98 protein-coding genes, 3 rRNA genes, 1 pseudogene and 1 riboswitch (1 of these 103 only partly in view) are annotated in these 112,113 nt (G+C 72.8%); of the genes and pseudogenes, 54 read left to right on the top strand and 48 right to left on the bottom strand.

What is annotated here, in order from left to right; translation table 11 throughout:
• The 4 genes in view from ABEB06_RS08905 to ABEB06_RS08890 are tightly spaced (at most 30 nt apart) and all read left to right on the top strand, a layout consistent with a single transcriptional unit that may run on beyond the window.
• Nucleotides 1–36 carry the end of a phosphorylase family protein gene (locus tag ABEB06_RS08905; protein ID WP_345696269.1) on the top strand. The gene continues 636 nt to the left of window position 1, outside the view, so 36 of the gene's 672 nt are visible here — the last part of the coding sequence; the start codon falls outside the window, past its left edge; its stop codon occupies nucleotides 34–36.
• Between the two features lie 2 nt (nucleotides 37–38).
• The gene (gene hpnH, locus ABEB06_RS08900) at nucleotides 39–1,064 is read left to right on the top strand and encodes an adenosyl-hopene transferase HpnH (protein ID WP_345696268.1); all 1,026 of its coding nucleotides are present in this window, start codon (nucleotides 39–41) and stop codon (nucleotides 1,062–1,064) included.
• Between the two features lie 30 nt (nucleotides 1,065–1,094).
• Nucleotides 1,095–3,032: a 1-deoxy-D-xylulose-5-phosphate synthase gene (gene dxs, locus ABEB06_RS08895; protein ID WP_345696267.1), complete on the top strand. Its 1,938-nt coding sequence runs from the start codon at nucleotides 1,095–1,097 to the stop codon at nucleotides 3,030–3,032.
• Between the two features lie 21 nt (nucleotides 3,033–3,053).
• Nucleotides 3,054–4,433 (top strand): aspartate aminotransferase family protein, encoded by a 1,380-nt coding sequence (locus tag ABEB06_RS08890; protein WP_345696266.1) that lies wholly within the window; start codon nucleotides 3,054–3,056, stop codon nucleotides 4,431–4,433.
• Nucleotides 4,434–4,456: 23 nt separating this feature from the next.
• Here the strand turns inward: ABEB06_RS08890 and ABEB06_RS08885 are convergent, their stop codons facing one another.
• The 5 genes from ABEB06_RS08885 to ABEB06_RS08865 are packed head-to-tail and all read right to left on the bottom strand — an operon-like array spanning nucleotide 4,457 to nucleotide 9,531.
• The gene (locus tag ABEB06_RS08885) at nucleotides 4,457–5,239 is read right to left on the bottom strand and encodes an NAD-dependent epimerase/dehydratase family protein (protein ID WP_345696265.1); all 783 of its coding nucleotides are present in this window, start codon (nucleotides 5,237–5,239) and stop codon (nucleotides 4,457–4,459) included.
• Complete coding sequence (locus ABEB06_RS08880; protein ID WP_345696264.1) at nucleotides 5,236–6,393, bottom strand: enolase C-terminal domain-like protein; 1,158 nt, start codon at nucleotides 6,391–6,393, stop codon at nucleotides 5,236–5,238. The genes ABEB06_RS08885 and ABEB06_RS08880 overlap by 4 nt, the downstream gene beginning before the upstream one ends.
• A gap of 7 nt (nucleotides 6,394–6,400) precedes the next feature.
• Entirely contained in the window at nucleotides 6,401–7,705 is a 1,305-nt protein-coding gene (locus ABEB06_RS08875) for an ABC transporter substrate-binding protein (RefSeq protein WP_345696263.1), read from the bottom strand.
• Nucleotides 7,706–7,745: 40 nt separating this feature from the next.
• Entirely contained in the window at nucleotides 7,746–8,615 is an 870-nt protein-coding gene (locus ABEB06_RS08870) for a carbohydrate ABC transporter permease (protein ID WP_425559591.1), read from the bottom strand.
• A gap of 40 nt (nucleotides 8,616–8,655) precedes the next feature.
• Nucleotides 8,656–9,531 carry a carbohydrate ABC transporter permease gene (locus ABEB06_RS08865; RefSeq protein ID WP_345696262.1) on the bottom strand — a complete coding sequence of 292 codons (876 nt, stop codon included), beginning with the start codon at nucleotides 9,529–9,531 and terminating at the stop codon, nucleotides 8,656–8,658.
• Nucleotides 9,532–9,717: 186 nt separating this feature from the next.
• On the opposite strand from ABEB06_RS08865, the gene ABEB06_RS08860 reads away from it, so the two are divergent.
• The 3 genes from ABEB06_RS08860 (at nucleotide 9,718) to cpt (ending at nucleotide 12,403) form a co-directional block, all read left to right on the top strand.
• Nucleotides 9,718–10,647, top strand: coding sequence for a 5-dehydro-4-deoxyglucarate dehydratase (locus tag ABEB06_RS08860; RefSeq protein WP_345696261.1), 930 nt, complete (start codon nucleotides 9,718–9,720; stop codon nucleotides 10,645–10,647).
• Between the two features lie 85 nt (nucleotides 10,648–10,732).
• Entirely contained in the window at nucleotides 10,733–11,863 is a 1,131-nt protein-coding gene (locus tag ABEB06_RS08855; protein ID WP_345696260.1) for a hypothetical protein, read from the top strand.
• A 9-nt stretch (nucleotides 11,864–11,872) separates the two neighbouring features.
• Entirely contained in the window at nucleotides 11,873–12,403 is a 531-nt protein-coding gene (gene cpt, locus ABEB06_RS08850) for a chloramphenicol phosphotransferase CPT (RefSeq protein WP_345696259.1), read from the top strand.
• A gap of 18 nt (nucleotides 12,404–12,421) precedes the next feature.
• On the opposite strand, the gene ABEB06_RS08845 is transcribed toward cpt, so the two are convergent.
• Entirely contained in the window at nucleotides 12,422–12,889 is a 468-nt protein-coding gene (locus ABEB06_RS08845; RefSeq protein WP_345696258.1) for a hypothetical protein, read from the bottom strand.
• A 145-nt stretch (nucleotides 12,890–13,034) separates the two neighbouring features.
• Here ABEB06_RS08845 and nadE point away from each other — a divergent pair, with 145 nt between their 5' ends.
• A complete protein-coding gene (gene nadE / locus ABEB06_RS08840) occupies nucleotides 13,035–13,892 on the top strand; it encodes an ammonia-dependent NAD(+) synthetase (RefSeq protein ID WP_425559590.1) in 858 nt (285 codons plus the stop codon).
• Between the two features lie 4 nt (nucleotides 13,893–13,896).
• Here nadE and ABEB06_RS08835 read toward each other — a convergent pair whose 3' ends face one another.
• A complete protein-coding gene (locus ABEB06_RS08835; protein ID WP_345696256.1) occupies nucleotides 13,897–14,394 on the bottom strand; it encodes a hypothetical protein in 498 nt (165 codons plus the stop codon).
• 171 nt (nucleotides 14,395–14,565) lie between these two features.
• Between ABEB06_RS08835 and ABEB06_RS08830 the strand changes: the two genes are divergently transcribed.
• The gene (locus ABEB06_RS08830) at nucleotides 14,566–15,291 is read left to right on the top strand and encodes an SDR family NAD(P)-dependent oxidoreductase (protein WP_345696255.1); all 726 of its coding nucleotides are present in this window, start codon (nucleotides 14,566–14,568) and stop codon (nucleotides 15,289–15,291) included.
• A 66-nt stretch (nucleotides 15,292–15,357) separates the two neighbouring features.
• Here the strand turns inward: ABEB06_RS08830 and ABEB06_RS08825 are convergent, their stop codons facing one another.
• The 4 genes from ABEB06_RS08825 to ABEB06_RS08810 form a co-directional block, all read right to left on the bottom strand.
• On the bottom strand, nucleotides 15,358–16,164 hold the full coding sequence (locus tag ABEB06_RS08825) for a rhamnogalacturonan acetylesterase (protein ID WP_345696254.1): 807 nt from the start codon (nucleotides 16,162–16,164) through the stop codon (nucleotides 15,358–15,360).
• 10 nt (nucleotides 16,165–16,174) lie between these two features.
• Nucleotides 16,175–17,299, bottom strand: coding sequence for a pectinesterase family protein (locus ABEB06_RS08820; RefSeq protein WP_345696253.1), 1,125 nt, complete (start codon nucleotides 17,297–17,299; stop codon nucleotides 16,175–16,177).
• A 102-nt stretch (nucleotides 17,300–17,401) separates the two neighbouring features.
• On the bottom strand, nucleotides 17,402–18,706 hold the full coding sequence (locus ABEB06_RS08815; protein WP_345696252.1) for a pectate lyase family protein: 1,305 nt from the start codon (nucleotides 18,704–18,706) through the stop codon (nucleotides 17,402–17,404).
• Between the two features lie 217 nt (nucleotides 18,707–18,923).
• Entirely contained in the window at nucleotides 18,924–19,709 is a 786-nt protein-coding gene (locus ABEB06_RS08810; RefSeq protein WP_345696251.1) for an IclR family transcriptional regulator, read from the bottom strand.
• A 173-nt stretch (nucleotides 19,710–19,882) separates the two neighbouring features.
• On the opposite strand from ABEB06_RS08810, the gene ABEB06_RS08805 reads away from it, so the two are divergent.
• A complete protein-coding gene (locus ABEB06_RS08805; protein ID WP_345696250.1) occupies nucleotides 19,883–21,394 on the top strand; it encodes an aldehyde dehydrogenase (NADP(+)) in 1,512 nt (503 codons plus the stop codon).
• Nucleotides 21,395–21,479: 85 nt separating this feature from the next.
• The gene (locus ABEB06_RS08800; protein WP_345696249.1) at nucleotides 21,480–22,433 is read left to right on the top strand and encodes a MerR family transcriptional regulator; all 954 of its coding nucleotides are present in this window, start codon (nucleotides 21,480–21,482) and stop codon (nucleotides 22,431–22,433) included.
• Between the two features lie 29 nt (nucleotides 22,434–22,462).
• Here ABEB06_RS08800 and ABEB06_RS08795 read toward each other — a convergent pair whose 3' ends face one another.
• Entirely contained in the window at nucleotides 22,463–23,740 is a 1,278-nt protein-coding gene (locus ABEB06_RS08795) for an MFS transporter (RefSeq protein WP_345696248.1), read from the bottom strand.
• Between the two features lie 230 nt (nucleotides 23,741–23,970).
• On the opposite strand from ABEB06_RS08795, the gene ABEB06_RS08790 reads away from it, so the two are divergent.
• The 3 genes from ABEB06_RS08790 to ABEB06_RS08780 all read left to right on the top strand — a co-directional run bounded on the left by ABEB06_RS08790 (nucleotide 23,971) and on the right by ABEB06_RS08780 (nucleotide 27,464).
• Nucleotides 23,971–25,911, top strand: a complete 1,941-nt coding sequence (locus tag ABEB06_RS08790) for a prolyl oligopeptidase family serine peptidase (protein ID WP_345696247.1) — start codon at nucleotides 23,971–23,973, stop codon at nucleotides 25,909–25,911.
• The gene (locus ABEB06_RS08785; protein ID WP_345696246.1) at nucleotides 25,908–26,072 is read left to right on the top strand and encodes a hypothetical protein; all 165 of its coding nucleotides are present in this window, start codon (nucleotides 25,908–25,910) and stop codon (nucleotides 26,070–26,072) included. The genes ABEB06_RS08790 and ABEB06_RS08785 overlap by 4 nt, the downstream gene beginning before the upstream one ends.
• Nucleotides 26,073–26,168: 96 nt before the next feature.
• On the top strand, nucleotides 26,169–27,464 hold the full coding sequence (locus tag ABEB06_RS08780) for a cytochrome P450 family protein (RefSeq protein ID WP_345696245.1): 1,296 nt from the start codon (nucleotides 26,169–26,171) through the stop codon (nucleotides 27,462–27,464).
• A 132-nt stretch (nucleotides 27,465–27,596) separates the two neighbouring features.
• On the opposite strand, the pseudogene ABEB06_RS39315 reads toward ABEB06_RS08780, so the two are convergent.
• From ABEB06_RS39315 to fabG, 5 genes and pseudogenes are all read right to left on the bottom strand, one after another.
• Nucleotides 27,597–28,181 (bottom strand): annotated as a pseudogene (locus ABEB06_RS39315) (alpha/beta fold hydrolase); the annotation flags it as partial.
• A 1-nt stretch (nucleotide 28,182) separates the two neighbouring features.
• On the bottom strand, nucleotides 28,183–28,458 hold the full coding sequence (locus ABEB06_RS08775; RefSeq protein WP_345696244.1) for a DUF6343 family protein: 276 nt from the start codon (nucleotides 28,456–28,458) through the stop codon (nucleotides 28,183–28,185).
• Between the two features lie 35 nt (nucleotides 28,459–28,493).
• A complete protein-coding gene (locus ABEB06_RS08770) occupies nucleotides 28,494–29,489 on the bottom strand; it encodes a phosphatase PAP2 family protein (protein ID WP_345696243.1) in 996 nt (331 codons plus the stop codon).
• A gap of 431 nt (nucleotides 29,490–29,920) precedes the next feature.
• Nucleotides 29,921–30,112: a hypothetical protein gene (locus ABEB06_RS08765; RefSeq protein WP_345696242.1), complete on the bottom strand. Its 192-nt coding sequence runs from the start codon at nucleotides 30,110–30,112 to the stop codon at nucleotides 29,921–29,923.
• A gap of 172 nt (nucleotides 30,113–30,284) precedes the next feature.
• A complete protein-coding gene (gene fabG / locus ABEB06_RS08760) occupies nucleotides 30,285–31,052 on the bottom strand; it encodes a 3-oxoacyl-ACP reductase FabG (protein WP_345696241.1) in 768 nt (255 codons plus the stop codon).
• 481 nt (nucleotides 31,053–31,533) lie between these two features.
• Between fabG and ABEB06_RS08755 the strand changes: the two genes are divergently transcribed.
• On the top strand, nucleotides 31,534–32,358 hold the full coding sequence (locus tag ABEB06_RS08755) for a MarR family winged helix-turn-helix transcriptional regulator (protein WP_345696240.1): 825 nt from the start codon (nucleotides 31,534–31,536) through the stop codon (nucleotides 32,356–32,358).
• Between the two features lie 93 nt (nucleotides 32,359–32,451).
• Here ABEB06_RS08755 and ABEB06_RS08750 read toward each other — a convergent pair whose 3' ends face one another.
• Nucleotides 32,452–33,306 carry an aldo/keto reductase gene (locus tag ABEB06_RS08750; protein WP_345696239.1) on the bottom strand — a complete coding sequence of 285 codons (855 nt, stop codon included), beginning with the start codon at nucleotides 33,304–33,306 and terminating at the stop codon, nucleotides 32,452–32,454.
• Nucleotides 33,307–33,494: 188 nt separating this feature from the next.
• Between ABEB06_RS08750 and ABEB06_RS08745 the strand changes: the two genes are divergently transcribed.
• From ABEB06_RS08745 to ABEB06_RS08730, 4 genes are all read left to right on the top strand, one after another.
• Nucleotides 33,495–35,261 carry an ABC transporter transmembrane domain-containing protein gene (locus ABEB06_RS08745; RefSeq protein ID WP_345696238.1) on the top strand — a complete coding sequence of 589 codons (1,767 nt, stop codon included), beginning with the start codon at nucleotides 33,495–33,497 and terminating at the stop codon, nucleotides 35,259–35,261.
• Nucleotides 35,258–37,030, top strand: a complete 1,773-nt coding sequence (locus ABEB06_RS08740; protein WP_345696237.1) for an ABC transporter ATP-binding protein — start codon at nucleotides 35,258–35,260, stop codon at nucleotides 37,028–37,030. The genes ABEB06_RS08745 and ABEB06_RS08740 overlap by 4 nt, the downstream gene beginning before the upstream one ends.
• Before the next feature lie 105 nt (nucleotides 37,031–37,135).
• Nucleotides 37,136–37,384 carry a LapA family protein gene (locus ABEB06_RS08735; RefSeq protein ID WP_345696236.1) on the top strand — a complete coding sequence of 83 codons (249 nt, stop codon included), beginning with the start codon at nucleotides 37,136–37,138 and terminating at the stop codon, nucleotides 37,382–37,384.
• Nucleotides 37,385–37,453: 69 nt separating this feature from the next.
• Nucleotides 37,454–38,140, top strand: coding sequence for a spermidine synthase family protein (locus ABEB06_RS08730; RefSeq protein ID WP_345696235.1), 687 nt, complete (start codon nucleotides 37,454–37,456; stop codon nucleotides 38,138–38,140).
• A gap of 9 nt (nucleotides 38,141–38,149) precedes the next feature.
• Here ABEB06_RS08730 and ABEB06_RS08725 read toward each other — a convergent pair whose 3' ends face one another.
• From ABEB06_RS08725 to ABEB06_RS08715, 3 genes are all read right to left on the bottom strand, one after another.
• The gene (locus ABEB06_RS08725) at nucleotides 38,150–40,402 is read right to left on the bottom strand and encodes a glycosyl hydrolase family 18 protein (protein WP_345696234.1); all 2,253 of its coding nucleotides are present in this window, start codon (nucleotides 40,400–40,402) and stop codon (nucleotides 38,150–38,152) included.
• 316 nt (nucleotides 40,403–40,718) lie between these two features.
• Nucleotides 40,719–43,022, bottom strand: a complete 2,304-nt coding sequence (locus tag ABEB06_RS08720; protein WP_345696233.1) for a hypothetical protein — start codon at nucleotides 43,020–43,022, stop codon at nucleotides 40,719–40,721.
• Between the two features lie 107 nt (nucleotides 43,023–43,129).
• Nucleotides 43,130–43,915, bottom strand: a complete 786-nt coding sequence (locus tag ABEB06_RS08715) for a TetR/AcrR family transcriptional regulator (RefSeq protein ID WP_345696232.1) — start codon at nucleotides 43,913–43,915, stop codon at nucleotides 43,130–43,132.
• Between the two features lie 164 nt (nucleotides 43,916–44,079).
• On the opposite strand from ABEB06_RS08715, the gene ABEB06_RS08710 reads away from it, so the two are divergent.
• Both ABEB06_RS08710 and ABEB06_RS08705 read left to right on the top strand, forming a co-directional pair.
• Entirely contained in the window at nucleotides 44,080–44,733 is a 654-nt protein-coding gene (locus tag ABEB06_RS08710) for a molybdopterin-dependent oxidoreductase (protein WP_345701778.1), read from the top strand.
• On the top strand, nucleotides 44,675–45,349 hold the full coding sequence (locus ABEB06_RS08705; protein WP_345696231.1) for a cytochrome b/b6 domain-containing protein: 675 nt from the start codon (nucleotides 44,675–44,677) through the stop codon (nucleotides 45,347–45,349). Before ABEB06_RS08710 ends, ABEB06_RS08705 begins: the two co-directional genes overlap by 59 nt.
• On the opposite strand, the gene ABEB06_RS08700 is transcribed toward ABEB06_RS08705, so the two are convergent.
• Nucleotides 45,325–45,837 (bottom strand): NUDIX hydrolase, encoded by a 513-nt coding sequence (locus ABEB06_RS08700; RefSeq protein ID WP_345696230.1) that lies wholly within the window; start codon nucleotides 45,835–45,837, stop codon nucleotides 45,325–45,327. The two genes, ABEB06_RS08705 and ABEB06_RS08700, sit on opposite strands and share 25 nt — an antisense overlap.
• Nucleotides 45,838–45,921: 84 nt before the next feature.
• Between ABEB06_RS08700 and ABEB06_RS08695 the strand changes: the two genes are divergently transcribed.
• Nucleotides 45,922–47,145 carry a serine hydrolase domain-containing protein gene (locus ABEB06_RS08695; protein ID WP_345696229.1) on the top strand — a complete coding sequence of 408 codons (1,224 nt, stop codon included), beginning with the start codon at nucleotides 45,922–45,924 and terminating at the stop codon, nucleotides 47,143–47,145.
• A gap of 143 nt (nucleotides 47,146–47,288) precedes the next feature.
• Here the strand turns inward: ABEB06_RS08695 and ABEB06_RS08690 are convergent, their stop codons facing one another.
• From ABEB06_RS08690 to ABEB06_RS08675, 4 genes are all read right to left on the bottom strand, one after another.
• Nucleotides 47,289–47,552, bottom strand: coding sequence for a DNA-binding response regulator (locus ABEB06_RS08690; protein WP_345696228.1), 264 nt, complete (start codon nucleotides 47,550–47,552; stop codon nucleotides 47,289–47,291).
• Between the two features lie 35 nt (nucleotides 47,553–47,587).
• Nucleotides 47,588–49,618, bottom strand: coding sequence for a glycoside hydrolase family 31 protein (locus tag ABEB06_RS08685; RefSeq protein WP_425559589.1), 2,031 nt, complete (start codon nucleotides 49,616–49,618; stop codon nucleotides 47,588–47,590).
• 135 nt (nucleotides 49,619–49,753) lie between these two features.
• Entirely contained in the window at nucleotides 49,754–50,770 is a 1,017-nt protein-coding gene (locus tag ABEB06_RS08680; RefSeq protein WP_345701776.1) for a LacI family DNA-binding transcriptional regulator, read from the bottom strand.
• A gap of 179 nt (nucleotides 50,771–50,949) precedes the next feature.
• Entirely contained in the window at nucleotides 50,950–51,276 is a 327-nt protein-coding gene (locus tag ABEB06_RS08675) for a nuclear transport factor 2 family protein (protein ID WP_345696227.1), read from the bottom strand.
• Between the two features lie 220 nt (nucleotides 51,277–51,496).
• Between ABEB06_RS08675 and ABEB06_RS08670 the strand changes: the two genes are divergently transcribed.
• Together ABEB06_RS08670 and ABEB06_RS08665 are read left to right on the top strand one after the other, a co-directional pair.
• Nucleotides 51,497–51,925 carry a DUF6325 family protein gene (locus ABEB06_RS08670; protein ID WP_345696226.1) on the top strand — a complete coding sequence of 143 codons (429 nt, stop codon included), beginning with the start codon at nucleotides 51,497–51,499 and terminating at the stop codon, nucleotides 51,923–51,925.
• A 70-nt stretch (nucleotides 51,926–51,995) separates the two neighbouring features.
• Nucleotides 51,996–52,151: an SHOCT domain-containing protein gene (locus tag ABEB06_RS08665; RefSeq protein WP_345696225.1), complete on the top strand. Its 156-nt coding sequence runs from the start codon at nucleotides 51,996–51,998 to the stop codon at nucleotides 52,149–52,151.
• A 104-nt stretch (nucleotides 52,152–52,255) separates the two neighbouring features.
• On the opposite strand, the gene exaC is transcribed toward ABEB06_RS08665, so the two are convergent.
• Both exaC and ABEB06_RS08655 read right to left on the bottom strand, forming a co-directional pair.
• Entirely contained in the window at nucleotides 52,256–53,779 is a 1,524-nt protein-coding gene (gene exaC / locus ABEB06_RS08660; protein WP_345696224.1) for an acetaldehyde dehydrogenase ExaC, read from the bottom strand.
• 103 nt (nucleotides 53,780–53,882) lie between these two features.
• Complete coding sequence (locus tag ABEB06_RS08655; RefSeq protein ID WP_345696223.1) at nucleotides 53,883–54,857, bottom strand: terpene synthase family protein; 975 nt, start codon at nucleotides 54,855–54,857, stop codon at nucleotides 53,883–53,885.
• A 254-nt stretch (nucleotides 54,858–55,111) separates the two neighbouring features.
• On the opposite strand from ABEB06_RS08655, the gene ABEB06_RS08650 reads away from it, so the two are divergent.
• From ABEB06_RS08650 to ABEB06_RS08620, 7 genes are all read left to right on the top strand, one after another.
• Nucleotides 55,112–58,063 (top strand): ATP-binding protein, encoded by a 2,952-nt coding sequence (locus tag ABEB06_RS08650; RefSeq protein WP_345696222.1) that lies wholly within the window; start codon nucleotides 55,112–55,114, stop codon nucleotides 58,061–58,063.
• A 178-nt stretch (nucleotides 58,064–58,241) separates the two neighbouring features.
• The gene (locus tag ABEB06_RS08645) at nucleotides 58,242–59,309 is read left to right on the top strand and encodes an aldose epimerase family protein (RefSeq protein WP_345696221.1); all 1,068 of its coding nucleotides are present in this window, start codon (nucleotides 58,242–58,244) and stop codon (nucleotides 59,307–59,309) included.
• 258 nt (nucleotides 59,310–59,567) lie between these two features.
• Complete coding sequence (locus ABEB06_RS08640) at nucleotides 59,568–60,866, top strand: extracellular solute-binding protein (RefSeq protein WP_345696220.1); 1,299 nt, start codon at nucleotides 59,568–59,570, stop codon at nucleotides 60,864–60,866.
• Nucleotides 60,867–60,880: 14 nt separating this feature from the next.
• A complete protein-coding gene (locus tag ABEB06_RS08635; protein WP_345696219.1) occupies nucleotides 60,881–61,903 on the top strand; it encodes a carbohydrate ABC transporter permease in 1,023 nt (340 codons plus the stop codon).
• Between the two features lie 76 nt (nucleotides 61,904–61,979).
• Entirely contained in the window at nucleotides 61,980–62,810 is an 831-nt protein-coding gene (locus ABEB06_RS08630) for a sugar ABC transporter permease (RefSeq protein ID WP_345696218.1), read from the top strand.
• A gap of 77 nt (nucleotides 62,811–62,887) precedes the next feature.
• Entirely contained in the window at nucleotides 62,888–64,618 is a 1,731-nt protein-coding gene (locus ABEB06_RS08625) for a glycoside hydrolase family 13 protein (RefSeq protein ID WP_345696217.1), read from the top strand.
• Between the two features lies 1 nt (nucleotide 64,619).
• The gene (locus ABEB06_RS08620) at nucleotides 64,620–65,663 is read left to right on the top strand and encodes a LacI family DNA-binding transcriptional regulator (protein WP_345696216.1); all 1,044 of its coding nucleotides are present in this window, start codon (nucleotides 64,620–64,622) and stop codon (nucleotides 65,661–65,663) included.
• A gap of 66 nt (nucleotides 65,664–65,729) precedes the next feature.
• On the opposite strand, the gene ABEB06_RS08615 is transcribed toward ABEB06_RS08620, so the two are convergent.
• Together ABEB06_RS08615 and ABEB06_RS08610 are read right to left on the bottom strand one after the other, a co-directional pair.
• The gene (locus ABEB06_RS08615) at nucleotides 65,730–65,930 is read right to left on the bottom strand and encodes a hypothetical protein (protein WP_345696215.1); all 201 of its coding nucleotides are present in this window, start codon (nucleotides 65,928–65,930) and stop codon (nucleotides 65,730–65,732) included.
• Nucleotides 65,931–66,049: 119 nt separating this feature from the next.
• Entirely contained in the window at nucleotides 66,050–67,273 is a 1,224-nt protein-coding gene (locus ABEB06_RS08610) for a transglycosylase family protein (protein WP_345696214.1), read from the bottom strand.
• A 7-nt stretch (nucleotides 67,274–67,280) separates the two neighbouring features.
• Nucleotides 67,281–67,443: riboswitch (cyclic di-AMP (ydaO/yuaA leader) on the bottom strand.
• Between the two features lie 238 nt (nucleotides 67,444–67,681).
• Between ABEB06_RS08610 and ABEB06_RS08605 the strand changes: the two genes are divergently transcribed.
• Nucleotides 67,682–69,814 carry a hypothetical protein gene (locus ABEB06_RS08605; protein WP_345696213.1) on the top strand — a complete coding sequence of 711 codons (2,133 nt, stop codon included), beginning with the start codon at nucleotides 67,682–67,684 and terminating at the stop codon, nucleotides 69,812–69,814.
• A gap of 76 nt (nucleotides 69,815–69,890) precedes the next feature.
• Here ABEB06_RS08605 and ABEB06_RS08600 read toward each other — a convergent pair whose 3' ends face one another.
• Nucleotides 69,891–70,781, bottom strand: a complete 891-nt coding sequence (locus ABEB06_RS08600) for a sirohydrochlorin chelatase (protein ID WP_345696212.1) — start codon at nucleotides 70,779–70,781, stop codon at nucleotides 69,891–69,893.
• Nucleotides 70,782–71,132: 351 nt separating this feature from the next.
• Here ABEB06_RS08600 and ABEB06_RS08595 point away from each other — a divergent pair, with 351 nt between their 5' ends.
• Nucleotides 71,133–71,378, top strand: coding sequence for a DUF397 domain-containing protein (locus tag ABEB06_RS08595; RefSeq protein WP_345696211.1), 246 nt, complete (start codon nucleotides 71,133–71,135; stop codon nucleotides 71,376–71,378).
• A gap of 98 nt (nucleotides 71,379–71,476) precedes the next feature.
• On the opposite strand, the gene ABEB06_RS08590 is transcribed toward ABEB06_RS08595, so the two are convergent.
• Nucleotides 71,477–71,989, bottom strand: a complete 513-nt coding sequence (locus ABEB06_RS08590; RefSeq protein WP_345696210.1) for an ATP-binding protein — start codon at nucleotides 71,987–71,989, stop codon at nucleotides 71,477–71,479.
• Between the two features lie 416 nt (nucleotides 71,990–72,405).
• Between ABEB06_RS08590 and ABEB06_RS08585 the strand changes: the two genes are divergently transcribed.
• Nucleotides 72,406–73,272 carry a helix-turn-helix domain-containing protein gene (locus tag ABEB06_RS08585; protein ID WP_345696209.1) on the top strand — a complete coding sequence of 289 codons (867 nt, stop codon included), beginning with the start codon at nucleotides 72,406–72,408 and terminating at the stop codon, nucleotides 73,270–73,272.
• Nucleotides 73,273–73,293: 21 nt separating this feature from the next.
• Here ABEB06_RS08585 and ABEB06_RS08580 read toward each other — a convergent pair whose 3' ends face one another.
• Nucleotides 73,294–73,923: a TetR/AcrR family transcriptional regulator gene (locus tag ABEB06_RS08580; RefSeq protein WP_345696208.1), complete on the bottom strand. Its 630-nt coding sequence runs from the start codon at nucleotides 73,921–73,923 to the stop codon at nucleotides 73,294–73,296.
• A gap of 144 nt (nucleotides 73,924–74,067) precedes the next feature.
• Nucleotides 74,068–75,582: an MFS transporter gene (locus tag ABEB06_RS08575; RefSeq protein ID WP_345696207.1), complete on the bottom strand. Its 1,515-nt coding sequence runs from the start codon at nucleotides 75,580–75,582 to the stop codon at nucleotides 74,068–74,070.
• An 88-nt stretch (nucleotides 75,583–75,670) separates the two neighbouring features.
• Between ABEB06_RS08575 and ABEB06_RS08570 the strand changes: the two genes are divergently transcribed.
• The gene (locus ABEB06_RS08570) at nucleotides 75,671–76,105 is read left to right on the top strand and encodes a MarR family winged helix-turn-helix transcriptional regulator (protein ID WP_345696206.1); all 435 of its coding nucleotides are present in this window, start codon (nucleotides 75,671–75,673) and stop codon (nucleotides 76,103–76,105) included.
• Nucleotides 76,106–76,461: 356 nt separating this feature from the next.
• On the opposite strand, the gene ABEB06_RS08565 is transcribed toward ABEB06_RS08570, so the two are convergent.
• Together ABEB06_RS08565 and ABEB06_RS08560 are read right to left on the bottom strand one after the other, a co-directional pair.
• The gene (locus ABEB06_RS08565; protein WP_345696205.1) at nucleotides 76,462–77,406 is read right to left on the bottom strand and encodes a M56 family metallopeptidase; all 945 of its coding nucleotides are present in this window, start codon (nucleotides 77,404–77,406) and stop codon (nucleotides 76,462–76,464) included.
• Nucleotides 77,407–77,550: 144 nt separating this feature from the next.
• Entirely contained in the window at nucleotides 77,551–78,078 is a 528-nt protein-coding gene (locus ABEB06_RS08560; RefSeq protein ID WP_345696204.1) for a DUF5134 domain-containing protein, read from the bottom strand.
• A gap of 329 nt (nucleotides 78,079–78,407) precedes the next feature.
• Between ABEB06_RS08560 and ABEB06_RS08555 the strand changes: the two genes are divergently transcribed.
• From ABEB06_RS08555 to ABEB06_RS08545, 3 genes are read left to right on the top strand one after another with little or no spacing between them, the layout of a single operon-like run.
• Nucleotides 78,408–79,808: a DUF6421 family protein gene (locus ABEB06_RS08555; protein ID WP_345696203.1), complete on the top strand. Its 1,401-nt coding sequence runs from the start codon at nucleotides 78,408–78,410 to the stop codon at nucleotides 79,806–79,808.
• Complete coding sequence (locus ABEB06_RS08550) at nucleotides 79,805–80,551, top strand: SDR family NAD(P)-dependent oxidoreductase (protein ID WP_345696202.1); 747 nt, start codon at nucleotides 79,805–79,807, stop codon at nucleotides 80,549–80,551. Before ABEB06_RS08555 ends, ABEB06_RS08550 begins: the two co-directional genes overlap by 4 nt.
• On the top strand, nucleotides 80,548–81,615 hold the full coding sequence (locus tag ABEB06_RS08545) for a threonine aldolase family protein (protein ID WP_345701775.1): 1,068 nt from the start codon (nucleotides 80,548–80,550) through the stop codon (nucleotides 81,613–81,615). The genes ABEB06_RS08550 and ABEB06_RS08545 overlap by 4 nt, the downstream gene beginning before the upstream one ends.
• 82 nt (nucleotides 81,616–81,697) lie before the next feature.
• Here the strand turns inward: ABEB06_RS08545 and ABEB06_RS08540 are convergent, their stop codons facing one another.
• The 3 genes from ABEB06_RS08540 to ABEB06_RS08530 all read right to left on the bottom strand — a co-directional run bounded on the left by ABEB06_RS08540 (nucleotide 81,698) and on the right by ABEB06_RS08530 (nucleotide 83,960).
• Nucleotides 81,698–82,471: a peptidoglycan-binding protein gene (locus tag ABEB06_RS08540; protein ID WP_345696201.1), complete on the bottom strand. Its 774-nt coding sequence runs from the start codon at nucleotides 82,469–82,471 to the stop codon at nucleotides 81,698–81,700.
• A 181-nt stretch (nucleotides 82,472–82,652) separates the two neighbouring features.
• Nucleotides 82,653–83,402, bottom strand: a complete 750-nt coding sequence (locus tag ABEB06_RS08535) for a hypothetical protein (RefSeq protein WP_345696200.1) — start codon at nucleotides 83,400–83,402, stop codon at nucleotides 82,653–82,655.
• A 72-nt stretch (nucleotides 83,403–83,474) separates the two neighbouring features.
• Nucleotides 83,475–83,960 carry a hypothetical protein gene (locus ABEB06_RS08530; protein WP_345696199.1) on the bottom strand — a complete coding sequence of 162 codons (486 nt, stop codon included), beginning with the start codon at nucleotides 83,958–83,960 and terminating at the stop codon, nucleotides 83,475–83,477.
• A 593-nt stretch (nucleotides 83,961–84,553) separates the two neighbouring features.
• Between ABEB06_RS08530 and ABEB06_RS08525 the strand changes: the two genes are divergently transcribed.
• The 4 genes from ABEB06_RS08525 (at nucleotide 84,554) to ABEB06_RS08510 (ending at nucleotide 90,103) form a co-directional block, all read left to right on the top strand.
• Nucleotides 84,554–86,075: ribosomal RNA gene (locus ABEB06_RS08525) — 16S ribosomal RNA — on the top strand.
• Nucleotides 86,076–86,330: 255 nt separating this feature from the next.
• A 23S ribosomal RNA gene (locus tag ABEB06_RS08520) occupies nucleotides 86,331–89,435 on the top strand.
• A 74-nt stretch (nucleotides 89,436–89,509) separates the two neighbouring features.
• Nucleotides 89,510–89,626: ribosomal RNA gene (gene rrf, locus ABEB06_RS08515) — 5S ribosomal RNA — on the top strand.
• The 16S, 23S and 5S rRNA genes sit together here, the layout of an rRNA operon.
• 93 nt (nucleotides 89,627–89,719) lie before the next feature.
• The gene (locus tag ABEB06_RS08510) at nucleotides 89,720–90,103 is read left to right on the top strand and encodes a hypothetical protein (protein WP_345696198.1); all 384 of its coding nucleotides are present in this window, start codon (nucleotides 89,720–89,722) and stop codon (nucleotides 90,101–90,103) included.
• 61 nt (nucleotides 90,104–90,164) lie between these two features.
• On the opposite strand, the gene ABEB06_RS08505 is transcribed toward ABEB06_RS08510, so the two are convergent.
• On the bottom strand, nucleotides 90,165–90,656 hold the full coding sequence (locus ABEB06_RS08505; RefSeq protein ID WP_345701774.1) for a carboxymuconolactone decarboxylase family protein: 492 nt from the start codon (nucleotides 90,654–90,656) through the stop codon (nucleotides 90,165–90,167).
• Nucleotides 90,657–90,793: 137 nt separating this feature from the next.
• On the opposite strand from ABEB06_RS08505, the gene ABEB06_RS08500 reads away from it, so the two are divergent.
• Nucleotides 90,794–91,291, top strand: coding sequence for a MarR family winged helix-turn-helix transcriptional regulator (locus tag ABEB06_RS08500; RefSeq protein ID WP_345696197.1), 498 nt, complete (start codon nucleotides 90,794–90,796; stop codon nucleotides 91,289–91,291).
• A gap of 291 nt (nucleotides 91,292–91,582) precedes the next feature.
• Here ABEB06_RS08500 and ABEB06_RS08495 read toward each other — a convergent pair whose 3' ends face one another.
• Nucleotides 91,583–92,545 (bottom strand): alpha/beta fold hydrolase, encoded by a 963-nt coding sequence (locus ABEB06_RS08495; RefSeq protein ID WP_345696196.1) that lies wholly within the window; start codon nucleotides 92,543–92,545, stop codon nucleotides 91,583–91,585.
• 243 nt (nucleotides 92,546–92,788) lie between these two features.
• A complete protein-coding gene (locus ABEB06_RS08490) occupies nucleotides 92,789–93,556 on the bottom strand; it encodes a lysophospholipid acyltransferase family protein (RefSeq protein WP_345696195.1) in 768 nt (255 codons plus the stop codon).
• A 263-nt stretch (nucleotides 93,557–93,819) separates the two neighbouring features.
• On the opposite strand from ABEB06_RS08490, the gene ABEB06_RS08485 reads away from it, so the two are divergent.
• From ABEB06_RS08485 to ABEB06_RS08465, 5 genes are all read left to right on the top strand, one after another.
• Entirely contained in the window at nucleotides 93,820–94,131 is a 312-nt protein-coding gene (locus tag ABEB06_RS08485; RefSeq protein WP_345696194.1) for a TlpA family protein disulfide reductase, read from the top strand.
• A gap of 298 nt (nucleotides 94,132–94,429) precedes the next feature.
• Complete coding sequence (locus ABEB06_RS08480; RefSeq protein ID WP_345696193.1) at nucleotides 94,430–95,215, top strand: electron transfer flavoprotein subunit beta/FixA family protein; 786 nt, start codon at nucleotides 94,430–94,432, stop codon at nucleotides 95,213–95,215.
• A gap of 27 nt (nucleotides 95,216–95,242) precedes the next feature.
• A complete protein-coding gene (locus ABEB06_RS08475) occupies nucleotides 95,243–96,205 on the top strand; it encodes an electron transfer flavoprotein subunit alpha/FixB family protein (RefSeq protein WP_345696192.1) in 963 nt (320 codons plus the stop codon).
• A gap of 111 nt (nucleotides 96,206–96,316) precedes the next feature.
• Entirely contained in the window at nucleotides 96,317–97,720 is a 1,404-nt protein-coding gene (locus ABEB06_RS08470; RefSeq protein ID WP_345696191.1) for an acyl-CoA synthetase, read from the top strand.
• A 192-nt stretch (nucleotides 97,721–97,912) separates the two neighbouring features.
• Nucleotides 97,913–98,896 carry an NUDIX hydrolase gene (locus ABEB06_RS08465; RefSeq protein WP_345696190.1) on the top strand — a complete coding sequence of 328 codons (984 nt, stop codon included), beginning with the start codon at nucleotides 97,913–97,915 and terminating at the stop codon, nucleotides 98,894–98,896.
• 40 nt (nucleotides 98,897–98,936) lie between these two features.
• Here the strand turns inward: ABEB06_RS08465 and ABEB06_RS08460 are convergent, their stop codons facing one another.
• Complete coding sequence (locus ABEB06_RS08460) at nucleotides 98,937–100,298, bottom strand: dipeptidase (RefSeq protein WP_345696189.1); 1,362 nt, start codon at nucleotides 100,296–100,298, stop codon at nucleotides 98,937–98,939.
• Between the two features lie 144 nt (nucleotides 100,299–100,442).
• Here ABEB06_RS08460 and ABEB06_RS08455 point away from each other — a divergent pair, with 144 nt between their 5' ends.
• Nucleotides 100,443–101,684, top strand: a complete 1,242-nt coding sequence (locus ABEB06_RS08455) for a geranylgeranyl reductase family protein (protein ID WP_425559588.1) — start codon at nucleotides 100,443–100,445, stop codon at nucleotides 101,682–101,684.
• A gap of 13 nt (nucleotides 101,685–101,697) precedes the next feature.
• Here ABEB06_RS08455 and ABEB06_RS08450 read toward each other — a convergent pair whose 3' ends face one another.
• Nucleotides 101,698–103,983 (bottom strand): glycosyl hydrolase family 18 protein, encoded by a 2,286-nt coding sequence (locus tag ABEB06_RS08450; protein WP_345696188.1) that lies wholly within the window; start codon nucleotides 103,981–103,983, stop codon nucleotides 101,698–101,700.
• Nucleotides 103,984–104,107: 124 nt separating this feature from the next.
• On the bottom strand, nucleotides 104,108–105,088 hold the full coding sequence (locus ABEB06_RS08445) for an ArsR/SmtB family transcription factor (RefSeq protein ID WP_345696187.1): 981 nt from the start codon (nucleotides 105,086–105,088) through the stop codon (nucleotides 104,108–104,110).
• Between the two features lie 71 nt (nucleotides 105,089–105,159).
• Between ABEB06_RS08445 and ABEB06_RS08440 the strand changes: the two genes are divergently transcribed.
• On the top strand, nucleotides 105,160–106,428 hold the full coding sequence (locus tag ABEB06_RS08440; RefSeq protein ID WP_345696186.1) for an MFS transporter: 1,269 nt from the start codon (nucleotides 105,160–105,162) through the stop codon (nucleotides 106,426–106,428).
• A 222-nt stretch (nucleotides 106,429–106,650) separates the two neighbouring features.
• Complete coding sequence (locus tag ABEB06_RS08435) at nucleotides 106,651–107,415, top strand: enoyl-CoA hydratase family protein (RefSeq protein WP_345696185.1); 765 nt, start codon at nucleotides 106,651–106,653, stop codon at nucleotides 107,413–107,415.
• 27 nt (nucleotides 107,416–107,442) lie between these two features.
• Here the strand turns inward: ABEB06_RS08435 and ABEB06_RS08430 are convergent, their stop codons facing one another.
• Nucleotides 107,443–108,207: a maleylpyruvate isomerase family mycothiol-dependent enzyme gene (locus ABEB06_RS08430; RefSeq protein WP_345696184.1), complete on the bottom strand. Its 765-nt coding sequence runs from the start codon at nucleotides 108,205–108,207 to the stop codon at nucleotides 107,443–107,445.
• An 89-nt stretch (nucleotides 108,208–108,296) separates the two neighbouring features.
• Here ABEB06_RS08430 and ABEB06_RS08425 point away from each other — a divergent pair, with 89 nt between their 5' ends.
• Both ABEB06_RS08425 and ABEB06_RS08420 read left to right on the top strand, forming a co-directional pair.
• Nucleotides 108,297–109,073 (top strand): acyltransferase, encoded by a 777-nt coding sequence (locus tag ABEB06_RS08425; protein WP_345696183.1) that lies wholly within the window; start codon nucleotides 108,297–108,299, stop codon nucleotides 109,071–109,073.
• Between the two features lie 8 nt (nucleotides 109,074–109,081).
• Nucleotides 109,082–109,723, top strand: coding sequence for a maleylpyruvate isomerase family mycothiol-dependent enzyme (locus ABEB06_RS08420; RefSeq protein WP_345696182.1), 642 nt, complete (start codon nucleotides 109,082–109,084; stop codon nucleotides 109,721–109,723).
• On the opposite strand, the gene ABEB06_RS08415 is transcribed toward ABEB06_RS08420, so the two are convergent.
• Nucleotides 109,724–110,641 carry an NAD-dependent epimerase/dehydratase family protein gene (locus ABEB06_RS08415; RefSeq protein ID WP_345696181.1) on the bottom strand — a complete coding sequence of 306 codons (918 nt, stop codon included), beginning with the start codon at nucleotides 110,639–110,641 and terminating at the stop codon, nucleotides 109,724–109,726.
• Between the two features lie 258 nt (nucleotides 110,642–110,899).
• Between ABEB06_RS08415 and ABEB06_RS08410 the strand changes: the two genes are divergently transcribed.
• Nucleotides 110,900–111,550, top strand: a complete 651-nt coding sequence (locus ABEB06_RS08410; protein WP_345696180.1) for a hypothetical protein — start codon at nucleotides 110,900–110,902, stop codon at nucleotides 111,548–111,550.
• A 2-nt stretch (nucleotides 111,551–111,552) separates the two neighbouring features.
• Here the strand turns inward: ABEB06_RS08410 and ABEB06_RS08405 are convergent, their stop codons facing one another.
• Nucleotides 111,553–112,107, bottom strand: coding sequence for a HutD/Ves family protein (locus tag ABEB06_RS08405; protein ID WP_345696179.1), 555 nt, complete (start codon nucleotides 112,105–112,107; stop codon nucleotides 111,553–111,555).
• Nucleotides 112,108–112,113: the final 6 nt, after the last annotated feature.

Raw genomic sequence — 112,113 nt, 5'->3', positions numbered from 1 at the left:
CCACAGCCCTCGACGCTCCCCCAGGAGGCGAGCTAGCCATGGCCATGCCGCTGCGCCAGACCATCCGCGTCAGCACCTACCTCATGCAGCAGAAGCTCAAGCGCAAGGAGAAGTTCCCGCTCATCGTCGAGCTGGAACCGCTCTACGCGTGCAACCTGGCCTGCGAGGGCTGCGGCAAGATCCAGCACCCGGCGGGCGTGCTCAAGCAGCGCATGCCGGTCGCCCAGGCGGTCGGCGCAGTGCTGGAGTGCGGTGCCCCGATGGTCTCCATCGCGGGCGGCGAGCCGCTGATGCACCCGCAGATCGACGAGATCGTCCGCCAGCTGGTGGAGCGGAGGAAGTACGTCTTCCTGTGCACCAACGCCCTGCTGCTGCGCAAAAAGCTGGACAAGTTCACTCCCTCGCCGTACTTCACCTTCGCGGTGCACATCGACGGCCTGCGCGAGCGGCACGACGCCTCGGTGGCCAAGGAGGGCACCTTCGACGAGGCGGTGGCCGCGATCAAGGAGGCCAAGCGGCGCGGCTTCCGGGTCACCACCAACTCGACCTTCTTCAACACCGACACCGCGCAGACCGTGGTCGAGGTGCTGGACTACCTCAACGACGAGCTCAAGGTCGACGAGATGATGATCTCCCCGGCCTACGCCTACGAGAAGGCCCCCGACCAGGACCACTTCCTCGGCGTCGAGCAGACCCGGGAGCTGTTCCGCAAGGCCTTCGCCGGCGGCAACCGCCGGCGCTGGCGGCTCAACCACAGCCCGCTCTTCCTCGACTTCCTGGAGGGGAAGGTCGACTTCGAGTGCACCGCCTGGGGCATCCCCAACTACTCGCTGTTCGGCTGGCAGCGCCCCTGCTACCTGATGGCCGACGGCTACGTGCCGACCTACCGCGAACTCATCGAGAAGACCGACTGGTCGAAGTACGGGCGCGGCCGCGACCCGCGCTGCGACAACTGCATGGCGCACTGCGGATACGAGCCCACGGCGGTGCTCGCCACCATGGGCTCGCTCAAGGAGTCGCTGCGCGCCGCCCGGGAGACCGTTGCCTCCGGGAAGATCAACTAGTACCTGAACCAAGATCGGCGAGGTGAAGTGATGTCACTGCTGACCGAGATCCAGGGGCCCGCGGACCTGCGACGCCTGCCCGCCGAGCAACTCCCGGTGCTCGCCGACGAGATCCGGGACTTCCTGATCGACGCGGTCACCCGCACCGGCGGCCACCTCGGCCCCAACCTCGGCATCGTCGAACTCACCATCGCCCTGCACCGGGTGTTCGACTCCCCGCACGACCGCATCCTGTGGGACACCGGCCACCAGGCCTACGTCCACAAGCTCCTCACCGGTCGGCAGGACTTCTCCCGGCTGCGCAGCAAGGACGGCCTCTCCGGCTACCCCTCGCGCGCCGAGTCCGGGCACGACCTGATCGAGAACTCGCACGCCTCCACCGCCCTCGGCTACGCCGACGGCATCGCCAAGGCCAACCAGATCCTCGGCACCGACCGGCACACCGTCGCCGTGATCGGCGACGGCGCACTGACCGGCGGCATGGCCTGGGAGGCGCTCAACAACATCGCCGAGGCCCAGGACCGCCCGCTGGTCATCGTCGTCAACGACAACGAGCGCTCGTACGCCCGGACCGTCGGCGGTCTGGCCCACCACCTGTCCACCCTGCGCACCACCCGCGGCTACGAGCGCTTCCTCTCCTGGGGCAAGGAGGCGCTGCAGCGCACCCCCGTGGTCGGCAAACCGGTGTTCGACGCGCTGCACGGCGCCAAGAAGGGCTTCAAGGACGCCTTCGCCCCGCAGGGCATGTTCGAGGACCTGGGGCTGAAGTACCTCGGCCCGATCGACGGCCACGACATCGGCGCGGTCGAGCAGGCGCTGCGCCAGGCCCGGCACTTCGGCGGGCCGGTCATCGTCCACTGCCTCACCGTCAAGGGCCGCGGCTACCGGCCCGCCGAACAGGACGAGGCCGACCGCTTCCACGCGGTCAACCCGATCGACCCGTACACCTGCCTGCCCATCTCGCCCTCCACCGGGGCCTCCTGGACCTCGGTGTTCGGCAGCGAGATGGTGGCGATCGGCACCGACCGGCCGGACGTGGTGGCGATCACCGCCGCCATGCTGCAGCCGGTGGGCCTGGCCAAGTTCGCCGCCGCCCACCCCGACCGGATCTACGACGTGGGCATCGCCGAGCAGCACGCGGTGGCCAGCGCCGCCGGGCTCGCCACCGGTGGGCTGCACCCGGTGGTGGCGGTGTACGCCACCTTCCTGAACCGGGCCTTCGACCAGGTCCTGATGGACGTCGCGCTGCACCGGCTGGGCGTCACCTTCGTCCTGGACCGGGCCGGCGTCACCGGCAACGACGGCGCCTCGCACAACGGCATGTGGGACATGTCCGTGCTGCAGGTCGTCCCCGGGCTGCGGCTGGCCGCGCCGCGCGACGGCGACCAGCTGCGCGAGCAGCTGCGGGAGGCCGTGGCGGTCGGCGACGCACCGACCGTGGTGCGCTTCCCGAAGGGCGAACTCGGCCCCGAGGTCCCCGCACTGGAACGGATCGGCGGCGTCGACGTGCTCGCCAGGACCGGACCCTCGCCGGAGATCCTGCTGGTCGCGGTCGGCGCGATGGCCCCCGCCTGCCTGGACGCGGCGGCCCTGCTGGTCGCCGAGGGGTACAGCGCGACCGTGGTCGACCCGCGGTGGGTCAAGCCGGTCGACCCCGCCCTGGTCGCGCTGGCCGCCGAGCACCGGATGGTGGTCACCGTCGAGGACAACGGCCGCACCGGCGGGGTCGGCGCCGCGGTCGCCCAGGCGATGCGGGACGGCGGCGTCGACGTACCGCTGCGCGACCTGGGCATCCCGCAGGAGTTCCTGACGCACGCCTCACGCGGGGAGATCCTGGAGGAGGTCGGCCTCACCGGCACCGGCGTGGCCGCCCAGACCGCCGCCTTCGCCAAGGTGCTGCTGCCCGGCGGGCAGGGCCCCTCCGGCAGCAGCGCCCAGCAGTACCGGCCCCGCGTGCCCCGCAAGTGACCTGAGGAGCGAAGCAGCACCATGGCCGAATCCTTCGATCTCGCCGCCCTGCTCACCGAACGCGGCCCGGAACGCTACGAGTTGCACGCCAAGTACCTCAACCCGCAGCTGCCCCGGATGCTGCACACCATCGGCTTCGACAAGTACTACGAGCGCGCCGCCGGCCCGTACTTCTACGACGCCGAGGGCAACGAGTACCTGGACATGCTGGCCGGGTTCGGCATCTTCGCGCTCGGCCGGCACCACCCGGTGGTCCGGGCCGCCGTCCAGCAGGTGATGGACCTCGACCTGCCCGACCTCACCCGCTTCGAATGCCCCACGCTGCCGGGCCTGCTGGCGGAGAAGCTGCTGTCGTACACCCCCGGCCTGGAGCGGGTGTTCTTCGGCAACAGCGGGACGGAGGCGGTGGAGACCGCGCTGAAGTTCGCCCGCTACGCCACCGGGAAGAAGCGGGTGCTCTACTGCGACCACGCCTTCCACGGCCTCACCACCGGCTCGCTGTCGGTCAACGGCGAGAGCGGCTTCCGCAAGGGCTTCGACCCGCTGCTGCCGGACACCGCGATCCCGCTCGGCGACCTCGGCGCGCTGCGGAAGGAGCTGAAGCGCGGCGACGTGGCGGCACTGATCGTCGAGCCGATCCAGGGCAAGGGCGTCACCGTCGCCCCGACCGGCTGGCTGAGCGCCGCCCAGGCGCTGCTGCACGAGCACAAGGCGCTGCTGATCTGCGACGAGGTGCAGACCGGCATCGGCCGCACCGGCGACTTCTTCGCCTACCAGCACGAGGAGGGCCTGGTCCCCGACCTGGTGTGCGCGGCGAAGGCGCTCTCGGGCGGGTACGTGCCGATCGGCGCGACGCTCGGCAAGTCGTGGATCTTCGACAAGGTGTACTCCTCGATGGACCGGGTGCTGGTGCACTCCGCGTCCTTCGGCTCCAACGCGCAGGCGATGGCCGCCGGCCTCGCCACCCTGCACGTGATGGAGCAGGAGAAGGTGGTCGAGAACGCCCGGGCGGTGGGCGACCTGTTCCGCGAGCGGCTGGCGGCGCTGGTGGACGAGTACGAGCTGCTCGCGGACGTGCGGGGGCGCGGGCTGATGATCGGGATCGAGTTCGGCCGGCCGAAGTCGCTGAAGCTGCGGACCAGCTGGACGGCCGTGCAGGCCGCCCGGAAGGGGCTGTTCGCGCAGATGGTGGTGGTGCCGCTGCTGCAGAGGTACCGGATCCTGACCCAGGTGTCCGGGGACCACCTGGAGGTGATCAAGCTGATCCCGCCGCTGGTCGTCACCGAGCGGGACGTGGACACCTTCGTCCGTGCGTTCACCGAGATCATGGACGAGGCGCACCACGGCAGCGGCCTGATGTGGGACTTCGGCAAGACGCTGGTCAAGGGCGCGGTGCGGTAGCGGCACCGCGCCCCAGGGGGGAGCTAACCGGTCTGCGTGAAGAAGCCGCCGAGCAGCCGGGCGTCGACGTGGTCGGCCGGGAGGTCGCCGTACTGGGCGGTGATCTCCTCGGCGTACGCCTCGGCGTCGTCCTGCGGGTCGTAGCCGAGCGCGCGGGCGGAGGTGAGGTCCCACCAGGCGCGGGTGTTGGCGCTGATGCCGTTGACCACGGTGTGCCCGACGTCCGGTGCGGTCAGCGCGGCGTGCACCAGCCGGGCGCAGTCGGCCGGGCTGAGCCAGGTGGAGAGCATCCGCGGCGAGCGGGGCCGGGGGAAGCAGGAGCCGATCCGCAGCGACACCGTCTGTACGCCGTACTTGTCGGCGTACAGGGACGCCAGGCCCTCGCCGAACACCTTGGACAGGCCGTAGTAGGTGTCCGGCCGGGGCGGGATGTCGCTGCCGATCAGGCCGTCCCCGCCGAGCGGGGTGAAGCCGACGGCGTGGTTGGAGCTGGCGAACACCACCCGTCGCACGCCCTCCAGGCGGCAGGCCTCGTACAGGTGGTACGTCCCCTCGATGTTGCTGCCGAGGATGTTGGCGAAGGTGTCCTCCAGCGAGATGCCGCCGAGGTGGACGACGGCGTCCACGCCGCGGACGGCGTCGCGCACCGCGTCGGCGTCGCGCAGGTCGAAGGCGAGCGAGTCGCCCGCGCCGTCGATCGGCTCCAGGTCGGCGAGGCGCAGCCGGTAGCCGTACGGCGGCAGCAGCTCGCGCAGCAGGGTGCCGACGCCGCCGGCGGCGCCGGTGAGCAGGATGGTGGTGGTCATGACGCGTCCAGGGTGTGCGAGGCGATCCAGTCGAGGTCGAAGTCGTCGCCGAGGCCGGGGCGTTCGGGGAAGCGGACGACGCCGTGCTTGTCGATCGGGTCGACGGCGGAGCGCAGGTGCGGCGGCACCTCGTCGAAGTCGACGTGCGGGTGGAGCAGGCCGCGCTCGTACCAGCGGCCGTTGGTGGTGGCGCCGAGCAGGGCGAGGTTGCCGGAGCCGTTGCCGTGCACCTCGCAGTCGAGGTTGAACGCCTCGGCGAGGTGCAGGGTGCGCACAGCCGGGGTGATGCCGCCGACGTCGGTGGTGCCGGTGCGCAGGATGTCGCAGGCGCCCGAGGTGACCCACTCGGCCCGGGTGAAGTTCTTGCCCCAGGAGGTCTCGGGGCCGATCACCGGGATGTCGAGCTGGTCCGCGAGCCAGCGGTAGGAGGAGATCGAAGCCTCCTCCATGGGCTCCTCGAACCAGTAGTAGTCCAGCTCCTGGAGGGCGCGCCCGAGCTTGAGCGCCTCGGTGCGCGAGTACCAGTGGTTGGCGTCCAGCATCAGCTCGACGTCCGGGCCGACCGCCGCGCGGACGGCGGTGCAGGCGGCGATGTCGAGGGCGACCGAGGGGGCGCCGGCCACCGGGGGCATCCAGGTGTGCAGCTTGATGGCGCGGTAGCCCTGCTCGACCAGCTGGACGGCGAAGGCCGCGAAGTCGGCCGGGGTCGCCAGGCCGCCCGGGGTCTCGTCGCCGCACATGGTGGAGGCGTACGCGGGTACCTCGCTGCGGGCGCCGCCGAGCAGTTTCCAGACCGGCAGGCCGAGGCGGTGGCCGGCCAGGTCCCACAGCGCGAGGTCGACGAAGCCGAGGGCGCGGTCGGTGAGGCCGCCGTGGGCGCCGCGCTGCTTGCGGGCGAGCGAGGTCCACAGCCGCTCGCGGTCCAGCGGGTCCTGGCCGAGCAGCGCGGGGCGCAGGTACTTGTCGAGGACGTGCGGGCGCAGGTGGTCCGGCTGGACCAGGACCCGGCCCGCCACCCCGTCGCTGTCGGTGACGGTGAGCAGTGCCTCGCGGACCTCGTGCGGGGCGGCCGGGTGGCGGTGGCCGTGGGAGTCGACGGCCGTCCTGGCGACGGTGGTGAAGACCGTCACCGCGAGGGATTCGATGGTGGCCATGGCGGGATCAGCCGTTCTTCGCCCTGTAGTCGGACTGGGCCTTGGTGAAGGCGTCCGCGACGGCCTTGGCGAACTCGGCGGGCGACATCTTGCCGAGCAGCACCTTCTGGAAGTTGGGCTCCGCGTCGGTCTTGGTGATCTTCGAGTACTGGGGGAGGTGGACGGGTGGCTGGACCAGCTTGACGGCGGGGGAGTTGAGGGCGTCGCCGGCCTGCTTGGTGATCCCCGACCTGGCGTACCAGTCGTCGGCGTAGGCCTCGGTGTTGGCGGGGATCTGGCCGACGTTCTCGTTCCAGTAGCTGTTGGAGGCGTGCGAGTCGAGGAACTCGAGGAACTTCCAGGCGGCGTCCTGGTGCTTGGAGTTCTTGAACAGGCCGAAGCCGTCGACCGGGTTGGCGAGGATCGAGGAGCCGCTCGGGCCGGAGGGCAGCAGCATGCCGGCGACCTTGTCGCCGAGCGCGGTCCTCACGTCCTTGGTGGAGCCCAGGTTGTGGTGGACCATCATCACCTGGTTGGCCTGGAACTGGGCCAGCATCTGCGGGTAGGCGTTGGAGACGTCCGCCTCGGGGGTGGTGTTCTTGAACTGGGCGGCGATCTTGGCGATCAGCTCGACGTTCCGCGGGTCGTCCACCGTGGACTTCCCGGCCGCGTCGAACATCGAGGCCAGCCCGGAGTAGGCGTACGCCTCGGACAGCACCTGGAAGCCGGAGCCGGAGCCGCCGCGGATGGTGAAGCCGTACTGGTTCTTGGACTTGTCGGTGAGCCGGGCGGCGGCCGCGAAGAGCTCGTCCCAGGTCTTCGGGACCTCGATGCCGGCCTCCTTGAACTTGTCGGCGCGGTACCAGATCACGTCCTGGTTGCCGGAGGACGGCAGCTGGTAGAGGCCCTTGCCGCCGGACGCCGCCTTCGAGGTCTCCAGCATGTTGGCGGAGAGCTTGCCGTTCAGGGCGCTCTTGGCGAGCAGCTCGTCGAGCGGGACGAGCGCCTTCTGCGCGGTCAGCGAGGCGAGCAGGGCGGTGGTGACGCCGCCGACGTCCGGGGTGGAGCCGGAGGCGATCGCGGTGTTGTACTTCTCCGCCACCTCGGAGCTGGTCACGCCCACGTACTTGACGGTGATGGTCGGGTTGGCCTTCTCGAACTCGTCGATCAGGTGCTGGAAGAGCGGCGTTCTGGCCGGGCCGGCGTTGTTGTCCCAGAAGGTGACGGTGACCTTGCCGCCGTCGGCGGAGGAGCCGGAGCCGGAGGAGCCGCAGGCGGTCAGCAGGCCGAGGGCGGCGAGGGCGGCGGCAGCGGTGCGCAGGGAGCGGGACATGGCTGTGTCCTGTTCTGTGTCGGGTGGTGGGTGGGGGAGGTCAGCCCTTGACGGCGCCGGCGCTCATGCCCTGGACGAGGTACTTCTGGACGAAGGCGAAGACCAGCACCACGGGCACCGCGGCGACCACGCCGCCGGCGGCCAGCGCGCCGAAGTCGACGGTGTTCTCGCCGATGGTGGTCTGCAGGCCGACCGGGACGGTCTGCAGCTCCGGGTCGTTGAGGAACATCAGCGCGAAGAGGAAGTTGTTCCAGCTGCCGATGAAGGCGAAGGAGCCGACCGCGACGATGCCGGGCCGCAGCAGCGGCAGCACCACGGCGAGGAAGGCGCGGATCCGGCCGCAGCCGTCCACCATCGCGGACTCCTCCAGCTCCACCGGGACGTTCTTCACGAACCCGCTCATCAGGATCATGGCGAGCGGGAGTTGGAAGGTGGTCTCGGCGATGATCAGGCTCCAGCGGGAGTTGATCAGGTCGAAGGCCTGGAAGATGTTGAACAGCGGGATCAGCATCATCGCGCCGGGCACGAACTGGGTGCACAGCAGCGCCAGCAGGAAGAGCTTCTGGCCGCGGAACCTGAACCGGGCCAGCGCGTAGCCGCCCATCAGCGCGAAGAAGGTGACGAAGAGCAGGGTGAGCAGGGCGATCCAGACGCTGTTCTGGAAGTAGACCCGGAAGCCCATCCCGTTCCAGACGGTGTCGAAGTGCTCGAACGTCAGCGGCCAGGGCAGCAGCGAGGTGGAGCCGGCCGGGCGGAGCGCGAAGAGCAGCATCCAGTAGAACGGCACCACGGTGAAGACCAGGTACAGCGCCAGCGGAAGGAACAGCCGGCCGATCCGGCCGAGATCGGGGCGCCCGCCGGCGGCGGACCGGGTGGACTTCGCGGACAGCGGGACGGCGGCGGTGGTCACGGCGGAGTTCTCCAGGGGGTGGACGGGGTCTGCTTCTCTGCTACTTCTCGGTACCGAACTTGCTGAGCCGCAGGTAGAGCACCGAGCAGAACAGCAGGATCACGAAGGCCGCCGTGGTGAGCGCCGAGCCGTAGCCGAAGTCGTACGACTTGCGGGCGAGTTGGGCCACGTACAGCGGGAGGCTGGTGGTCGCGCCGGCCGGGCCGCCGTTGGTGAGGGTGTAGAGCAGGTCGACGTTGTTGAACTCCCAGACCGAGCGCAGCAGGGTGGCCAGCACGATCGCGTCCCGCAGGTGGGGGAGGGTGACGTGGCGGAAGCTGCGCAGCCGGCCGGCGCCGTCCATCGAGGCCGCCTCGTACAGCTCCTTCGGGACGGATTGCAGATCGGCCAGGATGAGGATGGCGAAGAACGGTACGCCGCGCCAGAGTTCGGCGACCACGGCGGCGGAGAACACGGTGTCCGGATCGCCCAGCACGGAGGTCGCGGCGTCGCCGACGCCCAGCTGGGCCAGGTAGTGGAAGACGCCGGTCGCCGGGTTGTAGAGCAGCATCCAGATGCTGGTGGTCAGCACGCCGGAGACCGCCCACGGCGAGAAGACCATCGCCCGGGCCATCGCCCGGCCGAGGAAGGTCTCGTTGACGATCAGCGCGAGCACCAGGCCCAGCAGGAGCTGCAGGGCGACCTCGGCGCACACCCACTTCGCGGAGAACGCCAGGCTGTGCCAGAACTGCTCGTCGCCGAGCATCCGGCGGAAGTTGTCGAGCCCGACGAAGGCGTCGTCGTACGGCTCGTTCACCACGTGGTGCTGGAGCGCGTAGTAGACGACGCTGCCCACCGGGAAGACCAGGAAGCAGGCCAGCAGCAGGACGGTCGGGGTGATCAGCGCGTACGGGGTGAGCGCTCGCCGCACAGCCACGTCGGAGCTCCATTCCTCTACGTTCATGGACGTCGTTCACATGCGTGGACAATCTAGGGAGGCTGTGCGGGTGCGTCAACCCGTCTGTAGGAGGTGAGTTTCAAAATGTCGTTCACAGATGTGGACTCGGGTCAGAATGCTGTATAACCCTGGTGTCATACCGTCCCTCCACCGGAGAGCACACCCATGACCGACGCACCCGCTCCCCTCATCGACCGCCTCGACGGCCTGCTGTTCTTCCCCGTCACCGCCTTCACCGCCGACGGCGCCCTCGACCCGGCCGCCTTCCGCACCCACGTCCGCGCCCGCCTCGACGACGGCGCCGCCGCCGTCTTCGCCGCCTGCGGAACCGGCGAGTACCACGCCCTCGACCTGGACGAATACGAATCTGTCATCGCCGCGGCGGTCGAGGAAACGGCCGGGGCCGTACCGGTCGTGGCCGGAGTCGGCCACGGCACGGCCCTTGCGCTCGAGTTCCTGCGGCGCGCCGAGCGGGCCGGCGCCGACGGCGTCCTCGCGCTGCCCCCGTACCTCGTCAAGCCCTCGCAGGAGGGCCTGCTGCGCCACTACCGCGCCCTGGCCGAGGCCACCGCGCTCGACGTCATCGTGTACGCGCGGGACAACGCGGTGCTGGAACCCGAGACCGTCGTCGCCCTCGCCGCCGTGCCCAATGTGGTCGGACTCAAGGACGGCATCGGCGACCTCGACCTGATGCAGCGCATCGTCAGCGCCGTCCGCACCTCGCACCCCGGCCTGGACTTCCGGTACTTCAACGGCCTGCCGACCGCCGAGCTCACCGGCCTCGCCTACCGGGGAATCGGCGTCACCCTGTACTCCTCCGCCGTCTTCTGCTTCGCGCCGGACCTCGCGCTCGCCTTCCACCGGGCCCTCGGCAACGGCGACGACGACACCGTCAACCGGCTGCTCGACGGCTTCTTCCGGCCACTCGTCGAACTGCGCAACCAGGGCCGCGGGTACGCGGTCTCGCTGGTCAAGGCCGGCGTCCGGCTGGACGGGCTCGACGTCGGCCCGGTCCGGGCGCCGCTCACCGAAGCGGCCGACGAGCACGTCGAGCGGCTGGCGGCGCTGGTCAAGCAGGGGCGCGCGCTGCTCTGACCGCCCGCCCGCCCGCGAGCCCGGCGCGCTGTGCGGTGCGCCGGGCCGGTCCACCGACCCCCAACCCCCAGAACGGGAGCCAGCCGTGCGCGCCTCCGCCTTCCTCTACCCCTGGGACGTCGTCGGCGACCCGGCCGCCCCGGCGACCGTCGCCGGACTCGGCGTCCAGCAGGTCACCCTGGCCTCCGCCTACCACTCCACCCGCGCCCTCACCCCGCGCCACCCCACCGGCCGGATCGTCACCGCCCCGCACTCCGCCGTCTACTACCCCCCCTCCGGCGAGCGCTGGCGCGGCCGGGCCCTGCGGCCGCACGGCCAGAGCTGGATCCCCGCCGTCGACCCCTTCGGCGACGCCGCGGACGCCCTGACCGCCGCCGGGCTGGAGGTCCACGCCTGGGTCGTCCTCGCGCACAACTCCCTGCTCGGGCGGGCCGTACCGCGCTGCACCGTGGAGAACGCCTACGGGGAGCGCTACCCCTGGGCGCTGTGCGTCGCCCAGGCCGAGGTCGTCGAGTACTGCGTCTCGCTCGCCGTCGAAGCCTCCGTCCGCCCCGGCGCGCGCGGCGTCGAACTGGAGAGCTGCGGCTGGTACGGCCTCGCCCACCTGCACGCCCACGACAAGATCGGCGGGGTCGGGCTGGGGCCCGTCGGACAGTTGCTGATGTCGCTGTGCTTCTGCCCTGCCTGCGAACGCGGGTACGGACTCAGGGAGAAGGCGCGCGCGGCCGTGCGGGAGGCGCTCGAACCGCTGTGGCGGGGAGCGCCGGAGCCTGCCACCGGCTGCGAGGCGGACGGGCTGGCGGCACTGCTCGGCCCCGGCCCGGCCTCGGCCGTGCTCGCCCATCGGCTGCGTGCCGCCAGGGAGTTGCAGCACACGGTGATCGGTGCGGTCCGGGCCGCTGCCGGACCGGACTTCCGGATCCTGCTGCACGCCGACCCGGACCCGTGGCGGTACGGCGCCAACGTCGGCGTCGACGTGGGGTGGGTGCTCGACCACGCGGACGGGCTGGTCGTCCCCGCCGCGCTCGCGGCCCGGGCCTCGGCCGTCCCGAGGCGGCCCGGGACGGTGATCGCCGCCAACTCCACCGTCGTTGCCGGGATGGGCGGGGGTGCGCCGGTGCCCGACGTCCCCGGCGCCGACGAACTCCGCCTCTACCACGTCGGACTGGCCTCCGACGCCGACCTCGCCACGCTGCGGGCGGTGCTCCGGCCGTAGGCTGCTCCCGTGCGTACCCAGGTGATCGTCCTCAACGGAGGCTCCAGCTCCGGCAAGACCAGCCTCGCGCGGAGCCTCCAGGACCTGCTGCCCGACCCCTGGCTCGCCTTCAGCGTCGACACCCTCGTCGACGCCCTGCCCGCGCGCCTGCGCGAAGGCGGCGAGGGCATCGCCGCCGACACCGACACCGTCGCCGTCGGCGACGCCTTCCGCCGGCTCGACACCGCCTGGGCCCACGGGATCGCGGCGATGGCCCGGGCCGGCGCCCGCGTCCTCGTCGACGACGTCTTCCTCGGCGGCCCCGCCTCCCAGGCCCGCTGGCGCGGGGCCCTCACCGGGCTCGGCGTCCTGTGGGTCGGCGTCCACTGCGACCCGGCGGTCGCCGCCGCCCGCGAAGCCGCCCGCGGCGACCGCGCGACTGGCATGGCCGCAGCCCAGGCGACGGCCGTCCACCGGGGGGTCCACTACGACGTCGAGGTCGACACCGGCACGGACCCCCTGGACCGGTGCGCGGCCCGGGTGGCGACCCGGCTGGTGTGACCGCCGGGGCCCCGAGCCTCAGCCTCCGGTGCCGGGCAGGCCGAGGGCGGCGGCGAAGGCGGTGAAGGTGGGGGCGGCGGTGCGCCAGGCGCAGAGGCGGGGGTCGGTCCAGAAGTCGCTGCCGACGACGCGGGGGTCGGTGGGGCTGGTCCGGTAGTCGAGGGCGAGGGCCACGTCGGCGCCCGGGACGCGGCAGACGGCGATCAGGACGGCCCGTTCGACGTCGAGCCAGGGGAGCTCGACCGGCGCGTGGGCCGTGCTGCCGCGGGTCTCGCGGAAGAAGGCCAGGGAGGGGTCGTCGGCGAAGGCGTCCAGCGAGCGCGACTCCCGCTCCATGCTCTCGGCGCTGCCGAGGAAGTCGACCGGCTCCTCGAACCAGGGGACGGCCCGGCGCAGCTCGTCGTCGCCGGGATGGTGCCAGTGCCCGTCCTCGATGAGGTGCACGAGCAGCGGCGGCAGCTCCAGTCCGCGTGTCGACCAGGTCATGGCGCCGAGCCTCTCATGTCGGCGGGTGTGTGGGAAAGATGGAGGCAGGAGGGGGGTCGGGTGAAGGACGGGGCGGGTGCGGGCGGCGGGACGCCGCGGGGCTCCGGCGGGCGGGGCTCCTCTAGAGTTGGGGGCCGGTCCGGCGATGGGGGCCGGTGGGTCTAGTGAGGAGCAGGTCGTGGGCGACGTGGCGGCTGTGCAGCAGGAGATCGCGCGGGAACTCCAGGTGGGCTCGGAGTTCGACGCGCAGGCGGAGATCGAGCGTCGGGTGGCGTTCCTGGCGGAGCGGCTGACCTCGACCGGGCTGCGGTCGCTGGTGCTGGGGATCAGCGGCGGCGTGGACTCGACGACCGCGGGCCGGCTGTGCCAGCTGGCGGTGGAGCGGGCCCGGGCCGAGGGCCACGAGGCGACGTTCTACGCGATGCGCCTGCCGTACGGCACGCAGGCCGACGAGGCTGACGCGCAGCTCGCGCTGGGCTTCATCCGCGCCGACCGGGTGCTGACGGTGGACGTGAAGGCGGCGAGCGACGCGGCGATGGACGCGGTGGTGGCCGGCGGGACGGAGTTCCGCGACGCGCACCACCGGGACTTCGTGCACGGCAACATCAAGGCCCGGCAGCGGATGGTCGCGCAGTACGCGGTGGCCGGCGCCCACGACGGCCTGGTGGTGGGCACCGACCACGCCGCCGAGGCGGTCTCCGGGTTCTTCACGAAGTTCGGCGACGGCGCGGCCGACGTGGTGCCGCTGACCGGCCTGACCAAGCGCCGGGTGCGCGCGGTGTCGGAGGCGCTGGGCGCGCCGGCCGCGCTGATCTGGAAGACGCCGACCGCCGACCTGGAGACGCTCAAGCCGGGCCTGCCGGACGAGGACGCGCTCGGTGTCACCTACGACGACATCGACGACTTCCTGGAGGGCAAGCCGGTGGCGGAGGAGGCGTTCGCCGCGATCGTCCGCCGGTACCGGCTCACCGAGCACAAGCGGCAGCTGCCGATCGCGCCCTGACGGTTCAGCGGGCCGGGCAGAGGGTGGCCTGGAGGGCGGCGAGGATCTTCTCGGCGGTCTCCGGGCCGAACCCGTCGGGGTGGGCGGCGCTGGTGAAGCGCTGGTTGGTGAGGTCGACCAGCTTGGCGCGGTCCTTGGGGAAGTTGTAGACCGCCTGGCACTGGTTGCGGGCGTTGTCGATCGCCTTGTCGGGCTTGCCGCCGACGATGTCCTTGTCGATCGCGTCGAGGGCGGCGATCAGCCTGGCGGTCCCGGCGGCGTCCGGCTTGGCGGGCAGGCCGGCGTCGGCGGGCGGCGCGGCCTTGCTGGCGGGCGCGGACGGGGCGATCGGGTCGGCGGAGGCGCTGCCGGTGGCGGCCCCGGCGTCGGAGGACGCGGCGGGGGCCGCGGCGGCGGAGGAGCCGGACGTGCCGGGGGTGCCGGAGGTGCCGCTGGAGCAGGCGCTCAGGGTGAGGAGCGCGAGCAGCGGGGCGGCGGCGAGGGTGAGGGTACGCGGTCGCATGGCCGACACGATGTCATGTCCCCGCCCCGGTGGTCGAGGGTGAGCGCGATGTCCGATTGCCGCCAGCTTTGTTGAGCGTAGAACAACAGGATGGACGTCATGCGAAGCATCCCCGAGGGAGAGGGAACGGACATGGCGGTCGAGGTTCAGGGCCGGGCTCAGGTGCGGACGATGGCTGGGGAGGTCGCGCTCGTCACCGGCGGCAGCCGGGGCATCGGCGCCGCGATCGCGCTCCGGCTGGCGGAGGAGGGGGCGGACGTCGCGTTCACCTACCGCGACAGCGCGGAGCGCGCGCAGGCGGTGGTCAAGGAGATCGAGGCGCTCGGACGCCGGGCGGTCGCCCTGCGGGCCGACAGCGCGAGGCCGGCCGAGGTGCGGGCGGCGGTCGGAGCGGTGGCCGAGCGGTTCGGGCGGCTGGACGTGCTGGTGAACTGTGCCGGCGTGGGCGCGGTCGGTCCGTTCGCGGAGGTGACCGACGAGCTGACGGACCAGGTGCTGGACGTCAACGTCCGCGGCGTCCTGACGGCCTGCCGGGAGGCCCTCGCGCACCTGGCGGACGGCGGACGGATCGTCACCATCGGCAGCTGCATGAACGAGCGGGTGCCCTTCGCCGGCGCCGTGCTGTACGCGACCAGCAAGAGCGCGCTGACCGGGCTGACCAAGGCACTGGCCCGCGAGGTCGGCGACCGGGGGATCACCGTCAACCTGGTCAACCCGGGGCCGACCGACACCGAGATGAACCCGGCGGACGGTGACGGGGCGGACTTCCAGCGCTCGCTCACCGCGCTCGGCCGCTACGCCGCCCCGGCGGAGATCGCGGCGGTGGTCGCCCACCTGGTCGGCCCCGGCGCACGGTACGTCACCGGGGCGACCGTGGCCGTGGACGGCGGCTTCTAGGCCGTTCCCGGCCACCCGTCCGGGGCGCGGGACCGTACCGGCGGGGCCCCGCGCCCCGCGGGGGCGTCACGGGAGCCAGGTGATCGCGCCGTCCGGGACGGGGTCGTCGAGGCGGCGCAGGCACGAGGGCCGCAGCAGGCACTGGCGGAGCAGCTCCCGGGCCACCGTGCGGGCGAGCTCGACGGCGCCGTGCGCCTGGAAGTGGGTGTTGTCGGCGACTCCCGCGGGGTAGTTGCCGCCGGCGGCGAGCCACAGGAAGTGCGCCTTGGTGCCCTCGGGCCCGAGCCGCTCCCAGGCGGCGAGGCTGAGCGCCTGGAGGTCGATCAGCGGCACCTGCTCCGCCGCCGCGAGGTCGCGCATCGCCTGCGGGTACAGGCCGTGCGAGGCGTGGGCGTGCCCGGCGGCGTCGAACCGGCGGCGCTCGACGGAGGTGACCAGCACCGGCAGCGCACCGCGCTCCCGCGCGCCGTCCAGGTAGCGCCGCAGGTAGGCCTGGTACGTCGTGTACGGGTCGGTGCCGCGGGCGGGGTCGGAGGTCTTCTCGTCGTTGTGGCCGAAGGAGACCAGCAGCAGGTCGCCGGCCCGGATGTCGGCCAGGATGCCGTCCAGCAGCCCGAGGTCGGCGAAGCTCTTGGAGCTGGCGCCGGACAGCGCCCGGTCGGCGACGGCCAGGTGGACGGTGGCGAAGGCGGGCAGCGCCTGGCCCCAGCCGGCCCGCGGTGCCTCGGCGGCGGTGTACGCCGAGGCGGTGGAGTCGCCCGCGACGTACAGCGTGGTGCGGCGCGGGCCGGCGGCGGCGGGGCCGGCGCCGAGGGCGAGCAGCGGCAGGGCGGCCGCGCCGGCCAGGGCGGTGCGGCGGGGGAGCGGGGTCATCGGATCCTCCTCAGAGCCAGGGCTGCCAGTCGTCGCCGCCCAGCAGGTAGGCCTCCCGGGTGTGCGCGGCGGCCTGCTCCTCGGTCAGCTGCGGCCGGTTCGCGGGGACGGTCACCACCGCGCCGGGCCCGGTGTTGGCGTACTCGGCGAAGCGCTGGCTCTGCCACGGGTGGCTCGCGGACATGTCGGTGTACGGGGCGACCGCGTCGATGCCGGCGCCGATCACCGACTGGCGGGTCGTCAGCATCGGCCAGGCGGTGGGGTCGCTGCCCGGCACCCACGGCCGGGCGAGGCAGTAGGCGCCGGCCGGTGCGGTGCTGGTGAAGGTGCACTGCCGGGCGAGGAAGCCGCGCGGGTTCGCGCGGGCGGTGCTGGGCGCGAAGACGAAGCCCTGCGGGGTGGAGGAGAGGTCGGTGCGGGCGAGGGTGCGCAGTTCGCAGCGGTCGAAGACGGCGGTGGCGCGCCCGAAGACGAAGTCGACGTCGCCCTCGACGTAGCACTTGCCGTAGTACTGGCGGGCGAAGACGGCGAGCGAGGGGGAGTCGGCGTACAGGGTGTCCTGGTGGCCGAGGAAGCGGCAGCGCAGGAAGGCGCTCCGGTCGCCCGTCGCCTTGACGGCGACCGCCTGGGTGCCGGTCCAGCCGGGGTGGTCGGCCCGCAGCCAGTCGTTGGCGAAGGTCAGGTCGCGGGCGGTGAAGCCGGCCCCGGCGAGGGTGGCGGTGGCGCTGCCGGTGGTGCCGAGGACGGTGCCGTCCGGCCGCGGGGTGCCGGCCGCGTTGCCGTACACGATCACCACGTCCCGGGCGTTTCCGGTGGCGCCGACCACGGTGAGGTACGGGCGGGAGGCCGGCACGGTGACGGTCTCGCGGTAGGTGCCGGCCGCGAGGACGAGGGTCCAGCCGGTGGCGGCGCTGGCGCCGGTCGGGGTGGCGGAGACGGCGGCCTGGACGGTGGTGTGGTCGCCGCGGCCCGCGGCGTCGACGTACAGCGTGCGGGGGGTGAGGCGGGCGGCGGGCGTGCCGTACGGGCCGAACGGGGCACGGGCGGCGTGCGCGCTGCCGGGGACGGCGGCGCCGAGCAGCGCACCGGCCGAGGCGAGCAGGACGGCGCGGCGGGAGGGGATCGCAGGGGGCATGGCGGCTCTCCTGGCAGGGGCGGGCAGGGGTGGGCCGGGCAGGGGTGGGCCGGGCCCCGGCGCGGCGGGTCGCGTCGGGGCCCGTGCGGGTGGGCGGGCGGCCTACAGGTGGCCGGCGCCGGCCGAGGCGGTGACCTTGGCGGGGACGGCGGAGGCCGCGTCGACGGCGGTGCGCAGGGTGGGGGTCCAGCCGGCCGAGGTGCCGAGCTTCTTGCTGGAGTTGGCGGCGTTCCAGGCGGCGATCAGGTCGGTGGTGGTGCCGTTGACCGCGTTGCCGCTCGCGGTGAGCGCGGTGCCGCCCCAGTTGTAGAGCACCTTGCCCGCGGTGACGCCGGAGGGCAGGGCGAAGTAGTTGTTCTGCGCGACGATCTGCGAGGACTTGCCGACGCCGATGCTGTACTCGTAGTTCCCGGCGGTCGGGACGAAGTAGTTGTTGTAGACGTCGACCTGGCCGAAGCGCACCCGCGGCGCGCGCTCGACGGTGTTCTGCCACAGGTTGTGGTGGAAGGTCACCTTGAGGTGGCCGGAGTCCACCGTGGAGCTGTCGCTGTTGCCGATCAGGTCCGTCTTGTCGTGGTCCTTGAAGACGTTCCACGAGGCGGTGACCCAGTCCGCGCCCTTGACCACGTCGAGCAGGCCGTCGTGGACCTGGTAGAGCCGCCCGAAGTAGCTGGGCAGCGAGGAGTCCGGGACGGCGCCGTCGGAGAAGGTGTTGTGGTCCACCCAGACGTGGGTGGCGTTGTAGACGGTCATCGCGTCGTACATGGAGTTCCAGTTGCCGCTGGAACCGTCGGTCGGGTCCCACTGCGGGAAGCAGTCGGCGGCGTTCTCGAAGGCGATGTTGCGGACGATCACGTTGTCCACGTTCTTGACCACCAGCCCGCCGCCGCGCAGCTTGGCGTTGTTGACGCCGACGATGGTGGTGTTGGCGCCGACGTTGATCTGCACCTTGTCGGCCTGCAGCTTCTGCGAGGCGGCCCGGGCGCTCTCCTGGGTGCCGGAGGGCACCTTGGAGGTGCCCCACACCTTCGGGTCGTACGCGGCGAGGTAGGCGGAGAGGCTGTAGCCGCCGGTGGTGTAGGCGGAGCAGGCGAGGTGGTTGCCGGCGTCGTCGGTGTTGAGGTCGATCGTGCCGGACAGGTAGACGATCTTCGGGGTGGCGTTGGAGCCGTTGCTCGAGTTCTTGCCGCCGAGGGCGGCGACCAGCTGTGCCCGGGTGGAGACGGTGACGGTGTGGGCGGCGTCGGCCTTGGACCCGCCGGTGGTGCCGGTGGTGGCGGCGGCCCAGCCGTCGCCCGCGGCCAGGGTGGTGTGGCCGAGGTCGGCGGCCTGCGCGCCGGTGGGGGCGGCGAGCAGGGTGGTGCAGAGGGCGGCGGCGGTGCACAGGGCTGCGCGGGGCAGGCGCATGGCGGGAGCTCCTCGTCGAGCGCGGGGGTGGGGTGGGTGCGCGGGGGCGATACGCTCTTCCGATCGGGTTCAGGAATATGAACCTCGGTCGCATCCGTGTCCGGACCCTAGGGAGCGTCGGGCGCACATGTCAAGACGCCCGGCGCGGCCGCGCGCGGCGGCACCAGAAACCCCGACGCCTCGTCAGAGCGGCGCCGGGGCAGCGGTGGTGGAGTCCTCAGAAGTGACGGGTCGCCAGGGTGAGGCGGTCGCGGGCGTCGAACAGGGCGTGCCGGATGGTCTCCTCGCGCCCCGGCGAGAGCCGGGCCACCGGGACGGAGACCGACACCGCGTCGCGGGCCGGCGAGCGGTACGGGATCGCGACGCCGAAGCAGCGCACGCCGAGCGTGTTCTCCTCGCGGTCCACCGCGTAGCCGCGGGCGCGGACCTCCGCCAGCTCCTCGATCAGCTCCTCCCGGTCGGTGTGGGTGTGCTCGGTCAGCGGCTCCAGCTGCTCCGGGAGCAGCCGGCGGATCTGCTCGTCGGTGTGGGTGGCGAGCAGTGCCTTGCCGTGCGAGGTGGCGTACGCGGGCAGCCGGCGGCCGATCCGGGTGAACGGGCGCAGGCTGTGCTGGGACTGCCGGGTGGCGAGGTAGACCACGTTGGCGCCGTCCAGCCGGGCCAGGTGGATGGTCTCGCCGGTGTCCTCGGAGAGCAGGTCGAGGGTCGGGCGGGCGGCGGCCACCACGGCGTCGCCGTCGATGTACGAGCTGCCGACCAGCAGGGCTCGCACGCCGATGCCGTACCGGGTGCCGGTGGCGTCGGTCTCCACCCAGCCGAGCTCGGTCAGGGTGCGCAGCAGCATGTACAGGCTGGACTTGGGGTAGCCGGTCTGCTCCTGCACCTCGGCGAGGCTGTGCATGCCGGTGTTGCCGGCGAAGTACTCCAGCAGCTCGATGGTCCGCACCGCGGACTTCACCTGGGCACCGCCGCCGAGGGCGGCGTTGGTCGTCGGCGAGGACATGCCCTTGACCCCTTCCTGTCGCGCGGCGTATCGTCCCGCGAGTTCAACGAGATGTATGCCGTTCAGCATACTGAACAGATGGGTGGTTGTGGGGCGGTGCCCCCCGGTGGGCCGGAACCGGTCCCCGCTGCGGACGCTACCGGACCCGCGACCCCGCTGAGGAGGTCCGCGCAGTGAGCACCGACGCAGTCCCGAGCACCGCCGTGGTCAGCCACGACCCGCGCACCGGCGAGCCCCGCGCCGAGATCGCCGTCGAAGCCGGACCGGCCGAGGTTGACCGCGCCGTCCGCGCCGCGGCCGCCACCCTCGACGCGCTCGCCGACCGCACCCGGCGTGCGGCCCTGCTCCGGGCGGCCGCCGACCGCCTGGAAGCGGCGGCCGAGGAGGTCGTGGCGACGGCGGACGCCGAGACGGCGCTCGGACCGGTCCGACTGCGCGGGGAGCTCGCCCGGACCACCTACCAGCTGCGGGAGTTCGCCGCGGTGGTCGAGCACGGCGCCTTCCTCGACCTCGCGCTCGACCGGGCCGACCCCGCGCTCGGCCGGCCGGACCTGCGGCGGATGAAGCTGCCGCTGGGCGTGGTCGCCGTCTTCTCCGCCAGCAACTTCCCGCTCGCCTTCAGCGTCCCCGGCGGCGACACCGCGAGCGCGCTGGCGGCCGGCTGCCCGGTGGTGGTGAAGGGCCACCCGGACCACCCCGCGACCGGCGAACTCTGCGCGCGCCTGCTCCGCGAGGCGGCCGAACGGGTCGGACTGCCCGCCGACGTGGTCGCCCTGGTGCACGGACTGGACGCCGGCGTGGAACTGGTGCGCCACCCGCTGACCGCGGCGGTCGGCTTCACCGGATCGGTGCGCGGCGGCCGGGCGCTCGCCGACGTCGCCGCCGCACGGCCCAGGCCCGTCCCGTTCCACGGCGAGCTCGGCAGCCTCAACCCGGTGGTGGTGACCGAGCGGGCCGCCGCCACCCGCGCGGAGGAGATCGGCGCCGGACTCGCCGGCTCCTTCACCCTCGGGACGGGCCAGTTCTGCGTCAAGCCCGGCCTGGTGCTGGTGCCCGCCGCCGACAGCGGCCCGGTGGAGAAGGCCGTCGTCGCGGCAGCCGCCCAGGCGGCCCCCGGACCGCTGCTCGACCCGCGGATGCGCCGCGCCTTCCTGGACGGCGTACGGCAGCGGGCGGACCTGCCCGGCGTCGAGGAACTGCTCGCCGCGGACGCCGAACCGGTCGACGGCGCGCCGCTCGCCGTCCGCGCCGGCGTGCTCGCGGTCGGCGCGGCGCAGCTCGCGGAGGAGCTGCTGGAGGAGTGCTTCGGGCCGGTGACCGTCCTGGTCCGCTACCGCACGGCGGAGGAACTGGAGACCGTCCTCGGCCGGCTCACCGGCAACCTCACCGCCACCGTCCAGCTCGCCGCCGACGAGGACGGCCCCGAGGCCGCCGCCCTGCTCCGCCGCCTCGAACCACTCGCCGGCCGCCTGGTCGTCAATGCCTGGCCGACCGGCGTCGCCGTCGCCCCCGCCATGCACCACGGCGGCCCGTACCCGGCCACCACCTCCACCTCCACCTCGGTCGGCGCCACCGCGATCGAACGCTGGCTGCGGCCGATCACCTACCAGAACGCACCGCAGGCGCTGCTCCCCGAGGAGCTCCGCGACGGCAACCCGCTCGGCCTCCCGCGCCGGGAGAACTGAGGGGTCCGTTCCGGAAGTCCTTCGGGGCCGCCTCACTGGACCTTGCCCCTGGGGGCAAGGTCTAGGGTGCCTCGCAGGTGATGACATGAAGATCAGTGAAGTCGCGCGACGCGCGGGTGTGACGACGAAGACGGTTCGCTACTACGAGGCCGTGGGGCTGATCGCCCCTGCCCGGCTCGCCAACGGTTACCGGGACTACTCCCCGCACGACGCCCGGATGGTGCGCGAAGCCCGCGCGCTGAACCAACTGGGGATCCCGGTCGAGCGGACCCGCCCGTTCCTCGAATGCCTCTCCGAAGGTCGGGGCCACGTGGACGACTGCCCCTCTTCGCTGGCCGGGTACCGGGCCGCCATCGACGACCTGACAGAACGGATCGACGCCTTGACCGCCCGGCGGGCGGTGCTGGTCGAGCACCTGCGGGATGCCGCCCACCGCAACAGCAGCACCCGCCCCCGTGGGGAAGAGAGCACCGTGAGCGACCTGAGCCGGCTTCCGTCGAACCTGCCCGTCCCCGAGGACGACGGCGCGGCCGACCACCTCCCGGGCCGGACGATGCCGAACATCGATCTCGCCAGTACCGCAGGAAGCACCGTCCCCCTGCACGCGCTGGGCGAAGGCCGTTCCGTCCTCTACTGCTACCCGCTCACGGGCCGGCCCGACACGGACGTACCGGACGGCTGGGAGGCCATCCCCGGCGCGCGCGGGTGCACCGCGGAAGCGTGCGACTTCCGCGACCACCACGAGGAGCTGGCCGCTCTCGGCGCGGCCCGCGTCTTCGGCCTGTCCAGCCAGGACACCGGATACCAGCAGGAGGTCGTCGACCGTCTGCGGCTTCCCTTCGCGATGCTCTCGGACACCACGCTGCGCCTGGCCGCGCTGCTCGGTCTGCCGACCTTCGAGTTCGGCGGAACGACGCTCTACAAGCGCATCACGCTGATCATCCGTGGCGGCGCGGTCGAGCACGTCTTCTATCCGATCTTCCCGCCGAACGAGCACGCCCGTCAGGTACTGGACTGGTTGAAGGACAACCCCGTCTGACCCTGCTCCGGTGTGACGAGCGCGGACTCTCAGTCCGGGTCCTCGGTGGCCCGGAGGCGGCGCAGGGCCAGGATCAGGTTGCCGCTGCCGAACGTCGCGAGCGCGGCTACGCCCCACAGGGTCGCCGCGACACCGGCCCGGTCCAGCACGGCGCCCGCGGCCAGGAAGCCCAGCGGCCCGGTCAGGGTGCTGATCGTGACCACGGCCTGCAACACCTTGGGCCCGAAGCCGTCCGGCAGCCGGGCGGAGAGCAGGCCCATCAGCGGCGCGTTCGCCAGGGGCGCGGCGGCCGACGACAGGCCGACGGCGACGACGAGCACGCCGGCCGGCACGGGCACCAGGAGCGTCCACAGGGGCAGGGCGACGCAGACCAGGGCCGTACAGGCGAGTCGTACGGGGGCGACCCGTGTCGCCAGCACGTAGGCGGCCACCGAGCCCACCAGGCCGCCGGCGCCATCGGTGGCGATCAGCAGGCCGCCGATCCTGGCGTCCCCCTCGAACCGGGTGAACGCCAGCACCGGCAGGGTGATCATCAGGGTTCGCAGCATCAGCCCGAACACCACGGTGGACAGCATCGCCCGGCTCAGGAACCAGTCGCCGTACAGATGCCGCACCCCCGCCCACAGGCCGCGGGGCCCGGCCGCGGACCCTCCGGCCCCGCCACGCCCTGCCGGGACGCGGCGAAGCAGCAGCAAGCCGGAGAAGGCGAACGAGGCCGCGTCCAGCCACACCACGGATGTGGTTCCCACCAGGGGGATCAGCGCGCCCGCGAGCGCCGGTCCGACGAACGCCGAGCCGTTCGTCACACCCGCCAGCGCGCTGTTGGCGCGGGCCAGGGAGCGGGCGTGCGGGCTCAGCAGTTCCATCGCCAGCACCCGCTGTGCCGCGTGGTACGGAACGGCCAGCGCCCCGAGCGCCACGACGATCGCCACGAGGACGGCCAGATCGAGTGCGCCCAGGATCTGCAGCAGCGGGATCAGCGCCACCACCGGAGCGCGGACGAGATCGGAGACGACCATGGTCCGGCGGGCGCCCAGGCGCTGGATGACCTCTCCGCCCGCGAAGCCGAGCAGCGCCATGGGCAGCGCCTGGGCCGCGAAGACCAGGCCCGCCCGGGTGGCCGAGCCGGTGGTCTCCAGCACCAGCCAGGGCAGCGCGAGCAGGGTCATCTGGGTGCCCAACGCCGTCACCGCGCCGGCGACGTAGACCGCCGTCAGTTCACGGCTCGGCCTGCCACCCGCTGTGCCGTCAGGCGCTCCGCCGGGTGGGACGGGGACTGCGCTGGGCCGGGTCGCCGCGATGGTCATCGGGTCGCCCCTTTCTCCTCGGTGGGTCCGGGCCGTGTGGTCGCCCCCGCACCCTGTCGCCCGCCCACCGTCCGGTGCCAGGGAAGGGCCGGTAGCCGCTCGATGCCGGTGCCGCTGCGCTTTCTTCTCTGCCCCGCAGCCCGCCCGTCCGGCAGTGTGATGGTCGTCGGAGCCCACCACAGCCAGGGCCACCGGCGGCGGAAGCGGACACCGACGAAGGGAGGACGGCGATGAGCGGCGGTATCGGAACGGCGGTGCACGTCCCGTCCTTCGCGGCCCGCGACGGACGGCGAGCGGTCGAGACCCGGTATGTGGACGGTCTCCCGCAGATCGTGGCCTGGGACCTGACGACGGGTCAGCGCCGCCGGGTGACCACCGCACCGCTGGGTGTGGAGACCGCCGCCATCGAGCCGGACGGCCACGGCCTGTGGTGGTTCGACGCTGCTCCCGGCGGTCAGGGCCGCTGGCTGCGCGGGCCGTTCGAGGGCGGCCACCCGCGCCCGGCGCTCGACGGCGTGCCCGCCGGGCGGATGCACGGCCTGGCCTTCGACCCCCGCAGCGGCCTCGCCGCCGTCGGCGTCGGGGTCGCGGACCGCTCGCGGTACTACGTCGGCCGACCGGGCGAGCGCGCCCGCCTGGTGGCCGAGGAGCCCGGCTATGCGGCAGTGGTGGGCCTGGCCCCGGGCGGCCGACTGCTGGCCACCACGGGGTGCCCGGCCGGACCGGCCGCGGTCCGGCTGTGGTCACCGGCCTCCGGCGTCCTCGTGGACACCATCCCCGGCGCAGCGGGGGACGGCGGCGGCGGCGCGGTGTGGGCGCTGGGCTTCCGCCCGGACCTCACCACCGCACCGCCGGAACTGCTGCTCGTCCTCGAACGCGCGGGCCGCTACACGCCGGCGTTCTGGCGGCAGGGCGAGGGGATCCGCACGCACGGCCCCGGCTCCGCCCTCGACTTCGACACGGAGATCACCGCCTGCTGGTACGGGCCCGGCCGCACGGCGCTGGTCCAGCAGGACCGGGCCGGACGCAGCCGACTGCTGCGCGCAGACCTCGACCGCGGTACGACGACGGTGCTCCCCACGCCCGAGGGCACGATCATCGACTTCTCCTGCGCACCCGACCGCGCGGTCCACTGCCTGTGGAGCCGCGACGGCGAACTGCCCCGGCCGCTGATCTGCCACCCGGAGAGCCCGGAAGGCTCGGGAGGTGCGGAACACCCGGAACCCCCGGCACGTCCCGACCGCTCGGGCCACTCGGGCCGCGCCACGACGGCGTCACGCGGCACGGTGCCCGGCGGAACGACCGGATCCGGGCGCCGCGAGCTGTGGACACGCCGGCCGTACGGGCAGATCCACAGCTTCGTGGCCACCCCGCCCGGCCGCAGGGCGGGCCACCGCCCCTGGCCGACGGTCTTCCTCGTCCACGGCGGGCCCCACACCCACGACCAGGACGCCTATGACACCCGGACCGAGGCCCTGGTCCAAGCCGGATTCGCCGTGGTGCGCACCAACTACCGCGGCTCGACGGGCTACGGCCCCCGCTGGCGGGACGACTTCGGCCACCGGGTCGGCCTCGCCCAGCTCGAAGACCTCGCCGCGGTGCGCGGCCACCTCATCGACACGGGAGTCTCGGAGCCCGGCCGTACCGGCCTGTGCGGCTACTCCTGGGGCGGCTACCTGACGCTGCTGGCGATGGGCGTCCAGCCCCGGCTGTGGGACGTGGGGCTGGCCGTCGTCCCGGTGGCCGACTACACGGCGGCGTACCGGGCGACGACCCCGGCACTGCGGGAAGTCGACGACCGCCTCTTCGGCGGCACCCCCGAGCAGGTGCCGCACCGCTACCGCGCGGCCAGCCCGATGACCTACGTGGGCCGCGTACGCGGCCCGCTCTTCCTCGCCGCCTCGGCGGACGACGAGAAGTGCCCTCCGGAACAGATCGAGCGCTATCTCGCCGCGCTGCGGCGCCGCGACGTCCCGCACCGCGTCCGGTGGCTCGACGGCGGACACGACGTGGGCCGTGACCCGGCCGGACACGCCGCCGCCTGGGCCGCCATGGTGCGCTACGCCGATGACGCGCTGCGCGCCTCCCCCAGAACCGCCGACCGCCGCAACAGCGGACGGACCGGCTCGCACCACCCCGTTCACCACACCGAAGGAAGGTCAACCCCATGAAGCGTCACGGACTGCGCCTCGACCCCATCAGCGCCACCGAGCGGGAGCGCGGACTCATCATTCCGCCGGCCGGGTCCTCCCTGAACAAGGCGGTCCCGGTCCGGCCGAACGGCCCGGCCCGGAAGTGCACCGCCCGCACGGAGGAGAACACGGAGAAGTAGTCGCCTCCGCAGTGAGCCCAATCAGCGCCGTAGCGGGGTGCCACGCCCGGCACCCCGCCGCGGCGCCGGCCGCGCCGGTGAGGACAGGAGAGCATCATGACCACAGCTACGGCAGCACCCCGCACGAGCAGTCCCCGGCCCAAGGAGCACCGGCCGGACAAGCCCGAGACGGCGGAACCGCGCCAGGACCCGCCGACGTTCCTCAGCGACCCGTACCCGACCCTGGCCAGGATGCGGGAATCGGCCCCGGTCTCCGTGCTGGAGAGCGACGGCGGCCTGCGGCTGTGGATCGTCCCGCGCTACGCCGATGTCCGGGCCGCGCTCTCCGACCCCCGCTTCGCGCAGGATGCGCGGCGCGCCCAGGCCCTGGCCGACAGCCGGGTCCAGGGCGTCAACCTGGGCACCGAGATCACCCACATGCTCAGCAGCGATCCGCCCGACCACACCCGCCTGCGCCGCGTGGTCCAGGCGGCGTTCAGCCGCAAGCGGGTCGAGGCGATGCGGCCGATGGTCGAGCGCATCACCCACGAACTCCTCGACGGGCTGGACGCGGCAGCCGCGAGCCACCCGACCCGCACCACCGCCACGGTGAACCTGGTCCGTGACTTCGCCTTCCCGCTGCCGATCCTCATCGTCTGCGAACTGCTCGGCTTCCCGCCCGAGGACCGCGACCTCTACCGGACGTGGTCGACCACCCTCGTCACCCACGAGGGCGACCACGCGACGTTCCGGCGAGCCGTCCAGGAGATGGGCTCGTACGTCCTGGCCATCGCCGACCGGCGCATCCGCCGCAATGACCGTCCCGCCGATCTGCTCACCGAGCTGCTGGAGGCCCGCGAGCGCGGGGAGCTGACGGACGACGAGATCGTGGGCATGGTCGCCCTGCTGCTGATCGGCGGGCACGAGACCACCGTGAACCTACTGGGCACCTCCTGCCTCGCGCTGCTGCGCGATCCCGGCCAGGCCGCCTGGCTGCGCGCCGATCCCACCCGGATGCCCGGGGCCGTCGAGGAGTTCCTGCGCTACGACTCCCCCATCTGCATGGCCACCACCCGCTTCACCACCGAACCGGTGGACGTCGGCGGGGTGGTGATCCCGCAGGACGAGTTCGTGCTGCTGTCCCTCGGCGCGGCCAACCGCGACCCGGCGCGCTTCCAGGACCCCGACCGCCTCGTCCTCGACCGCCAGGACGCCGGCCATCTCGCCTTCGGCGGCGGCATCCACCGCTGCCTCGGGGCCCTGCTCGGCAAGCTGGAGACCGAGATCGCGCTCACCGCGCTCCTCGCCCGCTTCCCCGGAACGACCCTGGCCTGCCAGGAGCGCGAATTGCGCTGGCGCAACTCGATGATGCTGCGCGGCTTGGAGGCGCTGCCCGTCACCCTGGGCCGCTGACCCCCGTCCCGACCTTGCCGCCCGCCCCGCCTCCCGCACCATCGCGGCCCGGCCCGTCGCGGCCCGGCCCGGCCCGTCGCGGCCCGGCCCGGCCCGGGCCGACCCGGCCCGGGTCGGGTCGGGTCGGGCGAGGAGAACGGGACACGGGGCCCCGGCCCGCCGCCCCCGGGCCGGCGCCCGCAGGCCCTCCGCCACCATCAGCTCCGCGAACGCGGGCGGCAGCGGCCGGCACACCAGCGAGTCGATCAACGCCCGGAGCTCCGCCGGGTCGAGCGGGTCGGCGAGCCCGTCGACCCAGGCGCGGATCCCGGCGATTCCCGGCTTGTCGCCCAACTCCGCCGGCGAGCCCAGGAAGGCCAGCGCCCGCACCCGCTCCGGCCGGGCCGCCGCGAACCGGCGCGCGGTGAACCCGGCACTGGACGCCGCCACCAGCACCGCCCGCTCGACGCCCAGCACGTCCAGGAACGCCGCCAGGTCGGCCGCGAAATCCGCCGGCCGGTACCCGCGCGGCGGCCGGCTCGCCCCGCCGTGCCCGCGCTGGCTGGGCGCGAGCACCCGCAGCGACCCGGGCAGGTGCGCCATCAGCGGCTCGAACGCCCGCCACGAATCGCCCACCGCGTGCAGCAGCACCAGCGGGTCGCCGGCGCCCCGGTCGGCGTACGGCAGCACGATCCCGCCGGGCAGCCGCGCCGTCCCGGTGCGGACGGGCACGGTCATCTCACAGCTCCGTGCGGCGGCGGCGGACCACCACCCACAGGTCGACGGCGGCGAACAGGGTGAGCGCCGCGCAGGCGATCGCGAAGGCGATCAGCGTCCGCTGCCCGGGTGCGCCGGAGGACGGCGGGTCGGCGGCCCACAGGGCGAAGCCCGCAGTGGCGAGCGCGAAGAACGGAGTGAAGAGGACGGACAGCAGGAAGCGCAGCTTGAGGTCGCTCCTGGCGGTGGCGGGTTCGGTGCCGCTCTGCCAGGTCCGAGGGGTCCGCGCCGGTCGCATCCGGGTCCTCGCCTCCCGCGTTCCTGCCTTCCCTCTCAGCGTAGGACGCGGGTGCCGGGAACAGCGCCCGAGGGCTTGTCCGGCAGGCCTTGGCGCGGGCTGCCGGAGGTGCGGACGTGGGCGGTGGCGGCCGGGCGCGGCTGGCGGACGGTATGGGTGCCGGCGCCGGCGGCGGCCGGGACGGCGGAGGCCAGCGAGTAGCGGTCGGGCCGGACCGGTCTGACCGCACGGGCCGGGACGGCCGCGTGCGCGGGGGCGGGCGGGACCACGACCACCGCCGGGACCGCCGCCGCCACCGGGACCGCCGCCACCGGGACCACGGCCGCCACCTGGACGACGGCCACCGGGACCGCCGCCGCCACCGGGACCACCGGGCGGGCGGCCGGCACTCGGACCGGCACCGGGCGCAGTCGCGGCGCGGGCTGCGGCGCGGCGCCGCCGCGGCGCCAGATCGCGGTGAGCCTGGCGTCGGCGGCCGCCAGCGCGGGCTCGGTGAGCGGCAGGGAGAGCAGCACGAGCAGCCCGGCGGCCCATCCGGCGAAGACGTCGGAGATCCAGTGGGTGCCGAGGTAGACGGTGGTCAGCCCGATGGAGGTGGCGGTGAGCCCGGCGAGCACCGCGCCGGTGCGGCGCCAGCGGGTGGCGAGGTAGGCGAGGACGCCCCAGGTGACCACCGCGTTGGCGGTGTGGCCGGACGGGAAGATGGTGCCGCCGGAGAACAGCTCGGGGGAGCCGACGTAGTGCGCGTAGTGCGGGCCCAGCCGACCGGTGACGATCTTGACGCCGCCGACCGTGAAGTTCAGCAGCAGCAGCGCCATCCCCATCACCAGCAGCGGACGCGCGGAGCGCTGCCGGTAGCAGCGCCAGCCGAGCCAGAGGCTGGCGGCGATCGCGGTGGGGCCGCGCTGGCCGGCCACCACCCAGATGTCCAGGTAGGGGAGCAGGTCGGGCCAGCGGTAGTAGGGCCGCAGCTGCTGGAGCGTCCAGTCGAGGTCGACCAGCGGGCTGTCGCAGAGGATGGCGACGACCACCAGCAGGTACGCCAGTCCGGTGAGGCCGAAGAGCAGGGCGTGTCGTCTGCTGATCGGTGGACGACCGTATTCGAGCGATTCCGCGCCGGTATCCGCGCAGTCTGCTTCGGTTATCGGTCGTTCGACGGATTGGTTCTGGGCTGGCACGCGCTTGACATTACCGGCTGCCGCGGATCCTCCCGGCGGATTCCGTGGATCTGTCACCGGGCGGTGACACGAGTGCCCGGTTCTTCACATCCGGCCAGGTCATTGCCGTCCGCTGGGCGGGGCGGTCGTCGGAACGGTGCTCCGGGCGCCGTCCGGGGCGCGGTTTCCTGAATCTCCGTCCAATTGCCCGAGGGGTGGTGCGCACGCGAAAGGGGCGGCCAATTCGCCGGAGTGAGATCCGTCACTGAATTGACCGCCCCTGCGGGGCCGGCTCCTGCGGGCCGTCAGGGGAGCAGGCGCTCGACGGCCGCGGCGCCGTGCTCCTCGAGGTCCCTGCGGGCCTTCTCGATGAGCTCGGGGGTGGGGGTGCGCCCGGAGGCCATCACCATGTCCTCCGGGTCGACCGGGTGCTCGGCGCCCGTGTGCAGCAGGTGGTCCGGCGTCGGTCGGGAGTCGCTGTCCGTCGGTTCGGTCATCAATGCCTCCGTGGTGGGGAGCGCCGGCCGGGACGCGGGCCCTGCCGGTCCGGTGCCGGCCGCCCGGTGGGGGCGGCAGGCCTCTGCACTCCGAGTGTGGACCTTCGGGGGCCGATCCGCGCGATGCGAACCGCCGGTCGACGGCCCGCGCCGCGCCGGACGGAACCGCCGGTCAGTCGAGCGGGCCGCCCGCGACGTAGATCACCTGGCCGGAGACGAAGCCGGCGCCCTCGCTCACCAGGAAGGAGATGGTGTGCGCGATGTCCTCCGGCGTGCCGACCCGCTGGACCGGGATGGCGGTCGCGGCGGCCTGCTTGAACGCCTCGAACTCCATGCCGACCCGGGCCGCGGTGGCCGCGGTCATGTCGGTGGCGATGAAGCCGGGGGCGACCGCGTTGGCGGTGACGCCGAACTTGCCGAGCTCGATGGCCAGGGTCTTGGTGAAGCCCTGCAGGCCGGCCTTGGCGGTGGAGTAGTTGAGCTGGCCGCGGTTGCCCTGCGCGGAGGAGGAGGACAGGCTCACGATCCGGCCGTAGCCGGCGTCCACCATGTACTTCTGCACCGCGCGGGTCATCAGGAACGCGCCCCGCAGGTGCACGTTCATCACGGTGTCCCAGTCCGACTCGGACATCTTGAACAGCAGGTTGTCGCGGAGCACGCCCGCGTTGTTGACCAGGACGACGGGCGCGCCCAGCTCGTCCGCGATCCGGTCGACGGCGGTCTGCACCTGCTCGGCGTCGGAGACGTCGGCGGCGACCGCGAGGGCCCGGCCGCCCGCGGCGGTGATCGCGGCCACGGTCTCCCGGCCGGCCTCCTCGGTCAGGTCGACCACGGCCACCGCGAAGCCGTCCGCGGCCAGCCGCAGCGCGGTGGCGGCGCCGATGCCGCGGGCCGCGCCGGTGACGACGGCGACTCGGGAGGTGCTGGTCTGCTCGGTCATGCTCGTACTCGTCTCTCTTCCGGGGGTGACGGGGCGAGCCGGCGAGCTGTCGGCGGTTCGGCCCGACGAGGGGTGCACAGCGCGTTGCGGCGGCAACCCTACCGGCGGGTAGTCTTCCGGGCCAGAGGACAGCGCCGCAGGTGACGGAGGGTGAGGAGAGGGCGGGGCCGGGCGGGTGAATCTCCCCCCGGCATGGCCCCGACATGCGGCGGAAATATGCCAACTTCGCCGAACATGCGTCTACTATTGGCCCCTGCCTGCCAGCACAGGCCGACCGTTTGTATAGTGTGCGCCAGCAGCCACCGGCTGCACGGCTGACGCGTCCTCCCTCACAGCGGGATGCTCACTCGCCGTTACTGCCCCGCTCGGGTGTCCCACACACACCGGGCGTGACACCGGGACGGATTTCATGGTGCTGGGGGAGATCCCGACAACCCGCGTGCCCGGCCGACTGCAGCAGTCGCCCGGTCACCTCATCCGCGTGGCCCAGCAGGTGCACACCCGCTTGTGGTCCGAATACGTCGGTACCGAGCTCACGGCTCCGCAGTTCGCCGTGCTGCTGGTACTGGCCCTGGAGCCCGGAGCCGACCAGCGCACGGTCGGCGAGCGGGCTTCGCTCGACAAGGCGACGATGGCCGAAATGGTCGCCCGCCTGGTGCGTCGCGGCCTGGTGCTGCGCCGCCGCGACCCGGCCGACGGCCGGCGCAAGCTGCTGGCGCTCTCGCAGAACGGCGCGCAGGCCGTCCGCGAGGCCACCGGCGGCGTGGTCCGCGTGCAGCGGACCCTCTTCGAACCGCTCAGCCCCGACGAGCAGCTGGAAATCGTCCGGGTGATGTCGAAGATAGCCAGGCTGGAACCGGCCGCGGTCGCCGTCATGAACGACGCGCGCCCGACGCTGGACGCCCAGCGGGCGATCGGCTACCTGATCCGGGTGGCCCAGCAGGTGCACACCAAGCTCTGGTCCGAGAAGGTCGGCTCCGAGCTGACCGCGCCGCAGTACGCGGTGCTCGACGCCCTCGAGTCCGAGCCGGGAGCCGACCAGCGGACGGTCGGCGAACTGGCATCGCTCGACAAGGCGACGATGGCCGAGATGGTCAGCCGGCTGGTCCGGCGCGGCCTGGTGCTGCGCCGACGCGACCCGTCGGACGGCCGGCGCAACCTGCTCTCGCTCTCCCCGGCCGGTCAGGAGCTGCTGCACCGCTCCGCCGCCGGCGTGCGCGAGGTCCAGGAGGCGCTGCTCGCTCCGCTGGAGCCGCACGAGCACGAGCCGGCGATGGCGCTGCTCGCCAAGGCGGCCCGGCTGTAACGATTCGCCACCCTGAACGCCAGGCCCCGCCACCCCACGAAGGCGGCGGGCCTGGCGTTCAGGCGTTCGGGCCCGGGCCCCTCGACGAGGGGCTCAGTTCCAGTCGAAGCCCTGCGGGTCCGGGCCGAGGCGCTCGCCGGTCTCGACGGCGGCGATCGCGGCCATGTCCTCCGCGTCCAGCTCGAAGCCGGCGACGTCGAGGTTCTCCCGGATGCGGGACGGGGTCACCGACTTCGGGATGGCGATGACACCGCTCTGCAGGTGCCAGCGCAGGACCACCTGGGCCACCGTGCGGCCGTGCTTCGCCGCGACCTTCACCAGGGCCGGCTCGCTGAGCAGGCCCTTGCCCTGGCCGAGCGGCGACCACGCCTCGGTGGCGATGCCGTGCTCGGCGTGGAAGGCGCGCAGCTCGTGCTGCGGGAAGTGCGGGTGCAGCTCGACCTGGTTGAGCACCGGGACGACGGAGCTCTCCTTGAGCAGCGTCTCCAGCTGCGCGGTGCCGAAGTTGGACACGCCGACCGACTTGACCCGGCCGTCGGCCAGCAGCTCCTCGAACGCCTGCCAGATGTTGAGGAAGCTGTCGTGCATCGGGCGCGGCCAGTGGATCAGGTACAGGTCGAGGTACTCCAGGCCCAGCAGGTCGAGCGAGGTGTCGAAGGCCCTGCGCACCGCGTCCCGGCCCTGGGCGCCGGACCAGTCGCGGGTGCCGGAGTTCCACAGCTTGGTGGTGACGAACAGCTCGTCGCGGGCGACGCCGGCCTCGGCGATCGCCTTGCCGGTGCCCGCCTCGTTCTCGTAGATCGCGGCGGTGTCGACGGAGCGGTAACCCGCCTCGATCGCGGTGCGCACGGCCGGGGCGGCCTCCGCGTCCGGCACCTGCCAGACGCCGAAACCGAGCTGCGGGATCTCCGCGCCGTTGTTGAGGGTCACGTGGGGAATGCTGGTCACGAGAAGGGGTGCCCTTCAGGTCGTCCGATGGTTCCGTCATCGGAACCGGACTGAACGCTCCGCTATTCCCGGGGTTGCGCCGGTTCACCGGGACGAGTGAGTGCTGCTGGGAACGGAGGCCTGAAATGGCCACCCCGGCGGAAAACCCGTTGCGTGCGTCACACCGCGGTCGGGAACCTCCTCGCACCATGGACCAGCTCGAAACGCTCCCGCTCGCCGACCCCGGCCGCCCCGACCTGTCCTCCCCGACCGGATTCCTCCGCTGGCTGCGGCGCGAGCAGCGCGCCGGCCAGCACCTCGCCACGCTCTGGGGCGTGGCGGAGATGAGCTGCCTCGCCGCGCTCCCGGTGGCGCTCGGCCGCGGCATCCAGGCCGTCGTCGACCACGACCGCGGCGCGCTGTGGCACGCCGCGCTGCTGGCGCTGGCGCTCTCCGCCGGCCAGTCCTGCGCCACCGTGCTGCTGCACCGCCGGGCGGTCTGGAACTGGATCCGCGCCGCCTCCACCGTCCGCCAGCTGGTCGCCCGGCAGGCCTCCCACCTCGGCTCCGGGCTCTCCCGGCGGATCGCCACCGGCGAGGTGGTCGCCGTCTCCAGCGGCGACGTCGAGAAGATCGGCTGGTACGTCGAGCTGACCGCCCGGGTGCGCGCCGCCGTGCTGGTCTGGCTGGGCGTCAGCGGCGTGGTCCTGCTCCGGCGGCCGCTGCTGGGGCTGATCGTGCTGCTCGGCGTCCCGGTGCTCGCGGCGGCGGTGCTGCCCCTGCTCGGCCCGTTCGAACGGCGGTACACCGCGCAGCGCGCGCTCGGCGGCAAGGCCACCGCGCTGGCCGCCGACACCGTGGCCGGGCTGCGGGTGCTGCGCGGCATCGGCGGGGAGGAGCTCTTCCTGCGCCGGTACCGGGAGGCCTCCCAGCGGGTCCGGGCGGCCGCGGTGCGGACCGCCCGGATCAACGCGCTGATCCGGGCCCAGGAGCTGCTGCTGCCCGGGCTCTTCGTGGTCGGCGTGACCTGGTACGGGGCGGAGCTGGCGGCGCACGGGCGGATCGGCGTCGGCGAGCTGGTCGCGGTGTACGGCGCGACGGCCTTCCTGGCGGCGCCGCTGCGGATCCTGGGCGAGGCCGCGCACGCCTGGAGCGTGGCCCGGGTGTCGGCGGAGCGGGCGGTCCGGGTGCTGTCGGCCGGCGCGGCGGGGCGGCGGGAGGCCACCGCCGTGCTGCCCGCCGCCGACCGCTCCGACCTGCACGACCCGGCGAGCGGGCTGACCGCGCGGGCCGGGCGGCTGACCGCCGTGGTGTGCGGCGACCCCGACGTCGCGGGCGAGCTGGCGGCCCGGCTCGGCGGGGAAGCGGGGGACGGCACGCCCAGCGCCCGGCTGGGCGGGGTGCCGTTCGACGCGGTGGCCGCGGGCGAGGTGCGGGCGGCGGTGATGGTGCACGACAAGGAGCCGGTGCTGCTCTCCGGGACGCTCGCGGACCTGCTGGACGTCCCGCGTTCCGGGCGGGTCGCGGTGGAGGACGCGCTGGCCGCCGCCAGGGCGGAGGACGTGCTGGACGCGCTGGTGGACGGCTCGCCCGAGTGCGGGGGCGAGCCGATGCGGGCCCGGATCACCGAGCGCGGGCGCTCGCTCTCCGGCGGGCAGCGCCAGCGGCTGGCACTGGCCCGGTCGCTGGTGGCGGACCCGCCGGTGCTGGTGCTGGACGAGCCGACCAGCGCGGTCGACGCGCACACCGAGGCGCGGATCGCGGCGGGCCTGCGCAAGCTCCGCGAGGAGCGGACCACGGTGGTCCTGGCGACCAGCCCGCTGCTGCTGGACCAGGCGGACGCGGTCCACCTGCTGCAGGACGGCAGGGTCGTGGCGACCGGGACGCACCGCACGCTGCTGGCGCGCGAGCCCCGCTACCGCGCCGTCGTGACCAGGGAAGACGACGCCCCGCCCGGGGCCGAGGAGGAACGATGAAGGCACCGCAGGCGGCCGAGCAGGGGCCCGCGACGATGCTGCCGGTGGCGTCGGGGGCGACGGTGCGGGCGTACGCGCGGGTGCTGGTGCGCCGGCACCGGTGGGGGCTGGCCGGGGTGGTGGGGCTGCACACGGCGGCCACGGTCGCCGGGCTGGTCGGCCCGGCGGTGCTCGGCGCGCTGGTCGAGTCGCTGTCGGCGGGGACGGCCGAGGAGCGGATCCGGGGCGCGGTCGCCTGGTACCTGGGGTCGCTGGCGGTCGCGGCGGTGTTCAGCGGGCTGTCGGCGCTGCGCGGCAGCGTGCTGGGCGAGGCGGTGCTGGCCGACCTGCGGGAGGACTTCCTGACCCGCTCGGTCGCGCTGCCGCCCGGCGTGCTGGAGCGCGCCGGCACCGGCGACCTGGTCTCCCGCGGCACCACCGACGTCGACCGGCTGGCCCGCTCGGTCCGGGACGCGGTGCCGGAGCTGGCGGTCGCGGTGGTGTCGGTGGTGCTGGTGCTGGGCGCGCTGGTGGTGACCTCGCCGCTGCTGGCGGCGGCCGCCATGCTGGGCCTGCCCACGCTGCTGGTGGGCTCGCGCTGGTACTTCCGCCGCGCCCCGCAGGCGTACCGCGCCGAGTCGGCCGGGTACGCGGCGGTGAACACGGTGCTCGCCGAGACGGTCGACGCCGGCCGCACGGTGGAGGCGCTGCGGCTCGGACCGGAGCGGATCCGGCTGACGGACCGCAAGATCCACGCGTGGGTGGACTGGGAGCGGTACACGCTGTGGCTGCGCACGGTCTGGTTCCCCACGGTGGACGGCACCTACGCGATCGCGGTGATCTCGACCCTGGTGGTCGGCGGGCTGTTCGCGATGCAGGGCTGGCTGGACGCGGGCCGGCTGACCGCCGGGGTGCTGTACGCGCAGGCGCTGGTGCACCCGGTCGGGATGATCCTGCGCTGGTACGAGGAGCTGCAGACCGGCCAGGCGTCGCTGGCCCGGCTGGTCGGGGTGCGCGAGGTCGCGGACCCGGACACCGACGCGGCGCTGCGCCCGGACGGCCGCCGGGTCGAGGCGCGCGAGGTGCGGTTCGGCTACCGGGAGGGCGCGGACGTGCTGCACGGGATCACCCTGGACGTGGCACCGGGCAGCCGGGTCGCGCTGGTCGGGCCCTCCGGCGCGGGCAAGTCGACGCTGGGCCGGCTGCTGGCCGGCATCTACGCGCCGGGCCGCGGCCGGGTCACCCTGGGCGGGGTGCCGCTGGCCCGGATGCCCGCCGAGCGGATCCGCACCGAGGTCGCGCTGGTCAACCAGGAGCACCACGTCTTCGTCGGCACCCTGCGCGACAACCTGCGCCTGGCCCGGGCGGACGCGGACGACACCGAGCTGCGCGAGGCACTGGCCGCGGTGGACGCCGCGGACTGGGCCGAGGCCCTGCCGGAGGGGCTGGACACCGAGGTGGGCTCCGGCGGCGCGGCGCTGACGCCCTCGCAGGCGCAGCAGCTGGCGCTGGCCCGGCTGGTGCTGGCGGACCCGCACACCCTGGTGCTGGACGAGGCGACCTCGCTGCTGGACCCGCGGGCCGCCCGGCACCTGGAGCGTTCGCTCTCCCGGGTGCTGGAGGGCCGCACGGTGGTGGCGATCGCGCACCGCCTGCACACCGCGCACGACGCGGACGTGATCGCGGTGGTGGAGGAGGGCCGGATCAGCGAGTACGGCCCGCACCCGGCCCTGGTCGCGGCGGGCGGTCCGTACGCCGCGCTGTGGCGGTCCTGGCGGGACGAGCGCTGACGGAGGGCCGTCCGGGCCCCCGCAGGGGTGAACGGCCTTGCGCCGCTCGGGCGAGTCCCGGGCGGCGCGCCGGTCCGCGCCGGGGGGCGGGCGCAGACTGCCGCTGTGACCAAGACATCCGGTGGTTCCTCAGGTCCCCAGCAGCGCGGCGAGATCGCGGGCGTTCCGACCCGGTACATCGCGATCGCCGTGATCGTGGTGCTGGCGGTCTGGTTCCTGTTCGCCAACCTCGAGAGGGTGCAGATCCAGTTCTGGGTGTTCACGGTGACCTGCCCGCTGTGGATCGCCCTGCTGGCCACCCTGCTGGCCGGCACCGCGCTGGGCTGGCTGCTGAAAGGCCGTCAGCAGAGATGACCGCGCCGGCGGCTCCCCGGCGGGTAGAGTCGGACCGTTCGTGATCGACCGCACCGCAGGGGGCCGAGGATGTCCGTGCTGCCGACCCGGGAGGGCCTGGAGCCGCCCGTCACCGTCGACCGGCGCGAGGGGCCGTACGGCGAGGTGGTGCTGCGCCGGCGCGGCGGGCACTACGAGATCATCGCCAACGGCTGCTTCCTGATGGACACCGCCGACGGCCGCTCCGAACGGCTGCTGGTCCGGGCCGCGCTCGACCTGCTGCCGGGGGCCGGCCGGTCGGTGCTGATCGGCGGACTGGGCGTCGGCTTCTCGCTGGCCCACGCCGCCGCCGAGCCGCGCTGGGAGCGGATCGTGGTGGTCGAGCGGGAGGGCGCGATCGTCGACTGGCACCGTGCCGGGCCGCTGGCCGCGTTCTCCGCCGGTGCGCTGGAGGACCCGCGGGTCACGGTGGTCCACGCCGACCTGGTCGCCCATCTGGCCGCCGACGGGCCCGGCTACGACGCGCTCTGCCTCGACATCGACAACGGCCCGGACTGGACCGTCAGCGACGCCAACGCCGGCCTGTACGGCCCGGCCGGGCTGGCCGCCGCCCACCGGCGGCTCAACCCCGGCGGGGTGCTCGCGGTGTGGAGCGCCCAGCCCTCCGCCGCCTTCGAGCAGGCGCTGCGGGACGCCGGCTTCGCCGGGGTGCACACCCTGCAGGTGGCGGTCGAGCGCGGCGTGCCGGATGTCGTCCACCTGGCACGCCGCGCCTGAGCCGCCCTGCTACTTCAGGCCGTTGGACAGCGCGGTCATCAACTCGCCGTTGGCGGTGTCACCGTCGAACGACCAGATCATCGCGCCGGCCAGCCCCTGGGACTTGATCCAGGCGGCCTTGCGGGCGATCTCGGTCGGGTCGTCGTAGGTGTACAGCACCGTGCCGTTGTAGATGTACGCGTGGCCGGAGGCCGGGTCGCGGTAGATGGTGTAACCACCGCTCGCCGCCATGTCCTTGAGCTTGTGGTAGTCCTCGTACCCGTTCTCGTAGGTGCCCGGGGCCGGGCCGGTCGAGGTCTGGAACAGCCCGTTGGTGGTGCCGCGCGGCACGCCCGTCCAGCCGCGGCCGTAGAACGGGACGCCCAGGGTCAGCTTGGACTTGGGCGCACCGCCCTGCAGGTAGGCGTTGATCGCGATCTCCGAGCTGAACTGCCGGTCGGGCGTGCTCGGGTCACCGGCGGCCAGCTTGATCGCGGACTGCTGGTTGGTGGTGGTCTCCCAGGCGCCGTGGTAGTCGTAGCCCTGGATGGTGGCGAAGTCGAACGCCCCGAACAGGCCCGGGATGTCGATGCCCGCGGAGACCTTCGCCGGGTCGGCCGGCAGGAAGGCGCTCAGCGTGTAGTGCTTGCCGGTGGTGGCGCCCAGCGCGTCCAGCTGGCGACGGAACTCCTGGGCCAGCAGGGTGTAGTTGGCCTTGTCGGCGGGCTTGAAGACGTTGCCCAGGTGCCCGTCGGAGTTCGGCCACTCCCAGTCGAGGTCGATGCCGTCGAAGATGCCCGCGGCCGAGCCCGCGCCACCGCGGCCGTCGATCACCGGCAGGTTGCCCTTGATGTACATGTCGATGCAGGAGCTCACCAGCGCCTTGCGGGAGGCGTCGGTGGAGGCCGCGTCGGAGAACCACTTGCTGTACGACCAGCCGCCGATCGAGATCTGGATCTTGAGGTTGGGGTACTTGGCCTTCAGCTGCTTCAGCTGGTTGAAGTTGCCCGCCAGCGGCTGGTCCCAGGTGTCCGTGGTGCCGGCCACCGAGTTGCCCGCGTCCCAGCCCTTGCCGAAGTCGGCCCAGGCGTCACCGGCGCCGTCACCGGCGTTCGGGTCGGAGTCGTTGCCCGCCGCCTTGTTGGTGATGAAGCACTGCTTGGTGGTCGGGTGGATGTTGGCGAAGGCGTAGTTGAGGTAGTTGAGCTTCGCCGCGCTGCCCGAGGTGTCCAGCTTCTTCACGCTGTAGCCGCGGGCGTAGATCGACCACTGGGTGAAGTACCCGATGGTCGTCCCGGGCGTGGTGCCGCCCTGCTGGGTCTTCCCGGTCACCGGGCCGGAGGCGCCCGAGGTGTTGCCGGCCGCGTCCCGCGCCTTCACGGTGAAGGTGTACGAGGTGTCGGCGGCCAGGCCGTCCACCGTCGCCGCGTTGGTGGTCACCGTCTTGGCGATGGTCGAGCCGTTGTACACGTCGTACGCCACCACGCCGACGTTGTCGGTGGAGGCCGTCCAGCTCAGCGAGATCGAACTGGAGCTGGTGCCGGTCACCGACGGCGTCCCCGGGACGGTCGGCGGCTGGTTGTCGACCGGCGGCTGCGGCACGGTCAGCTGGGCCCCGCCGGAGGCCGCGGAACGGTTGGACGAGGAGTCGTACGCCACCACCGTGAAGGTGTGGGTGCCCACCGCGAGCCCGGTCAGCGACAGCGAGTTGGTCGCCGAGCTGCCCACCTTGGCCGCGCCGTCGTACACGTCGTAGCCGGCCACCGCGACGTTGTCGGTGGAGGCCGTCCAGGTCAGTGAGGCGCCGTTGGCGCCCACCAGCGAGGCCCGCAGGTTGCCCGGCACGGTCGGCGCCTGGGTGTCCGAGCCGGTGCCGTCGCACGGCTTGCCGTTCAGCTTGCAGTTCTTCAGCGGCGTGTACGCGCCCGAGTAGGCGATGTTGAAGCCGAAGTTGTACGAGCCGCCGGCCGGGATCGAGGTCTGCCAGCTCGGCGGCTTCACCGTGACGTGCGAGGACGCCGCGGTGTAGGTCGCGTTCCAGAGCGAGGCGACGCTGTTGCCGGTCGGGAGGTCGAACTCCAGCACCCAGTTGTTCAGCGCGGCCGAGGAGGCGTTGTTGACGGTGTAGCTGCCGCCGTACCCGGTGCCCCAGTCCTGGTCCTTGGTGAAGGTGGCGGTCGGTTCCGCCGCGTGTGCGGCGGTGGCGGGCAGGACGACCGCGATGAGCGGGACGAGCAGGCTCCCGACGGCGAGGAGGGAGAGGCGGTGCCGACGTCTGCGCATGTGTTGAGCTCCTGTCCGGGAGCGCGCCCTCACGGTGCGGCTCCACTACCTGTGGGGGAGGTGCCAGGTGCAAGGGCGTGCGCACTCCGGGCGGTTGGGGCAGCGCGGAGCGGAGGGTGCCTCGGGCCGTCGGGTTGCCGCGGAGGTCCTGTGCATTGGAGGGTAGGGACCGCGCACCCGACTGGCAATAGGTCTGGACCAACTGGCGGAGCGTGGACCTGACAGTGCGTCTGGCGCGGTCGGGTACGGGAACGCCGAGACCCCCGCACCGGTGTCGTGGCGACGGGGGTCTCGGGATGCTCGCTGTGCGGCCGGGTCAGCCGAAGGGGCTGTTGGCCGGGGGCTCCGGGGCGGCGGGCTGGGCCGGAGCGGCCGGGGCCGCGGGCGGGGCGGAGAGGTTGGCGAACGGGTCGAAGTCCGGCGGCGGGATGTTGACCGGGGTGCCCCTGGTCTTCGGCGCCTCGTCCCCGGCCGGGGCCTCGGCGGCCGGTGCCTGCGGGGCGAACGGGTCGAAGTCCGGCGGCGGGATGTTGACCGGGGTGCCCTTGCCGGGGCCGGCCGCCGGGGTGCCCACGGTCGGCGGGGTGGTCGGCATCGGCGGGGCGACCGGTGCGGGAGCCGCCGGCTGCGGGGTGGTGACGGTGCCGAACGGGTCCGCCGGACCGACCACGGTGCCGAACGGGTCGGCGACGGCGGCGGGCGCGGGGGCCGCGGCGACCGGTGCCGGTGCGGCGGCCGGCGCGGGCGTGGACGGCGAGGCCGACGCCGCGAACGGGTCGAAGTCGGCCGGCGGGATCGCCACCGGGGTGCCCTTGCCGGCGGCCGGGGCCGCGGCGGCGGTCGACGGCGCCTGCGGGGCGAAGGGGTCGAAGTCCGGCGGCGGGATGTTGACCGGGGTGCCCTTGGACCGGGGCTGCTCGTCCGCCGGTGCCGCCGCCGCGGGCGGCTGCGGGGCGAACGGGTCGAAGTCCGGCGGCGGGATGGCGACCGGGGTGCCGCGCCGGGCCGGGTCCTGCTCCGCGGGAGCGGCCGGAGCGGCGGTCGTCGCCGCGGGTGCCTGCGGGGCGAAGGGGTCGAAGTCCGGCGGCGGGATGGCGACCGGGGTGCCGCGCCGGGCCGGGTCCTGCTCGGCGGCGGGCGCGGGCGCCTGCGGGGGGAGGGCGCCGAACGGATCGGCGGGTGCGGCCGCCGGCGTGCCCGCGGCGGTGGCGGCCGCGGGCGGCTGCGGGGCGAAGGGGTCGAAGTCGGCCGGCGGGATGGCGACGGGAGTGCCGCGCCGGGCCGGGTCCTGCTCCTCCAGCGGCGCCGCCGCCTGCGCGGGCAGGGTGGCGTCGGTGGACGCGAGCCGCGGCGCGGGTGGGGCGGCGTCCACCGGTGCGGCGGGCGGCGCGGCCTGCGGGGCGACGGGCTCCGCGGTGACGGGCACGGGAGCCGGTGCGGTCTGCGGGACGGCGGGCTCCGCGGTGACGGGCACCGGGGTCGGCGCGGCCGGCGGCGGGGTGACGGGCGCGGCGGGCGCGCTCGGCGGCGGGGTGGGCGTGGCGGGGGCGGCCGCCGGCACCGCGGCGGGCGGGGCGGTGACCACGCCGTCCCAGCCGAGCTGGACCGACTGCAGCAGCTCGGCGAAGGCCTCCGTGTACAGCTCCCAGTGCTCGGCCTGCGGGGTGGACAGCTGCACGGTCAGCACCGTCGAGCCGTCCGGCAGCGGGAGGAACGCCTCCACGACCGAGCTGACCACCCAGCCGCGCTGGCCGTCCGCCGTGAGCGTGGCCGGCACCGGCGCGGTGCGCGCCTCCACCAGCAGCGCCGCCGGACCGGCGGGCAGCAGGACGGTCCACACCTCGGCGTGCGGCCGCTCGGTCGACAGCGCGACCGCCAGCTCCTGCACCGGCAGCGGGTGGCGGGCCAGCGACACCACCAGGGAGGCGCGCGAGCGCTGCCCGTCCACGGTGAGCGCGGACAGGCCCGCGTACTGCACGTCCGCGGCGGCGAACTCGTCGGCGAGGGCGGCGGCGAGCAGCGCCCAGTCGCGCCGGGCGGGGCGGGCCCCGGCGAACAACTCCTCGGCCACCTCGGTGAGATGGGCAGCCAGCGCGGTGCCCGCGCCGCGCACCGAGAGCGGGTGGAACACCGAGGGCACGACCAGCCGGGCCTCGACGCCGGAGCCGGTCGACAGTTCGTCGGGGGCGGCGGTGGCCCGCGGCGAGGCGAGCGCGGCGAGCGCCGGGGCGAAGGCGGGGCGGAGCTTGGCGTCGGCCGGCTCGGGTGCCACCGGCAGCTGGAACGCGGCGGCGGACGCCCCGTCGCCGGCGCCGAGCACCGGGCCCGCGCCGAGCTTGCCGCGCAGCGCGGCGACCGCCTCGGCGCCCGCGCCGGCCTGGCGGCCGCGCCGCGATCCCGTCTCGACGACCTGGCCGAGGCCGTGCACGGTCAGCAGGCCGGGGCCGCCGGGGCTGATCCGCAGCCCGAACAGGGCGTCGGCCGAGCGGTGGGCGGTGCGCCGGAAGCCGGCCAGGGTGGCGGCGGAATAGTGCGTCGCCCGCTCGCCGACCAGTGCGGCCCCGACCGCGTCCAGCGTGGCCGCGATCCGTTCGGCAGCGGCGAAGCCGTCCTGAGTCATGGCGCCGAGCCCCCCTCGCTCTCGGTGTGGACTGTCCAGCCACTTTCTATCAGAACGTGCTGACGGACCGGCACCTGGCGGTCACCGGCCGGTGGTCGGAGCCCGGGTCAGCCGGTGGCCAGCCGGAGCAGGGTGTCGCCCAGGCCGGGGGTGGCCAGCAGGGCGGTGAAGTCGTGCAGCAGCCGTCCGGTCGGGCCCTCGGGGGTCTCGGCGGCCCAGTACTCGGCGAGGTGCGCGGCCAGCGCGGGCTCGCGGGCGGCGGTGACGGCGAGCGAGACCACCAGCTCCTGCACCAGCTGCAGCTGCAGCTCCTCGCGCGGGACGGCGCGCTCGCCCAGCCAGTCCAGCGAGGAGATCTCCGCGTTGGCGATCCACGCCCGGACGGTCCGGCGCAGCGCCGGGCTCGGGTCCGGCACCGCCAGGTGCAGCAGGATCTGCTCGCCGGCCGCCCGCCGGACCTGGTCGATCACCGCGTCCGCGCCCGGGCCGGACACCACCGAGCCGCCGCGCAGCAGCGCGGTGAAGCCGGCCGCGTGGCTCTCCACGTACTCGAGGTAACGGCCCATCACCCGGTACAGCCGCTCGGAGAGCGGGCCGTCGGCGGGCTCCTCGAAGCGGCCGGCCAGCTCCTGGCCGGCCCGGCGCAGCGACTCCTCGTAGAGCGCCTGCTTGCCGGGGAAGTAGTGGTACACCAGCGGCCGGGAGGCTCCGGCGGCGGCCGCGATGTCGTCGATCGACACCTCGTCCGGCGGGTGGGCGCTGAACAGCTCCAGCGCGACGGCGATCAGCTGTTCGCGCCGCTCGTCCACGCTCAGCCGGCGCCGGGGTGCCCGTTCGGCACCGCTGCGCTGTTCCTCGGACTTGGGCGCCGCCGACGGCGTACGGGAAGCCATGCCCCAACCCTAGTTCCCCGGGGCGGGCCGCGAGGGCGGCGGGCCCGGGTTACGGAATCCTGACGCGCGGACGCCGGGGCTGGTCAGGGGACCTGTCGGCTGCTGGAATCAGAGGTGTGAGCGAGAGAGCCGGGGCGCCGGTCGGACGGCGCGTGGTGCTGGGGATGCTGGGGCTCGGTGCGGCCGGGGTGGCCGCCGGGCCGTACCTGCAGCGTGCCGTGGAGCAGGTGACCAGCCGGGACCCGACCGGGCTGGCCGACCTGCTGCCGGGCGGCGGCGGGTTCCGCTACTACTCGGTGGTCGACTCCGTCCCCGAGCGCCGCCCCGAGGAGTACGCGCTGACCGTGGACGGCCTGGTCGAGCGGCCCGTCTCGCACGGCTTCGCCGCGCTGCAGGCGATGGAGCAGACCCGGATCGTCCACGACGTGCAGTGCGTGACCGGCTGGCGGGTGCCCGCCGTGCCGTTCGAGGGGGTGCGGCTCTCCCGGCTGCTGGACGCGGCCGGGGTCCGGCCGGAGGCCACCGCGGTGCGGTTCACCTGCTTCGACGGCAGCTACAGCGAGAGCCTCACCCTGGAGCAGGCCCGCCGCGACGACGTCCTGGTCGCGCTGCGGATGCAGGACGGCCCGATCGGCCACCAGCACGGCGGGCCGGTGCGGCTGTACGTCGCGCCGATGTACTTCTACAAGTCCGCGAAGTGGCTGTCGGGCATCACCCTCACTTCGACCGTGCAGCCCGGCTACTGGGAGAACTACGGCTATGACGTCGACGCCTGGGTCGGACGGTCCAACGGACGCGACGACGCCCCGACCGGCTGACGGCCGGATCGCCCGCTTCGCGCGGGCCGAGCGCTGGGTGCACCGGGCCACCGCCGGCCTGATGCTGGTCTGCCTGGCCACCGCGCTGGCACTGTACTACCCGCCGGTCTCGCAGCTGGTCGGCCGCCGCCGCCCGGTCGCGGTGGTGCACGAGTGGTGCGGGCTGCTGCTGCCCGTCCCGCTGCTGCTCGGCCTGGCCTCGCGGGCGCTGCGGGCCGACCTGACCGCGCTCAACCGGTTCACGCCCGGCGACCGGGAGTGGCTGCGGGCCGTGCTGCGCCGCTCGCCGCGCCGCCCGGCGGGGAAGTTCAACGCCGGCCAGAAGCTGTACGCGGCGTGGCTGGCCGGCGCGGTGCTGGTGATGATCGGCACCGGGCTGCTGATGTGGTTCACCGACCTGGCGCCGCTGGCCTGGCGGACCGGTTCGACCTTCGTCCACGACTGGCTGGCCCTGGCGGTCGCGGTCGCGGTCGGCGGGCACGTGTACCTCGCGGTCCGCGACCCGGAAGCCCGGCGCGGGATGCGCACGGGCAGCGTGGACCCGCTGTGGGCCACCCGCGAGCACCCCGACTGGGACCAAGCAGCCCCGGCTCAGGAGGCCGGGAACTCCCGGTAGCGCCGGTACGCCTCCAGCCCGTCCGGGACGAACTCCCACTCGGCGATCCGCCGGTCGAGTTCGTCCTCGGTCAGCCAGTCGTGCCAGTCCACCTCCTCCACCTGCGGCGAGACCGGCCCGTCCCAGAGCGCCTCGTACACGTCGCAGAACCAGCTCATCCGGTCGCCGTCGGAGTAGAGGAACTTGAACAGCGGCCGGGGCTCGATCCCGGACACGCCCAGCTCCTCCTCGGCCTCCCGGACCGCGGCCTGCGGGTACGTCTCCCCGGAGGCGACCACGCCGCCGACGAAGCAGTCGTACGCGCCCGGGGCGAAGAGCTTCTCGGCCGAACGGCGGTGGGTGAAGATCCGGCCGCGCGGGTCGCGGACCAGGATGAAGACGCAACGGTGGGTCAGGCCGTCCCGGTAGGCCACCGGGCGGGTGGTGGTGCCGATCACCCGGTCCTCGGCGTCGACCACGTCCAGCAGTTCCTCGGCAGGGTTCGTCATGGTCGACCACGCTACCGAGTCGGCCCCGGGCCGGGCGGCGGATTATCGTTCCAGGTGACAGGGCGTTCGGAGAGGACGGCGGCGGTGACGGTGGAGATCTGGGGCGAGACGGCGAGCGGGTTCGAGCCGGTCCGCGAGGCGTTCGAACGCAACTTCCGCGAGTACGGCGAGCTCGGCGCCGCCTTCACCCTCTACGCCGACGGCCGCAAGGTGGTCGACCTGTGGGGCGGCGACGCCCGCCCGGAGGTCGGCGCCCGGCCCGCGCCCGCCGTCCCCTGGACGGCCGACACCGCGCAGGTGCTCCGCTCGGTCACCAAGGGCCTGAGCGCCGCCGCCCTGCTCCACCTGGCCCAGCAGGGCAAGGCCGACCTGGACGCGCCGGTGGGCGACTACTGGCCGGAGTTCCGGGTGCACGGCAAGGACCGGATCCCGGTCCGCTGGCTGCTCTCGCACCAGGCCGGCCTGCCGGTGCTCGACGTACCGCTGCGGATCGAGGACGTGATCGCCTGGGAGCCCGCGGCGGCCGCCGTCGCGGCCCAGGCCCCCGCGTGGGAGCCCGGCACCGCGCACGGCTACCACCCGCTCACCTTCGGCTGGCTGGTCGGCGAGGTCGTCCGGCGGGCCTCGGGCCGGTCGATCGGCCAGTACTTCGCCGAGGAGCTGGCCCGCCCGCTCGGCCTGGACCTGTGGATCGGGCTGCCGACCGGCGCCGCCGCCCGGGTCGGACGGCTGGTCGACCTGCCCGCGCCGGAGGCGGCCAAGGTCGGGCCGAACGGCATGAGGGTCCGCCCGAAGCAGTCGGTGGTCGACGCCTACCGGGACCCGATGTCGCTCACCGCGCGGGCCTTCACGGCGGTGCGGACCAGCGTGGACCTGAACGACCCGGCGGTCCAGGCCGTCGAGGTGCCCGGCGCCGGCGGCATCGGCACGGCGCGCTCGGTCGCCCGGTTCTACGCGGCGCTGATCGGCGCCGCCGACCGGCACGGCGGCGCCCCGGGCGAGCGGCTGCCCGCCGTGTTCGGCGCGGACACCCTGGCGGAGGCGATGGGCCCCGCCGTGCACGGGCCCGACCGCATCCTGATCGTCAACACCACCTTCGGCCACGGCTTCTTCCGCCACGGCCCGACCGCCCCGATGGCCTCGCCGGCCAGCTTCGGCCACCCCGGCCGCGGCGGCTCCCTCGGCTTCGCCGACCCGGAGCTGGGCATCGGCTTCGGCTACGTCACCAACGGCATGATGCCGGGCGTGACCGGCGACATCCGCTCCCGGACGCTGATCAACGCGGTCCGCGCCTGCGTCGGCGGTTAGCCGGGCGAGCCGGCGCAGCGGTGGTGGGCGGCGTCCACCGTGGACGGCGGGCGCACCGGGTCCGTCAGCGCGACGGAGAACGGCGCCGGGGCGCCCGCGCCGGGTCGCGGGCAGCCGCTCCGGCGGCAGGTCGGTGTGCGGCGTCAGATCAGCCCGCGCCGCGCCGCCCAGACCGCCGCCTGCAGCGGGGTGCGGACGCCGATCCGGTCGCACAGCACCCGGATCCGCCGGCGCAGCGTCCGGCTGGAGGTGGAGAGCCGGCGGGCGATGGCGTCCAGCGGGAGGCCCTCGGTGAGCAGCAGCAGGAGCTGGTGCTCCTCGGGCGCGAGCAGCCCGGCGGCGGGCCGCCGGGGCTGCGGCACGGGCAGTGCGGGGGACTGCGGCCGGGCGGGGGTCGGGGTCTGCACGGGGAGCCTCCTCGGTGGGGGTCGGGGCTGAACGGTCAGGACAGGACGGGCAGGTCGGCGCCGTCCCGGAGGAACAGCGGGATCCGCTCCAGCGGCGCGTCGACGGTCACGGTGGTGCCGCCCGGGTGGGCGGCGCCGGTCCACGCGCAGCGCCACTCGGCGCCGGCCGGCAGGTACACCGCGCGGGAGCGGGCACCCGCCTCGGTGACCGGGGCGACCAGCAGGTCCGGGCCGAGCAGGAAGGCGTCGTCGACCTCCCAGCTCGCCGGGTCCTCGGGGAACTCCAGGAACAGCGGCCGCATCGGCGGCACCCCGGTCGCGGCGGCGTGCCGGGTCTGCGCCAGCACGTAGGGGCGCAGCCGCTCGCGCAGGTGCAGGTAGGAGGCGAGGATGTCGTACGCCTGCTCGCCGTACGACCAGACCTCGTTGGGGCCGCCGGTCATCTCCGGCCCGAGCTCCGTCCACGGCTCGCGGTAGCCGTGCAGGCGGAACAGCGGGCAGAAGGCCCCGTACTGGAACCAGCGGACCATCACCTCGCGGTACGCCGGGTCGTCCGGGTCGCCGCCGTGGAAGCCGCCGATGTCGGTGGTCCACCACGGGATGCCGGAGAGCATCACGTTGAGGCCCGCCTTGATCTGGTCGCGCAGGGTGGCGAAGTCGGTGCCGATGTCGCCCGACCACAGGGCGGCGCCGTAGCGCTGCGCCCCGGCCCAGGTGGAGCGGTTGAGGGTCAGCACCTCGCTCTCGCCGGCGGCCAGCATGCCCTCGTGGAAGGCGCGGGCGTTCTCCCGGGGGTAGAGGTTGCCGACCTCCAGGCCGGGCCCGGCGTGGTAGCGCAGGTTGGCCTGGTGGCCGGGGTTGATCTCCGGCTCGCAGGCGTCCAGCCACCACACCTTGATGCCGTGCGACAGGTAGTTGTCGCGGACCTTCTGCCAGACGAACTCCCGGGCCTCCGGGTTGGTGGCGTCGTAGAAGGCGACCTGGACGGTGGAGGCGACGCCCTTGTCCGGCCACTCGGCGTGGGTCGGCGGGCCGTACTCGGTGCCGATCAGCAGGCCGCGGCGCTCCATCTCCCGGTGGTTCTCGCTGAGCGGGCTGACCGAGGGCCAGACCGAGACCATCAGCCGCACCCCCATCCCGTCCAGCTCGCGGACCATGCCGGCCGGGTCGGGCCACTCGGCGGGGTCGAGCTTCCACTCGCCGAGGTGGGTCCAGTGGAAGAAGTCGTTGACGATGACGGACAGCGGCAGGCCCCGGCGGCGGTACTCGCGGGCCACCGCCAGCAGCTCGTCCTGGGTCCGGTAGCGCAGCTTGCACTGCCAGAACCCGGACGCCCAGTCCGGGAGTTCGGGGGAGTGGCCGGTGGCGTCGGCGTACCGGGACAGCGTCTCGGCGGGTGCGCCGGCGGTGATCCAGTAGTCGAACTGCCGGGCGCTGTCGGCCACCCAGCGGGTGCCGTTGACGGCCAGCTCGACCCGGCCGATCGCCGGGTTGTTCCACAGCAGCAGGTAGCCGCGGTTCGAGAGCAGCACCGGGACGGACACCTCGGCGTTGCGCTGCACCAGGTCGACGGTGGCGCCCTTCTGGTCGAACAGGCCGTGCTGGTGCTGGCCGAGGCCGAACAGGCGCTCGCCGTCGTAGGCGCGGAAGCGCTGCTCCAGGCGGTGGTAGCCGTTGCCGGTCGGGGTGTAGAGCCGGGCCCCGGGCCACCAGAAGTGCGCCGGCTGCTCGGAGAGCAGCTCGCTGCCGTCGGCGCGCAGGAAGCGGACGATGCCGCGGTCGGTGACCTCGGCGGTGATCGCGCCGTTGACGACCCGGCCGACCGCGCCCTCGACCTTGACGGTGGCCCCGGCCGGCGGCGGGGTCTCCAGCAGCGCGCCGGGCAGGCCCTCGTGCAACTGCCCGCCGCGCACCGCGCGCACCCGGATCGCGTCCGAACCCCAGGGCTCCAGCCGCAGCGTCTCCAGATGGCCGTGGTACTCCAGGGCGCTGCCCGCCTCGCGCAGCACCCCCGGGCCCTCGGGCTTCTCCGGCGGCCGGACGGCGGGGACGGTCGGGTGGGTCACGGGGGGCTCCTCGCGCGGGCGGGGCGGGGCACGCCGTCGGGCACGCGGGCGCGACGGCGGGCGCGGTGGGGTTGGGGCCGGGGTGGATCGGCGATGCGCGCGAGCCGGTGGGGACTTACGGGTGTCGACGGGGCGTCAGAGCGGCCTGGGGGCCGGGCCGGTGCTCTCCCGGGGGGTCAGGACGGGGGAGAGCAGGGTCAGGCCGGTGGTGTGCTGGCGGCCGGAGGCCTGCGCCATCACCAGCTCGACGGCGCGCCGGCCCATCTCCTGGGCCGGGATGGAGACCGAGGTCAGCTGCGGGGTGGAGTGCAGCGCGACGTCGTCCGGGCAGATCGCCACCACCGAGATGTCCTCGGGCACGGCCCGGCCGGACTGCCGCAGGTGGTTGAGCAGGTGCGGGACGGCGGACTCGTTCTGCACCACCAGCGCGGTGGTGCCCGGCCGCTCGGCGAGGATCCGCGAGAGCGTGCCGGTGGCCGCCTCGTGGCCCACTCCGCACGGGCGGTGCAGGAAGCTCAGGCCCCGGGCCTCGGCCTGCTGCCGGAACCCGGCCAGCGTCCGCTCGGCGAAGCCGGTGTGCCGCCGGTACACCGACTCGGCGGCGCCGACCAGCGCCACCTCCCGGTGCCCGAGGTCCGCCAGGTGGTCGGCGGCGAGCCGGCCGGTGGCCTCGAAGTCCAGGTCGATGCAGGTCAGCCCGGCCGGGTCGGCGGGCAGGCCGACCAGCACCGCGGCCGCGCCGGTCTGCCGCAGCAGCGGGATCCGCTCGTCCTCCAGCTCGACGTCCATCAGGATCATCGCGTCGGCCAGGCCGCTCGCGGCGATCCGCTTCACCGCGGACGGGCCCTCCTCGCTGGTCAGCAGCAGGACGTCGTGCGCGTAGCGGCGGGCGGTGGTGGTGATCGCGATGGCGATCTCCATCATCACCGGGACGAACATGTCGGTCCGCAGCGGGATCATCAGGGCGATCACGTTCGACCGGTTGCTGGCCAGCGCCCGGGCCCCCGCGTGCGGGTGGTAGCCGAGCTCGGCGATGGAGCGCTCCACCCGCAGCCGGGTGTCCTGCGAGATCGACCGCTTGCCGCTGATGACGTACGAGACCGTGCTCGGGGACACCCCGGCGTGCCGGGCGACCTGGGCGAGCGTGACCATCTGGTGCTCCATCTCGCGACACTATCGCGCGCCGGTTGGTGAAGCGCTTCGACGATGTCTGCTGTGCGGCTCGATGCTGTCCTGCCGGGAGAGCTTAGAGACGCTGCTGGACTGTGTCCAGACCTTCTGTCGAAGCGCTTCACCAGGCGGACCCGGCCGGGTTTCCGGCCGGGTCCGGGCTACGCCTGGCCGGTCTCGAAGCGGCTCACCCGGCCGTCCGGCGACACCGTGAACCGCCACGAGGTCCGCATCTCGCCCCAGGTGTCGTTGCGGTAGTTGGCGACCAGCGCCCGCCCGTCGCCCTTCTCCGTCTGCACGTCGATGTGGCCGTGCGAGGAGAAGATCTCCCGGTCCACCCACTGCGCGAGGTCGCGCTCCGTGCCGTCGTCCGCCATCGTCGCGTCCTCGGTGAGCGAGGCGAAGAAGGCGCCCTGGTCGCCCGCGTTCACCGCGGACAGCAGCCGGCGCACGGCCGGATCGGACAGCTTGTCGAGCGGAATGGTCATGGCTGCGTACTCCCTGCGGTCGGCGGCGCCGCCGGGCGGCGGCGCGCTGACTCCCAGAGACCACGGCCGCCGCCCGCCCGCCAGCCGCGCGCCCGCCGTTCGGAGGGCGGGCGTGGCGGCGCCGCCCGGGGGGCGGTGCGTGTGCTTTGATCCGCGGGTAGGCACCCGCCGGCCGCCCTCGCCGACGCCGCCGCACACGCCGCACCGAAGGGAGCCCTGCATGGGGCCGGCCGAACTGCTCGTCCTGACCTTCCCGCAGGAGACCATCACCGTCGAGGCCGCGACCGCGCTCGCCAAGCTGCGCACCGCCGGCGACATCCGGGTGATCGACTCGCTGGTGGTCACCCGGCACGCCGACGGCGAGGCGACCTACGGCGAGTTCGCCGACTTCGAGCACCTCAGGGGCGTCGTCGGGATCGGCGGCCAAGGGCTCCCGCTGATCGGCCCCGAGGACGCCCAGGAGGCCGCCGAACTGCTGCGCCCGGGCACCGTCGCGGTGATCGTGCTGATCGAACACGTCTGGGCCGAGGACGCGGCCCGGGCGCTGTACGACGTGGGCGGGCGGATCGCCTCCGGGGTGCGGATCCCGCCGGAGAACATCGAAGAGGCCGCGCGCGCCGCCGAGGCGCGCGGCGCGTCGGGAGAGTGAGGCAGCCGTGTTCCGACCCCTTCGGCCCATCCGGCCGGTCCGCGTCGTCCGCCCGGTGGGAGCGCCCCTGGTGCGCGGACTCGTCGTCGGCGGCGCCTACGCCGCCGGCCGCGCCGCGCCCGCGCCGGGCCTGAGCGGCGAGCTGACCCGGCTCGGCGAGTTGGCCGAGTCGGGCCTGCTCACGCCCGAGGAGTTCAGTGCCGCCAAGGCCAAGCTGCTCGGCTGACGCGGGGGAGCCCGGGCGAATCCGTTCCCGTGGCGGCCGGTAGCGCGCGGGCGGCCTGTCGCGTGGTCGGCCTCGCCGTCACCCGAGCACCTGCCGGGGCTCTCCTAGAAGAGGCCCATCGGGCGGTCGGAGTAGCTGACCAGGAGGTTCTTGGTCTGCTGGTAGTGCTCCAGCAGCATCTTGTGGGTCTCCCGGCCGATGCCGGAGTCCTTGTAGCCGCCGAACGCGGCGTGGGCCGGGTAGAGGTGGTAGCTGTTGGTCCACACCCGGCCGGCCTGGATGGCGCGGCCGGCGCGGTAGGCGGTGGAGCCGTCGCGGGTCCAGACGCCGGCGCCGAGGCCGTACGGGGTGTCGTTGGCGAGTTCGACGGCATCCTCGAAGGTGTCGAAGCGGGTGACGGCGAGGACCGGCCCGAAGATCTCCTCCTGGAAGATCCGCATCCGGTTGTCGCCCTCGAAGACGGTCGGCGTGACGTAGTAGCCGCCGCTCAACTCGCCGCCGAGCTCGGCCCGTTCGCCGCCGGCCAGGACCTTGGCGCCCTCCGCCCGGCCGATCTCCAGGTAGGAGAGGACCTTCTCCAACTGCTCGCGGGAGGCCTGGGCGCCGACCATGGTGTCGGTGTCGAGCGGGTTGCCCTGCCGGATGAGGGCGGTGCGCTCCAGGCCGTCGCCGAGGAAGCGGTCGTAGATCGCGGAGTGGATCAGCGCCCGGCTGGGGCAGGTGCACACCTCGCCCTGGTTGAGGGCGAACATGGCGAAGCCTTCGAGGGCCTTCTCGTAGAAGGAGTCGCGCTCGGCGGCGACGTCCGCGAAGAACAGGTTGGGGCTCTTGCCGCCGAGCTCCAGGGAGACCGGGATCAGGTTGGGGCCCGCGTACTGGGCGATCAGCCGGCCGGTGCCGGTCTCGCCGGTGAAGGCGATCTTGCGGACCCGGGGGCTGGAGGCGAGCGGCTTGCCGGCCTCCAGGCCGTAGCCGGTGACCACGTTGACCACGCCCGGCGGCAGCAGGTCGGCGGTGAGTTCCATCAGCAGCAGGACGGAGACGGGCGTCTGCTCGGCGGGCTTGAGGACGACGGTGTTGCCGGCGGCGAGGGCCGGGGCGAGCTTCCAGACGGCCATCAGCAGCGGGAAGTTCCACGGGATGATCTGCCCCACCACGCCCAGCGGCTCGTGGAAGTGGTAGGCGACGGTGTCCTCGTCGAGCTGGGAGAGGCCGCCCTCCTGGGCGCGCAGGGCGCCGGCGAAGTAGCGCAGGTGGTCGACGGCGAGCGGCAGGTCGGCGGCCAGGGCCTCGCGGACGGGCTTGCCGTTGTCCCATGTCTCGGTGACGGCGAGCGCCTCCAGGTGCTGTTCGATCCGGTCGGCGAGGCGGAGCAGGACCTGGGCGCGCTCGGCGGGCGGGGTGCGGCCCCAGGCGGGGGCGGCGGCCTCGGCGGCGTCCAGGGCGGCCTCGATGTCCTCGGCGGTGCCCCGGGCGACCTCGCAGAAGGTCTCGCCGGTGACCGGCGTGGGGTTCTCGAAGTACCGCCCGAGGACCGGCGGTTGCCAGCCCCCGTCGATCCAGTGCTGGTAGCGGGTGCGGAGTTCGACCGGAGATCCGGGTCGGCCGGGGGGCTGGTGGACCGTCACAGCTGTCTCCTTGCAACGATGGCAGGGGCCTGACAAGCGGTGCGCGGGAGGCGGCCGGTGGTCGCTCCCGCTCGGGCACCCTAGCCCGGTCGCCCGCCCTTCGCTACGGTGTGTGCGGGGCCGGTTGCGGAGCGGCGTAACGCCCCGTACGCTCCTCCCAGTCGAGATATCCGACCAGCCAGGCCGTGAGGCCGTCGACGTAGCGGCGGGTCGGTTCCAGTTCGTCCGTGGTGAGACCCAACTGTCGGTAGGCGTCGGGCAGTTGCCGGGTCAGTTCGGCGAAGTGGTCGATCATCTGCTGGGCTTCGGCGAGAACGACCTCGAAGGCCTCGTCGATGGAGCAGCCGCGCTCGCGGCGGGCCACCATGACGAGGTTGTAGACGTCGCCGCGCGGGGCCTCCAGGGGGTAGGAGTAGACGTCGTTGCTGAGGGAGGGGACGTCCGCGGCGATCTGGCGGAGCTGTCGCAGGACCGGGTGGTGCAGGGCGGCCTGCGGCACCTCGAGGTGGTCGAGCCGCTCGATCATGTCGAAGACGGTCTCCATCGCGGCGGTGCCGCGACGCACCACCAGGTAGCCCTCCCGGTCGGGGATCAGGCCGGCGACCCGGCCGGCGGCCTCGGCGGGGTGGCTGGCGAAGTAGCGCTCCCAGTTGTACGCGGCGCGGGCCAGCCAGCGGGCGGGCATGCCGGCGGTGGAGCGCTCCCAGAGGTCGAGGAAGGCGCGCTCGCTCTCGGTGCGGGCCCGCGCCGGGTCCGGGTCGAACACCAGGCCGGTGAGGCGTTCGCAGATCCGGGCGACGTCGGCGGGGCGGCGCCCGAGCTCGCCGTCGAAGCCGTCGTCGAAGAGCAGGTAGAAGCCGAGCAGGTCGGTGGCGAGGGTGAGGCTCTCGGCGGAGCAGGAGGGGTAGGCGACCGCGGCCAGGTCGGCGACGTCCCAGCGGGCGTAGACGGACTCGGAGGCGATCGCGGCGAGCGCCGGGAAGCGCTCCAGCCAGCGCTGGTGCTCGTCGTTGGCGTGCTGGTAATGCGGATTGCGGCGGAGCGGGAACGGAACCTCAAGTGAGGTGAGGTCGGACATCGGACTCCCGGGCGTGCTCAGGGTGCGGCGCGGCCGGCGTGGCGTCTGACTGCCGACCAAAGATCAACTTTGTTCTACGTGGGGCAGATTATCGGATCACATCATCAGGCGGCAGTGGTACCAGGGCATTTGCCCGGGGCGGCCGGGCTCAACCCTTCCGAACGCCTCCGGCCTGCGGGAACGTCCCTCTTTCGGACGCACACGGCGCTATGGTCGGATCGAAGGACGGGGACGGGCGAGTGGAGGACGCGGCGGTGGCCGGAGAGCTGAACGGGCAGGGCGGTACGAGGAGTGATGCCGAGTCGGCCGGGATCCGCTTGCGCGAGCGCGAGCTGGAGATCGAGTCCGCCCGGCACGCGGTGTCCCGGCTGGCCCGGGCACACATGACCGGTGGCGCCGCCACCGGAGAGCTGCTGCTCTACTCGGGCCCGGGCGGCATGGGCAAGACCTCGGTGCTGGACGAGGTGCGGGCGCTGGCCCGCGGCGAGGAGTCCTGCACGGTGCTGTTCGCCCGCGGCGGCGAGCGCCAGCGCACCGAACCCTTCCACGTGCTGCGTCAGTTGCTGATGCCGGTGCTCAGCCGCCTCACCCAGACCGAGCGGGACGAGGTGTTCGGCAACTGGTACGGCATCGTCGGCCCGGCCGTCGGCCTGACCCCGCCGTCCGGCGAGGTCGAACGGATCGACCCGCAGGGCGTCCGCGACGGCCTGGACTACGTGCTCACCCAACTCGCGCCCCGAAGGGCGCCCTTGGTGATGGTCGTCGACGACCTGCACTGGGCCGACCGGGAGTCGCTGACCTGGCTGGCCTCCTTCGCGGTCCGCTCCCGCGAGCTCCCGGTGCTGGTCGTGCTCGCCTACCGGAACGAGTTCGCCGAGGACACCGACGGGCTGGTCCGGCAGATCCAGCAGATGGCCACCCGCCACCACGAGCTGCACACCCTCGGCCCCGAGTCGGTCGCCGACCTGGTCCGCAGCGCGTTCGGCGACAAGGCGGACGACGCCTTCTGCCGGCAGGTCTGGGCGGTCACCGCGGGCACCCCGTACGACACCGTGGCGCTGCTGCGCGACGTGCGGGACCAGGGGATCGAGCCGGTCGAGGAGTCCACCCCGCGGCTGCGCGACCTGGCCGCCGCGGCCCGCGGGCAGACCCGGCAGTTCTGGCTGGAGAAGCTCGGCCGGGTCACCCTGCAGTTCGCCTGGGCGGCCGCCCTGCTCGGCACCGACATCAAGGAGGAGGTGGCCGCCGCGATCTCCACCCAGGGGCCGGAGCAGGCCGCCGGGTCGGTCCGCGAGCTGGTCCGCCACCGGGTGCTCACCACCCAGCCGAACGGCCGGCTGGAGTTCGTCCACCCGCTGATCGGCACCTCGATCTACCAGTCGATCCCCGACGCGATGAAGACCGCGATGCACGGCATCGCCGCCAGCGTCATCGAGGACGCGGGCGGCGGCCTGGTGCTGGCCTCCCGGCACCTGCTGGAGACCCACCCCGAGGGCGACGACCAGATGGTGCGCAAGCTGCGCCGCGCCGCCGTCGAGCACCTGCGGATCGGCGCCCCGGACGCCGCGCAGCGCTGCCTCAAGCGCGCCCTGGCCGAGCCGCCGAGCGACGAGGTCCGCGCCGTGGTGCTCTACGAGCTGGGCTGCTCCGCGCTGCTCACCGATCCGGCCGCCACCGTCAACCAGCTGCGCCTCGCGCTGGACGACGAGTACGGCCTGAGCCCCTCGATGCGGGTGGACGCGGTGTTCCGGCTCTCCGAGGTGCTGGCGCACAGCAGCGACCTGGAGGCCGCCGCCGCGCTGTGCGCCGAGGAGGCCGAGCGCGCCGACCCGGGGCCCGACCGGCTGCGGCTGCAGATCGCGGTCTTCATGTACCAGACCCTGGCCCGCGAGGAGTCGGACGGTCCGGGCCGCTCGCGGCGGCTGCGGCAGCTCCCGCTCACCCCCGCCACCCGGGACGCCAAGCACGCGCTGCACGCCCTGCAGGCCTGGGACCTGACGCTGCGCGGGGTCTCCGCCGCCGAGGCGATCGAGCAGGCGGAGGCCGCCCTGGTGCAGGGCCGGCTGCCCGCCGGCCTGGCCTGGACGGGCCTCACCTGGGGCCTGGAGCTGCCCGCCCTGGTCGGCCTGACCTTCGCCTACACCGACGAACTCGCCCGCGCCGAGCGGCTGTTCTCCGACGCCATCCTGGAGTTCGAGAAGGCCGGCTGGTCCGGCGCGCACCGCGGCTTCGCCTACTTCCTGATGGGCCTGACCCGGTTCCGGCGCGGCCTGCTGCTGGAGGCGGAGGACTTCCTGCGCCGCGGCCTGCGGCTGTCCGAGCGGATCGCCCCCGGCATCCCGCTGGAGTGGGACATCGTCGGCGTCCTCGCCGACACCCTGCTGGCCCGCGGCCGGGCCGACGACGCCTGGGAGCTGGTGCAGAAGTACGGCTTCGCCCCGCCCGGGCACCGCACCGCCATGGTGCTGCCCGACGCCTCCACGCTCTACGGCAAGCTGCTGCTGGCCCGCGGCGACCGGCTCGGCGCGATCGCGGTCTTCACCCAGGTCGGCGCGGCGCTGGACGCCCGCGGCTGGCACAACACCGTCTGGGCGCCCTGGGCCGGCCACCTCGCCGAGGCGATCGCGCCCGACGAGCCGGAGCGGGCGCGGGAGCTGGCGCGCGAGGCGGTCAACCGGGCCCGGGTCTTCGGCTCGCCCTCGGCGGTCGGTGTCGCGCTGCGCCTGGAGGCGGCGGTGAGCGAGGGCCCGCGCGCGGTGGAGCTGCTGCTGGACGCGGTCGGCTACCTCGGCCAGTCCCCGGCCTCGTACGAGCACGCCTACGCCCTGGTCGACCTGGGTTCGGCGCTGCGCCGGGTCGGGCGGATCCCGGACGCCGCCGAGTACCTCTACCAGGGCATGGAGCTGGCCCAGCACTGCGGCGCCGACGGCCTGGTGGCGCGCTCCCGCCGGGAGCTCGCGGTGGCCGGGCTGCGGCCCAACCGGCTGCGCACGCTCTCCAAGGACGCCCTCACCCAACCCGAGTGGGAGGTGGCCGAGTTGGCCGTCCGCGGGGTGCCGCCGCAGCGGATCGCGGAGGAGCTGTCGCTGCCGCTGAGCCTGGTGCACCGCCGACTGGCCGCGGTCCACCGCAAGGCCGGCACCGGCCCGGAGGGCCTGGCCGCCGCGCTGGGCCTGCACGAGGGCGGTGGCGCGCCGCAGGACTGACGGACCGCCGGGAGATCGCACAGTCCGCGCGGACAGCTGGCCGACCGGGGCGCACCGGGGCGCAACGCCGCCCCGGTGCGCCCCGCGCGGGCTAGGCTGGCCCCGACGAACGAACATGATCACTCGGGTCCGCACACGCCGGGTCCGAGGGGGTCGAGGAGTCGAGGAGGACCACGCGATGACGGCGTCCGCAGAGCTGACCGAGGTGCACCGGGCACCCTTCGACTCCAGCGGGGCGGGGGTCGGCATCGAGCGCTGGACGCTGCGCAGCGGCCGCCTGGAGGCGACCGTGATCACCCTGGGTGCGGCCCTGCACACCCTGACCGCCCCGGACCGGGACGGCCGCACCGCGCAACTGCTGCTCTCCGCCGAGGACATCGGCGCGCTGCTCGGGCCGGCCAAGCACTACGGCGTCACGGTCGGCCGGTACGCCAACCGGATCGCGGACTCCCGGATCACCATCGACGGCGAGGAGCACCCGCTGGCGCCGACCGGCAACGGGGTGACCCTGCACGGCGGCCCGGACAGCTTCTCGCACCGGGTCTGGGCGGCCGAGCAGATCCCCGGCGGGGTGCGGATGAGCCTGCACAGCCCGGACGGCGACCAGGGCTTCCCCGGCGCGCTGGACGTCAGCGTCTCGTACACCCTGGCCCCCGACGGCCTGACCATCGCCTACCACGCGGTCACCACCAAGCCGACCGTGATCAACCTGACCAACCACGCCTACTTCAACCTGTCCGGCGAGGGCAGCGGCGACGTCCTCGGCCACCTGCTGACGGTGGACGCCGACCAGTACACGCCGGTGGACGAGCGGCAGATCCCGTTGGGCCCGTACGAGGCGGTGGCCGGCACCCCGTTCGACCTGACCCGCGCCCGCCCGATCGGCGAGGCGATCGGCGAGGACCACCCGCAGATCAAGGCGGCCGGCGGCTTCGACCACAACTGGGTGCTGCGCGAGCGCCCGGCGGACGGCAGTCCGTCCCGGGCCGCGTTCCTGGAGGATCCGGTGAGCGGCCGCACGCTGGAGGTGCTGACCACCGAGCCGGGCATCCAGGTCTACACCGCCAACGGCTTCCAGGGGGCCGTCACGGGCGCCGCGGGGGTGCCGTACGGCCCGTACGCGGGCGTGGCGCTGGAGACCCAGCACCACCCGGACTCGCCGCACCACCCGGACTACCCGTCCACCGTGCTGCGCCCGGGCGAGGAGTTCCGCTCGACCACGGTGTTCCGGCCGGGCGTCGCCTGACCGGGGGTTTCCGCAAGACGTCGCAAGGCGAAGGCCCGTCCCCGTCGGGGGCGGGCCTCCGTGGTGTCCGGGCGCGGAGCGGCAACCCTCAGGACACGCGGACGTAACGATCCGCCCGAACCTTTCAGAAACTTGCTGCAAGGGCTTTCAGGAGCGATTGCATCGCTGTTACGTTCCTCCCCAAGCCCGAGGGGGCGAAGGCAAGTATGCGCCTCCTGTCCCGACCAGGGCACCCCCACCCCTTTCCAAGGAGTTCACATGCGGCGTGGCATCGCGGCCTCCGCTCTCGTTGCGGCTCTTGCCGTTTCCATGGCGGCCTGTGGCAGCAGCGGCGACAGCAGCAACAACAGCGCCCCGGCGGCCGGCGCCTCGGTCGACCCGGCCAAGGTTTCCGGCACCGTGACCTGGTGGGACACGTCGGACGCCAAGGCCGAGGCGCCGACCTACCAGAAGGTGATCGAGGGCTTCCAGGCGAAGTACCCGAACGTCAAGGTGAAGTACGTCAACGTGCCCTTCGCCGACGCCCAGAACAAGATCAAGAACGCCTTCTCGACCGGCACCGACGCGCCCGACGTCATCCGCTCCGAGGTGGCGTGGACCCCCGAGCTGGCCTCGCTGCACTACCTGGCCCCGCTCGACGGCACCATCGCCCTGGACAAGGCCGACGACTTCCTGCCCAACCCGGTCGCCGCCACCAAGTACGAGGGCAAGACCTACGCGGTCCCGCAGGTCACCGACACCATGGCGCTCTTCTACAACAAGAAGATGTTCGCCGACGCCGGCATCGCCAAGCCCCCGGCGACCGTCGAGGAGCTCAAGGCCGCCGCCGCCCAGATCAAGGCCAAGTCCGGCAAGACCGGCCTCTACCTGCGCGGCGACGACGCCTACTGGACGCTGTCGTTCCTGTACGGCGAGGGCGGCGACCTGGTGGACGCCAACGCCAAGACCGTCTCCATCGACAACGCCGCCGGCGTCAAGGCCTTCAAGACCATGAAGGACCTGGTCGACTCGGGCGCCGCGAAGACCTCCGTCACCGACGGCTGGGCGAACATGATGTCGTCCTTCCAGTCCGGCGACACCGCGATGATGATCAACGGCCCGTGGGCCCTGGCCACCGTCAACAAGGGCGGCGAGGCCTTCGCCGACAAGGCCAACCTCGGCATCGCCGTCGTCCCCGCCGGCAGCGGCGGCCAGGGCGCCCCGCAGGGCGGCCACTCCTACGCGGTGTACGCGGGCAGCAAGAACGTCTCCGCCTCGGAGCTCTTCGTCCAGTACATGGCCTCCGCCGAGACCCAGGCCACGCTGACCAAGGAGCTCGGCGTGCTGCCGACCCGCAAGTCGGTCTACGCCCAGCCGGACGTCGCCTCCATCGAGAGCGTCAAGTTCTTCAAGGACGCGATCGACAAGGCCCACCAGCGTCCGTGGATCCCCGAGGGCGGCACCCTCTTCGCCCCGCTGGTGACCGAGTACACCGCGATGCTCTCCGGCAAGGAGACCCCGGAGCAGGCCGCCAAGAACACCGGCGACGCCTACCGCAAGAACCTCGGCTGGAAGTAAGGAAGTAACCGGGCATGGCTGTGGACACCACCACCAGCCGGCCGACGGTCGAGGCCGCGGGCGGGAACCCTCCCGCCCGCGGTCCCCGCCGCACGGCAGGCACCCCCGGGCGACTGCGCCTGGCCGTCAGCAAGCACTGGTACGCCTGGACCCTGGTGGCGCCGGTCTGCATCGTCGTCGCGGTACTCGTCGGCTACCCGCTGCTGCAGGGCCTGTACCTGTCGACCACGGACGCGAACGACAAGAACTCCGAGAAGCAGATCGGCCAGTTCCTGCACATCCCGGCCAGCTACAAGAACGTCGGCCTGGACAACTACACCGAGATCCTGTTCGGCGCCCACAGCACCTTCTGGGCCCGCCTCGGCTGGACGGTCACCTGGACGGTCTCCTGCGTCGCCGTCAGCTTCGTGGTCGGCCTGACCCTGGCCATCATGCTGAACCGCAAGGTGCGCGGCCGCTCGGTCTACCGCACCCTGCTGATCCTGCCGTGGGCCGTCCCGGCCTTCGTCTCCACGTTCAGCTGGCGCTTCATCATGAACAACGACCGGGGCTTCCTGAACCACGCCCTGGACGCCATGGGCCTGCCGACCTTCGACTGGCTCAACGACCCGACGATGGCCCAGGTCTCCGTCGTCCTGGTCAACGTCTGGCTGGCCTTCCCGTTCGTGATGGTGGCCGTCCTCGGCGGTCTGCAGTCCATCCCCGCCGAGCTCTACGAGGCGGCCGAGATGGACGGCGCCAACGCCTGGCAGAAGTTCTGGAACATCACCCTGCCGTCGCTGCGCCCGGTCAGCTCGACCGTGATCCTGCTCAGCACGATCTGGACCTTCAACATGTTCCCGGTGATCTTCCTGCTGACCAACGGCGGCCCCGGCGACCAGACCCAGCTGCTGGTCACCACCGCCTACCAGAAGGCCTTCACCGGCCTGCGCCAGTTCGGCGAGTCGTCCGCCTGGGGCGTGCTCATCCTGTTGATCCTCGTGGTGTTCGCCGTGCTCTACCGGCGCTCGCTGCGCAAGCAAGGCGAGGTGTGGTGACAATGAGCGAGCGAAGCGAGCTCATCATCGAAGCGGCCGCTGGCGAAGCCACCGACGAGCGAAGCGAGGCGGGAGCATGAGCCGCAACGAGAAGCGCACGTTCGCGGCGTCGGCCGGCCTGCACGCCGGCCTGATGGCCGCCTCGCTGATCGCGGTCTTCCCGGTGCTGTGGGTCTTCCTCACCTCGCTGAAGCCGGCCGGCCACGAGACCAGCGCCAAGTTCTTCGACCAGCCGTCGTTCTCCGGGTACACCGAGCTGCTGACGAAGACCAAGTTCCTCACCTGGTTCGGCAACACCGTCCTGATCGCGGGCTTCACCACGGTGCTCGGCGTCTTCCTCGCCGCCACCACCGGCTACGCGGTCAGCCGCTTCCGCTTCCCCGGGATGCGGCCGCTGATGTGGACCCTGCTGGTCACCCAGATGTTCCCGGTGGCGATCCTGATCGTCCCGATCTACCAGCTGCTCGGCAAGTTCCACCTGCTCAACCAGCCGGTCGGCCTGATCCTCACCTACATGACCATCTCGGTGCCGTTCTGCGCCTGGACCATGAAGGGCTACTTCGACACGATCTCCACCGAGATCGACGAGGCCGGCCGGATCGACGGGCTCAACCCGTTCGGCACCTTCTGGCGGCTGATCCTGCCGCTGGCCCGTCCGGGCCTGGCGGTCACCGCCTTCTACTCCTTCATCACGGCCTGGGGCGAGGTCGCCTACGCCTCCCAGTTCATGACCGGCCTGGACAGGATGACGCTGGCCGGAGGCCTGCAGACCTTCGTCAACCAGTACAGCCAGAACTGGTCGATGATGTCGACCGCCTCGGTGCTGATCGCCATTCCGGCGGCCGTCGTCTTCATCCTCGTGCAGCGTCACCTGGTGGCCGGCCAGACCGCCGGCTCCATCAAGTAGCCCTGCGGTCCGGTCCGGCAGCATCCGCCGGACAGCCCCAGACCCACCGCTTCCTACGTCCCCGAGGGATACCGCCCATGACCCAGAACCTGGCCGACGCGGCCCGGCCCGCCGCCGCCCCCGCCGCAGTGCCCACTGCCCGGACGACTGCCGCGAGCGCCGACGCGTCCAGAGGCTGGTGGCGGGACGCGGTCATCTACCAGGTGTATCCGCGCAGCTTCGCGGACGCCAACGGCGACGGCATGGGCGACCTCCCGGGCATCCGGAGCCGCCTCCCGTACCTGAAGGACCTGGGTGTGGACGCCGTCTGGCTGTCCCCGTTCTACGCCTCGCCGCAGGCCGACGCCGGCTACGACGTCGCCGACTACCGCGCCGTCGACCCGATGTTCGGCACCCTGCTGGACGCCGACGGGCTGATCCGCGACGCCCACGCGCTGGGCCTGCGGATCATCGTCGACCTGGTCCCCAACCACTCCTCCGACCAGCACGAGTGGTTCCAGCGCGCGCTGCGCGAGGGCCCTGCGTCCCCTCTGCGCGACCGCTACCACTTCCGCCCCGGCAAGGGCGAGGACGGCGAGCTGCCGCCGAACGACTGGGAGTCCATCTTCGGCGGGCCGGCCTGGACCCGCACCGCGAACCCGGACGGCACCCCGGGCGACTGGTACCTGCACCTGTTCGCCCCGGAGCAGCCCGACTTCAACTGGGAGAACCAGGCCGTCGCCGACGAGTTCCGCTCCATCCTGCGGTTCTGGCTGGACATGGGCGTGGACGGCTTCCGGATCGACGTCGCGCACGGCATGGTCAAGGCCCCCGGCCTGCCCGACCTCGGTTCGCACGACCAGCTGAAGCTGCTCGGCAACGACGTGATGCCGTTCTTCGACCAGGACGGCGTGCACGCCATCTACCGCAGCTGGCGCAAGATCCTCGACGAGTACCCGGGCCAGCGGATCGGCGTCGCCGAGGCGTGGACCCCCACCGTCCAGCGCACCGCCAACTACGTCCGCCCGGACGAGCTGCACCAGGCCTTCAACTTCCAGTACCTGGGCACCTCCTGGGCGGCCGACGAGCTGCGCGAGGTGATCGACCTCTCGCTCGACTCGATGCGCCCGGTCGACGCCCCCACCACCTGGGTGCTGTCCAACCACGACGTCACCCGGCACGCCACCCGGTTCGCCAACGAGCCGGGCCTGGGCACCCAGATCCGCACCGCCGGCGACCGCGAGCTCGGCCTGCGCCGCGCCCGGGCGGCCTCCCTGCTGATGCTCGCCCTGCCCGGCTCGGCGTACGTCTACCAGGGCGAGGAGCTCGGCCTGCCGGACGTCACCGACCTGCCCGACGAGGTCCGCCAGGACCCGTCGTTCTTCCGGGCGGAGGGCCAGGACGGCTTCCGCGACGGCTGCCGGGTGCCGATCCCGTGGTCGGGCACCGAGGCGCCGTACGGCTTCGGCCCGAACCCCGGCGGCCCCAGCTGGCTGCCGCAGCCCGACTCCTGGGCCGGGCTGAGCGTCGAGGTCCAGACCGGTGACCCGACCTCCACCCTGGAGCTCTACCGCTCCGCGCTGGCCGTCCGCCGGGCCCACCCGGCGCTCGGCGGCGGCACCGAGGTGACCTGGCTGGAGTCGCCGGAGGGCACCCTGGCCTTCCGCCGGGACAGCGCCGAGGGCTCGTTCGTGTGCACCGTCAACACGACGGGCGAGGCTGTCCGGATCGCCGCCCCCGGCCGTATCCTGCTGTCCTCCACCGAGGCCGTCGCGGTGGACGGTGAGGCGATTCTTCCGGCGGACAGCACCGTTTGGTGGGCGGTCTGACATGGTTGCAATAGGCTCTGGGATCGTGACTACGGCGCGACTCTCCGACATCGCGGCGCAGGCGGGGGTCAGTGAGGCCACCGTCAGCCGCGTCCTCAACGGCAAGGCGGGTGTGTCCGCGACCACGCGGCAGACCGTGCTGGCCGCACTCGACGTGCTCGGGTACGAGCGGCCGACCCGGCTGCGACAGCGCAGCGCGGGTCTGATCGGCCTGATCACCCCGGAGCTCAGCAACCCGATCTTCCCCGCCCTCGCCCAGGTGATCGAACAGGTGCTCAGCCGCCACGGCTTCACGCCGGTGCTGTGCACCCAGACCCCGGGCGGGTCGACCGAGGACGAACTGGTCGACATGCTGGTCGAGCGCGGGGTGGCGGGCATCGTCTTCGTCTCCGGCCTGCACGCCGACACCACCGCCGACCACGACCGGTACGCCAAGCTCACCGGCCGCCAGGTCCCGTTCGTGCTGATCAACGGCTTCAGCGAGAAGATCGCCGCGCCGTTCATCTCGCCGGACGACCGGGCCGCGATGGCGATGGCCGTCCAGCACCTGGTCGAACTCGGGCACGAGAAGATCGGCCTGGCGGTCGGCCAGAAGCGGTACGTCCCGGTGCTGCGCAAGATCGAGGGCTTCACCGCCGCCGTGCGGCAGCTGCTCGGCGCCTCCCCGGAGGAGGCCGAGGCGCTGGTGCACCACACCCTGTTCAGCGTGGAGGGCGGCCACGCGGCCGCCAACGCGCTGCTCGACAAGGGCTGCACGGCGATCGTCTGCGGCAGCGACATGATGGCCCTCGGCGCGATCCGCGCGGTCCGCCAGCGCGGGCTGTCGGTGCCGCAGGACGTCTCGGTGGTCGGGTTCGACGACTCGCCGCTGATAGCGTTCACCGAGCCGCCGCTCACCACCATCCGCCAGCCGGTCGAGGCGATGGCCACCGCGGCCGTCGACGCCCTGCTCGAGGAGGTCGGCGGGAGCCCGGGCCAGCGCTCGGAGTTCATGTTCCAGCCGGAGCTGGTGATGCGCGGCTCCACCGGCGCCAACTCGCGCTGAGCGTACGTGAAGGGCCCCGGAGGGACGGTCTCCCTCCGGGGCCCTTCACGTTGTCTCCCGGCCGCCTCAGCCCTCCTGGACGGGCGCCTGCGGGGCCGCCAGACGGCTCTCGTCGGCCGCGTCGCCGGTCCGCGCCTCGGTCCGGCGCCGGGTGGCCAGGAAGTCGCGGACGACCAGCTCCACGGCGTCCTGCGGGCTCTTGGTGCCGGCCAGCAGCATCACCTCGATGGCGAGGTCGGCGTCGAGGGACACGGTCACCTTGGCCATGGCGGCTCCTAGCGCTCTGCGGGGTTCGGCGGAACGGCCGACGGCCCGAGCATAGGCCGCTGCCCCCGGAGCCGACCAGGCTCTCCGGGGGCAGCGGGCGGCGCTCACCGCGCCTGCGGTCAGACGCGACCGGCGAAGTCCGGCGCCCAGTTGGCGACGGTCTCGGTGCGCACGCCGGCGCGCGGGTTGGCCGCCTCGACGTACTTGCCGTCGCCGACGTAGATGGCGACGTGGTAGACGCCCGAGTTGCCGCCGTTGTTGGACCAGAACAGCAGGTCGCCCGGGAGCAGGTTGTCCAGCGAGACGCGGGTGGCGTAGTCCGCCTGGTCCGCGGCCACCCGCGGCAGCGAGATGCCGGCCTGGCGGAACGCGGCCTGGGTCAGGCCGGAGCAGTCCCAGCCGCCGTTGCCGGCGCCGCCGTAGATGTAGGCCTGGCCCAGCTTGGACAGAGCGAAGTCGATCGCGGCGGCCTTGGAGCCGGTGGCCTTCACGGCCGCGGTGGTGCTCTTCGCGGCGGTGGTCTTCGCCGGCGCGGCGGTGGAGGCGGCGGCGCTCTTGGAGGTCCCGGCGGACTTCCACGAGTCGCTCTTCCACGAGCCGTCCCAGGAGGACGACTTGGTGGCGGTCTCCGGCTTGGCCGGGGTGGCCACCGCGACGTTGCCCAGGGCGAGCCGCTGGCCCGGGTAGATCATGTCGGGGCCCTCGGTGAGCACCGAGCGGTTGAGCTCGTACAGGCGCTGCCAGCCGCCGTCGACGTGGTGGCTCTCGGCGATGGTCGACAGCCAGTCACCGGCGGCGACCGTGTAGGTCTCGGTGGCGGCCTGCGGCTGGGCGGCCTCCTGCTTGGGGGCCTCCTGCTTGGGGGCCTGCTGCTTCGGGGCGGCCTGCTGCGGCGCCTGCTGCTTCGGGGCCTGCTGCTTGGGGGCGGCCTGGACGGTGGAGCCGGTGCTCGGGGTGCCGGCGTCGACCTGCGGCGCCTCGCCGCCCTTGGTGAGCCCCGCCTTGACGGAGCAGACCGGCCAGGCGCCGGGGCCCTGCTCGGCCAGCACCTTCTCGGCGACGGTGATCTGCTGGGCCTTGGTGGCCTGGTTGGCCTGCGGCGCGTACGCGTGGCCGCCGAACGCAGCCCAGGTGCTGGAGGTGAACTGGAGACCGCCGTAGAAGCCGTTGCCGGTGTTGATGGACCAGTCGCCGCTCGACTCGCACTGCGCGACCTTGTCCCAGGTGGACACGGAGGCGGCGGAGGCGGTGCCGGAGAGCAGGCACGGGATCGAGAGGCCGAGGCCCACCACGCCGGTGGTGGCGATGGCGCGTCGGGCGCGCTTGGCGTTTGCGGACAGCATGAAGACGTGTTCCTCTCCCACGCCTGCGAGGTGAGCTGTCGGATTCGGGCTGGAGTTGCCCGGCCGTGCAAGCACGGCTTCACCCCAAGCCCGGGAGAGGCCTGACCTCGTCCCGGGCGACTTACCTGGTTCCCCCGCCCCTGCCGTGGTGCGTTGAGCGCTGCCGACCGACCCGGCGGCAGGACTCGGCGTTCCGGGTGGGATGGGTCCGTGTGACCACGAACGTGGGCAGCACGTTAGGCAGAGTTAAGTTGAAACTGCAAATGAGTGTGATATACCTCACATGGTGTTTTCGCAGGCGGAGCCGGTCGGATTCGACCGCTTTCGCGCAACACCCGTGCCGTGGGAGGGAGCTGCCTATGCTTCAGGCGACAGCGCCGGATGCGGAGCCCGCGGGAGGGGCAGCCGATGACGCCCACTGAGAATGCGCCGCCGCCGGATCCGGGGGACCCTGCTCCCCGGCCGGCCCGCCACCGGCGGCCGGTCGCCCGCCGGAGGCTGCTCGCCTGGCTGGCCGTCGGGACGGTCGCGGCCGTGACCGGCGGGGAGGTGTTCCGCCAGTCCCTCGCCGACGCGAAGACCGGCAGACCCGCGCCCCCGCTGCCCGCGACGCCCTCCCCGGTCCCCTCGGCGGAGCACACGCACGGCGCCCCGCCGCCCGGCCCGAGCCAACCTCCGCCGCCGGTCGACGAGTCCGGCCGCCGCTGGTCCGACCCGGCCGGCTGGGGCGGCGCCGTTCCCGGCCCCACCACGGCCGTCCGGATCACCGACCGGGTGCTGCTCGACACCGACGCCGCCGTCGGCTCGCTGCTGATCGACCGCACCGGCTCGCTGGTCTTCGCCCGGGACAGGACCCTGTCGCTGGCCAGCGCCGGCAACGTCGAGGTGCGCGGCTCCCTGGCCCTCGCACCGACCGGGGCGGCGGTCCACACCCTGCGCTTCCCCGAGGTGGACGAGAAGCGCTTCCAGGGCGGCGGAACGGCCCTGGTCGGCAGCGACACCGGCCTATGGGTCACCGGCACCGGCTACCTCCGGCTCGACGGCGCCGCCAAGACCGCCTGGGTCCGCGCCGCCGCGGCGCTCAAACCGGGCGAAACCACCATCAAACTCTCAACTGCCCCCGAAGGGTGGCAGACCGGCGACGAGCTGGCGATCACCCCGACCCTCGCCCCCGACACCGACGGCTTCTCCACCGCCTACGACTACGCCACCGTCCGCTCGGTCGACGGCGCCACCGTCACCCTCGACGCGCCGCTGCGCCGGGCCCACCCGCGGGTCGCCGTCGGTGCCGGGCTCACCCTCGGCGCCGAGGTGCTCAACCTGACCCGCACCGTCCGGGTCGAGGGCACCGCCGAGGGCCGCGCCCACATCCACATCACCAGCTCCCGGCACGCCGACGTCCGGCACGCCGCGCTGCGCTGGCTCGGCCCGCGCGCCGCCGGCAAGGACAAGTGGAACGGACAGCCCGTCACCGAACCGGTGCTGGGCCGGTACGGGCTGCACTTCCACATGCTCGCCGACTCCTCCCGGGGCACCGTGGTCGAGGGCGTGGTGGTCCGCGACACCGGCAACCACGCCTTCGTGCCGCACGCCAGTCACGGCATCACCTTCCGATCGTGCATCAGCCACGAGACCTGGGAGGACGCCTACTGGTGGGACGGCCCGCTGGACACCCGCACCCCGCAGGGCCCGTCCGACGACATCGCGTACGACGCCTGCGTCGCCTCCCGCACCGTCTTCGAACCCAACCCGCGCGCCTACCGCCTGACGGGCTTCAGCCTGGGCGCCGGCAGCGGCTCCAGCGCGCGCGGCTGCGTCGCGGTCGGCGTGCAGGGCGCCACCGGCGCCTCCGGGTACGAGTGGCCGGAGACCAGCGAGGGGGTGTGGACCTTCGAGCGCTGCCTGGCCCACAACAACCTGGAGAACGGCGTCTTCGTCTGGCTCAACGCCCAGCACCACCACACCGTCGCCCAGTTCGTGGCCTACCACAACGGCGGCTGGGGCATCGAGCACGGCGCCTACCTCAACGACTTCGACTACCTGTCGAGCGTGCTGTACGGCAACGCGGGCGGGGGAGTGGCGGTCCACGCGCTGGGGCGGGAGAAGGGGACGCGCTTCGACGGCCTGCTGATCGACGCCGCCGGGCAGTCCGACTACGCGGTCGCCACCGCCAAGCACCAGCTCGCGGGCGAGACCGTGACGATCAGCCGGTGCCGGATGACCGGCTACCGCAAGGCCGGCGTGGCCTTCCGGGCCGACCCGGAGGGGAAGCCGGACGACATCGCGGTGCTCGACTGCGAGTTCGGCGGCAACGAGGTCTGGCTCGACCCGGAGGCGCCCGCGCCCAAGCGGATCCTGTTCCGCAAGGCGGGGCAGGGGCAGGCGGTCGCGCTCAGCAAGCCGGGCACCGGGCCGACCGCCGTCCCCCAGTGGAACGCGGCCAGCACCCCCGCGGACGCGCCGCCGGCCCAGCAGGCCGTCGCGCCGCTGACCCTCACCCTCCCGGACGCGGCGAGCAGGACCACCCGCACGCAGCCGTGAGCCCGCCGGCAGCTCCGCGACGTGAAGAAGGGCCCCCGCGGGGGCCCTTCCTCGTGTCCGTTCCGGGATTCCCGGACTACTCCGCCGCGGGCTCCCCGGCGTGCGCCGGCTCGCCCTGCTCCACGTGCTCCGCCTGCTCGACCGGGGCGGCCGGCAGGACGGCGAGGTAGGTGGAGGCGATCAGCTGGCCCACCGTCGGGTACGCGCCGAGCGGGGCCGCGCTCGGGCAGCCGGTCTCCTCGGCGGCGGCCGCGAGCAGCTCCGGGTCGGCCTCGGGGCCGATCACCAGCGGCGCCAGCGCCGGTCGCTCGGAGCCGGTCGCCTTCAGGTGCTCGACGGCGGCGGCGACGGAGCCGGGCACGTCCAGGGCGGCGGCGACCACCGGCACGGCGAGCCGCGCGGCGAGCAGCACGCCGGTGATCCCGGCGGACGCGGCGGCGTCCTCCCCGCCGGCGGTGGTCAGCACCACGCCGTCGGCGGCGGTGGTGATGGCGAACAGCCGGGCGCGGTCGGCGCGGGCCAGCCCGGCCTCGGACAGCCGCACGTGGACGGCCTCGGCGAGCAGCGGGTGCGGGCCGAGGGTGTCGGTGACGACGGCGCCGGTCTCGGCGGCGAGCCGGTGCAGCTCCTCCAGGAACCCGTGCGGGCCGGGGAGCAGCGGCACCAGGACGGGCGCCGGCATGCCGGCGCCGACGGCCTGGGCGATCAGCCCGGCGACGGTGTCGGCGTCCTCGCCCCCGAGGTAGCCGGCCGCGATCTCGATGCCCGGCTGCTCGCCGCGCACGATGGAGAGCAGCTCGTCCACGACGGACCGGGCGTCGGGCCCGGCCACGGCCGGGACGGCCAGGATCAGGGCCGGCGAGCCGGCCGGGATCTCGGGGCGCTCGGGACGACGGTGGCGCCCCCGCGCACGGGAGCCTGGCTGACGGACGGGCAGTGGCGCGCCCGGAATGGCTGCGGTGCTCATGCCGGAGATCGTAGGACATCGGCCGGCCGGTGCTGCAGTCGGATGCCGTACGTAAACATTTCCCGTCCGCCAGGTGACACGGCTCACATCGACGGGCCGTGACGGTCGGTGAGGCCCGCAGGGTGGCGTGAAGATCGACAACGCGCCGCCGCACGTGTGCGGACGGTCATGCCCGTGGCGGAGATTCGCCCGGATATGTCCGCTTATGGCGTGTCAACTTGCCGGGTGTGAAGTGTTGGTGGGGACCTTCGCACGTACATTTGCACGAGCTTTTTCCCCTGCTGATGCACGTGCATCCGAGCTATCATCACGTCAAGTGAGGTGTTCGCCTGGCTTCTAGGGGAGAGAACGATGCGTGAGGCGTACAACGGCATGGCGGCTGCGGACCTCGAGGGCGTGGTCTGGCAGAAGAGCCTGTACAGCAACTCGAAGGGCAACTGCGTGGAGTTCGCCGCGCTCCCCGGCGGGGCGGTGGCGATGCGCAACTCGCGCTTCCCGGACGGGCCCGCCCTGATCTACACCCGGGACGAGATGGCGGCGATGCTGCTCGGGGTGAAGGACGGCGAGTTCGACCACCTCGTCCAGCCCTCCGGCTGACACGCGCCTGACGCACCGTCACTGTCCGGGCCGTCGCGGGGGGTTCACCTGCGACGGCCTCAGCGTTCCGCCGGTCTCTCCCCGGCCGGGCGGCCCGCTCAGGCGGAGCGGCGGTGCAGGACCGGGTTGTCCGGACAGGTCGCGGGCGCGGCCTCGAACAGCGCCCACACCACCTTCCCCGCTCCGGCCAGCGGATGCCAGCCCCAGGAACGGCTGAAGGAGTCGACCAGGTGCAGGCCCCGGCCGGACTCGGCGACGAAGTCGGCCTCGCGGGCGACCGGGCCGGTGCTGCTCGGGTCACTGACCGCGCACACCACCTGCGGTGCGCGGTGGACCAGGCTGATGCGTATCGGCAGCATCGCGTCGGGCGCCTGGTGCGGGCCGGGCTGGGCCGGGAGCCGGGCCGGCTCGACGGCGCCGAGGGCGTGCCGGAGCGCGTTGGTGACCAGCTCGGAGGCGACCAGCGAGACGTCGTCGAAGAGTTCGCCGAGGCCCCACCCCTGGAGGGTCGATCTGGCGAACTCCCGTGCGGTTCTGACGGCTTCGAAGCGGGGAGCGAGGGTGCAGCTGACCACATGGGGGTCGGTCGCCAGGGCCGTACCGGTGCTCATGAAGAGCTCCTCCCATAAGGGGGCGGACACGGCTGGACCCACCGGGGTCATGCCGGTCACCTCCGACTCGCTCGGTCGCGCGACCGCCTCCCCGACCCTGCTGCGCGCACACGTAAACCCAGCGACGCGGGGGCGCCGCCGGGAGCATGTGCGGTTACGCGCGTGGGGTCGACGCGGAGCCCGCGGGATTGCCAGGGGCGTGCAAGTGCACGTGCACCATGGTCCTCTGCGCTCACTGCAGATGCAAGAGTGGATTCACGTGCAGTCGCGGGATTGGCATATGCATGGACCGGATGCACGTGCATCCTGGGGGGTGTGATGCAGAACCGGTAGATCGTTCCGTCACTACCGGCACCGAGCGCGCTCAACTGATGGCAGACTGTGCAGCTGTTGTCCGAGGTGGAGGTTGGGTCCGCATGACCACAGTTCAGCCCGGCAGTGGATCGATGGTGCGCCGGATCCTGCTCGGCTCCCAGCTCCGCCGCCTGCGCGAGGGCTGCGCGATCACCCGCGAGGACGCCGGGTACGCGATCCGGGCCTCGGAGTCGAAGATCAGCCGGATGGAGCTCGGCCGCGTCTCCTTCAAGGAGCGCGACGTCGCCGACCTGCTCAGCCTCTACGGCGTCCACGACGGCAACGAGCGCGAGGCGCTGCTCGGCCTGGTCCGCGAGGCCAACAAGTCCGGCTGGTGGCACAGCTTCAACGACGTGCTGCCCGGGTGGTTCCAGACCTACATCGGCCTGGAGGAGGCCGCCGCGCTGATCCGCACCTACGAGGTGCAGTTCGTCCCCGGCCTGCTGCAGTGCGAGCCGTACGCCCGCGCGATCTTCGCCCAGAGCCGCCCGGTGCTCGCCGAGGAGGAGCTGGAGCGCCGGGTCAGCCTCCGGATGCGCCGTCAGAAGGCGCTCACCGACGGCGAGGGCCCGCGCCTGTGGGCCGTCATCGACGAGGCGGCGCTGCGCCGGCCGGTCGGCGGGCCCGAGGTGATGCGCGCCCAGGTGCAGCACCTGCTCGACATGGCCGAGCAGCCCAACGTGGTGGTCCAGGTGATGCCGTTCCGCTTCGGCGCGCACGCCGGCGAGAGCGGGGCCTTCTCCATCCTGCGCTTCCCCGAGCAGGACCTGGCGGACGTGGTCTACCTGGAGCAGCTGACCAGCGCGCTCTACCTCGACAAGCGCGACGACGTCGACGAGTACGTGCAGGTGATGGAGCGGCTCTGCGTCGACAGCCTCACCCCGCAGCAGACCACCGACCTGCTCGCCGGCATCCTCAAGGAGCGCTGAGCGGCACCCGCCCGGCGCGGCCTACCTGGCGCGCCGCAGCTCCTCGGCGTCGCACCGGAGCGGCCGCGGCCGCTCCGGCGCCTCCGGCTGCGGCGGCACGCCCATCGTCCAGTCCAGCCCGTAGCGGGCGAACAGGTCCGCCCGGATCGGCGCCAGCGGCGTCGAGGCGCCCGGCAGCAGGACGCCGATGCACCCGCCCATCAGCGCGCTGCGCAGCACCGCGTGCTCGGCGACCGGGTCCGCCGCACCCCACTCCCGCAGCAACTCCCGCAGGATGCACCCCAGTTGCTGCTGCTCCGGATCCTGCACGAAGGCGCCGACGTCCGGGTCGAGGATCAGTGCCAGGTGGGAGCGCATCACCCGGGGGTGCTCCAGCGCCAGCCCCAGCACCGCGTCGATCGCCGCCGCCAGCCGGGCGTCGGCGGAGGTGCCGTCCGGCAGCCCGGCCAGCGCCTCGGTGAGCGCGAGGTGCATCATCCGGTGCGTCGCCGACTGCATCAGCAGCCGTTTGCCGTCGAAGTAGTAGGACACCAACCCGCGGGCCAGACCCGCCCGTTCGGCTATGTCCCCGAGGGTCGTCCCGGCGTATCCGTACTGGTCCACCAGCTCCACCGTGGCCCGCATGATGCGGCGGCGGGAACGTCGGCGCATCTCCTCATTGACCGATTCCCCGCGAGGTGCCATCGTGTCTGCTCCGTACGTTCGTTGGCTCCCAGCCAATATACTGGTAGGCGTACGGACACAGCCCCGGCTCCACCAACACGGGGGTTTGGTGGAGCCGGGGTCCTTCCGAGGTCAGCGCTCCGAGAGCACCTGCGCGTCCGCGACGTTCTGCCCGGTCGGGTAGCGGTAGTCCGGCACGGGGGCGGCGGGGGCCGCGGCCCGGCGCCGCTCCAGCGCGGCACCGACCAGGGTGACCGCCAGGCCGACGGCGGCCACACCGGTCACCAGCAGCAACGCCGGCCGGTAGCCGTCCAGCTGGGCCTGCGGGCTCTCGCCGCCGCCGCTGCCCGCCGTGATCACCGCGGTGGTGACCGCCAGCACGATCGCGCTGCCGACCTGGAACGCGGTGTTCACCAGGCCCGACGCCAGGCCCTGCTCCTCGTCCGCGACGCCGCTGGTGGCGGCGATGTTCACCGAGGGGAAGGCCAGCGCGAAGCCGACGCCGAGCAGCACCATGCTGGGCAGCACCAGGGTCGGGTAGCCGCTGTGCTCGCCGAGCCGGAGGAACAGCGCGTACCCGGCGGCCAGCGCCAGCACGCCGACCGGCAGCAGCCGGGTGGTGCCGAAGCGGTCGACCACCGCGCCCATCCGGGTCGCCGAGAGCGCGACCAGCGCGCCGGCCGGCAGCAGGGCGAACGCCATCTCCAGTGCCGACCAGCCGAGCAGCCGCTGCAGGTACAGCGTCACGATGAACTGGAAGCCCGCGTACGAGCCGAAGATGGTCACCGCGGTGAGGTTGGCCCGCGCCACCCGGCCGTTGCGGAAGATGCCGAGCCGCACCAGCGGGTGCGCGGTCCGCGACTCGATCACCAGGAAGGCGGCGGCGAGGACGGCGACCACGGCCAGCGAGCCGAGCGTGCGCACGCTCGTCCAGCCCGCGCCCTGCGCCTCGGTCACGGTGAACACCAGGAGCAGCAGCGCACCCGTGCCGGTGATCGCGCCCGCCACGTCGTAGCCGCCGTGCGGGCGGTCGTCGTCGGCCTGACGGGGCAGCAGCTTGAACGCGAAGGCGAGGGCGAGCAGCGCGACCGGCACCGGCATCAGGAAGGTCCAGCGCCAACCGACCGAGGTGAGCAGCCCGCTGAGCACCAGGCCGAGCGAGAACCCGCTCGCGCCGCAGGTGGTGTAGATGGCCAGCGCCCGGTTGCGGGCCGGGCCCTCGGCGAAGGTGGTGGTGATGATCGACAGGCCGGCGGGCGCGGTGAAGGCGGCCGCCACGCCCTTCAGGAAGCGGGCGCCGATCAGCAGGGCGCCGTTGTCGACCAGGCCGCCGAGCAGGGAGGCGGCGGCGAAGACGGCGAGCGCGACCAGGAAGACCCGCCGCCGGCCGAGCAGGTCGGCCGCCCGGCCGCCGAGCAGCAGCAGGCCGCCGTAGCCGAGGACGTAACCGCTGACCACCCACTGCAGGGCCGAGGTGGACAGGTGCAGGTCGGTGCCGATGGAGGGGAGCGCGACGCCGACCATCGAGACGTCGAGCGCGTCGAGGAACATCGCGGCGCAGAGCACCACCAGGGTGCCCCAGAGGCGTGGGGTCCAGTGCGTGTCGTGGGCGTGGGTGTCGGCAGGTGAAGGCGCTGCTGTGGTCATGGGCCAAGACACTACATGCATGTGCATCCAATGCAAGCGGATTGAATGCACGTGCAATAAATGCGCACTCATGTGCTAGCGTGGTGGCGTGACCGATCTCGACACGGCGGCCGCCCCCGTCGGCGCCGACACCGACACCGACCTCGCCGCCGCCTGGCGCGACCTGCTCGCCCGCCACGCGGCGACCTCCTGCGCCCTCGACCGGGAGCTCGGCGAGAAGCACGACCTCGGCATGAGCGAGTTCGAAGTCCTCGAACGCCTCTGGGAGGCCGACCTCCCCGACGGCCGGGGCCAGCGCTCGCAGGACCTCGCCTGCACCGTCCACCTCTCCCAGAGCGCCCTCTCCCGCCTCATCACCCGCCTGGAGAAGGCCGGTCTGGTGGCCCGGGCGCTCTGCGAGGCCGACCGCCGCGGCATCTACGTCACCCTCACCGCCGCGGGCCGGGCCCGGTACCTCGACGCCCGGCCGACCCACCGCGCGGTCCTCGCCGCCACCCTCACCCCGCCCGACGGCGACCGGTAGGCCTCTTCCGTCGCGATCCGGCGGTGAGGACCGGGTCGATGGCCGGCGGGAACCGGGCGTCGGGGGCGGCGGCCCGCGGGTCTTGCGAGTCTTGACGACCAGGTGCCGGCCGACCACGGGCGAACCGCTCAGGGCCGCCGGTGGCGTCCGGGGTGCCGCGCCGGTCGTCTGCTACGGCCGTGCCGGGTGAACCCCCCTGCGGGACACGGATGGTGACGCGGGGGGATGCCAGGGGGAGTCAGGGACCGCCGGGGCAGGGGTTTTCCTTGGCGTCGCCGTTCGAAGCGCTCTCCGGCGGTGCGTTTCGGACCTTCGCCGCGGACCGTGCGCAGTCGCACGGCGAGGTGCACTGCGCGTCACACCAGGGTGCCGAGCCCGGGGGCCACGGCGAGCAGCAGGACGGCGGCGGGCGCGGCGAGCGCGGCGAGGGTGAGGGCGAGCCGGCTCGGCACCGGGAGGCGGGGCGCGCCGAGCAGGAGGCGGTCGACCCGGGCGGGCGACTGCGCGAGCTGACCGGGCGGGCAGGTCCTGAAGAGCGGGCTGTTGAGCTCGACCAGGGCGCCGGCCGTGGTGAGGCGGCCGTGGCGGCGGGCCGCCCGGTCGTCGGCGGCGAGCTCGACCAGGACGGCGACCTGGTGGCGGAAGGCGGCGAACACGCCCACCCCCGGGAACCCGGTGGCGAGCGCCTCCGCGCACTGGGCCAGCCAGTGGTGCCGCGCCCGGACGTGCCCGCGCTCGTGGCTGAGGACGGCGGCCAGCTCGCGGTCGCTGAGCTGCCGCAGGGCGCCGGTGGTGACGACCAGTCGGGCGTGCGGGCCGGGCAGCGACCACGCTTCCGGCCGGACCGACTCCAGGACGACGAGCCGCTCGCCGGTCGGCCGGGCGGGTGCGAGTCCGAGCGGGAGTTCGGGTGCCCGGCTGGTGAGTTGGGCGTGCCGGTGGCCGCGCAGGGCGCGGGCCGCGCGGATCTCCCGGGCCAGCGAGACCGCCGTCCACACCCCGCCGGCGGCCAGGACGGTCGCGGTCAGCCGGCCCCAGCCCTCCAGCCCGGCGAGTCCGTACGCCGCCTCGACCCCGGCCGGCGCACCGGCGAACACCGCGGTGCGCAGCTCCGGCAGGGCGGCCGCACCGGCCAGCAGCAGGCTGAGCGCGCAGCAGAGCAGGACCGCGACCACCAGGCACTGCCAGACCAGCAGGGCCAGCACGGGTTCTCGCTCGGCCCACCCGGCCCGGGCCAGACGGCCGGGCACCACGGTGGCGAGCACGGTTCCGAGCAGCAGCAGGCTCAGCAGGGCCGTCATGGCGGCGCTCCCCCGAGGAGAATTCGAGGCGCGACGATGCGCTTGCCTCCAACCTATGCCGCCCCGCCGCCCGGGGGAACGGCTCCGGGCGGCCAGTGACCAACACCACGCGCCGTCCGCCGCGCGGCCGTGCCGCTCACGGCGTCACATCGTCAGCAGCATCGCGAACATCCCGATGCCCATCGCCGCCCGGCAGGCGCCGGACAGCCGCACCACGTGCGCCGCGGTCGCCCCCGCGGGGGCGAGCAGCCGGCTGCCCTCCCACACCGCGTATGCGCCGAAGTAGAGCAGCAGCACCCCGGTGAGCGGGGGGAGGCCCATGCCCTGGTGATGGTGGTGCGCCGCGGCCGGAGCGGCCATGGCGAGGGCCATGTACGCCATCGCGAGCGCCCCGATGCCGTGGTGGAGGCGGTGGGCGCGCAGCCCGGCGGTGTGCGGACCGAAGGTGCCGAGCAGCAGCCCGCCGGCGAGCAGGGCGGCGAGCCAGCCCCACAGGACGCCGGGCAGCAGGGCCATGCCCGCCATGCCCAGCCCCATCGCGGCCTCGGCGGCGTCGAGCGCGCGGTGCCCGCGGTGGTCGTGGCCGCCCCGGTGGGCGCGGTGGAGGCAGTACCCGCCGGTGCCCGCCGCGAGCGCGGCCAGCAGCCAGGTGACGACGGCCGGACCGTGCATCGCACCCCACCCTTCCCCCGCTGACCATGGGCGTTCACCGTCCACGGTCACCGATCGCGGGCGTCCGTAGCAGGGCGCACGCGGGGGCGCACGGGAGCGACCGGCCGGGCCCCGTCACCTCGCGCGCCACCGGCGAAAGTGTCCGGTGGCGGGCCGTCCGAGCACAGGAGATGGTCGGCGTACAGCTGCCAGTCCGGAGGGCCGGCCCGGGGCAACCTGCCGAAGTGGAGCGCGGGACCTCCGGATCCCGTCCGACCCCCCTTGAACAGGAGAACCTTTCGTTCGTATGGTGGTCCCGTCGAAATAAGTCCTGTCGAAGTGAGTCTCTGATGCAGAATCTTTCGCCGAAGCTCGCGGTGGCGGCCGATGCGCCCGCCGCGTCCGTCGCCGGCCACCCCGCCTGGCTGCGCCTGAAGGATGCCGTCGAGGCCCTGCGGCCGTTCCAGGCCAAGGACGGCTCGATCGACCTGGCCGCCGTGCAGCGCCAGAGCGTCGACCCGCTGGTCGAGACGGTGCTCGCCTCGGTCGCCGAGCTCGCCCCGTTCTTCCCGCAGGACGCCGCGTACCTGGAGGCCGTCCGGGCAGACCTGCGCAAGTGGGCCGACACCGGCTACCGGGAGCCCGACTTCCTCGACTCGCTGCTGGCCTTCCAGCCGGACGCGCACCGCGAGGACGGCCTGGAGCACCTGGTCGTCTTCCCGATGTACACCCAGAACGGCAACCCCGACCGCAACCTGGAAGCCGTCCTGCTGAAGGTCGTCTGGCCCGAGTGGATCGCCGAGCTGGAGCGCACCCGCTTCGACAACGCCGGCTACCTCGGCATCGCCTTCGAGGACTTCACCGCGGGCTACGACACCAACTCCGCCGTCCTCTTCCCGGAGACCGTCGCCGTGCGCCAGGCGCCGGAACGTTTCACCTGGGGCGGCATCTTCTGCGACCGCGAGGCGGCCCGCTTCCGCGCCGTCTCCACCAGCGCCGTCCGCCAGCTCGGCCTGGAGATCCCGGCCGACGCCGAGGGCCTGCTCAAGGACCAGGCGCGCGCCCAGGAGACCTTCGTCCTGTGGGACCTGGTCCACGACCGCACCCACAGCCACGGCGACCTGCCCTTCGACCCGTTCATGATCAAGCAGCGCAGCCCGTTCTGGATGTACGGGCTCGAGGAGCTCCGCTGCGACCTGAACACCTTCAAGGAGGCCGTGAAGCTGGAGGCCGAGGGCTACGCCCAGGGCCGCGACGTCCAGTACGCCATCCTCTTCGACCGGATGTTCCGCTTCCCGGTCAGCGGCGATCGCGTCCGCAACTACGACGGCATGGGCGGCCAGCTGCTCTTCGCCTACCTCCACCAGCACGACGCGCTGCGCTGGCGCGACAACCGGCTCACCATCGACTGGAGCCGCGTCGCCGAGGTCACCAACGGCCTGTGCGCCGAGATCGAGGCGCTCTACCGGGCCGGCATCGACCGCCCCAAGACCGCGCACTGGATCGCCGCGTACGAGCTCGTCTCCCGCTACCTCACCCCGCACCCCGCCTCCACCTGGGCCAAGGGCCCCGAGGCGCTGCCGCTCGACCTCGCCGACGAGAAGGCGCTGAAGAAGGCGCTCTGCGACGCCGTCCTGCCGGACGAGTTCCCGCTCTCGATGTTCTTCGAGGCGCTGTCGAAGAAGCTCAGCCGCGTCATCGCCGACACCAAGGGCATCACCGGCGCCGACGCCCAGGGGGTCGCCGCGTGACCCGCCGACTCGAGGGCAAGGTCGTCGCGGTCGCCGGGGCCAGCGGCCCCGCCGGACGCGCCACCATGCGCAAGCTCGCCGCCGAGGGCGCCGTCGTGATCGGCGCCGACATCGACCAGCACCGCCTGGACGCGGCCCTCGCCGCCGTCCGCACCGACGTGCCCGGCGCGCAGATCAGCGGCCAGGTCATCGACCTGCTCGACCCGCAGGAGGTCCACGACTGGGCCGACCACCTGGAGGCCGAGCACGGCCACGTCGACGGCGTGTTCCACCTGGTCGGCGGCTGGCGCGGCAGCAAGACCTTCTTCGACAGCCGCATCGACGACTGGGACTTCCTGCACGACACCGTCGTCCGCACCCTGCAGCACACCTCGCTCGCCTTCCAGCCCGCGCTGCTCCGCAGCGAGTCCGGCCGGTACGCGATGATCTCCGCCGCGGCCGCGCACAAGCCCACCGCCGGCGGCGCCGCGTACGCCGCCGCCAAGGCGGCCACCGAGGCCTGGACCCTCGCCATGGCGGACTCCTTCGTCAAGGAGACCACCAGCGGCGACGGCGTCCCCACCGCCGCGGCTGCCATCCTGGTGATCAAGGCCCTGGTCTCCCCGGAGATGCGCGCCGAGAAGCCCGACGCCAAGTTCGCCGGCTTCACCGACACCGCCGACCTGGCCGACCACCTCGCGGGCCTCTGGGACCGCCCCGCAGCAGACCTGAACGGACAGCACCTGTGGCTGACAGCCCGATGAACGCCCGCACCGACGCAGTGGTCCACCACGACGCGACGGTGCGCGGCTTCGCCAGCGACAACTACGCCGGCGTCCACCCCGAGATCCTCGCGGCGATCGCCCTCGCCAACGGCGGCCACCAGGTCGCCTACGGTGAGGACCAGTACACCGAGCACCTGCAGACCGTGTTCAAGCGCCACTTCGGCGAGCAGGCCGAGGCGTACCCCGTCTTCAACGGCACCGGCGCCAACGTGGTCGCCCTCCAGGCCCTCCTCCCGCGCTGGGGCGCGGTGGTCGCCGCCGAGAGCGCCCACATCAACGTCGACGAGTGCGGTGCCCCCGAGAAGATCGCCGGCATCAAGATCCACACCGTGCCGACCCCCGACGGCAAGCTCACCCCCGAGCTGATCGACCGCCAGGCCTGGGGCTGGGGCGACGAGCACCGCGCCCAGCCGCTCGCCGTCTCCCTCACCCAGTCCACCGAGCTCGGCACCCTGTACACGGTGGACGAGGTCAAGGCGATCTGCGAGCACGCCCACCAGCACGGCATGCTCGTCCACATGGACGGCTCCCGGCTCGCCAACGCCGCCGCCTCGCTCGGCGTCCCGTTCCGCGAGTTCACCACCGACGCCGGCGTGGACGTCCTCTCCTTCGGCGGCACCAAGAACGGCCTGCTGCTCGGCGAGGTCGTGGTCGTCCTCAACCCGGAGAAGGTCCGCAACCTCAAGTACCTGCGCAAGATGTCGATGCAGCTCGCGTCGAAGATGCGCTTCGTCTCCGTCCAGTTCGAGGCGCTGCTCACCGGCGACCTCTGGCTGCGCAACGCCGGCCACGCCAACGCCATGGCCAAGCGCCTGGAGACCGCCGTCCGCGACATCGACGGCGTCACGCTGGTCCGCCCCGTGCAGGCCAACGCCGTCTTCGCGATCCTCCCGCGCGAGGTCAGCGAGCGCCTGCAGAAGCGCTACCGCTTCTACTTCTGGGACGAGCACACCGGCGAGGTCCGCTGGATGGCGTCCTTCGACACCACCGAGGCCGACATCGACGCCTTCGCCGCCGCGATCGCCGAAGAGATGGCCCGCTGAGGCGGGTCCCCGCCCGTACGACCCCGGCTCGGTGCACCGAGCCGGGGTCGCGCCGTGTGCGGGTGACGCGCCGTGTGCGGGGTCAGCCGGTCGGGACGCGCAGCAGGTCCCAGGTCTTCCGACCGGGGATGCCGTCCGCGTCGGGGCCCTGGAAGCCCTGCCGCTCCTGCCACGCGGCGTACGACTCCTGGTCAGCCGGCCCCCAGTCGGGCCCGGGACCGACCTTGTAGCGGGAACAGCCCTCCTCGACGAGCCGCACACCCATCCGCGTGATCACGTCCGAGTGCCGGCCGATCCGGAAGAAGTCCGCACCGGGGAACGGTTCGAACCCCGTCGGAAGCGGGTGGGGGCCGTGCGGCCGCGGTGCGCCGAGCTGCACCCACGCCTCCAGCGGCTCACCCGGGCAGTCGGTGGCGAAGCCGTCCCGGTGCCCCTTGATATCGGTGCCGGCACCGTTCTGCTGCAACAGGTCGATGCCGTCGCGGATCGCGTCCAGCATGGCGTCGGTGGGCTGGGTGAGCCCGCTGTCACCGACCAGACCGACGACCGCGTAGTGGTTGCGGTTGAGCTCCTGGTTGCCGTTGGCCCCGGTCCGACGACCGAGCCCGCGTCCCTCCAGCAGGAAGCCGTGCGGGCAGGCCGCGTAGTTGTAGGCGACGTCCGACCAGTGCTCGGTCGGATTGGCGAGGTGGGAAGCACGGATGTTCTGCCACTCGGCGATGCACGCGTCGTGGTTGTCGATGAGGGACGGAGAGACCGCCGTCCCCTCGTAGTGGACCTTCACACCGAGCGTGGTGGCCTGTGGCGGAGCTGCCGATTCGGGCCACCCGAAGGCGGAACGTTCGATGAGTTTCATGGTTCCTCCAGCAGGTCGTGCCGGAAAGGAGTGGGAGTTGCGAGCCGTGCCGCAGCAGGCGTCGGAGCGCGTGCGGGCACGCCGGAGGAAGCGGTGTCCCTTCGGGGGAGGGCCGGATCGACCGACGGGTCGGGTCGTCGGGTCTGGTCGGGTCGTCTGGTCGGTCGTCCGGCTCGTTTGATCAGTACCCGTGCGGCGGACGGGTCTCGTCGGCCTGCTGTACCCGCGATGTCAGGTCGTGGCCGTCACGAGAGACGCCGTACGTGTCCATGACGTAGTTCATCGATGCGGCGATGTTCGCCACGCCGTCGTAGATGCGATTGTCAGTGCCGGGCTGGTGATACCTCGCGAACGTCGGGGGAATGCACTGGACGACGCCGCGCGAGCAGTACAGCGGGCAACCGTCCGACTGGAGCGGTCCATGGGCGTTGGAATCGTCCGTGTTGACCGCATTGAAGAAATAGCTCGATTCGCGGACCGCGATCGTCATGTATCCCGGAAGCCAGTTGTCCACCGGGAGACCCATCAGGTCGCAGGCCGTGTGGATCGCGGCGGACGTGCTCCCGTCCACCACGCGGTCGTAGATCACCTCCGACATCGGAATCCCGACCCCGCCGGGGGCCGACGGCGGGGCATCGTCCACGAGAACGTCGAACAGACCGCTCTCCGCGCCGAGTCGGCGCAGTGACGTGCTGCCGGGAACGCCGTCGGCGTCCTTGCCGCCGAAGCCGAACGATTCCTGGAGACGCCTGTACGCATTGAGCGTGAGCGTGCCGAACGCCCCGTCGATGAAGTGCGGGTCCAGGAAGCCCTGGTTGGCGAGCGCCTGCTCGACCGGTCGCACGTCGTCGGGGAACGCTCCGACCCCCTGCGGAGCTGGGGGATCCACCTGGGCCGCTCTGATGACATGGGAGAGGACTACTTGAGTCATGTCGTCACCTCTTCTGGTCCACCCACTTCCGACTCTAAGCCCGGGTCCGCAGGGCGACCTGTCAAGCGGACCTCAGCCGAACGGGTGAGCAGGACCGGGCGCCACCCAGACGGGAAAAGGCACCCGCTCGGGCTCCGACCGGTCGTCCGGGCGGGCGAGGTCCGAGACGTCCTCGGGCTCCGGCAGGGCGGCCCGGACCTCGGGGGCGGACAGGAACGCCGCCACGATCGGCGCCAGGTCCTCGGACGGGAAGTACGCACCGCCGAAGGGCAGCTGGTCCGGAGGCACCGAACCGGTCGAACACCGGAGCTGGTCCGCCTGGACGTCATGCCAGACGTAGAACGTGGCCGCCCCCGTGAAGCCCGTCCCGCGCAGGCGGGAGTGGATGGTGGACGCGGTGCGCTCGAAGGCCGCGACCACCTCGGAGACGGAGAGGGACCGCCGGTCCTCGTCCTCCGCACCGAGCCACCAGGTGTTGGTCTCCCACTCCACGGGGTGGTCGGTCGGCTCGAGCACCAACGGCTCGTCCGCCACCTCGGCTATCCACGTCAGCAACATGGCCCCAAGTATTCGGGGTCACCTGCCGGCGAGGTCCCACGGGCGTTCCGGACGCTGCGGGCCGTGTTTGACTCGGGGTGGCCAGGTGCGTAGAGTCCTCCGGGTTGCCTGACAGGGAGCACCGGACACGTGTCTGCGTGGACGGTCCCGAGGCGGCCAATCCTTGGAACACCACTTCTGATCCGTGACGGGTCGCGTCTGTTCGCGTCTCCGTTCGTATGTGTCGTGCGCGTTTAATTGGGTTGCGGCTGGATTCGCTTTTCGGAGCGGGGATCGGCTAGAGTTTGAAACGTCGGACGGGCCGTCAGGCCGCGGAAGACGAAAGCGAGTCGGGAAAGCACACGGTGCGGATCTGATAAGCTGGAAACACGAAAGAACGAAGCGCCCGGAGGGCCCGCTGGAAGGCGGTCCGAAGGAAGTGTCCGTTCCTTGAGAACTCAACAGCGTGCCAAAAGTCAACGCCAGATATGTTGACATCCCCGGCCCCGGATCGTTCCGGGGTTGGAGATTCCTTTTGAAGTAACACTAGCGAGGACGCAGTGCGCGGGGCCGCCTTATTCCGGTGGTTGCCGTGCCGCTCTTTCGTGAAAGCATTCACGGAGAGTTTGATCCTGGCTCAGGACGAACGCTGGCGGCGTGCTTAACACATGCAAGTCGAACGGTGAAGCCCTTCGGGGTGGATCAGTGGCGAACGGGTGAGTAACACGTGGGAAATCTGCCCTGCACTCCGGGACAAGCCTTGGAAACGAGGTCTAATACCGGATATGACCTTCCTCTGCATGGGGGTTGGTGGAAAGCTCCGGCGGTGCAGGATGATCCCGCGGCCTATCAGCTTGTTGGTGGGGTAATGGCCTACCAAGGCGACGACGGGTAGCCGGCCTGAGAGGGCGACCGGCCACACTGGGACTGAGACACGGCCCAGACTCCTACGGGAGGCAGCAGTGGGGAATATTGCACAATGGGCGAAAGCCTGATGCAGCGACGCCGCGTGAGGGATGACGGCCTTCGGGTTGTAAACCTCTTTCAGCAGGGAAGAAGCGCAAGTGACGGTACCTGCAGAAGAAGCACCGGCTAACTACGTGCCAGCAGCCGCGGTAATACGTAGGGTGCGAGCGTTGTCCGGAATTATTGGGCGTAAAGAGCTCGTAGGCGGCCTGTCGCGTCGGATGTGAAAGCCCGAGGCTTAACCCCGGGTCTGCATTCGATACGGGCAGGCTAGAGTGTGGTAGGGGAGATCGGAATTCCTGGTGTAGCGGTGAAATGCGCAGATATCAGGAGGAACACCGGTGGCGAAGGCGGATCTCTGGGCCATTACTGACGCTGAGGAGCGAAAGCGTGGGGAGCGAACAGGATTAGATACCCTGGTAGTCCACGCCGTAAACGTTGGGAACTAGGTGTTGGCGACATTCCACGTCGTCGGTGCCGCAGCTAACGCATTAAGTTCCCCGCCTGGGGAGTACGGCCGCAAGGCTAAAACTCAAAGGAATTGACGGGGGCCCGCACAAGCAGCGGAGCATGTGGCTTAATTCGACGCAACGCGAAGAACCTTACCAAGGCTTGACATACGCCGGAAACGTCCAGAGATGGGCGCCCCCTTGTGGTCGGTGTACAGGTGGTGCATGGTTGTCGTCAGCTCGTGTCGTGAGATGTTGGGTTAAGTCCCGCAACGAGCGCAACCCTTGTTCTGTGTTGCCAGCATGCCTTTCGGGGTGATGGGGACTCACAGGAGACTGCCGGGGTCAACTCGGAGGAAGGTGGGGACGACGTCAAATCATCATGCCCCTTATGTCTTGGGCTGCACACGTGCTACAATGGTCGGTACAAAGGGCTGCGATGCCGCGAGGCGGAGCGAATCCCAAAAAGCCGGCCTCAGTTCGGATTGGGGTCTGCAACTCGACCCCATGAAGTTGGAGTTGCTAGTAATCGCAGATCAGCATGCTGCGGTGAATACGTTCCCGGGCCTTGTACACACCGCCCGTCACGTCACGAAAGTCGGTAACACCCGAAGCCGGTGGCCTAACCCTTGGGAGGGAGCCGTCGAAGGTGGGACCAGCGATTGGGACGAAGTCGTAACAAGGTAGCCGTACCGGAAGGTGCGGCTGGATCACCTCCTTTCTAAGGAGCACATGGCCGGTTGCGAGCGAATGTCTCGCACGGTTGCTCATGGGTGGAACGTTGACTATTCGGCACACACAGTGGGTCTTCCCCCAGTACTGCTTCGGCGTGGAACAGGGTTGGTCTCAGTGGGTGTGTCGGGCACGTTGTTGGGTCCTGAGGGAACGGAAACGTTGTCTCAGTGCCGGTCCCATGCTTGGTGAGGTGGGTGTCTGGTCGTTGTTTGAGAACTGCACAGTGGACGCGAGCATCTGTGGCCAAGTTTTTAAGGGCGCACGGTGGATGCCTTGGCACCAGGAACCGATGAAGGACGTGGGAGGCCGCGATAGGCCCCGGGGAGCTGTCAACCGAGCTTTGATCCGGGGGTGTCCGAATGGGGAAACCCGGCAGTCGTCATGGGCTGTCACCCATACCTGAACACATAGGGTATGTGGAGGGAACGCGGGGAAGTGAAACATCTCAGTACCCGCAGGAAGAGAAAACAACCGTGATTCCGGGAGTAGTGGCGAGCGAAACCGGATGAGGCTAAACCGTCATGGTGTGAGACCCGGCAGGGGTTGCCGTGACGGGGTCGTGGGTTTTTTCTTGATCGGTCTGCCGGCCGGTCGGCGAGTCAGAAACCGTATGGATAGTCGAAGGACATGCGAAAGGTCCGGCGTAGAGGGTAAGACCCCCGTAGGCGAAATCTGTACGGCTCGCTTGAAGAACACCCAAGTAGCACGGGGCCCGAGAAATCCCGTGTGAATCTGGCGGGACCACCCGCTAAGCCTAAATATTCCCTGGTGACCGATAGCGGATAGTACCGTGAGGGAATGGTGAAAAGTACCGCGGGAGCGGAGTGAAATAGTACCTGAAACCGTGTGCCTACAAGCCGTGGGGGCAGCCTTCGGGCTGTGACTGCGTGCCTTTTGAAGAATGAGCCTGCGAGTTTGCGGTGTGTAGCGAGGTTAACCCGTGTGGGGTAGCCGTAGCGAAAGCGAGTCCGAACAGGGCGATTGAGTTGCATGCCCAAGACCCGAAGCGGAGTGATCTAGCCATGGGCAGGTTGAAGCGCGGGTAAGACCGCGTGGAGGACCGAACCCACCAGGGTTGAAAACCTGGGGGATGACCTGTGGTTAGGGGTGAAAGGCCAATCAAACTCCGTGATAGCTGGTTCTCCCCGAAATGCATTTAGGTGCAGCGTCGCGTGTTTCTTGCCGGAGGTAGAGCACTGGATAGGCGATGGGCCTCACCGGGTTACTGACCTTAGCCAAACTCCGAATGCCGGTAAGTGAGAGCGCGGCAGTGAGACTGTGGGGGATAAGCTCCATGGTCGAGAGGGAAACAGCCCAGAACACCGACTAAGGTCCCTAAGCGTGTGCTAAGTGGGAAAGGATGTGGAGTCGCAGAGACAACCAGGAGGTTGGCTTAGAAGCAGCCACCCTTGAAAGAGTGCGTAATAGCTCACTGGTCAAGTGATTCCGCGCCGACAATGTAGCGGGGCTCAAGTACACCACCGAAGTCGTGTCATTGCAGCAAGAGGGCCAACGCCTGCTGTGATGGGTAGGGGAGCGTCGTGTGCCGGGTGAAGCAGCGGAGGAATCCAGTTGTGGACGGTTCACGAGTGAGAATGCAGGCATGAGTAGCGATACAAGAGTGGGAAACTCTTGCGCCGATTGACCAAGGGTTCCTGGGTCAAGCTGATCTGCCCAGGGTAAGTCGGGACCTAAGGCGAGGCCGACAGGCGTAGTCGATGGACAACGGGTTGATATTCCCGTACCCGCTTTGAAGCGCCAACGTCGAACCAGGTGATGCTAAGGCCGTGAAGCCGGCCCGGAGTCTTCGGACGATGGGACGTGGTGGAGCCGCCGGTCCAAGTCTGTAGTAGGTGAGCGATGGGGTGACGCAGGAAGGTAGTCCAGCCCGGGCGGTGGTAGTCCCGGGGTAAGGGTGTAGGGCGTTGTGTAGGCAAATCCGCACAACATGGGCCTGAGACCTGATGCCGAGCCGATTGTGGTGAAGTGGATGATCCTATGCTGTCGAGAAAAGCCTCTAGCGAGTTTCATGGCGGCCCGTACCCCAAACCGACTCAGGTGGTCAGGTAGAGAATACCGAGGCGTTCGGGTGAACTGTGGTTAAGGAACTCGGCAAAATGCCCCCGTAACTTCGGGAGAAGGGGGGCCACGGCTGGTGAGGGGACGTGCTCCCTGAGCTGGTGGTGGCCGCAGAGACCAGCGAGAAGCGACTGTTTACTAAAAACACAGGTCCGTGCGAAGCCGTAAGGCGATGTATACGGACTGACGCCTGCCCGGTGCTGGAACGTTAAGGGGACCGGTTAGTCCGATTTCGGTCGGGCGAAGCTGAGAACTTAAGCGCCAGTAAACGGCGGTGGTAACTATAACCATCCTAAGGTAGCGAAATTCCTTGTCGGGTAAGTTCCGACCTGCACGAATGGCGTAACGACTTCTCGACTGTCTCAACCACAGGCCCGGTGAAATTGCATTACGAGTAAAGATGCTCGTTTCGCGCAGCAGGACGGAAAGACCCCGGGACCTTTACTATAGCTTGATATTGGTGTTCGGTTCGGCTTGTGTAGGATAGGTGGGAGACTGTGAATCCGTGACGCCAGTCATGGTGGAGTCGTCGTTGAAATACCACTCTGGTCGTGCTGGATGTCTAACCTGGGTCCGTGATCCGGATCAGGGACAGTGTCTGGTGGGTAGTTTAACTGGGGCGGTTGCCTCCTAAAGGGTAACGGAGGCGCCCAAAGGTTCCCTCAGCCTGGTTGGCAATCAGGTGTTGAGTGTAAGTGCACAAGGGAGCTTGACTGTGAGACCGACGGGTCGAGCAGGTACGAAAGTAGGGACTAGTGATCCGGCGGTGGCTTGTGGAAGCGCCGTCGCTCAACGGATAAAAGGTACCCCGGGGATAACAGGCTGATCTTCCCCAAGAGTCCATATCGACGGGATGGTTTGGCACCTCGATGTCGGCTCGTCGCATCCTGGGGCTGGAGTAGGTCCCAAGGGTTGGGCTGTTCGCCCATTAAAGCGGTACGCGAGCTGGGTTTAGAACGTCGTGAGACAGTTCGGTCCCTATCCGCTGTGCGCGTAGGAGTGTTGAGAAGGGCTGTCCCTAGTACGAGAGGACCGGGACGGACGAACCTCTGGTGTGCCAGTTGTCCTGCCAAGGGCATGGCTGGTTGGCTACGTTCGGGAGGGATAACCGCTGAAAGCATCTAAGCGGGAAGCCTGCTTCGAGATGAGCACTCCCACCTCCTTGAGAGGGTAAGGCTCCCAGTAGACGACTGGGTTGATAGGCCGGATATGGAAGCCCCGCAAGGGGTGGAGTTGACCGGTACTAATAGGCCGAGGGCTTGTCCTCAGTTGCTCGCGTCCACTGTGTTGGTTCTGAAACCACGAACAGACTCATCGTCTGGCTCGACAGTTTCATAGTGTTTCGGTGGTCATAGCGTGAGGGAAACGCCCGGTTACATTCCGAACCCGGAAGCTAAGCCTCACAGCGCCGATGGTACTGCAGGGGGGACCCTGTGGGAGAGTAGGACGCCGCCGAACAATCATTCAGAGAAAGCCCCTCCCAGGTCCCGGGAGGGGCTTTCTCGCGTTCACGGGGCGGTTCGGGCGCCGGTGTCGGCGTAGGGTGGTCCGATGTTCGATCAGATCGAGATCAGGGTCCTGCCGCGCGGGCACCGATTCCCCGCCCAGGTGCGGTTCTGGGTTAACGGCGAGGACGTCGTGGAGTCCGCCGTCGGCGAGGGGGGTCGCGGCCCGTACGCAGTCGATGTGTTTCCCGCCGGTGGCCCCGGTCCCCTGCGTGCGACTGGCGAGCCGGAACGCGTCGAGCTGGGGGAGCCCGAATGTACGGGCGGTTGCTGCGGTTTCCTGTCCGTGGTCGTCCAGCGGTTCGGGAGCATTGTGCAGTGGTCGGACTGGAAAATTCCAGACCTGTATACGACGCGGCCACTGGAGTTTCACTTTGACGCGGACGAGTACGACGCCGAGCTGGCTCGTGCCGGTGCGGATCGGAGCTGACAGGACCGCCCGTAGTTCAGTGCCGGCGCCGGCACCGCGAAGCTCAAGTGCGTATTGGTCGTTACCGGTGCCAGGCGAAGGGGGCGAGGGCGGGGTCGACGGGGGCGTCGACGAGGCGGTTGGCGAAGGTCGAGAGCGTGTAGGCGCCTATGCCGAGCATGACTTCGAGGGCGTTGCGGTGGGTGAAGCCCTGGGCGAGGAAGGCGTGGAGGGTCTCGTCGGGGACGGCGCCGGTGTGGTCGAGGGCGGCGAGGGTGAAAGTGCGGAGGGTGTCCAGGCGGGGGTCCGGGAGGGGGCGCTGGTCGCGGAGGGCGGCGGTCAGTTCGGGGTCCGCGGCGAGGCGGGTGAGCTTGGCGGTGTGCATTGCGACGCAGACGTGGCAGCTGTTGCGGGTGGCGATGGTCATGATGACCACCTCCCGGGCGACGGGATCGAGCTCGGTGGTCTCGAACATGGCGCTGAGCTTGAGGAAGCCGTCGAGGGTCTGCGGTGATTCGGCGAGCCGGCCGACGGCTGCGGGGAGGTAGCCGAGGTTGCGGGTGACGCCTTCCATGGTGCGGCGGGAGGCGGTCGGCGCGGTGTCGACGGTGTGCTCGGGGAAGTGCGAGGTGGTTGCGGTGGTGCTGGGCTGCAAGGCGGGCTCCGTGATGGTGTGCTGGCGACGGGCAGCGCGGGGCGCACGTCGCTAGAATGGTCAACGTGGTTGACCAAAACGTAAACCAGGTTGTCGAATCGCGCAACGGCTTTGAGTTGCCGCTCCTGCTGTTCGCCGGGTTCCGCGCGATCATCGACGAGGTTCACGCCGAGCTGGCGCGGCAGGGACACCCCGATGCGCGACCCGCGCACGGCTTCGCGCTGCAGGCGATCGGCATGGCCGGGACCAGCGCGAGCGAGATGGGCCGGCGGCTCGGGGTGTCGAAGCAGGCGGCGGGGAAGACCGTGGACCGGCTGGAGGCGCTGGGCTATGCCGAGCGGGTGGACGATCCGGCGGATGCCAGACGGAAGTTGATCCGTCTGACGCCGCGTGGGGTCGACCTGCTGGCGCGGTCGGCGGTGGAGTTCGACCGGGTGCACGCGCGCTGGGGTACCGCGCTCGGGGAGGACGGGCTCCGGGGGTTGCAGGCGGATCTGCGGCGGATGGTTCCGCCGGAGGCGTTCCGCCTGGACGCGGCAGGCTGGTTCGGCTGACGGGCTGACGGTCTGACGGGCTGACGGGCCGACGGTCTGACGGGCTGACGGTCTGACGACCTGACAGGCCAGCGGTCTGACGGGCTGGCCGGCGCATCGGCCGACCGGCTGGTTCGCGGTACGGCGGACCCGCGGCACCGCGCAGCGGCGGCACGGGGAGCGGAAGCGGAAGCGCAGCCGGCGCGGGGCTTGTGGCCGGTGGCGACCGGGCTGCGGGGCGGTGCGGGGCGCTGGGCGTGCGGGCGCGGGTGGGTGGGGCGCGGCCGCTCAGCGGCGGAGGGGGTGGGGGACTCAGCGGTGGTGGGCGGCGAGGAACGCTGTCAGCACCTTGTTGACCTCGGCGGGGCGTTGTTGCTGGGTCCAGTGGCCGGTGTCGGGGAGCCATTGGACGTCGTGCAGGTGGGGGGCGAAGGTGCCGAGGGTGCAGAGTCCGGAGCGGGCGGCGGCGTTGGAGACGACCAGGTCCTTCTCCCCGGCGATGAGGAGGGCGGGGGGTTGGATCCTGGCGGTGTGCCAGGCGCCGGTGAGTTCCCAGTTGCGGTCGAGGTTGCGGTACCAGTTGAGCGGGCGGGTGAAGCCGCCGGTGGCGAACTCGGCCGTGTAGTGGGCGAGGTCGTCCTCGGTGAGCCAGTCGGGGAGGGTGTCGGGTTCGCGGAAGAGGTCGAGGAAGCCGCCGCCCTCGGGGACGAGGGGGAGGCCGGCCGGGCCGAGGGTGGGTGCTCCGGCGAGGATCCGGCGGAAGGTGGTGCCGAGGTCGCGGGAGAGTTCGGCGTCGGCGGGGCCGGGCTGCTGGAAGTACAGCATGTAGAAGGCGTCGCCGAGCAGGTGGCGCAGGGCCTCGGTGGGCGGCCGGTTGCCGCGGGGGTAGGGCGGTACGGCGAGGCCGACGACGCCGCGGACGGCGTCGGGGCGGAGCAGGGCGGTGTACCAGGCGACGGTGGCGCCCCAGTCGTGGCCGACCACGACGGCGTGTTCGGCGCCGAGGGCGGGCATCAGGCCGAGGACGTCGCCGGCCAGGTGCAGGACGCTGTACTGGTCGACGGCGTCGGGGCCACCGGTGCGGCCGTAGCCGCGCTGGGTGGGGGCGACGGCGTGGTAGCCGGCGGCGGCGAGTGCGGTGAGCTGGTGCCGCCAGGAGTACCAGCTCTCGGGGAAGCCGTGCAGCAGCAGGACGAGCGGGCCGCGGCCCGCCTCCGCGATGTGCATCCGCAGGCCGCCTGCCGAGTCGACGACTCGGTGCGATATCTCGGGCATTGACGCTCCGTCGGGGGTTTTCCGGGCGAGGGTGAGACGCTGGGATGCCACTCCGGGGGTTCCGGGATGTGACTCCGAGGGACCAGGTCTACCTCAGTTCGGACCCGTACGGGTGCTCTTGGCCGGAAGCGCCGGAGCGTACGCGGCGGTAACGGGGTGGAAACGGTACGAAGTGAGCAGACGGCGGCGGGCGCCCTTGTCGGGTGCCCGCCGCCGGTGGTAGCGGGTGGTGCTGCGGGGCGCTCAGCCCTGGGCGCGGCGCTCCGCGCGGGCGGCGGCCTCGGCCTCGTCCTCCGCCTCGGCGACCTCGAGGGTGGGGGCGGTGCCCCCGAGGTGGGCGGGCAGCCACCAGGAGTCCTCGGCGCCGGCCGGCTTGTCCGGGTACTCGCGCTGGGCGCGGTCGAGCATCTCGGTCATCGCGGCGCGCAGCCGGCGGGTGACCATGACCGGCCGGTCCTGGGGGGTGAGCTCGATCGGCTCGCCGATCATGATGGTGACCGGGACGTGGCGCTTGGTGAGGTTCTTGGGCCGGCCCTTGGTCCACATCCGCTGGGTGCCCCAGAGGACGACGGGCAGCAGCGGGGTGCCGGAGTCGGCGGCCATCCGGGCGGCGCCGGTCTTGAACTTCTTCAGGGTGAACGAGCGGCTGATCGTCGCCTCCGGGAAGACGCCGACCACCTCGCCCTCGCGCAGCGCCTTGACGGCGGCGTCGTACGCGGGCTGGCCGTCGGCACGGTCCACCGGAATGTGGCGCATGCCGCGCATCAGCGGGCCGGAGACGCGGTGCCTGAAGACGTCGTCCTTCGCCATGAAGCGGGTCTTGCGCCGGGCGTCCTTGAAGGCGCCGAGGCCGGCGAAGATGAAGTCGAGGTAGCTGATGTGGTTGCTCACCAGCACGGCGCCGCCGGTGGCGGGGACGTGCTCGGCGCCGACGATGGTGATGCGCACGTCCAGCGCCTTGAAGGCGGTGAGCGCCGCGCGGATCACCGGCGGGTACACGAACTCAGCCACGGTCAGCCCTACTTCCCACGGGCCTGACGCCCGGTCCGGTGGTACCCGGGGCGTGGCTGGGGCCGGCGAGTGCGCGGCACGCCGCGGCGGCCACGGGTGTTTCACCCGATGATCCCCCGAACGGCCGGGGAATGTCACGCGGGGGGCTCGCCCGACGGGACGGGCCCGGGGAGATCTCGCTCACGTGGGCCGCTGGTGGGGGCGGTGGGGGGAGGAGGTGTGCGGGCGGCGGGTAGCCTCGGGGCGGCAGTGGAGGAGGACCGGTGCAGGTACGGCTGACGCCCGAGGAGCTGGGCGCGGGGCTGGGGGAGCGGGCGACCCTGGTGCAGTTCTCGACGTCGTTCTGCCAGCCGTGCCGGGCGACGCGGCGGACGCTCGCGGAGGTGGCGGCGATGGTGGAGGGCGTCGCGCACGTCGAGGTGGACGCGGAGGCGAACCTGGCGCTGGTGCGGCGGCTGGCGGTGGAGCGGACGCCGACGGTGCTGGTGCTGGACGCCGGCGGGCGGGTGGTCCGGCGGGCGGTGGGGCAGCCGCGCCGGGTGGACGTGATCGCGGCGCTGGGGGATGTCCTCTGACCTGCGCTTCGGCACCCGGGGCGGGTGACGGGTGTCAAGACGGGTCAATCTCACAGCGGATCTGCCGCCCCGTCAGGTGGTGCGGGCGCCGACCTGGGGCAGGATGGGGCGGAGGCGGCCGTGACGGGGCTGCGGCAGCGTAAGCTACTGGCCAGTAGTGACGGCTATGCTACTCGCGAGTATGCTGCCGGAGGTTCCGGATGGACACCGGCACGACGCAGCCCCCGTGGGCATGGTGCGTGTGCCACCCACTTGCACAGCCGCAGCCGCCGGACGAGACCAGTACAGGAGACAGGCCGTGAGCTTGAGGATCGTTGTCTGTGTGAAGTACGTGCCCGACGCGACTGGTGACCGTCGCTTCGCGGACGACACCACCACCGACCGGGAGGGCGTGGACGGCCTCCTGTCGGAGCTGGACGAGTACGGCGTCGAGCAGGCCCTGCGGATCGCCGAGGCGAACGAGGGCGCCGAGGTGACCGTGCTCACCGTCGGCCCGGACGACGCGAAGGACGCCCTGCGCAAGGCCCTGTCGATGGGCGCGGACAAGGCCGTCCACGTCAACGACGACGACGTCCACGGCTCCGACGTGATCGCCACCTCCGCGATCCTGGCCGCCGCCCTCACCAGGACCGGCTTCGACCTCGTCGTGTGCGGCATGGCCTCCACCGACGGCACCATGGGCGTGCTGCCCGCCCTCCTCGCCGAGCGCCTGGACATCCCCCAGGCCACCCTGCTCTCCGAGGTCGCCGTCACCGGCACCACCGTCACCGGCCGCCGCGACGGCGACGCCGCCTCCGAGCAGGTCCGGGCCGCCCTGCCCGCCGTGATCTCCGTGACCGACCAGTCCGGCGAGGCCCGCTACCCCTCCTTCAAGGGCATCATGGCCGCGAAGAAGAAGCCCGTCACCTCCCTCGACCTCGACGACCTCGACATCGACGCCGACACCGTCGGCCTCACCGGCGCCTGGACCAAGGTCGAGCAGATCACCGCCCGCCCCGCCCGCACCAAGGGCACCATCGTCACCGACGAGGGCGACGGCGGCAAGCAGCTCGCCACCTTCCTCGCCGACCAGAAGTTCATCTGACCAGGACCCCCGCAGGAGACCACTGTCATGTCTGAGATTCTCGTCCTGGTCGACCACGCCGACGGCCAGATCCGCAAGCCCGCCCTCGAACTGCTCACCCTCGCCCGCCGCCTGGGCACCCCCGCCGCCGTGGTCCTGGGCGCCGGCGACAGCGCCCCGGCCATCGCCGCGAAGGCCGCCGAGTACGGCGCCGCCACCGTCCACACCGCCGACGCCGACGAGTTCACCACCCAGCTCGTCGTCCCCAAGGTCGACGCCCTCACCCAGATCGCCAAGGCCCTGAACCCGGCCGCGATCCTCATCACCTCCAGCGGCGAGGGCAAGGAGATCGCCGCCCGCACCGCCCTGCGCCTGGGCTCCGGCATCATCACCGACGCCGTCGACCTCGAACCCGGCGACAACGGCCCCGTCGCGACGCAGTCCGTGTTCGCCGCGTCCTACCAGGTCAAGTCCACCGTCACCCACGGCGCCCCGGTCATCACCGTCAAGCCCAACGCCGTCGCCCCCGAGCCCGCCCCGGCCGCCGGCACCGTGGAGAGCGTGACCGTCGCCCTCACCGGCAACGCCGCCACCGTCACCGCCCGCACCCCCCGCGTCTCCTCCGGCCGCCCCGAACTCACCGAGGCCGCCATCGTCGTCTCCGGCGGCCGCGGCGTCGGCGCCGCCGACGGCTTCACCGTCGTCGAGGACCTCGCCGACGCCCTCGGCGCCGCCGTCGGCGCCTCCCGCGCCGCCGTCGACGCCGGCTGGTACCCCCACACCAACCAGGTCGGCCAGACCGGCAAGCAGGTCTCCCCCCAGCTCTACATCGCCGCCGGCATCTCCGGCGCCATCCAGCACCGCGCCGGCATGCAGACCTCCAAGACCATCGTCGCCGTCAACAAGGACCCCGAAGCCCCCATCTTCGACCTCGTCGACTACGGCGTCGTCGGCGACCTCTTCACCGTCCTCCCCCAGCTGACGGGCGAGGTCAAGGCCCGCAAGGGCTGAGCGGTGCAGTGATCGGCGGAGGGCGCGGTTCCCGGTGAGGGGGACCGCGCCCTCCGGCGTTGCCGGGTGGCGGCCGAGCGGGGCGCGAGCCGGTGCGTAGAGTCTGCTGGCATGGGACTGCTGACGGCACTTGAGGGCGGGTACGGCGACCGGGGCGACGCGCTGGTGGTCGACGGGCGGCGGATGTCGTGGGAGGAACTGCTGGGCGCCGCCTCGGCGGTGGCGCGGCGGGCGGCGGGGGCGCCGGCGCTCGCGGTGCTGGCCCGGCCGTCGCTGGAGACGGTGGTCGCGGTGGTCGGCGGCCTGCTGGCGGGCGTCCCCGTGGTGCCGCTGCCGCCGGACTCCGGCCCCAAGGAGCGGGCGCACATCCTGCGCGACTCCGGCGCGACGCTGCTGGCCGCGCCGGTCGGGGAGACGGCCGAGGACGTCGAGGTGCTCCCGGTGGACCCGGCGGCGCGGGCGGCGCGGCCCGCGGGGGAGCCGCCCGCGGACGCGACCGCGTTCGTGCTGTACACCTCGGGCACGACGGGGGCGCCGAAGGGCGCGGTGATCCCGTACGGCGCGGTCGCGGCCGACCTGGACGCGCTCGCCGGGGCCTGGCGGTGGACCGCCGAGGACACCCTGGTGCACGGCCTGCCGCTGTTCCACGTGCACGGCCTGGTGCTCGGCGTGCTGGGCGCGCTGCGCACCGGCAGCCGCCTGGTGCACACCGGCCGGCCGACCCCCGGTGGGTACGCGGCCGCGCGCGGCAGCCTGTACTTCGGGGTGCCGACGGTGTGGTCCCGGCTGGCGGCGGACGAGGACGCGGCGCGGGAACTGGCCTCCGCGCGGCTGCTGGTGTCGGGCAGCGCGCCGCTGCCGGTGCCGGTGTTCGAGCGGCTGGCGGCGCTCACCGGGCACGCCCCGATCGAGCGGTACGGGATGACCGAGACCCTGATCACGGTGTCGACGCGGGCGGACGGCGAGCGCCGGCCGGGCAGCGTCGGCGTCCCGGTGGAGGGGGTGCGCACCCGGCTGGTCGGGGAGGACGGCGGCGCGCTGCCCGCGGACGGCGAGTCGGTCGGGGAGCTGCAGGTCAGCGGTCCGACGCTGTTCCGCGGGTACCTGAACCGGCCGGAGGCCTCGGCGGAGGCCTGGACGGCCGACGGCTGGTTCCGGACGGGCGACGTGGCGGTGATCGGCGCCGACGGCTTCCACCGGATCGTCGGCCGGGCCTCGGTGGACCTGATCAAGAGCGGCGGCTACCGGATCGGCGCCGGCGAGGTGGAGGCCGCGCTGCGCGACCACCCGGCGGTGGCCGACGCGGCGGTGGTCGGCGCGCCCGACGCGGACCTCGGGCAGACCGTGGTGGCGTACGTGATCCCGGACGGCCCGGTGAGCGGCGATGAGCTGACCGCGTTCGTGGCCGAGCGGCTCTCGGTGCACAAGCGGCCGCGCCGGGTGGTGCTCGTCCCCGAGCTGCCGCGCAACGCGATGGGCAAGGTGCTGAAGAAGCAGCTGCTCGACCTGGGGTGACCCGGGCGGCGGGGCTTTGGCCGGTGGCATGTGCCGGGCGGCCGACGGGCGACGGTCCGGCGGCCGCCCGGCACGGCCGCAGGTATGGGGACCGGCCTGCCGCGGGTACCACCTCCGGTGGCGTGGGGGCCGGGTACGGCCTCAGCCGCCCGGCGGGAGTGCCGTCGGGGCGAGCCGAGGGCAGGGGAAGCTGTGATCGTCTGGGTCAACGGGGCATTCGGGACGGGCAAGACCAGAGCCTGCCGCGAGCTGGTGGAGCTGCTGCCCGGGAGCCTGCTCTTCGATCCCGAACTGGTCGGGGCCGGGCTGCGCCGGCTGCTGCCGGCCGACCGGCTGGAGCCGGCCGCTGACGTGCGGGACGTGGCGGCGTGGCGGCGGCTGGTGCCGGAGGTGGCGGCCGCGCTGCTCGGGGAGGTGCCGGGGCCGCTGGTGGTGCCGATGACGCTGCTGCGCGAGGACCACCGGGACGAGATCTTCGGATCGCTGGCGTCCCGCGGCCTGGCGGTGCACCACTTCGTGCTGGACGCTGCTGAAACGATCCTGCACGAGCGCGGGGCCGAGCACCTGGCCGACTACCGGGCGGCCCGTCGGTGGCTCGTCCGCGACGCCCAACTGGTGGACGTCGACGGCGCGACACCGCGCCAGACCGCGCAGCGCATCGCGGAGCTGCTGAGCGAGGGCCGGGCCCGGTGCCCGATCGTGCGCAGCCACGAGGGGCCGGGCGACACCGTCGCGGCGGCGGTGCTGCTCTTCGACGAGCGGGACCGGGTGCTGCTGGTCGACCCGGTGTACAAGCCGTTCTGGGAGTTCCCGGGCGGGGTGGTGGAGCGCGGCGAGGCGCCCACCGACGCGGCGGTGCGGGAGGCCGCGGAGGAGTTGGGCCTCTACCTGGAGCCGGGCTCGCTGCGGCTGCTGACGGTCGACTGGGAGCCGGGCACCGGGCCCGGCCGGGGCGGCCTGCGGCTGGTGTACGACGGCGGGCGGCTCGGCTCCGGGGCGGGCGGGCGGCTGCGGCTGCCCGCGGACGAGCTGCGGGGCTGGCGGTTCGTCACCCTGGACGAGGCGGCCGCGCTGCTGCCGCCCGGCCGGTTCCGGCGGCTGGCCGCGGCGCTGGGGGCCAGGGAGCTGGGCGAACTGCGCTACCTGGAGGCGGGGGTGCCCGCCGGACGCGGGTGACGGGTGCCCGGGCGGGGGGCGACCCCGCCCGGGGCGGCGGTCAGCCGCGGTAGGAGGCGTAGGTGCGCAGGAAGATCGCCTCGGTGAGGGCCATCAGCTCCAGCTCCACCGGGTCGACGCTCTCGTTGACGGCGTGGATCCGCGCGGTGGGCTCCTCGACGCCGATCAGGATGATCTCCGCCGCTGGGTAGAGGGTCCGCAGGGTGTTGCAGAGCGGGATCGAGCCGCCCTCGCCGGTCGCGGTCATCGGCTTGCCGAAGGCCGCGAGCATCGCCGCGCCCATCGCCTCGTAGGCGGGGCCGGTGAGCTCGGCGCGGAAGGACTCGCCGCCGGAGAGCAGCCTGACCTCGGCGTGCGCGCCCCACGGGACGGCCGCCTCCAGGTGGCTGATCAGGGCGTGCTGGGCGGCCTTGAGGTCGGTGCCCGGCGGGACCCGCAGGCTGACCAGGGCCTTGGCGCTCGCCTGGACGGAGTTGGAGGCGCCGACCACGCCGGGGGCGTCGATGCCGAGCACGGTCACGGACGGGCGGGCGCAGAGCCGGTCGGAGACCGTGCCGGTGCCGGTGAGGGCGACGCCGTCCAGCACCTCGGCGTCGGAGCGGAACTGCTGCTCGTCGTACTGGTGGCCGTCCCAGACCTGGTCGGCGGCGAGACCGGTGACGGCGACGTCGCCGTTGCGGTCGTGCAGGCCGGCCAGCACCTGGATCATCGCCTGCAGGGCGTCCGGGGCGGCGCCGCCGAAGGCACCGGAGTGCAGGTTGCCGGCCAGGGTCGCGATCGAGACCTCGACGACGGTCATGCCGCGCAGGGTCGCGGTGACGCTCGGGACGCCGAGGGCGACGTTGCCGGTGTCACCGATCACGACGGCGTCGGCGGCGAGCAGTTCGGGGTGCGCCTCGGCGTAGCGCTCCAGGCCGCCGGTGCCCTGCTCCTCGGAGCCCTCGACGACGACCTTGAGGCCGACCGGGAGGGCGCCGTCCACCTCGCGCAGCGCCCGCAGGGCGGTGAGGTGCATCAGGATGTTGCCCTTGCAGTCGGCGGCGCCGCGCCCGTACCAGCGGCCGTCACGTTCCGTCAGTTCGAAGGCGGGGCTGTCCCAGGCGGACTCCTCCAGCGGTGGCTGGACGTCGTAGTGGGAGTACAGCAGGACGGTCGGCGCGCCCTCGGGGCCGGGGAGCTCGGCGTAGACGGCCTGGCTGCCGTCGGGGGTGTCCAGGAGCCGCACGCCGGTCAGGCCCTCGGCGGCGAAGGCGTCGGCGACCCACCGGGCGGCCTTGCGGCACTCCTCGACGGGGAACACCCGGGGGTCGGCGACGGACGGGAAGGCGACCAGTTCCGCGAGGTCGCTCTTGGCGCGCGGCATCAGCGATCGGACGGCGTCGGCCAGCTGCTGGTGGGTCATCAGGACTCCGAAGGGGTTTCGAACGGGTACGTCCGGATCCTAGGCGGTCGGCGCGGTCCCGAGGCCGGGCGCCGGTCGGTCGGCCGGGGGCCGCTCGGCCAGGTGTGTGGCGGTGGGCGGGGGCGGGTTGACTAGGATGCGAGGGTGACTGACTCCGGTAGCTCCCTCGACCGCGATCCGCTCGACTCCAGCGAGAACGACGGGTCGGACCTGCTCGACGGCGTCTGGGACGTGGTCGTGGTGGGGGCCGGCCCGGCCGGCTCCTCGGCCGCGTACGCCGCCGCCCGGCAGGGCCGGCGGGTCCTGCTGCTCGACAAGGCCGAGCACCCCCGGTACAAGACCTGCGGCGGCGGCATCATCGGCCCGTCCCGGGACACCCTGCCGGAGGACTTCAAGCTCCCGCTGCAGGACCGGATCCACAACGTGACGTTCGCGCTGAACGGCCGGTTCTCCCGGACGCGGCGCTCGAAGCGGATGCTGTTCGGGCTGGTCAACCGGGACGAGTTCGACCTGCGCCTGGTGCAGTCCGCCGAGCAGGCGGGCGCCGTGCTGGCGACCGGTGTGACGGTGAGCGGCGTGGAGCAGCAGGGCGGCGACACCCGCACGGTCGTGGTGACCACGGCGGACGGCCGGCGGATCGAGGCGCGCGCGGTGGTCGGCGCGGACGGCTCGGCGAGCCGGATCGGCCGGCACGTGGGGGTGACCTTCGACCAGATCGACCTCGGTCTGGAGGCGGAGATCCCGGTGCCGGAGTCGGTGGTGCGGCACTGGGCGGGCACCATCCACCTGGACTGGGGCCCGCTGCCGGGCTCGTACGGCTGGGTGTTCCCGAAGACGGAGTCCGGGACGCTGACGGTCGGGGTGATCTCGGCGCGCGGTGACGGCGAGGCGACCAAGAAGTACCTGCAGGACTACATCCGGCGCCTGGGCCTGTCCGGCTTCACGCCGCTCGTGGAGTCCGGGCACCTGACGCGCTGCCGGGCGGAGGACTCGCCGCTGTCGCGCGGCCGGGTGCTGGTGGCCGGTGACGCGGCGGGCCTGCTGGAGCCGTGGACCCGCGAGGGCATCTCGTACGCGCTGCGCTCGGGCCGGCTGGCCGGCGAGTGGGCGGTGCGGGTCGCGGAGGCGGGCGGCGCGGCGGACGTGCGCCGGCAGGCGCTGAACTACGCGTTCGCGATCAAGGCGGGCCTGGGGGTGGAGATGCGCGCGGGCAAGCTGATGCTGGCCGCGTTCGAGAAGCGGCCGCACCTGTTCCACGCGGCGGTGTGCCTGGTGGACCCGGCGTGGCGGGCGTTCGCCCGGACCACGCAGGGCCACACCACGTTCGCGCAGATCGTCCGGGACTACCGGGCGGCCAGGCGCCTGGCGGCGGTGGCCGGCCGGTAGCCCGCGGCGGGGCCTACTTGAGGCCGGTGTCCAGGGCGTTGATCAGGGTGCCGGACGGGGTGTCGCCGGACATCTCCCAGATCATCGCGCCCAGCAGGTTCTTCGACTTCAGGTAGGCGGTCTTCTGGCCGATCGACCAGGTGTCGTCGAAGGTCCACCACTGGCCGCCGGCGCCGGTGTAGGCGTAGGTGGAGACCGACTGGGTGTCGTGGTGGACGGTCAGGTTCGGGACGCTCGTGATCAGGTTGCTGTAGCCGCGCGTCCCGGCCTCCTCGGCGAACTGGCCGGGTGCCGCGCCGGTCGCGGCCTGCCACTCGCCGTACGCGCCGCCGTCGGTGACGCCCTGCCAGCCGCGCCCGTAGAACGGGAAGCCGATGGTGAGCTTGCGCGGGTTGACCCCCGCGCCGAGGTAGGCCTGGACCGCGGCGTCCACCGAGAAGTGGAAGCCGTACGGGTCCTGGGCGTCGGCGTAGAGGTTGGCCTGGTGGCCGGCCCGGTTGGGCTCCCAGGAGTTGTCGCTGCCCGCGCCGTGGAAGTCGTAGCCCTGCACGTTGGCGATGTCCAGGTACTGGAAGATCTTCGAGAGGTCCCAGCCCTGGGCGATCTTGGCGGGGTCGGCCGGGGTGAAGGCGGTGAGCAGTTTGTGCGAGCCGCCGAGGGCGTCCAGCTGGGTGCGGAACTCGGCGAGCAGCTTGGTCAGGTTGTCCTTGTCGGCGGCGTTCCAGTGGTTGCCGGCGTGGCCGTCGGGGGAGCCGGGCCACTCCCAGTCGAGGTCGATGCCGTCGAAGATGCCCGCGGCTGTGCCCGGGCCGCCGGCGCCGTTGTAGAGCGGCAGGTTGCCCTTGATCCAGATGTCGATGCAGGAGGAGACCAGCTTCTTGCGGGAGGCGTCGGTGGCGGCGGCGTCCGAGAAGTACTTGGAGTAGGTCCAACCGCCGAGCGAGACCACGACCTTGAGGTTCGGGTACTTCGCCTTGAGCTTCTTCAGCTGGTTGAGGTTGCCGCGCAGCGGCGCCCAGCCGTCGTCGGCGACCCCGTCCACGGACTGGGCGGCGCTGAACGGGCGGGAGTAGTCGGCGTCCGCGTCGCCCGCGCCGGTGCCCTGGTCGGGGTCCTGCGGGTTGGCGGTGGTGCCCTTGGTGACGCCGGCCAGGCAGGTCAGGTTGACCGGGTCGATGTTCTCGAAGGCGTAGTTGATCACGTCGAGCTTGGCGGCGCTGCCCGAGGTGTCGAGGTTCTTCACGAAGTACTGGCGCCCGTAGATGCCCCACTGCACGAAGTAGCCGACCCGGGTGTACTTGCCCGGCCCGGCCAGGTCTCCGGTGGTGACGGTGACCGGCGGGGAGAGCGCGGAGCCGTTGTCGGCGGCGTCCCGGGCCCGCACGGTGAAGGTGTACGTGGTGGCCGGGGAGAGCTGGTCGATGGTGGCCGAGGTGCCGGTGACGGTCTTCAGCAGGGTGGTGGTGCCCTGGTAGACCTCGTAGGTGGCGACCCGCTGGTTGTCGGTGGCGGCGTTCCAGGCGAGCGAGACGCTGGTGCTGGTCACCCCGGTGGAGCGGAAGCCGCCCGGGGTGGTCGGCGGGACGGTGTCGGTCGCCGGGTCGACGGTGCGGGCGGTCACCGCACCGCCCGCCGGACCGGTGTTGCCGCGGCTGTCCTTGGCCCGCACGCCCAGCGTGTACGAAGTCGCCGGGGCGAGGCCGGTGAGGACCGTCGAGGTGGTCGTCGAGGTGCCGAGCACGGTCGAGCCGTTCAGCACCTCGTAGGAGGCGACCGGGTTGTCCCCGGCGGAGGCCGCGGTCCAGCTCAGCGCGATCGAGTGGGCCGTGGTGTCGACCACCGTCGGGGTGCCGGGCGCGGTCGGCGGCACGTCCGGCGTGCCGTCACACTTGTCGCCGTTGATCCGGCAGTTGGTCGGGGTGCCGACCGGGCCGGTGGCGACGAACCAGAAGCTGTACGGCTCGGTGGTGGCGTGCGGCTGCACGGTGGCGTTGTAGTACGCGTTGGTGGCGGTCACGTGCCGGCCGCTGACCGTGGCCTGCCCGTTGTAGCTGCTGCCGACGGTGACGCCGGCGGGCAGGTCGAACTCGATCGTCCACCCCGTAACGGCGGCGGCGTTGTCGTTGCGCACCACGTAGGTGCCCTTCCACCAGGAGCCGTTGTCGGCCGTGGTGAACGTGGCGGTGAGCCGGCCCGCGGCGTGCGCGGGCGTGGCGGCGAGCAGGGCGATCGGCAGGGCGAGTGCGCCGAGCAGGGCGAGCAGGCGTGCTCGGACGCGGTGACGGAACCGGACGTGCATCGGTACTCCCTGTCTGGTGTGGGGGATCCGTACAGGGGTGCCGGGAGCCAATTGGAGGGTAGGGGCGCCCGCGCCGACGCGTCAACAGGTCTGGACCACAAGGAAGTTGACGATCAGTTCGCGATCACTGGAGCAGCTGGTCGGCGAGCGGGCTGCGGGCGTACAGCACCATCCGGCCGTGCCGGGCCCGGGTGACCAGCCGGGCGGCGGCGAGCACCGCCAGGTGCTGGCTGACCGCACCCGGCGTGACGCCCAGCCGGCGGGCCAGCTCCACCGTCGCGGTCGGCTCCGCCAGCAGGGCCAGCAGCCGGGCCTTGGGCACACCGATCAGCTGCTCCAGGGCGTGCGGGGTCGGCGGCGGCTCGACCGGCCCGGCCAGGGTCGCCAGGCCGCGCGCCGGGTAGCTGATCATCGGCAGCCGGCGCGGGTCGATCGAGCTGCACGCGCCGCGGGCGAAGCAGGTCGGGACGAACACCAGGCCGCGCCCGTCGATCAGGATGTCCGCGTCGTCGTCCCAGGAGTCGTGGCGCAGCGTCAGGATCCCGTCCTCCCAGAACAGCCGGCGGTCCAGGTCGGAGAGCAGCGCGGAGGCGCCGCGCTCGGCCAGGATCCGGGAGCGGTGCACCAGGTCGGCGTGCAGCACCGACCGGGCGCGCGGCCACCACTCCGGCGCCAGGCAGCGCTCGAAGTACTCCTCCAGGGCGTCGGCGATCCGGGCCAGCAGGGCCGCCGGATCGGCCAGCCCCCGGGCCAGCGGCGGCGGCAGCTCCCGCCCGTGCGGCAGGTGGGTCAGCTCCAGCTCCGCGCGCAGCAGCGCCGGGTCGAAGGCGCGGACGGCCGCCAGCTCGGTCGCGAAGTCCGGGAACGGGGAGAGCGGACGCGGCGTCAGGAAGTCCGGCACGAAGCGGTTCCCGGCCACCAGGGCCAGCAGCACCGCGGTGTCGCAGCGCTCGAACTCCGGCCGGATCCGCTCGAACGCCCGGGTCTGGTGCACGTACACCCCCGGATGCGTCCACATCCGCAGACCCAGCACCGTCTCGTGCAACGGCGAGCACGCGAAGGTCGCCGCCGCCAGATCGGCCAACCCCAGGCGGAAACGGTGCATTCCACCCCCCATTCGTCAGCCCAGGCCTAAATCACTACCACGGGGTGGAGCGTACGCGGTCTGATCGGCCCATGACCGCCACCACCCTTGCCGACCCCGCCCCGCCCACCGGCCGAAGGCTCCGCGACCGCCTGCTCCACCGCGACCCGGTGCTCCGCCGGCTCGCCGCGCTCACCATGGTCAACACCGTCGGAAGCGGCCTGTCGATGACCCTCGGCGTGCTGTACTTCACCCGCGTGCTCGGCTTCGGCGTCGGCGAGGTCGGCGTCGTGCTGACCGCCGCCGGCGGCTGCGGCGTGCTCGCCGGCATCCCCGCCGGGCGGGTCTCCGACCGCTTCGGACCCAAGCCGATGCTGATCGTCCTCAACGTGCTGCTGGCCGCCGGCACCGCCTGCTACACCCTGGTGCACAGCCTGCCCGCCCTCGCCGCGCTGGCCTGCCTGGTCACCGTGGTCGACCGCTCCGGCAGCACGGCCCGCGGCGCGCTGTACGCCGAGGTCCTGCCGCCCGAGCAGCGCGTCGAGGGCCGCGCCTACCTGCGCTCGGTCACCAACGTCGGCATCTCGGTCGGCACCCTGCTCGCCGCGCTCGTCCTGCAGGCCGACACCCGCGCCGCCTACCAGGCCGCGCTGCTCGCCGACGCGCTCTCCTTCGCGGTGGTCGCCGTGCTGTACGCGGTGACCGTGCCCGGCACCCCCCGTACGGGCGGCACCGCCGCCCGCGAGCAGGCGGGCGGCCGCAACCCCGCGCTGCGCAACCTGCCGTTCCTCGCCGTCACCGCCCTCAACGGCCTGCTCTGCCTGCAGTTCGCGATGATCGAGGTCGGGGTACCGCTGTGGATCGTCCGCGACACCGACGCGCCCCGCGTCATGGTCGCCGGGTCGATGCTGGTCAACACCGCGCTGGTGATCATGCTCCAGGTCCGCGCCACCCGCGGCACCGAGGAACCCGCCCGGGCCGCCCGCGCCGTCGGCCGCGGCGGACTGCTGGTGGCCGGCGCCTGCCTGCTGCTCGGCCTGGCGGCCGGCGTCCCCGCCTGGGCGGCCGTCCTGCTGCTCGCCGGCGGCATCGCGCTCCAGGCGCTCGGCGAGGTGCTCAGCCAGGCGGGCGGCTGGGCGCTCAGCTACGACCTCGCCGAGGAGGGCAAGCACGGCGTGTACCAGGGCGTGTTCAACACCGGGCAGTCCGCGGCGTTCATGCTCGGCCCGGTCCTGGTCACCTCGGCGGTGATCACCCACGGGCTGCTCGGCTGGGCCCTGCTGGCCGCGCTGTTCGCGGCGGCCGGCCTCGCGATGGGCCCCGCGGTCCGCCGGGCCCGCCGCGCGGCGGCCGCGGCCTGACACGGCGGCCCTTGCGCCGCGGCTCTTGCGGCGTGGCCCTTGCGCCGCGGCCCGCCCGGCGCGGCGCGGGCGGCGCGGCCCGCCCGGCGTGGCCCGCCCGGCGCGGCCCGGGCGGCGTCACCACGGGTTTTCGTCGGACGGTCTGGATTGTCGGGGCCCTGACGTGCCAGGGTTCCTCTCAGCCGTCCGACCCACCCTCAGCCGGAAAGCAGGCCCGACGCGATGACCCGCGAAGCACCCCTCGTCCGCATCACCACCGCCGACGCCGTCGCCACGCTGGAGCTCGACTCCCCGCACAACCGCAACGCCCTCTCCACCCGGCTGATGGCCGAACTGGCGCAGGGCCTCGCGGACGCGGCCGCCGACCCGGCGGTGCGGGCCGTCGTCCTCGGCCACACCGGCAAGGTCTTCTGCGCGGGCGCCGACCTCTCCGAGGCCACCGGCAACGACCCGACGGTCGGGCCGCGCGGGCTGGTCGACATCCAGCGGGCCGTCGTCGACTGCCCCAAGCCCGTGATCGCCCTGGTCGACGGCCACGTCCGGGCCGGCGGCCTCGGCCTGCTCGGCGCCTGCGACCTGGCCGTCGCCGGACCGCAGTCCACCTTCGCCTTCACCGAGGTCCGGCTCGGCCTCGCGCCCGCCGTCATCTCGCTGCCGCTGCGCCCCAAGCTCGACCCGCGGGCCGCCTCCCGCTACTACCTGACCGGCGAGACCTTCGACGCCGCCGAGGCTGCCCGGATCGGCCTGATCACCGAGGCCGCCGACGACCCGGCCGCCGCTCTCAAGACCCTGCTGGACGCCGTCCGGCTCGGCTCCCCGCAGGGCCTCGCCGAGTCCAAGCGGCTCGCCAACGCGGCCGTCGTCGCCTCCTTCGAGCAGGGCGCCGAGGAGCTCGTCGCGCTCTCGGCCCGGCTGTTCGGCTCGGACGAGGCCCAGCAGGGCATGCGCGCCTTCCTGGAGCGCAAGCCCGCCCCCTGGGCCCGGTAGGCACCGCCCGAGGCGCCGCGGCCGGGGTCAGCTCCAGCGGATCCGCGCCGAGCCGCGCCACAGCTCGAACAGCGAGCGGTCGCCCTCGGCCGTCACCCGCTCCAGCGGCAGCCGGTTCCACAGCAGCAGGTACAGCTCGTGCGCCCGGCCGCTGACCACGCAGTCGGCGGCCGGAGCGCCGTCCGGCAGCTCCTGCGTCACCACCGGCTCCTGGCTCACCGTCACCAGCCAGGACGCCGGGCGGTCCGTCGTCCGCACCAGCAGCGTGCGCGGCCGCTCACTGCGCAGCGGGGTCTTCGGCCGGACCAGGAACCGGGTCAGCAGCTCGGCGATCCCGTCCTCCGCGAACGCCGGGCCCGTCGCGGACGGCTCCTGCCCCGCCGCGAACTCGGCGTCCACCCGGTGGACCGCCGTCTCGTGCGCCTGCCGCCGCGCCCAGAACGCCAGCGGCGACGGCGCCGGCAGGAAGCTCCAGCAGTCCAGGTCCGCCGGAGCCTTCTCCAGGGCCGCCACCAGCCCGAAGTGGCCGGAGCGGAACCACTCCACCAGCCCGGCGTCGTCCGGGTCCGGACCCCACGCCCGCTGCTGCCCGGCGTCGTCCAGCGGCACCCGGTGGCCGTCCGCCACGTACGCGGTCGCCCACCGGTGCACCCGCCCGGTGTGCCGGAGCAGGTCCGCAAGCCGCCAGTCCGGGCAGGTCGGGACCGGGGCGTCCAGGTCGGTGACGGCCGCGGCGTCGGCCAGCAGGGCGCCGTCGCGGCGCAGGGCGTCGATGTGCTCGGAGATCTCCACGCGCCGATTCTGCCGCCCGCGCCGCCCGCGCGGTGTGATGTTGCTCCCCATCCGGCCTGCGACCCGGCCCGCGCCGATACGGTGAGCCCATGCCGCTCGCCCGTACGCCGCTCCGCTCCAGGCTCACCGCCGCCGTCCGCGACCGGGCCCGCCGGCTCGCCGGGCGGGCCGTGCACCGCGGCTGGGCCCTCGTCCAGGACGTCGGCGCGGTCAGCAACCGCAACCCCGGCCCCTACCGCTTCCGGGAACTCGGCGACGGCACCAAACTCGCCTTCCCGCTCGGCACCGTCTTCAACGAGCAGTGGGTCACCATCGGCCCGTTCTCCATCATCGGCGAGCGCGTCACCATCTCCGCCGGCTTCCTGCCCGGCCTCGACCTCGGCCCCGAACCGCTCGTCCGGATCGGCGGCGGCTGCGTCATCGGCCGCGGCAGCCACATCGTCGGCCACCAGTCGATCGTCCTCGGCGACGACGTGTGGACCGGACCCAACGTGTACATCACCGACCAGGCCCACGAGTACCGCGACACCGGCCTGCCGATCGGCAAGCAGTGGCCGCGCAACGAACCCGTCGAGATCGGCGCCGGCTCCTGGATCGGCACCGGCGCCGTGATCCTCCCCGGCGCCCGGCTCGGCCGCAACGTCGTCGTCGCCGCCAACTCCGTCGTCACCGGCGAGGTCCCCGACCACGCCGTCGTCGCCGGCGCCCCCGCCAAGGTCGTCCGCAGCTGGAACCCCGAGGACGGCTGGCAGCCGCCCATCCGGCACGAGGCACCGAGGCCCATACCGGAAGGCGTCACCGCCGAACAGCTGCGCGCCCTCGTCGGATGGGACCTGCGGCTGCCCGGCGAGACCGCCGGGAACTGAGCTCGGCCGTGGACCTGCTGACGGAGCTCGCCGCCTCGTACGACCGGGTGTGCGACACCGTCTCCGCGATGGCGGAGGACGAACTGCGAGAACCGTCCGCGCTGCCCGGCTGGAACCGCGCCGACGTGGTCACCCACCTCGCCCGCAGCGCCGACGCCTACCGGCGGCTGCTCGCGATCGCCCGCGGCCAGAACCCGCCCGCCCCGCGGGAGGACCTGCGGACCGGATTCAGCGCGCTGTTCGCCGACGCCCGGGCGATGCCCGCGGCCGCGTGGGACGCCCCCGTGACCGCACGCGGTGGCTGGTCGCACCCCGCCCGGTTCACCCTCCAGCGCTGTCGGCGCGAACTGGAGACCCACCACGTCGACCTCGCCGCCGGGTACCGCACCGCCGACTGGCCGACCGGGTACGTCGAATGGGCCCTCGACGACACCCTCGCCGCGTTGGCGGCCCGGCGCTTCGGGCCGGTCACGGTGCACGCGGTCGACCTCGACCGGCGATGGGACCTCGGCACGGACGGCCCGTCCGCCGCCGGCCCGGGGCACGCGCTGCTCGCCTGGCTCAGCGGCCGCGCCGACGGCCGCGAGCTGGGCGCCGAGCTGCCCGTACCGCCCGCGTGGCCGTTGCCGCCCGTCCGATTCCGTCCCTGATCACCCGGCCGCGACGGATCGCCAGGCGTCCCGGATCATGGTGTCCAGGTCGGAACGGACCGGCCGCCAGTCGAGCTCACGGCGGATCAGCGAGGTGTCCGCCACCAGCCGCGGCGCCTCCGCCACCGCCGGACGGTGCACCACCGGGATCCGCCGCCCCGTCACCCGCTCTGCCGTCGCCACGATCTCCCGCACGCTCGCCGGTGTCGCCCCCACGTTGTACACCCGGCCCGTCGGTGCTGCCAGCGCCAGCGCGTACGCCGCCGCCATGTCGTCCACGTGCACGAAATCGCGGACCACGCTGCCGTCGCCGTTCAGCTCCAGCCGCGGATGGCGGCCCGCCGCCACCGCCAGCGCCTTCGGAATGATCCGGGCCTCGTCGACGTCCCCGGTGCCCGCCGCGTTGAAGCAGCGCAGCACCACCCCGTCCACCGCCGCGTCCGCGAGCAGCAGGCGCTCCGCCGCGAGCTTCGACTCCCCGTACGGATTGCCCGGCGCCGGCGGCGCGTCCTCGCCGATCGGCTGCCGCTCCGGAGCGCCGTACACCGCCGCCGTCGAACCGAACACCACCCGCGGCCGCCGGTCCGCCGGGAGCGCCGCGAGCAGCGCCTCCATGCCGCCCAGGTTCACCTCCCAGTGCGACTGCGGGCGCTCCACCGACTCCCGCCCCCGGGTCAGCGCCGCCAGATGGCACACCGCGTCGACCTCCGCGAGCGCCGCCTGCCACACCGCCGCGTCCCGCACGTCCCCCACCGCCACCCGCCCCACCGGCAACCCCTCCGGGACCTCCGCCCGCCGCGCCAGCGCCCACACCTCGTGCCCGTCCGCCGCCAGCCGCCGCACCACCGCCCGCCCCACGAACCCGAACGCCCCACTCACCAGCACCCGCACCCCGACACCCGCCTCTCGCCCACGCACCGACACCCCATCGTCCCTGAAAACGCCCCCCTCCTTGCCCCCACCACCGGCGGCCCGCGCCCGATCGAACGCCACAGCCGTCTGCCGGAGGACGCACGGCGGGCGCAGACGACGGTGAAGGGACCGAGGTCCCCGCGCTCTTCGACTTCCCGCTGGACACCTCGCGCTGGACTCCTCCCGGACAGCGTCCGGTGCGAGAGCTGGAGCGGTGATCCGGTGGTCGGGGCGGTGGGGAGGGGCAGCGCCTAGGCTGACGGGATGTTCGATGATGTGAAGACCGGTCCGGTGACGCCGGACGACCTCGCCGAAGGGGTGCGGTTGGTGGTCGGGTTGCTGCGGCAGCCGGCCGCGTTGGCGGGGGACTGGGGGCGGCCGGCCGGGGCGGTGGAGTGGAGCTGCTGGGAGACGGCGGAGCACCTGGCGGACGATCTGTTCTCGTACGGGGCGCAGTTGGGGCCGCAGTCGCCGCCGGCGGTGAGCCACGTGCCGTTCGTGTGGCAGCGGCACGGGCCGGGCAGGCCGGCGAACGTGATCTTCGCGGACCGGGAGGCCGGGCCGGAGGGCCTGGTGCAGGTGGTGGAGTCGTGCGGGGCGTTGCACGTGGCGATGGTGCGGACGGCGGCGCCGTCGGCACGGGCGTTCCACATCTTCGGGACGGCGGACGCCGAGGGTTCGGCGGCGATGGGGCTGGTGGAGCTGTTCGCGCACGCGGAGGACCTGGCGCGCGGCCTGGGCCTGGAGTGGCGGGCGCCGGCGGAGATCTGCGCGCGGGTGCTGCACCGCTTGTTCCCGGACGTGCCGGTGGGCGGTGACCCGTGGGCGTCGCTGCTGTGGGCGACCGGCCGCGGTGAGCTGCCGGGTCTGGCGCGGCGGACCGAGTGGCGGTGGGACAGCTCGCCGCGGGGCTGAGGTCAGCGGGTGCGCAGGGTGACGACGGCGGTGGTGCCGTCGACGGCGAGCGGGTGACGGCTCGTCGGGGGGAGCAGCGCGGCGTCGAAGCGGCCGAGCCGGGTGCCGCCGACGACCGCGGTGCCGGTGAGGCAGACCAGCAGGACGTCCGCGTCGGCGGGCACGTCGACCGGGCGGGCGGTGCGGACGAGGTCGACGGTGGCGCGGGCGCGGCCGCGGCGGGTCATCACGTTGAAGGCGACCACCGGCCCGGCGGGGAGCCGGCAGTCGGTGTCGGCGTCGCCGGGGAAGGCGAACGGCCGGTACGGCTCGGCGTGGTGCTCGGTGCCGTCGACGGTGAGGAGCACGCCTTCGCCGTCGACGACGGTGAGCACCCGGTCGGAGTCCGGGAAGCGGGAGAACGGTCCGCCCCGGGCGACGTCGGCGAGGCTGGCCCGCCACGCGAAGTCGGCGGGGCCGGCGTCGGCGGGGTGGCCGGCGATCTCGCGGGTGGTGCCGCCGCCGTTCAGCCAGGCGGTGGCGACGCGGTCGGCGGCGCGGAGCAGGGTGAGGGTCATCGGGGG

The organism is Kitasatospora terrestris (assembly GCF_039542905.1).
In the GTDB taxonomy this organism is placed as follows: domain Bacteria; phylum Actinomycetota; class Actinomycetes; order Streptomycetales; family Streptomycetaceae; genus Kitasatospora; species Kitasatospora terrestris.
The sequence above is the reverse complement of the archived record's forward strand: the minus strand, read 5'-3'. Positions and strand labels throughout refer to the sequence as shown.

Coding starts and splice junctions, on each gene's coding strand:
- ABEB06_RS08675 (WP_345696227.1), bottom strand. CDS start 51,276: ATGACCATTCCGCTCGACAAGCTGTCCGATCCGGCCGTGCGCCGGCTG.
- ABEB06_RS08470 (WP_345696191.1), top strand. CDS start 96,317: ATGGGACTGCTGACGGCACTTGAGGGCGGGTACGGCGACCGGGGCGAC.
- ABEB06_RS08560 (WP_345696204.1), bottom strand. CDS start 78,078: ATGCACGGTCCGGCCGTCGTCACCTGGCTGCTGGCCGCGCTCGCGGCG.
- ABEB06_RS08880 (WP_345696264.1), bottom strand. CDS start 6,393: ATGGCCACCATCGAATCCCTCGCGGTGACGGTCTTCACCACCGTCGCC.
- ABEB06_RS08835 (WP_345696256.1), bottom strand. CDS start 14,394: ATGCGACCGCGTACCCTCACCCTCGCCGCCGCCCCGCTGCTCGCGCTC.
- ABEB06_RS08635 (WP_345696219.1), top strand. CDS start 60,881: ATGGCTGTGGACACCACCACCAGCCGGCCGACGGTCGAGGCCGCGGGC.
- ABEB06_RS08585 (WP_345696209.1), top strand. CDS start 72,406: ATGACCACAGTTCAGCCCGGCAGTGGATCGATGGTGCGCCGGATCCTG.
- ABEB06_RS08700 (WP_345696230.1), bottom strand. CDS start 45,837: ATGACGAACCCTGCCGAGGAACTGCTGGACGTGGTCGACGCCGAGGAC.
- fabG (WP_345696241.1), bottom strand. CDS start 31,052: ATGACCGAGCAGACCAGCACCTCCCGAGTCGCCGTCGTCACCGGCGCG.
- ABEB06_RS08730 (WP_345696235.1), top strand. CDS start 37,454: ATGTCCGTGCTGCCGACCCGGGAGGGCCTGGAGCCGCCCGTCACCGTC.
- ABEB06_RS08615 (WP_345696215.1), bottom strand. CDS start 65,930: ATGGCCAAGGTGACCGTGTCCCTCGACGCCGACCTCGCCATCGAGGTG.
- ABEB06_RS08680 (WP_345701776.1), bottom strand. CDS start 50,770: ATGGTCACGCTCGCCCAGGTCGCCCGGCACGCCGGGGTGTCCCCGAGC.
- ABEB06_RS08890 (WP_345696266.1), top strand. CDS start 3,054: ATGGCCGAATCCTTCGATCTCGCCGCCCTGCTCACCGAACGCGGCCCG.
- ABEB06_RS08875 (WP_345696263.1), bottom strand. CDS start 7,705: ATGTCCCGCTCCCTGCGCACCGCTGCCGCCGCCCTCGCCGCCCTCGGC.
- ABEB06_RS08500 (WP_345696197.1), top strand. CDS start 90,794: ATGGTCAACGTGGTTGACCAAAACGTAAACCAGGTTGTCGAATCGCGC.
- ABEB06_RS08450 (WP_345696188.1), bottom strand. CDS start 103,983: ATGCACGTCCGGTTCCGTCACCGCGTCCGAGCACGCCTGCTCGCCCTG.
- nadE (WP_425559590.1), top strand. CDS start 13,035: ATGGGGGCCGGTGGGTCTAGTGAGGAGCAGGTCGTGGGCGACGTGGCG.
- ABEB06_RS08530 (WP_345696199.1), bottom strand. CDS start 83,960: ATGTTGCTGACGTGGATAGCCGAGGTGGCGGACGAGCCGTTGGTGCTC.
- ABEB06_RS08445 (WP_345696187.1), bottom strand. CDS start 105,088: ATGCACCGTTTCCGCCTGGGGTTGGCCGATCTGGCGGCGGCGACCTTC.
- ABEB06_RS08740 (WP_345696237.1), top strand. CDS start 35,258: ATGAAGGCACCGCAGGCGGCCGAGCAGGGGCCCGCGACGATGCTGCCG.
- dxs (WP_345696267.1), top strand. CDS start 1,095: ATGTCACTGCTGACCGAGATCCAGGGGCCCGCGGACCTGCGACGCCTG.
- ABEB06_RS08795 (WP_345696248.1), bottom strand. CDS start 23,740: ATGACCATCGCGGCGACCCGGCCCAGCGCAGTCCCCGTCCCACCCGGC.
- ABEB06_RS08655 (WP_345696223.1), bottom strand. CDS start 54,857: ATGTCCGACCTCACCTCACTTGAGGTTCCGTTCCCGCTCCGCCGCAAT.
- ABEB06_RS08610 (WP_345696214.1), bottom strand. CDS start 67,273: ATGCTGTCCGCAAACGCCAAGCGCGCCCGACGCGCCATCGCCACCACC.
- ABEB06_RS08510 (WP_345696198.1), top strand. CDS start 89,720: ATGTTCGATCAGATCGAGATCAGGGTCCTGCCGCGCGGGCACCGATTC.
- ABEB06_RS08830 (WP_345696255.1), top strand. CDS start 14,566: ATGGCTGGGGAGGTCGCGCTCGTCACCGGCGGCAGCCGGGGCATCGGC.
- ABEB06_RS08815 (WP_345696252.1), bottom strand. CDS start 18,706: ATGCGCCTGCCCCGCGCAGCCCTGTGCACCGCCGCCGCCCTCTGCACC.
- ABEB06_RS08765 (WP_345696242.1), bottom strand. CDS start 30,112: ATGACCGAACCGACGGACAGCGACTCCCGACCGACGCCGGACCACCTG.
- ABEB06_RS08885 (WP_345696265.1), bottom strand. CDS start 5,239: ATGACCACCACCATCCTGCTCACCGGCGCCGCCGGCGGCGTCGGCACC.
- ABEB06_RS08705 (WP_345696231.1), top strand. CDS start 44,675: ATGACGTCGACGCCTGGGTCGGACGGTCCAACGGACGCGACGACGCCC.
- ABEB06_RS08640 (WP_345696220.1), top strand. CDS start 59,568: ATGCGGCGTGGCATCGCGGCCTCCGCTCTCGTTGCGGCTCTTGCCGTT.
- ABEB06_RS08535 (WP_345696200.1), bottom strand. CDS start 83,402: ATGACTCAAGTAGTCCTCTCCCATGTCATCAGAGCGGCCCAGGTGGAT.
- ABEB06_RS08555 (WP_345696203.1), top strand. CDS start 78,408: ATGCAGAATCTTTCGCCGAAGCTCGCGGTGGCGGCCGATGCGCCCGCC.
- ABEB06_RS08590 (WP_345696210.1), bottom strand. CDS start 71,989: ATGAGCACCGGTACGGCCCTGGCGACCGACCCCCATGTGGTCAGCTGC.
- ABEB06_RS08745 (WP_345696238.1), top strand. CDS start 33,495: ATGGACCAGCTCGAAACGCTCCCGCTCGCCGACCCCGGCCGCCCCGAC.
- ABEB06_RS08625 (WP_345696217.1), top strand. CDS start 62,888: ATGACCCAGAACCTGGCCGACGCGGCCCGGCCCGCCGCCGCCCCCGCC.
- ABEB06_RS08605 (WP_345696213.1), top strand. CDS start 67,682: ATGACGCCCACTGAGAATGCGCCGCCGCCGGATCCGGGGGACCCTGCT.
- ABEB06_RS08825 (WP_345696254.1), bottom strand. CDS start 16,164: ATGACCCCGCTCCCCCGCCGCACCGCCCTGGCCGGCGCGGCCGCCCTG.
- ABEB06_RS08595 (WP_345696211.1), top strand. CDS start 71,133: ATGCGTGAGGCGTACAACGGCATGGCGGCTGCGGACCTCGAGGGCGTG.
- ABEB06_RS08600 (WP_345696212.1), bottom strand. CDS start 70,781: ATGAGCACCGCAGCCATTCCGGGCGCGCCACTGCCCGTCCGTCAGCCA.
- ABEB06_RS08645 (WP_345696221.1), top strand. CDS start 58,242: ATGACGGCGTCCGCAGAGCTGACCGAGGTGCACCGGGCACCCTTCGAC.
- ABEB06_RS08410 (WP_345696180.1), top strand. CDS start 110,900: ATGTTCGATGATGTGAAGACCGGTCCGGTGACGCCGGACGACCTCGCC.
- ABEB06_RS08435 (WP_345696185.1), top strand. CDS start 106,651: ATGACCCGCGAAGCACCCCTCGTCCGCATCACCACCGCCGACGCCGTC.
- hpnH (WP_345696268.1), top strand. CDS start 39: ATGGCCATGCCGCTGCGCCAGACCATCCGCGTCAGCACCTACCTCATG.
- ABEB06_RS08790 (WP_345696247.1), top strand. CDS start 23,971: ATGAGCGGCGGTATCGGAACGGCGGTGCACGTCCCGTCCTTCGCGGCC.
- ABEB06_RS08580 (WP_345696208.1), bottom strand. CDS start 73,923: ATGCGCCGACGTTCCCGCCGCCGCATCATGCGGGCCACGGTGGAGCTG.
- ABEB06_RS08775 (WP_345696244.1), bottom strand. CDS start 28,458: ATGCGACCGGCGCGGACCCCTCGGACCTGGCAGAGCGGCACCGAACCC.
- ABEB06_RS08575 (WP_345696207.1), bottom strand. CDS start 75,582: ATGACCACAGCAGCGCCTTCACCTGCCGACACCCACGCCCACGACACG.
- ABEB06_RS08565 (WP_345696205.1), bottom strand. CDS start 77,406: ATGACGGCCCTGCTGAGCCTGCTGCTGCTCGGAACCGTGCTCGCCACC.
- ABEB06_RS08620 (WP_345696216.1), top strand. CDS start 64,620: ATGGTTGCAATAGGCTCTGGGATCGTGACTACGGCGCGACTCTCCGAC.
- ABEB06_RS08475 (WP_345696192.1), top strand. CDS start 95,243: ATGTCTGAGATTCTCGTCCTGGTCGACCACGCCGACGGCCAGATCCGC.
- ABEB06_RS08505 (WP_345701774.1), bottom strand. CDS start 90,656: ATGGAAGGCGTCACCCGCAACCTCGGCTACCTCCCCGCAGCCGTCGGC.
- ABEB06_RS08440 (WP_345696186.1), top strand. CDS start 105,160: ATGACCGCCACCACCCTTGCCGACCCCGCCCCGCCCACCGGCCGAAGG.
- ABEB06_RS08670 (WP_345696226.1), top strand. CDS start 51,497: ATGGGGCCGGCCGAACTGCTCGTCCTGACCTTCCCGCAGGAGACCATC.
- ABEB06_RS08720 (WP_345696233.1), bottom strand. CDS start 43,022: ATGACTCAGGACGGCTTCGCCGCTGCCGAACGGATCGCGGCCACGCTG.
- ABEB06_RS08460 (WP_345696189.1), bottom strand. CDS start 100,298: ATGACCCACCAGCAGCTGGCCGACGCCGTCCGATCGCTGATGCCGCGC.
- ABEB06_RS08725 (WP_345696234.1), bottom strand. CDS start 40,402: ATGCGCAGACGTCGGCACCGCCTCTCCCTCCTCGCCGTCGGGAGCCTG.
- ABEB06_RS08545 (WP_345701775.1), top strand. CDS start 80,548: ATGAACGCCCGCACCGACGCAGTGGTCCACCACGACGCGACGGTGCGC.
- ABEB06_RS08860 (WP_345696261.1), top strand. CDS start 9,718: ATGACCGACGCACCCGCTCCCCTCATCGACCGCCTCGACGGCCTGCTG.
- ABEB06_RS08425 (WP_345696183.1), top strand. CDS start 108,297: ATGCCGCTCGCCCGTACGCCGCTCCGCTCCAGGCTCACCGCCGCCGTC.
- ABEB06_RS08495 (WP_345696196.1), bottom strand. CDS start 92,545: ATGCCCGAGATATCGCACCGAGTCGTCGACTCGGCAGGCGGCCTGCGG.
- ABEB06_RS08630 (WP_345696218.1), top strand. CDS start 61,980: ATGAGCCGCAACGAGAAGCGCACGTTCGCGGCGTCGGCCGGCCTGCAC.
- ABEB06_RS08810 (WP_345696251.1), bottom strand. CDS start 19,709: ATGTCCTCGCCGACGACCAACGCCGCCCTCGGCGGCGGTGCCCAGGTG.
- ABEB06_RS08845 (WP_345696258.1), bottom strand. CDS start 12,889: ATGACCTGGTCGACACGCGGACTGGAGCTGCCGCCGCTGCTCGTGCAC.
- ABEB06_RS08710 (WP_345701778.1), top strand. CDS start 44,080: ATGCTGGGGCTCGGTGCGGCCGGGGTGGCCGCCGGGCCGTACCTGCAG.
- ABEB06_RS08715 (WP_345696232.1), bottom strand. CDS start 43,915: ATGGCTTCCCGTACGCCGTCGGCGGCGCCCAAGTCCGAGGAACAGCGC.
- ABEB06_RS08780 (WP_345696245.1), top strand. CDS start 26,169: ATGACCACAGCTACGGCAGCACCCCGCACGAGCAGTCCCCGGCCCAAG.
- ABEB06_RS08785 (WP_345696246.1), top strand. CDS start 25,908: ATGAAGCGTCACGGACTGCGCCTCGACCCCATCAGCGCCACCGAGCGG.
- ABEB06_RS08405 (WP_345696179.1), bottom strand. CDS start 112,107: ATGACCCTCACCCTGCTCCGCGCCGCCGACCGCGTCGCCACCGCCTGG.
- ABEB06_RS08800 (WP_345696249.1), top strand. CDS start 21,480: ATGAAGATCAGTGAAGTCGCGCGACGCGCGGGTGTGACGACGAAGACG.
- ABEB06_RS08820 (WP_345696253.1), bottom strand. CDS start 17,299: ATGCCCCCTGCGATCCCCTCCCGCCGCGCCGTCCTGCTCGCCTCGGCC.
- ABEB06_RS08540 (WP_345696201.1), bottom strand. CDS start 82,471: ATGAAACTCATCGAACGTTCCGCCTTCGGGTGGCCCGAATCGGCAGCT.